Source organism: Pseudomonas oryzihabitans NBRC 102199, from assembly GCF_000730625.1.
GTDB classification, from domain to species: domain Bacteria; phylum Pseudomonadota; class Gammaproteobacteria; order Pseudomonadales; family Pseudomonadaceae; genus Chryseomonas; species Chryseomonas oryzihabitans.
In genome coordinates this window covers 1-112301 of sequence record NZ_BBIT01000005.1, presented here as the reverse complement: position 1 = coordinate 112301, position 112301 = coordinate 1, and the positions used below count along the sequence as shown (strand labels likewise).

Here is a 112301-nt window from a genome sequence, read left to right as displayed (position 1 = left end):
CCGAGGTGCCGATCTGGCTGCTGGGTTCGAGCCTGTTCAGCGCCCAGCTGGCGGCGGCCAAGGGCCTGCCCTATGCCTTCGCCTCGCACTTCGCGCCGCGCTACGTGCACGAGGCCATCCGCCTCTATCGCGAGAACTTCAAGCCGTCCAAGGTGCTCGATCGCCCCTATGTGATGCTCGGGGTACCGCTGGTGGCAGCCGACAGCGACGACGAAGCCAATTACCTGGCCACCACCGTCTACCAGCGCATCCTCGCCCTGTTCCGCGGCGACAGCCTGCGCCTGCAACCGCCGGTGCGCAACATGGAAGGGGTCTGGTTGCCCCACGAGAAGGAGTCGGTGTCGAGTTTCCTCGGCATGGCGGTGATCGGTGGCCCGGACAAGGTCCGCGAGCGCCTGGAGCTGCTGCTGGAAAAGACCGACGCCGACGAGCTGATCTTTACCTGCGACGTCTACGAGCAGGCGGATCGCCTGCGCGCCTTCTCGATCCTGGCGGATCTGAAGGGCGGTTGATGGGGATAGGTAGCGTTGGGACTCGTTGGGCTCGGCGTAACCCGGATTTATCGCGGCCATGGCGGTCCGCCGATGCGGCCGCTCCTACAAAAGCATGAAAAGCATCGCCCCTGTAGGAGCGGTCGCTACGGCGCACCGGCATGGCCGCGAATAAAAGCCGACCGTCTCGCGACGGTCGGCTTTTTTATGGGTGCTGCTGTTGGGCTTCGCTGCGCTCAACCCAACCTACGCCTGCGTAGCGTGGAAAACCGCGCCAGCGTTTTCCACTGGCGGCTACCGGTTCGTACTGTGGATAAGGCTGCGCCGTTATCCACGCTACGAGGTCCTGCGGTTTACAGGAAGGTGAACACCTGCTCGCGGGTCAGGCGGGACTTGGGCAGGGCGGCATTGAAGTCGCTTTCGCCGCGATAGCCCAGGCCGACCACTACCAGGGCGGTGTAGCCCTGTTCGCGCAGGCCCAGTTCCTGGTCCAGGCTGTTGGCGTCGAAGCCTTCCATGGGGGTGGCATCGATGCCCAGGGCGGCGGCGCCGAGCAGCAGGGTGCCCAAGGCCAGGTAGGTCTGCTTCTCCATCCAGTGCTGCACGTCCTTGCGCTCATGACGATGCAGGTCGACGAAGTGACGGCGGGTGCCGTCCTGGGTAGCGCGCGCCTCGGGCTTGGCGAAGCGGCCGTCCTGGGCTTCCTGCTCCAGCACCTGGGCCAGGTGGCCTTCGGTCATTTCCAGGCGGGTGCACAGCACAATGACGTGGGACGCCGGCAGCACCTTGGGTTCGTTGTAGGGACTCTGCATGCCCTGGGCGATGCGCGCCTTGGCCTCGGCGCTGGCGGCGACCACGAAGTGCCAGGGCTGGGAGTTGACCGAGGAGGGCGCCTGGCGCAGCAGCTCCAGCAATTCCTCGACCTGTTCGGCCGGGATGCTGCGGGAGCCGTCGAAGGCCTTGGTGGTGTAACGGGTGCGGGCGATCTGGGACAGCTGCATGGATAACTCCTGATCGGATCAGTGGGTAGGGGCCGGCTGGGCGTCGATCTTGACGCGGAACAGGCTGTAGGGCTTCTGGCGCAGGTCCTGGCCACCGTGGAACTGGGCCTGGCGATGGAGCTGGTTGGCGGTGAAATAGAGGTAGCCGTCCGGACCGATGCTGAAGGTGTCGGGCCAGAGCACACGGGGATCGTGGACCAGGGTCTTCCAGCTGCCGTCGGTCTGGCGCTGGCGCACGGCGTTGTGCTCGTAGTCGCCGGCATAGAGGCGACCCTGGGCATCGGCTTCGAGGCCGTCGGAGGCACCCTTCTCGCCGAGATCCTGCACCCCGGCGCGCACCTGGGCCTCGCTTGCCTGGGGATCACGCAGCAGGGCGGTGGGCACGGCATAGAGGTGGCGGCTGGACAGCGGGCTGAAGTAGAGGGTGCCGCCGTCCGGCGACAGGGCGATGCCGTCGCTGGCGATGGCCGGTCGGACCTTGCTGCCATCGGGGCGCTGCATCAGCAACGGTTCGCCTTCCACCACCGGGGCGAAGCTGGGGTCGACGTTGGCCTGGGGCGCGCCGGTCAGGCGACGCTGGGCCTGGCCGGTGGCGAGGTCGAGGACGATGAGTCCGCCCGGAGGGGCCGAATCGGTGACATAGGCCACCCCGGCGCGGCCGACGCGAAAGTCGAAACGCACGTCGTTGACGTAGCTCTTGGGTTCGAGCACCGCGGCCGGAAAGACCAGGGTCTTAACCACCTGGTTGGTCTTGAGGTCGATGGCCACCAGCTTGGCGCCGCCGGCCTTGGGCGCGGCGAAGCCGGGGGCGGCGGTATCCAGCACCCAGAGGTGGCCGCGCCCGTCGGCGACCACGCTCTGCACGCTGATGAAGCCCTTGGCCGGCTGGCCGGGGGTCTCGACGTTGAGCGCGGCGTCCGGGTAGGGCACGGCCTTGCCGTCCTTGAGTTCGGCGACGGTGAAGGGCACCGCGTCGCCCCAGCGCGGGTAGTTGACGAAGATCCGCCCGGTCTCGCTGACGGTGACGCCGGTGGGCATGGCGTCCTGGAAGGCGAACACCGGCTCCAGCTGGCCAAGGGTGTGCTCCTGGGGCAGCGGCGCGGCCTGGGCCGTCAGGCTACCCACGGCCAGGGCGACGGCGAGGGTCAGGGCACTCAAGCGAGGCATCAGAACCCCTCCAGCACGAGCTTGCCGCGCGCCTGATGGCTTTCCAGCTGGGCATGGGCGCGGCGCAGGTTGGCGGCATCGATCCGGCCCAGGTGCTCGCCGAGGGTGGTCTTGAGGGTGCCCTGGTCGATCAGTCCGGCGACGCGTTCGAGGATCTCGTGCTGCCGCACCTTGTCCGGGGTCTGGAACAGCGAGCGGGTAAACATCAGTTCCCAGTGCAGCGACAGCGACTTGGCCTTCATCGGCACCACGTCGAGTTGCGCCGGATCGTCGATCACGCCCAGGCGACCCTGGGGCCGCAGGACATCCACCAGCTGGGTGAAGTGCTCATCGGTGTGGGTGAGGCTGGCCACCAGGGTCACGCCATCCAGACCCAGGGCTTCGAGCTGGGGTCGCAGCGGCTGGTGATGGTCGATGACGTGGTGGGCACCCAGCTGGCGCACCCAGTCCTGGGTTTCCTGGCGCGAGGCGGTACCGATCACCGTCAGCTCGGTGAGCTGGCGGGCCAGCTGCACCAGCACGGAGCCGACGCCACCCGCCGCGCCCATCACCAGCAGCTGCTGGCCGGCGCCGCCGCCTTCGGTCGCGCCGAGACGGTCGAACAGCAATTCCCAGGCGGTGATGGCGGTCAGCGGCAGGGCCGCGGCCTGGGCATGATCCAGGCTCTTGGGCTTGTGCCCGGCCAGGTGTTCGTCGACCAGGTGCAGTTCGCTGTTGCAGCCGGGGCGGAACAGCTCGCCGGCGTAGTAGACCTCGTCACCCACGGCGAAGCGGCTGACGGCGCTGCCCACGGCGCGGACCACGCCGGAGACGTCCCAGCCCAGTACCTTGGACTCGCGCTGCACCAGGCCCTGGCGCACCTTGGTATCGACCGGATTGACCGACACGGCGCGGACTTCCACCAGGAGGTCATGGGCCTCGGGCGTGGGGTCGGGCAGCACCGCGTCCTGCAGGGCACGGGGATCGCTGGCGGGCAGGGTGGTGTCACCGTGGACGATGGCTTTCATGGGCGGGTTCCTTTGTACGATAAGAAGACGTGAGCCCATGGTCGTCTTCATGCTCGACCGGAAAAAGCGGCAGAATCGGATAGCACCTTCACTGCAGGAGTGAAAATGATCCGCTTCGACGACCTCGGCCTCTTCGTCCGCTCCTCCGCCCTCGGCAGCTTTTCCCGCGCCGCCCGCGAGGCAGACCTCCTGCCGGGGCAGGTGAGCGCCGCCATCGGCCGGCTGGAGCGCGAACTGGGCATTCGCCTGTTCGCCCGCTCGACCCGCAGCCTGCGCCTGACCGCCGAGGGCGAGGCCTATCTGCCCTATGCCCGCGAGGTGCTGGAGACCTTGCGCGAAGGGCGCGAGCGGTTGCAGGGGGAGAGTCCTGAGTTGCGCGGAGTGCTGCAGGTGGCGGCGCCTTCGGACCTGGGGCGCAATCTCCTGCTGCCCTGGCTGGCCGAGTTTCGTCAGCGCCATCCCGGCCTGACCCTCAGGCTCTACGTCTCGGACCAGCAGGCCGACGTCTATCGCGATCCGGTGGACATCGCCATCCGCTACGGCCGCAGCCAGGACGACAGCCTGGTGGCCCTGCCGCTGGCCCCGGACAATCGCCGGCTGCTGGCGGCGGCGCCGGCCTATCTGGCCCGCCAGGGCGCGCCGCGCAGCCTGGACGACCTGTCCAGGCACGCCTGCCTGCTCTACCAGCTGCATGGGCGCACCTATGACAAGTGGAGCTTTCCACAGGCCGACGGTGGCCTGCGCCAGGTAGCCGTCAGCGGACCCCTGCAAAGCGACGATGCCGAGGTGGTGCGGCGCTGGGCGGTGGCCGGGGAGGGTATCGTCTACAAGTCCTGGCTGGACATGCGCGACGACCTGCAGCGCGGTCGGCTGGTGCGCCTGCTGCCCGAGCAGCCCGGCGAGCCCTTGCCGCTGCAGCTGTTCTGCCCGCACCGGCGGCAATTCTCGCCGGCGGTGCGGCAGCTGCACGGCTGGCTGGCGGAACGCTTCGCGGCCCTGGGCGAGCAGCCCTGAAGCGCAGAGGGGGCGGCGCCGCGAACGGAGCCACCCCCTCGGGTACCGCGCCTGCCTTATTGCAGGTGCTGCTTGAGCAACTGGCCAGCCTGGGTCAGCGCAGCCTGGACCTCGGGTACCTTGGCCAGGGCGTTGAGCAGGCCATAGTCGTGGATCATGCCGTTGTAGCGCACCTGGACGACATCGACGCCGGCGGCGTTGAGCTTGCGGGCATAGGCCTCGCCCTCGTCTCGCAGCACGTCGTTCTCGGCGGTCTGCACCAGCGCCGGCGGTAGACCCTTGAGCTGGGCCTCGCTGGCCCGCAACGGCGAGGCGTAGATGTTGGCGCGCTCGGTGTCGCTGGTGGTGTAGTTGTCCCAGAACCACTTCATCATGTTGCGGGTCAGGAAGCGGCCCTCGGGATAGGTCTGGTAGGAGCCGTTGTCGAAGCTCGCATCGGTCACCGGCCAGAACAGCACCTGGTAGCGCAGCTTGGGCGTGCCCTTGTCCTTGGCCATCAGGCTAACCACCGCGGCCATGTTGCCGCCGACGCTGTTGCCGGCCACCGCCAGGCGACTGCCGTCGACATCAATGTCCTTGCCGTGCTCGGCCACCCACTGGGTCGCGGCATAGGCCTGGTTGATGGCCACCGGGAAGTGGGCTTCCGGACTCGGGGTGTAGTTGACGAACACCGCCGTGGCGCCGGAGGCCACCACCAGGTCACGCACCAGGCGCTGGTGGGTGGGGAAGTCGCCCAGCACCCAGCCGCCGCCGTGGAAGAACATGAAGGCCGGTGTCTGCCCCTTGGCGTTGGCCGGGCGGACGATGGTCAGCTGCAGCGGCTTGCCGTCGACCTGGATGGTCTTTTCACGGGTCTTGACCCCCGAGAGATCGACCTTGACGCCGGACTGGGCGCCGGCCAGCACCGCGCGGGCGTCCTTGGGGCTCAGGGTTTCCAGGGGTTTGCCACCGCTGCCGTTCAGGGCATCGACGAAGCCCTGGGTGGTGCGCTCCAGATGCGGATCGGGCTGGGGCGCGGCGAAGGCGCTGCCCAGGGCCAGGCTGAGCGCGGAAAGGCCAAGCAGGCGAGAGACGGTACGCATAACAGATGACTCCTCGAACGGGAAGGACCGGGCGCCTCGGCGGAGGCGCCTGGGTAATACCGCGACCTTTAGGCCAGGGTCAGGCGCACGTCCACGTTGCCGCGGGTGGCGTTGGAGTAGGGGCAGACCTGGTGGGCCTTCTCGACCAGGTCTTCGGCCACGGCACGCTCCAGGCCCGGCAGGCTGATGACCAGCTCGACGTCCAGGGCGAAGCCGGTGGGGATCGGGCCGATGCCGACCTGGGCGGTCACGCTGACGTCCGCCGGCACGGCGATCTTTTCCTTGGCGCCGACGAACTTGAGCGCGCCGATGAAGCAGGCCGAATAGCCGGCGGCGAAGAGTTGCTCGGGATTGGTGCCGGCACCGCCGGCGCCGCCCAGCTCCTTGGGCGTGGACAGCTGCACGTCCAAGACCTTGTCGCTGCTGATGGAACGGCCGTCACGGCCACCGGTGCTGGTTGCGGAAGCGGTATAGAGGATGTTCATGGCGTGCTCCTGTTTAGGTATCGCGATAACTGATCGTTCGGACGTTGACCGAAGGAATCGTCCGGGTACGGATTTAAGTTATCGCGATATTCGTTATCGCGCAAATATATTTTCAGGAGCAGCCGACCAGCGGCAGCGAAGGAGGCTAACGCTCCAGCTTGGCTCTCAGGGTCATCAGGTTTTCGCGCAGGGCATTCATCTGGGCATCGCCCAGCGCGCAATAGCTGCTGATGGTGCCGTTGATCTCCCGGGCCCGCTCGCGCAGGGCACGGCCAGACTCGGTGAGTTCGATGGACAGGTTGCGCTCGTCCTCGGCATTGCGCTGCCGGGTCACGTAGCCCTCGGCTTCCAGGCGCTTGAGCACCGGGGTCAGGGCGCCGGAGTCCTGGTGCAGCCGGCGCGCCAGCTCCTTGAGCGGCAGCCGATCGTTTTCCCACAGCACCAGCATCATCAGGTACTGCGGATAGGTCAGGCCCACCTCTTCGAGCAGCGGCTTGTACACCTTGGTCATGGCCAGCGAGGTGGAGTACAGCGCGAAGCACAGCTGCTGATCGAGAAGAAGGGGGTCTTTGTTGTTCATCGCGTTCCCGCCTGGGTAAATGAGAAATGATTCTACCCCGAGCATTTGGGTAGCATTAGTCCTTTCGCACTCAGACCCCAGGGTTTCCATGCGTATCCATGTGTCGTTCATCGATCGTGTCGGCATCACCCAGGAAGTCCTGGCGCTGCTCGGTGCCCGCAATCTCAACCTGGACGCCGTGGAGATGGTGCCGCCCAACGTCTACATCGATGCGCCGACCCTGAGCGCGACGGTGCTGGAGGAGTTGCGCGCCGCCCTGCTGACCGTGGTGGGGGTGGAGGCGGTGCGGGTGGTGGACATCCTGCCCGGCCAGCGCCGCTCCCTGCAGCTCGACGCCCTGCTCGCCGCCATGGCCGATCCGGTGCTGGCGGTGGACGGCGAGGGCCGCATCCTGCTGGCCAATCCGGCCTTTGCCGCCCTGGCCGGGGAAGGCGCCGGCAACACCCTGGCCGAACTCTTCAATGACGGCGAATTGTCCGCCGAACTGCTGGACCAGGGCTTTCGCCTGCCCCTGCGCGAGGTGGTGCTGCGCGGCCAGGCACTGCTGCTGGACGCCACCCCCATCGGCGAACCGGTGGGCGGCCTGGCCGGTGGCCTGCTGACCCTCTATGCCCCCAGCCGTATCGGTGGCCGCCTCTCGGCGCTGCGCCACGACACCCCCGAGGGCTTCGATTCGCTGCTCGGCGACTGCGCCGCCATCCGCACCCTCAAGGCCCGCGCCCAGCGCCTGGCCGCCCTGGAGGCGCCGCTGCTGATCCTCGGCGAGACCGGCACCGGCAAGGAACTGGTGGCGCGCGCCTGCCATGCGGCCAGTGCGCGGCGCGAGGCGCCCTTTCTGGCGCTGAACTGCGCGGCTCTGCCGGAAAGCCTCGCCGAGAGCGAATTGTTCGGCTATGCCCCGGGCGCCTTTACCGGCGCCCAGCGCGGCGGCAAGCCGGGCCTGCTGGAACTGGCCGACCAGGGCACGGTGTTTCTCGACGAAGTCGGCGAGATGTCGCCCTATCTGCAGGCCAAGCTGCTGAGATTTCTCTCCGATGGCACCTTCCGCCGCGTTGGCGGAGCCCAGGAAACCCAGGTCAATGTGCGCATCCTCGCCGCCACCCATCGCGACCTGCAGGCCATGGTCGCCGCCGGCACCTTTCGCGAAGACCTCTTCTATCGCCTCAATGTGCTCAGCCTACAGGTGCCGGCACTGCGCGAGCGGGGCCAGGACATCCTGCTGCTGGCACGGCACTTCCTGCAGCAGGCCTGCGCCCAGATCGGCCGACCGCCATGTCGCCTGGCGCCGGCCACCTATGGCGTGCTGCTGGGCAACGCCTGGCCGGGCAACGTGCGGCAATTGCAGAACATCCTCTTTCGCGCCGCCGCCATCAGCGAGAGCGGCCAGATCGACGTCGACGACCTCGACCTGGCCGGCACGGCGGTGGCGGGGCAGGTCGAGACCGAGGTCAGCACCCTGGAGGCCGCCGTCCAGGGCTACGAGGCGGCGCTGCTGGAACGACTCTATCCGCAGTACCCGTCCAGCCGCCAGCTGGCCGCGCGGTTGCAGACGTCCCACTCGGCCATTGCCATGCGCCTGCGGCGTTATGGTATCCCCCGGCGAGACTAGCCCCGCCGCTTCAAGTTTCGTCACGGCAGCCCGATAACGTCAGACGACATCACGCTCGGACGGGGGGAGGGCTTCGTGACGAGCAGCTTCTTGCATTGGCTGGTTCTCGGTCTGGTGCTGGTGTGCACGGGCGTCCGTGCCGGCGCACTGCAACTGGTGACCGAGGACTATCCGCCGTTCAGCGTGGTCCAGCCGGATGGCCGGGTGACCGGCTTTTCCGTCGAGTTGGTGCGGCTGCTGTTGGCCCGGGCCGAGCTTGCGGCCGAGCCGCAGGTCATGCCGTGGGCGCGGGCCTTCGCCCAGGCCCAGGGCCGGCCCGATGTCCTCGTCTTTTCCATGGCGCGTCTGCCCGAGCGCGAGGCGCTGTTCGAGTGGGTGGTGCCCCTGACCGAGACCACCCTCTGCCTGTTCGGCTGGCGGGACCGCGTGCGTCCCTTGGCCAGCCTGCAGGCGGCCCGCGGCCTGCAAATCGCTACGGTCAACGGCGATGCGGGAGAGCGCATCCTGCTGGAGCAGGGCTTCACCGTCGGACGGGAGCTGCAATCCGGCACGCATTACAGCCTCAACCTGGAGAAACTCAAAGCCGGTCGGGTCGACCTGTGGATCGCCAACCGCGCCGTGGCCGATCACCTCGCTCGCCAGGCCGGCTACGATCCTCAGGGCGATCTGCGGCAGGCCTACTGCGCCGCCCCCTATCCGCTGTATCTGGCGGCCAGCCTGGGCACCGCTCCCGAGGTGATGGCACGGCTGCGGGCGGCCTTCGTGACGTTGCAACAGGACGGTACGCTGGCCGAACTCCAGCGGCGCTGGCTATGAGGGGCGTGCTGAAACGCCGCTCGCTCGGTAACCGCCTGGCCTTGCTGACGGTGGCGTTCTGTCTGCTGTTTTCCGCGGCCACGGCAGGGCTGCGCACCTGGAATATCTGGGAACAGAATCGCCTGGGTATGGATACCGAGCTGCAATTGCTGGAGCAGGTGTACCAGTCGACCCTGACCAAGGCCATCTGGGAACTGGACAAGCCCGCGGTGCAGGCGCAACTGGACGGGGCGTCGCGCATCGCCTCGGTCGGCCGTATCGAGCTGCGGCTGACCGGCCACGGCCAGGAGTCCGACGTCCAATCCCGTCAGCAGGCCGACTGGGCGCCCTCGAGCCTGGCGCCGAGTCGAAGCTCCACGCTGGTCTACAGTCCCTATCCGGGCGGTCACGAGGTGCTCGGCGAACTCCTCATCCAAGGCAATGAAGCCCTGCTCTGGCGTGAATTGCGCGACAGCGTGGCGAGTACCCTGCTGACCCAACTGGCACTCGCCCTGCTGCTCGCCGGCCTGGTCAGCCTGGCCTTCAATCGGCTGGTGACCCTGCATGTCCGTCGGATCGCCCGCCACCTGTCCCGGCTGACGGCCGCCACCCTCGCCGAGCCCCTTCGACTGCGGCGGCCCACCCGCCAGGACGAGCTGGATCTGCTGGTGAGTGGCATCAATACCCTGCAGGGCAACCTGGCGGGCTACCTGGCCCAACAGCATCGCCACGAAGAAGAGCTCGCCGCGCATCGCGATCTCCTGGCGGAGCGAGTTCGCGAGCGCACGGCAGAGCTCGAGGCCTTGGCGACGGCGCAGCAAACCATCCTGAGGCTGTCCAACCAACTGATCCATGCGCCTTACGCGGACTTCGACCGGCATTGCCAACTCTGTCTACAGGAGGTCGCACAACGCTTGCGCGCGCGTCAGGCCTTCTGGTTCAAGCGTGACACCCGGGATGCGCCCTATCGCCTTTACCAGGGCTGGTTCCGCGACGCCGAGCCGTTGGCCGCTGGTCTGACACTGCCGCCGCCCTGCGCCCAGGTGCTGGAAGCCCTGCTGGAACCCGAGGTCCCCCGTACCTTCGCGACGCGCGAGGCGCTCGTGGCCGCCTTCGGTGACGCGGCGGAGCCGCTGTTGGCACTAGGTAACGAAGCCCTGGCGCTGGTCCATCTGCGGATCGCCGAGGACGAAGACGGTTTGCTGCTCTTCGGCTGCAATCTGGGTGGCGAGTGGCGCACCGATGAACGCGCCCTCATCAACATGACCACCCAACTGCTCTTGCATGCCTCCCATCACCAGTTGCAATTGCGCGACCTGCTGACGTCCCAGGAGGCGTTGCGCAGCGCCAACGCGCGGCTGGAGCAACTGTCGCGCAGCGATCCGCTCACCGGGCTGCCCAATAGGCGCTGTTTCGACGAGGCCGAGGAGGTGGAGTTTCGCCGCGCGCTACGCTCCGGGGAGCCCCTCGCGCTGCTGCTCTGCGATGTCGACTTTTTCAAGCGCTACAACGATACCTATGGGCATGCCCAGGGCGATGTCTGTCTGCAGCAGGTAGCGACCGCCATGCAGCAGGTCGTCACGCGCCCAGGCGACCTGGTGGCGCGGATCGGCGGCGAAGAGTTCGCGGTTCTGCTGCCCGCGACCGATCTGGCGGGCGCGGGGGCGATGGCCGAGCGCTTGCGCCGGGCCGTCGCCGCGCTGGAAATCACCCATGCCGGCTCGGAGGCTGCTGGCCACGTCACCCTGAGCATCGGCTATGCCACCCTGAGTACCGATATGCACGATTTCGCCAGCCTGCTGCGCCAGGCCGACCGGGCGCTCTACCGCGCGAAAAGCCTGGGGCGCCATCGCAGCTGTCATCTGCCTGAGGAGCCGCTGCCATGAAGCGTCATCTGTTGTTGGCCCTGCTGGCCTTGCTGGGGCCGGGCGTGGAGGCCGCCACGGTGCGCGCCGTGACGGAAGAGACGTCCTTGAGCTGGAGCGTGGACGGTCGGGTGGGTGGGCCGGCGACCTCGGTGGTGGAGCGTACCCTGGCCCTGGCGGGTATCACCGACTACCGCCTGGAACTCTATCCCTGGGCTCGCGCCTATGATCTGGCCCTGCACGAGCCAGGGGTGCTGATCTATCTGATCGCCCGCACGCCGGCTCGCGAGACCCAATTCCAGTGGGTCGGGGAGGTCATGCGCCTGCGGTACTACTTCTATCGGCTGGCGAATCGCGACGACGTGCGTATCGAGCGTCTCGACGACGCCCGCGCCTATCGGCTGGGCGTGATGCGCGACGATGTGCGCCACCAGTATTTGCAGTCGCTCGGCTTCCAGCAGCTGGTGGTGTCAGGCCAGCAAAAGAACAACTTCAGCCGCTTGCTCAATGGTCAGGTGGATGCCGTGCTGCTGCCGGAGCAGGATGCCATTCGCTTCTGCCAGGACGCGGCTAGCGCCTGTCCGGGATTGCGCCGCCTCGCCGCCCTGGAGGATCTCGATACCCCGCTGTACATGGCGTTCAGCCCGACCACGCCGGCGCCGCTGGTAGCCCGGCTGCGCACGGCGTTCGCGCAGCTCAAGGCCGGTGGCGAGGTCGCTCGGCTGCTGGAATAGTCGAGCGACCCCCGACCATCAACGCAGCACGTTGGTCTTGGCCAGGTCCAGCACCTCGCTGCCGCGCCCGCTCATCACCGCGCGCAGCATGTAGAGGCTGAAGCCCTTGGCCTGGGCGGCCTCGATCTTCGGTGGCAGCGACAGCTCCTGCTTGGCGATGCGTACGTCCACCAGCGCCGGGCCGGGGTGGGCGAACGCCTCTTCCAGAGTGGCGTCGAGCAGGCTGGCCGATTCCACCTTCCAGCCGCGCACGCCGCAGGCCTCGGCCACCTGGGCGAAGTCGACTGCGGCGAGATCCGTGGTCTCGTCGATCATGCCGGCGGCCTTCATCTCCATGGCGACGAAGCCCAGGGTGGCGTTGTCGTAGACGATGACCTTGACCGGCAGCTTCTCGCTGGCCAGGGTCGCCAGTTCGCCGAGCAGCATGGACAGTCCGCCGTCGCCGGCCAGCGCCACCACCTGGCGGTCGGGATAGGCCGCCTGCAGACCCATGGCCTGGGGCAGGGCATTGGCCATGGAGCCATGGGTGAAGGAGCCGGCCAGCTTGCGCTCGAAATTCATCGCCAGGTAGCGCGCCGCCCACACCGTGGGCGTGCCGACGTCGCAGGTGAAGAGGGCATCCGCTGCGGCCAGTTCGCTGACGCGGGTGGTGAGGTACTGCGGATGCAGCGGCTCGCCATCGGCGGTGGCGGTGGCCAGTTCGTCCAGCTCGGCGCGGGTCTTGCGGTAGTGCTGCTGGGCCTTTTCCAGGAAGCGGCTGTGGCTGTTGGGCTGGAGTCGCGGCAGCAGGGCGTCGAGGGTGGCGCGGACATCGCCCACCAGGCCCTTGAGCAGCGGGGTGCGTACGCCCAGGTGGGCGCCGCGCACGTCGATCTGCACCACGCGGCCGTGATCCGGGAAGAAGTTGCGATAGGGGAAGTTGCTGCCCAGCATCAGCAGCAGGTCGCACTCCTTGAGTGCGTGATAGCCGGACGAAAAGCCGATCAGGCCGGTCATGCCCACGCCATAGGGATTCGAATACTCGATATGGGCCTTGCCGCGCAGCGCATGGACCACCGGGGCCTGCAGGCGCTCGGCCAGGGCCACCACCTGGGCATGGGCACCGGCGCAACCGGCGCCGCAGAGCAGGGTGATGCGCTTTTCCCCGGCCAGCAATTCGGCCAGGGCATCCAGCTCGGCCTCCGGCGGCACCACCACCGGACGCACCGGCTCGCTCCACTGGGCTTCCTTGATCGGCGCCTCGGCCAGGGCCACGTCGCCGGGAATCACCACCACCGACACCGAACGATTGAGGATGGCCGAACGCATGGCGGTCTCGAGGATGCGCGGCAGTTGCTCGGGATGGGAGACCACCTCGCAGAAGTCGCTGCAGTCGCGGAACAGGCGTTCCGGATGGGTCTCCTGGAAATAGCCCAGGCCGATCTCGCTGGAGGGAATCTGGGCGGCGATGGCCAGCACCGGCGCACCGCTGCGCTGGGCGTCGAACAGGCCATTGATCAGGTGCAGGTTGCCCGGGCCACAGGAGCCGGCGCAGACCGCCAGACGCCCGCTGGTGTCGGCCGCGGCACTGGCGGCGAAGGCCGCAGCTTCTTCGTGCCGCACGCCACGCCAGCGGATGCGCTCACGCTTGCGCAGGCTTTCGGTGAGGCCGTTGAGCGAATCGCCCGGCAGGCCCCAGATGGTGTCGACACCAGCCGCTTCGAGGGTGGCGACGAGCAGATCGGCAACGGTTTTCACAGCCATGACAAAGACTCCAGACAAGGATGGAAGAGGGCAAAGCCGCTTGGCAGAGGTCTTGTTGTGCCTTCTTGGTCCGACGAAGCGGGGCGGAAGTTCGCGTCGGGTGCGCTTGTCCGAATCTTGCCCCGAGCCGATGACATTTCCGCCTCCGGCGTCTTTCCCAAGGCTTCACCAGGTGTCATCCGCGCGAAGAGTGCTATGCCAGCTGTGATGCCTGATGCCGAGAGGGTGCCGATTGACAGATCCAGCCTTGCCCCTAATATGGGATATACATCCGATATATCCCAGAGGTCGATCATGGATCAAGGCGCCGTATTCCAAAGCAATCGCAGTCAGGCGGTGAGACTGCCAAAGGCGGTTGCCCTGCCCGCAGACGTGAAGCGCGTCGATGTGGTCGTGGTCGGTCGCACGAGGATCATTACCCCGGCCGGGGAATCCTGGGATTCCTGGTTCGAGGGGGAGGGTGTCACGGCGGATTTCATGGCGGAACGGGACCAGCCCGCCGAGCAGGAGCGCGAGGGCTTCTGATGCTCAAGTTCATGCTCGACACCAACACCTGCATCTTCACCATCAAGAACCGACCGACGTCGGTTCGCGAGGCCTTCACCCGGCACCAGGGGCAGTTGTGCATCAGTACGATCACCCTGATGGAGCTGATCTACGGTGCGGAAAAGTCTTCCAGCCCGGAGCGCAACCTGGCGGTGATCGAGGGCTTCGCCGCGCGGCTGGAGGTGTTGACGTACGGTCCCGAAGCCGCAGCCCATACCGGGCAGTTGCGCGCCGAACTAGCCCGAGCGGGTCAGCAGATCGGTCCTTACGATCAGATGATCGCGGGGCATGCGCGCTCCCTGGGCCTGATCGTGGTCACCAACAACCGTCGCGAGTTCGACCGGGTGCCAGGCCTGCGCGTTGAAGACTGGGTCACTGCGGGAGGAAATTAGCGCGCAAGGCGCTCTATCCGCCTCTGACTGCGGCACAGTGATAAGGAACAGCAGGGCCCGGGCGTACAGCCCAGCTGTCGGACCCAGGAGCCTGGCTAATATCGTAACGATTTCGATACGACGTTTGTAAATCGATACGAGTGTGGCGGGTTGGGGCGCCGATCGTAACGATTTCGCTACGGCGCAATAGGGGTTCTTTAGCTAAACCCCTGAAAATACTGGCCTTTGTTCCTGGCATCACCCTTGCAATCCCAGACCCATCTATCCATCAGGACAAAGGTCCGCAGGAGTCTGGCAATGGGTCTGCGCTATACCGAAGAACACGAATGGCTGCGTCAGGAAGCCGATGGCAGCATTACCGTCGGCATCACCGACTATGCTCAGGACTCCCTGGGCGACCTGGTCTTCGTGCAACTGCCGGAGCTGCGCAGCTACGCCCAGGGCGATGAGGTGGCGGTGCTGGAGTCGGTCAAGGCCGCCAGCAACATCACCATGCCGCTGGACGGCGAGGTCCTGGCGGTCAACGAGGCGCTGAACGATGCGCCCGAGACCATTAACAGCGATCCGCTGAACGCCGGCTGGTTCTTTCGTTTCCAGCCCGCCAATGCCGAAGCCTTCGCCGCGCTGCTCGACGAAGCCGCCTATCAGCAACTGATCAAGGGGTAAGACCGCCATGTCGCTGCACGACACCCTCAGCACCGCCGACGAATTCGTCCCGCGCCACATCGGTCCGCGCGAGCTCGACGAGATCGCCATGCTGAATCTGCTCGGCTATGAATCCCTGGACGCCATGACCGCCCAGGTGATTCCCGAGAGCATCAAGGGCACCAGCGTGCTGGACCTGCCCGCCGGGCTGTCCGAAGCCGACGCCCTGGCCGAGCTGCGCGCCATCGCCGGCAAGAATCGCCTGCTCAAGAGCCTGATCGGCCAGGGCTACTACAACACCCATACCCCGGCGCCGATCCTGCGCAACCTGCTGGAAAATCCGGCCTGGTACACCGCCTACACCCCCTACCAGCCGGAGATCTCCCAGGGGCGTCTGGAAGCCCTGCTCAATTTCCAGACGCTGATCGGCGACCTCACCGGCATGCCGGTGGCCAACGCCTCGCTGCTGGACGAGGGCACCGCCGCCGCCGAGGCCATGACCTTCTGCAAGCGCCTGGCGAAAAACAAGGCCAGCGCCTTCTTTGCCTCCGTGCACTGCCATCCGCAGACCCTGGACGTCCTGCGCACCCGTGCCGAGCCCCTGGGCATCGAGGTGGTCGTGGGCGTGGAAACCGAGATCGAGGACCACGGCCGCTTCTTTGGTGCGCTGTTCCAGTACCCCATGACCACCGGCGAGATCCGTGACTACCGGGAGAGCATCCAGGCCTTCCAGGCCGCCGGTGCCCTGGTGGCCATGGCCGCCGACCTGCTGGCCCTGACCCTGCTCACCCCGCCCGGCGAACTGGGCGCGGACGTGGCCATCGGCACCGCCCAGCGTTTTGGCGTACCGCTCGGTTTCGGCGGCCCGCACGCGGCCTACTTCGCCACCCAGGACAAGTACAAGCGCGACATGCCCGGGCGCGTCGTCGGCGTGTCCATCGACCGCCACGGCAACCCGGCCTATCGCCTGGCGCTGCAGACCCGCGAGCAGCACATCCGCCGCGAGAAAGCCACCAGCAACATCTGCACCGCCCAGGTGCTTCTGGCCAACATCGCCAGCATGTACGCGGTCTACCACGGTCCCGAAGGCCTGACCCGCATCGCCACCCGGGTGCAGCGTCTGACCAGCCTGCTGGCCGCCGGCCTGCAGCGCCTGGGCCACGAGACCCAGCACACCGCCTTCGACACCCTGACCCTGGTGTTCGGGGCGCGCACCGCCGCCCTGCACGAGGCCGCCCGTGCCCGTGGCTACAACCTGCGCGAAGTCAGCGCCGAGGCCCTGGGCGTTTCTTTGGACGAGACCAGCACCCTGGCCGACGTCCAGGCGCTGCTGGAGATCCTGGCCGACGGCAAGCCCGCGCCTCGGGTCGCCGAGCTGGGCGATGCCCAGGGCGTGGAAGTGCCCGCGGCGCTGCAGCGCCAATCGGCCTTCCTGACCCATCCGGTGTTCGCCAGCCACAGGTCCGAGACCGAGCTGATGCGTTACCTGCGCAAGCTGGCGGACAAGGACCTGGCGCTGGATCGCACCATGATCCCGCTGGGTTCCTGCACCATGAAGCTCAACGCCGCCAGCGAGATGATCCCGGTCACCTGGGCGGAATTCGGCGGTATCCACCCCTTCGCCCCGGCCGACCAGGCCGAGGGCTATGCTCAGCTCACCACCGAGCTGGAGGCCATGCTCTGCGCCGCCACCGGCTATGACGCCGTCTCCCTGCAGCCCAATGCCGGCTCCCAGGGCGAGTACGCCGGCCTCCTGGCCATCCGTGCCTATCACGCGAGCCGCGGCCAGGGCGAGCGCGACGTCTGCCTGATCCCGGCCTCGGCCCACGGCACCAACCCGGCTACCGCCAGCATGGTCGACATGCGCGTGGTGGTGGTGGCCTGCGACAAGCGCGGCAACGTCGACCTCGACGACCTGCGCGCCAAGGCCGAGCAGCACAGCGAGCGCCTGGCCGCGCTGATGATCACCTACCCGTCCACCCACGGGGTGTTCGAAGAGGCCATCCGCGAGATCTGCCAGGTGGTCCATGACCACGGCGGCCAGGTCTATATCGACGGCGCCAACATGAACGCCATGGTCGGTCTCTGCGCCCCGGGTCAGTTCGGCGGTGACGTCTCCCACCTCAACCTGCACAAGACCTTCTGCATCCCCCATGGCGGCGGCGGTCCGGGCGTCGGCCCCATCGGCGTCAAGGCGCACCTGGCGCCCTTCCTGCCTGGCCATGCCCGGCTGGAGCGCAAGGAGGGCGCGGTCTGCGCGGCGCCCTATGGCAGCGCCAGCATCCTGCCGATCTCCTGGATGTACCTGAAGATGATGGGCAGCGCCGGTCTGACCCGCGCCTCCCAGGTTGCCATCCTCAGCGCCAACTACATCGCCCGCCGACTGGAAGAGCACTACCCGGTGCTCTACAGCGGCACCGGCGGCCTGGTGGCCCACGAGTGCATCCTCGACCTGCGCCCGCTCAAGGACAGTAGCGGCGTGACCGTGGACGACGTGGCCAAGCGCCTGATCGACTTCGGCTTCCATGCGCCGACCATGTCCTTCCCGGTGGCCGGCACCCTGATGATCGAGCCCACCGAGAGCGAGTCCAAGCAGGAACTGGACAGATTCTGCGACGCCATGATCGCCATCCGCGAAGAGATCCGCGCCCTGGAAGCCGGCACCCTGGATCCCCAGGACAACCCGCTGAAGAACGCGCCCCACACCGCGCGCGAATTGGCGGGCGAGTGGACCCACCCCTACAGTCGCGAGCAGGCGGTCTTCCCGCTGCCGAGTCTGGTGGACGGCAAGTACTGGCCGCCGGTGGCGCGCATCGACAACGTCTACGGCGATCGCAACCTGGTCTGCTCCTGCCCGCCGATCGAAGCCTACGGCGAGGCCTGACCCTCACCCCCGGCCCCTCTCCCAGGGGGAGAGGGGAGGAGAACGGTGGTCCCGCTGCAGTCCCGAGCGAGCCGCCCGCTCTTCCCCCTCTCCCTCAGGGAGAGGGCCGGGGTGAGGGATGACCCCATCACCCACGTCGCGACCCCATAGCCCAGCGCTGTCCCGTTCCCCTTGCCTGGGGCGCGACAGCCGCCACCCGACACGGAGCCCCACCATGTCCCTGCTCAAGACTTCGCTGCACGCCCTGCACCTGGAACTCGGCGCCCGCATGGTGCCCTTCGCCGGCTACGAGATGCCGGTGCAATACCCGCTCGGCGTGCTCAAGGAGCACCAGCACACCCGCGCCCAGGCCGGGTTGTTCGATGTGTCCCACATGGGTCAGGTCCTGCTCGAAGGCGAAGAAGCCGCCGAAGCCCTGGAGTCCCTTGTGCCGGTCGACATCATCGACCTGCCCAGCGGCATGCAGCGCTATGCCCTGCTGACCGACGACAACGGCGGCATCCTCGACGACCTGATGGTCGCCAACCTGGGTGACTGCCTCTATCTGGTGGTCAACGCCGCCTGCAAGGAAGCCGACCTCGCCCACCTGGAAAAGCACCTGGGCGATCGCTGTCAGGTGCTGCCGCAATTCGATCGCGCCCTGCTGGCCCTGCAAGGGCCCGCCGCTGCCGCGGTGCTGGCGCGCCTGGCGCCAGAGGTGGCCGAGATGACCTTCATGCAGGTCCGCCGCGTCAGGCTGCTGGATCAGCCCTGCATCGTCAGTCGCAGTGGCTATACCGGCGAAGACGGCTACGAGATCTCGGTGCCCAGCGCCGCCGCCGAGGCCCTGGCCCGCCGCCTGCTGGCCGAGCCGGAGGTCGAGGCCATCGGCCTGGGCGCGCGCGACTCCCTGCGCCTGGAAGCCGGCCTCTGCCTCTATGGCCATGACATGGATGCCGGTACCACGCCGGTGATGGCCAACCTGGGGTGGGCGCTGTCCAAGGTACGTCGTGAAGGCAACGGTCGCGCCGGCGGTTTCCCCGGTGCCGAGCGCATCTTCACCGAACAGCGTGAGGGCGTGAGCCGCAAGCGCGTCGGCCTGCTGGTGCAGGAGCGGGTGCCGGTGCGCGAGGGTGCCGAGCTGGTGGATGCCAATGGCGCCAGCATCGGCCGTGTCACCAGTGGCGGCTTCGGCCCGACCCTGGGGGCGCCGGTGGCCATGGGCTATGTCGACAGCGACTTCGCCGCCCTGGATACCCAGCTGTTCGCCGTGGTGCGCGGCAAGCAGGTGCCGGTCAAGGTCGCCAAGACCCCCTTCGTGCCGCAGCGGTATTACCGCGGATAAAGATCGGGCCGGCTGATCGTAGCTATGGCGGTCCGCCGCTGCGGCCGCTCCGGTGACGAGGATTGACCGTTTTATCGCGGCCATGGGCCGCTCCTACAGGGTCCCGTAGGAGCGGCCCATGGCCGCGATGCTTTTCCGTCACGCCAGCGGATAATCGCGAAACACCGACAGCGCCTCCGCTTCGGCGGTCAAGGCCTCCAGCGTCGGGTAGTTACGCCGCTCGATCAGCCCCGGGAGGGCGAAATGCAGGAAGGTCCAGGCCACCGCCGTGTCGATGGCGTCCTGGCCGATACTGTCTTCACCCAGCAACGGACGCGGGCCCAGCCAGGCCTTGTCGAGGGCGCCACAGGCCGCACGCAACTGCCCTTCCACGCGCTGCTGCCAGGGCGCATGACGCTTCTCTTCCGGCCGCAGATCACGCTCGTACACCAGCTGCACCGCCTTCTCGGACAGGGCCAGCGCCAGGCCGCTGCGACTGAGGGCGGTGGCCCGGGTCGCGTGGCCGCTCGGCCGCAACTGCCGACTGCCACAGGCGAGATGCTGGGCATAGTCCAGAATCAGCGACGAATCCATCAGCCGCTGACCGTCCAGGCAGATCAATGTGGGTGCCTTGAGCACCGGATTGAAGCTGCGAAAGCGCTCGACCTCACGAAACAGCGAGATCTGGCGCAGCTCGAAGGGCAGAACCAGCAGGCGAAGGGAGATCGCGACCCGCCGCACATAGGGGGAGTCGAGCATGCCGATGAGTTGCATGGGGGCGTCCTGTCAGAAAGAGTGAATCCTGTTTCACGTGGAACGTCATCCTGGCCGTGTGTTTCACGCCATGTGCCGCTCTGGACAAGACATTAAGGATTCGGCGAAGCTGCTTCCAGCGAGAAATTCTGACCGGACCATTAAGGAAAGCTTACATGTCCCGTGTGCCGCCGTTGAATGCCCTGCGCTGCTTCGAAGCGGTTGCCCGCCTGGGCAGCGTGACCCGCGCCGCCAATGAATTGCACCTCACCCATGCCGCGGTCAGTCAGCAGGTGAAGGGCCTGGAGCACCAGCTGGGCATGGTGCTGTTCGAGCGCCAGGGGCGCGGGATCGAGGTCACCGGCGACGGTCGCGTCTATGCCGAGCAGGTCCGCCAGCTGCTCGAGGATCTGGGCGAGGCGACCCGGCGACTGCAGGCCCGCCCGCGGCGCAACGAGCTGGTATTTGCCACCTTTCCCTCCTTCGCCACTCACTGGCTGCTGCCCCGGCTGCCGCGTTTTCGCGCCCTGTACCCGGACTATCGCATCCGTATCCAGACCAGCCTGGATTTCCAGGATCTGCGCCAGGGCATGGTGGATATCGGAGTGCGCATGGGCGAGGGCCAGTGGGATGGCCTGACGGCGCTTCGGCTGTTTCAGGACGATGTGCTGCTGGTGGCGGCACCTGGTTACAACGGTGGGCAACTGCCGTGCAGCCTGGACGAGGCTCTCGCGCAGCCGCTATTGCACACGGAGGAAACCTGGCTGCACTGGGGCGAAACGGCTGGTCTAGGCGAAGCAGCACCCAATCGCGGCATCAGCGTGAATGATTCCAACGTGGTACTGGAGGCGCTACGCCTTGGTCAGGCGCTAGCGCTGGAGCGGCGCAGCCTGGTGCAGGCCGCGCTGGACGAGGGGCGTCTGGTCCAGCTCAGTCCGGTAACGGCGCCCTATCCCTATGCCTACTGGCTGGTCTGGCCGGAACGCGCCGAATCGGCGGAAAAGCAGGAGCGCTTCAGTGCCTGGATCCAGGCCGAGGTCGCGACCTATCTGGCCGCGCTGGAGACGCCGACGCCCGCCTAGGGCGTCGGGCGGGAGGTCTTAGCGCAGCAGCAGCTTGCGACGGCCGTCCGGCCAGACTTCCCAGAGTTGATCGTTGATGCGCTGCACCTGGCTGGTGGTCCGGCGCATGGCCGAAATGCTGGCCCGCAGGGCCTGGCCGCTGGCGGTGTCGACGAGATTTCCGGCGCCGGTGCTCTCGGCCGTGGCGCGATCCATAGCTACAGTGTTCATTGACGCCTCCCAGAGCTCGGCTAAAGACGGCGAAAGTGCCGTAGCCCAAGGACTGCCCAGCCACGGCAAGATTCCGCGTCCGCGGCGGCCGCCGTTCAAGCTGTGATCCACGTCCTGAGCACGCTGTGGCCCACTGGGCGAATTTGCGCAAAGGCCGCTTTCTGTACGGATATACAGATTAGGCCTTGCGCCGCTCGCGCAGCCTTTGCATCCTGTGGCGATTCCCCTCGTGCGACGCCCGCCATGCAGCTGTATCTCTGCGAAAAACCCTCCCAGGCCAAGGATATCGCCCGCATCCTCGGCGCCACCCGCCGCGGCGAGGGCTGCCTGCAGGGGCAGGGCGTGACCGTGACCTGGTGCATCGGCCACCTGCTGGAAACGGCGCCACCGGACGCCTATGACGCCCGCTACAAGCGCTGGTCGCTGGACGACCTGCCCATCGTTCCCGAGCAGTGGAAGCTGCAGGTCAAGAAGACCACCGGCAGCCAGTTCAAGGCGGTCAAGCGCCTGCTGGGCGAGGCCAGCGAACTGGTGATCGCTACCGACGCCGATCGCGAAGGCGAGATGATCGCCCGCGAGCTGGTGGAGCATTGCCGCTATCGCGGGCCGATCCGCCGTTTGTGGCTGTCGGCGCTGGATGACGTCTCCATCCGCCGCGCCCTGGCCGCGCTCAAGCCCGGTGCCGAGACCTATGGGCTCTATCAGTCCGCCCTGGGACGCTCGCGCGCCGATTGGCTGATCGGCATGAACATGAGCCGGCTGTTCACCCTGCTGGGGCGTCGCTCCGGCTATCAGGGCGTGCTTTCGGTCGGACGGGTGCAGACGCCGACCCTGCGCCTGGTGGTGGACCGCGATCGTGCCATCGCCGCCTTCGTGCCGGTGCCCTTCTGGACCGTGGAGGCGACCCTGGACGCCTCCGGCAGTCGCTTCCAGGCCCAATGGCAACCGCCAGAGGACGTCTGCGACGACCAGGGCCGCTGTCTCAAGCCCGAGGTGGCCCAGGCGGCGGCGCGGGCCATCGAGGCGGCTGGGCAGGCGCGGCTGGTCAAGCTCAAGACCGAGCGCGTCCGCGAGGCGGCGCCCTTGCCCTTCGATCTGGGCACCTTGCAGGAGGTCTGCTCCAAGCGCCTCAACCTGGGCGCCCAGCAGACCCTGGACGTCGCCCAGGCGCTCTACGAGAAGTACAAGCTGATCACCTATCCGCGCAGCGATTGCGGCTACCTGCCGCTGTCCCAGCACGCCGAGGCGCCGGCGCTGCTGGCCGCCTTGCTGGGCGCCGACAGCAGTCTCGCCCCACTGCGCGACCATCTGGACGCCAGTCGCCGCTCGCGGGCCTGGAACGATGCGAAGGTCAGCGCCCACCACGGCATCATCCCGACGCAGGTGACCCGCGACCTGGGCCGCCTGAGTCCCCAGGAGCGCAACGTCTATGGCCTGATCCGCGCGCGTTACCTGGCGCAATTCCTGCCGCCGCACGAATTCGATCGCACCCAGGCCGACTTCGCGGCGGGCGGCGAACGCCTGCGGGCCACCGGCAAGCGGCTGGTGGAACCGGGCTGGCGGCGCGCCTTGCCCGAATCGCTCACGCCGCCCAAGGGTCGCGAGGCACCGCCGCCCCAGGCGCTGCCCGAGCTGCGCGAGGGTGAGTCCTATCCGGTGGTGGAAGTGCGCTGCAAGGATCAGCTGACCCAACCGCCCAAGCCCTTCACCGAGGGCGATCTGATCAAGGCGATGAAGAATGTCGCCAAGCTGGTGGAGGATCCCGCCCTCAAGCAGAAGCTCAAGGACACCACCGGCATCGGCACCGAGGCGACCCGCGCCAGCATCATCCAGGGCCTGCTGGACCGCGGCTACCTGGTCAAGCAGGGCAAGGCCCTGGCGGCGACCCCGGCGGCCTTCGGCCTGATCGACGCCGTGCCCCGGGCCATCGCCGATCCGGGCACCACGGCGCTCTGGGAGCAGGCGCTGGATCGGGTGCAGGAGGGCGAGCTGAGCCTGGCCGAATTCGTCACCAAGCAATCGGCCTGGATGGGCAAGCAGGTGGAGCGCTGTCTCGGCCTGACCCTGACCATCAGCGGGCCGCCGCCGGCGGGCAAGGGCGCGTCCTGGAAGAAGAAGCGACGTACGGGCGGGAGCAAGGCCAAGGCGACGGCGAAGACGGGTGGCGCACCGCCACGCGCGCGCAAGCCGAGGGTCAAGCCGGGCTGAGGGCTGCGTGAAGGCGCTCGAGCACGGCGTCGGGCCGGGTCAGGACGTCGTGGTTCCAGAAGCGCAGGATCTGGAAGCCCCGGGCCTGCAGCCAGGCGTCGCGCTCGCGGTCATTGGCGCTGCCCTGATGCTGGCCGCCATCCAGTTCGATCACCAGCCGCGCTTCCAGGCAGACGAAGTCCAGGATGTAGCGACCACAGGGATGCTGACGGCGGAATTTATGACCCTGTAGACGGTTGCCGCGCAGGTGATACCAGAGTGCGCGCTCGGCGTCGGTCTGACCCCGGCGCAGGGCGCGGGCATGGCTGATGAGGAGCATGGGAATCCTTTCCCTGGGTGTTCTGGTGTCGGGTTCGCCCTCACCCCAACCCTCTCCCGGAGGGAGAGGGGGTGGTACGGAGTGAGAGGTGATCTGAGGAGTATCGCCTGGGGAAATAGTGTTGGCGAGGCTCTAATGCGTGGTTCGCAAGGCTATGACGTGGGTGCCGATGCGGCCCTCACCCCAACCCTCTCCCGGAGGGAGAGGGGGTGGTACGGAGTGAGAGGTGATCCGGGGAGTATCGCCTGGGGAAATCGTGTTGGCGAGGCTCTAACGCGCGGTTCGCGCGGCTATGACAAGGGTGCCTGTGCGGCCCTCACCCCAACCCTCTCCCGGGGGGAGAGGGGGCCATACGGAGCGAAGCGGAGCTATGGAGTAGCTCTCGCTGAAAGACAGTCAAAACTGCTATCGCAGCAGCACTGAAAACAGCTTCAGTACCAACGTCTGGAGAAAGAGCCCGCCACCGCTCCAGGCCGCTCCCTCTCCCTGAGGGAGAGGGTTGGGGTGAGGGCCCGGGGCCAGCCTTACTTCCCCTCGAACGCCGCAGCAGCAGTGGCATAGGCCGCTTTGTGATATTCAAAGCTGGCTGACTGCGCCAACATGATTTCCCAGTCCTCGATAAAGGCGATCACCGAGCGCTAGGAGAGGCTGTCAGCCTTGATTTCGGCTCTGTCGATGAAGTTGGAGGGGGTGGAGGTGAAATGGCCTCAACTGGCCTAAGCGAATCGCTATCGCAGTAACAATGAAAACAGCTTCAGGACCCACGTCTGGAGGAAGAGCCCGCCACCGCTCCAGATCGCCCCCTCTCCCTGGGGGAGAGGGTTGGGGTGAGGGCGCAGGGCCCCCCCGCGAGGCTTACTTCTTCTCGAACGCCGCCGCGGCGGTGGCGTAGGCCGCTTCGTGATAGTCGAATTCGGCGGACTGCACCAGCAGGGTTTCCTCGTCCTCGGTGAAGGCGATCACCGGGCGATAGGAGAGGCCGTCGGCCTTGATTTCGGCTTCGTCGATGAGCTTGGAGAGATCGAAGGCGAAGTCGCCGCAGATGGCCTTGGCCTGGGCGTCGGTGATGCCGTGCTTCTTCAAAGCATCGCGCAGCAGGCTGCTCCACTGGTATTGAAACTGGAGACCCAGTTTGGCGTAGCTGGGACCGTAGTCGATTTCCATGAGTGTGTAACCGGGGCTTGGGAGGAGGGGGCGAACTCGCCACAGCGGTCAGCGAAATGACCGTTGTGGACGCTGCCGGTGACACTACGATGGCGTGCCCCAAAGCCCAGGCAAAGGGGGGCGGGCCGGACGGCCAAATCTAATGACCGAGAGGCCCGCCCCCAGGGACGAGCGGTTATTCGTGCACGATGCGCGAGTGATCGCGGGTGTCCTTCATGAAGACGTAGACCAGCAGCGAGCAGGCGATGCAGCCGGTCACGTACCAGTAGTAGCCGCTCTCCATGCCGATGCTCTTGAACCACAGGGCCAGGTATTCGGCGGTGCCGCCGAAGATGGACACGGTCAGGGCATAGGGCAGGCCGACGCCCAGGGCGCGGATCTCGGTGGGGAACAGCTCGGCCTTCACCACGGCGTTGATCGAGGTGTAGAAGCTGACGATCACCAGCGCCACCATGATCAGGCCGAAGGCGCCCCACCAGGTGGTGACGCTGCCCAGGGCGGTGAGGATCGGGTAGGTGAACAGGGTGCCGAGCACGCCGAAGGCGATCAGTACCGGACGCCGGCCGACGCGGTCGGAGAGGGCGCCGACGACGGGCTGCAGCAGCATGAACAGGAACAGCGTCGCCGCCGAGATGGAGGTGGCGTCGGTCTTGCTCATGCCCACCGAGTTGACCAGGTACTTCTGCATGTAGGTGGTGTAGGTGTAGAAGGCCAGGGTGCCGCCCATGGTCAGGCCGACCACGGTGAAGAATTCCTTGGGATGGCGCATCAGGGTGCGCATCAGGGATTCCTTGGGTTTTTCGGCCTTCTTGAAGGAGCTGGTCTCTTCCATGCCGCGGCGCAGGTAGAGCGCGGTCACGGCGCAGGCGGCGCCGATCAGGAAGGGGATGCGCCAGCCCCAGCTTTCCAGCTGTTCGACGGTCAGGGTCTGCTGCAGCACGATCAGCGTGGCCAGCGCCAGCAACTGCCCGGAGATCAGGGTGACGTACTGGAAGCTGGAGTAGAAGCCGCGGCTTTCCTTGGTCGCCATCTCGCTCAGGTAGGTGGCGGAGGTGCCGTATTCACCGCCCACCGAGAGGCCCTGCAGCAGCCGCGCCAGCACCAGCATGATGGGGGCGGCGACGCCGATGGTGGTGTAGCTGGGGGTGAGGGCGATGATCAGCGAGCCGGCGCACATCATGATCACCGAGACCATCAGCGCGGACTTGCGGCCGGCCTTGTCGGCATAGAGGCCCATCAGCCAGCCGCCGATGGGGCGCATGAGAAAGCCCACGGCAAAGATGGCGGCGACGTTGAGCAGCTGGGCGGTCTGGTCGCCCTTGGGAAAGAAGGCCTTGGCGAAATACAGCGAGAAGGCGGCGTAGACGTACCAGTCGTACCATTCGACCAGGTTGCCGACGGAACCGCTGAAGATGGACTTGATGCGCTGCGAGGTGGTCTTGGGCGCGGTCTGGCCGGCCGCGAGGGTAGCGGTGCTATCCACAGGGTGTTCCTCTTGTCGTTGTTATTAGGGCGCTCGGGGCGTCGACAAGGGCTATAGCAGGGCGCGTGCCAGGTCGCGAAGCCGCGTCCTGACTAGGTTTTGCAGATACGAATCGGCGAAAGATCGCCGAAAGGCGGTGAGCAATGAGCGGATTTCCGCCTATTGCCTCTCAATCCTCGTCGCGGAAGTCGGCCCGCACCAGGCCATGGCGCTGCATCTTCTCGTTGAGGGTGCGCCGTGGCAGTTGCAACTCGTCCATCACCGCCTTGATCTCGCCGCCGTGGCGGGCCAGGGCGGCGCGCAGGCACTGGGCCTCGAAGGCTTCCAGCTGATCGGCCAGGGAGTGGCCCGCGGCTGCGGTGGCGGGGGTACCCAGGCCGAGGGCCTCGCGCTCGGCGGCGTTGGCCAGCTCGCGCACGTTGCCGGGCCAGCCGTGACCCAGCAGCTGGGCCAGGCGCGCCGCGCCGGGCGGGGTGACCGGGCGGCCCAGGCGGGCGCCGGCCTCGGCGAGGAAGTGATCGAACAGCAGCGGGATGTCCTCGCGCCGCGCCCGCAGCGGCGGCAGGTGCAGCTCGGCGACATTGAGGCGATAGGCCAGGTCTTCGCGAAAGCGTCCGGCGCGGGCTTCTTCCAGGAGATCCGGCTTGGTGGCGGCGACGATGCGCAGGTCCAGGGCGATGCTCTGGTTGGAGCCGAGGCGCTCCAGACGCTGCTCCTGCAGCACCCGCAAGAGCTTGACCTGCTGCGCCAGGGGCATGCTCTCGATCTCGTCGAGAAACAGGGTGCCGCCGTTGGCGTATTCCAGCTTGCCGATGCGCTTGCCCTGGGCGCCGGTGAAGGCGCCGCTCTCGTGGCCGAACAATTCGCTCTCGAACAGCTGCTCGGGGATGGCCGCGCAGTTGAGGGCGACGAAGGCCTTGTCGGCGCGGGGACCGAAGTCGTGCAGGCAGCGGGCGACCAGTTCCTTGCCGCTGCCGGTCTCGCCGCGCAGGAGCACGTTGACCGGTGTCGGCGCCAGGTCGAGGATCTGCTGGCGCAGCCGGACGATGCCCGGCGAGACACCCAGCAACCGACGGGCGAGGGCGCTCTGGTCGTCGACCCGGCGATGCAGCTGGCGGTTCTCCAGCACCAGCCGGCGCTTTTCCAAGGCGCGGCCGAGATCGCCAAGCAAGGCCTCGGGGCTGAAGGGCTTTTCCAGGAAGTCGTAGGCGCCCTGGCGCATGGCGCTGACCGCCAGGGCGACATCGCCGTGGGCGGTGAGCAGGATCACCGGCAGGTCGGCATCCAGCGCCTGCAGCCGTTCCAGCAGGGCCAGGCCGTCCATGCCGGGCATGCGCACGTCGCTGACCACCACCCCGGCGAAATCCGGGGTCATTGCCGCCAGGCAGTCTTCGGCGCGGGCGAACAGCCGCACCTGATGCCCCGACAGCTCCAGCCACTGGCGCACCGCTTCGCGGATGCTGGCTTCGTCGTCGACCAGATAGACCTGAGCTTGCATGGGAGGCGTCCTCTCGCGGCCGGTGCGCCGCTACCTTGCCCGAAGGCCGGCGACGGGTCGAGTCCCTAGCCGGGTCCCGGCAGCACCGGCAGGCCGAGACGGGCGCAGGCGCCGCCCTCCGGGCGGTTGCCCAGTTCGATGCGTCCACCCAGGTGCTGGGCGACGGTCTGGACGATGGACAGTCCCAGGCCGGCGCCGTTGGCCGCGCCGCTGCTGTAGAAGCGCTCGAACAGCCGTGGCTGGATCTCCTCCGCGATGCCGGGGCCCTGGTCGAGGATCTGGATCTCCGCCCAGTCGGCGGTGACCTCCAGGCGGATGCGGATCTCGCCGCCGGGAGGCGACACGTTGACCGCATTGGTCAGCAGATTCTGCAGGGCGATGCCCAGCATGGCGCTGTCGCCATGGACCTGCACCTGGCTGGCTTCGGCGTCGAGGCTGAGGTCCAGGCCCTTGTCGAGAATCCAGGGGCCCAGTTCTTCCAGGGTGGCGCTGAGGGCGGTGCGCAAATCGAAGCGCTGCTCGGCGCTCCAGCTCGGCCGGGGTTCCAGACGGGCGAGGATCAGCAGCTGGTTGACCACCCGGGTCAGCCGATCGGTGCCGCTGACGACGAATTTCAGCGCCTCGTCGCGGGCCGCCGCGGTCTGCGCGGACAGGGCGTTCTGCGCATGCAGGCGCAGCACCGCCAGCGGCGTGCGCAACTCGTGGGCGGCATCGGCGATGAAGCGGCGTTCGCGCTGCAGCAGTTGCTCGATCTGCAGCAGCAGCCGATTGAGCGCCGCCTGCATGGGTTCCAGTTCGCGCGGCAGGGGATCGAGCTGCAGCGGTTGCAGGGATTCCGGGTCACGGTGGCGGATCAGCCCGGCCATGCGCCGCAGCGGTTTCAGGCCCCAGCCAATGGCCAGCCAGGCCAGCAGCGACAGCAGCACCAGGCCGATCAGATGCGGCGTGAGGGTGTGGCGCAGGATGCGGCGGACCAGATCGGCGCGCACCTCTTCGCGCTCGCCGACCCAGAGCATCAGGTCGTGCTCCGGGTCGGGCAGCAGGAAGCCATACCAGGCCTCGCCCTCCAGGGTCTGCTCGGTGAAGCCCGGGGTCGTCGGCATGCTGAAGATGGGCGCGCTGGGCGAGCGCATCAGGGGGACGCCGCGGGCGTTCCAGGCCTGGAAGGCCATCTTGGCCTCGTATCTGTGGCCATAGGGGCTGTCGTTGGCCTCGGCCAGGGCCTGGGTGACGCTGGCATGCAGCGCCAGGCGGCCTTCGCCGCGGGGGGCGGCGCGCAGCATGCCCTGCAGGATGCGCGCGCTCTGCGCCAGCTGGGCATCGTAGATCTCGCCGATCTCGCGCTGGCTGTCGTGGACGTTGGTCAGGGCGATCAGCAGGGTGCCGATCAGCAGCAGCGAGAGCACCAGGCCGACGGTGCGGCGGCGGATGGAGGTCATGGACATTCGAGGCGGTAACCGATGCCCCTGACCGTGCGGATCAGGTCGGCGCGCAGCTTCTTGCGCAGGTTGTAGATGTGGACTTCCAGGGTGTTGCTTTCCACCCCCTCGTCCCAGCCGTAGAGCAGCCCCATGAGGCGGTCGCGACTGAAGATCTTGCCCGGATTGGCCAGCAGTTCGTGCAGCAGCTGGTATTCGCGCGGGGTGAGGTTGACCGGCTGGCCATCGAAGGTGACCCGGCGGGTGGCCGGATCCAGAGCGATGCCGCCGCCTTCGAGCTGGATCTGCGAGGGACCGTTGCGCCGCCGCAGCAGGGCGCGCAGGCGCGCCTTGAGTTCCTTGATGTCGAAGGGCTTGACCAGGTAGTCGTCGGCGCCGGCGTCGAGGCCGGCGACCCGGTCCTCGGTGTCGTCGCGGGCGGTAAGGATCAGCACCGGCGTGGTCAGGCCGTTGGCGCGACTCTGGCGCAGCACCTGGATGCCGTCCAGGCGCGGCAGGCCGAGATCCAGCACCACCAGGTCGAAGCCCTCTTCGCGCAGGGCGTGGACGGCGCTTTCGCCGTCCTTGAGCCAGTCCAGGGTATAGCCCTCTTCCCGCAGACTGGTACGGATGCCCTCGCCGAGGTCGGGATCGTCTTCGATCAGCAGCACGCGCATGGAGGCCTCGTCACTTCAGCTTCTGGTCGACGTCCTTGAGCAGCGCGGCGATCTCGCCCCGCCGTCCCTGGTCGGCCAGTTCGCGTCCGGGCCGCGGGGCGGCCTGCTGCGCCTTGAGCAGGGCGGCGCGGGCTTCGGCATAGCGCTGCTGGCGATACAGGTGGTCGCCCCAGAAGTATAGGGTATCGATGCCGCTGGGGTTGAGGGCGAGGGCCTGCTGCAGCAGACGATCGGCTTCGCTGGCGTCACCGAAGGCGATCGGCCAGCCGGGAACCCGGTCGTAGAGGGCGGCGAGACTGGTGTAGGCGGAGCCCTGCAGCGCCGTGGGGTCGAGCTTGAGCGCCTGTTCCAGGTCAGTGCGGGCTTCCTTGACCTTGCCCAGCGCCCCCAGCCCGCCCTGGGCGCCGGCCCAGCTGCTGAGCACGATGCCCTGCCAGATCAGCGCCGGCGCCGACTGGGGTGCAGCCTCGGTGAAGGCGCGCGCCTCGCCGGCCAGCTGTTCGAAGGCGGCGGGCTTTTCGGCGCTGGGCAGGCGGTACTGGATCTCGGCCCAGCGCTGCTGGATGTGGGCCAGGCGCTGGCTATCGTCAGCCAGGGCGAAGGGGCTGGCGAGCAGCGCGGCGAGCAGCAGGCCGAGGGCTTTGCGCGGGGACGTCATGGGTGTTTCTCCGGGGCGAAGGCGGGGTCGATGAAGCGGCGGATCACCGGCAGCTGGCGGCGCAGGGCGCGATCCACCAGGCCGGGCAGCAGGCCGTTGAGGCGGACGAAGAGCTTTTCCGGCCAGCCGAGATGGAGCTCCTGGCGATCCTCGACCAGGGCGCGGATCACCACGCCGGCGACCACGACGGGGTCGTCCACCTGGCTCTTGAGCGCCTGGTTCACGGCCATGGCCGCCGGGCTGTTCATCGCCGTGCGAGTGGCGCGGGGCGCCACGTAGAGCACCCGGATGCGGGTATCGGCCAGTTCCCGGCGCAGGGCCTGGGTGAAGCCGCGCAAGGCGAACTTGCTGGCGCAATAGGGCGCATAGCCGGGATAGCCGATGGAGCCCAGGGTGGAGCCGACATGGGCGATCACCGCGCGCGGCTGGCGGCGCAGCAGGGGCAGCAGCAGGCGGGTCAGCTGGATGGCCGCGCCGATGTTGATCGCCAGCAGGTTGTCGATGGCGTCGTCATCGAGGGCTTCGAGCAGGGCGAAGCTGTTGCTGCCGGCGGCATTGAGCAGCACGTTGACGCCCTGGCCGCGACTGGCTTCGGCCAGCACCGCCTGGCGATCGGCCCGACGGGTGAGATCGGCATCGAGCAGGCGCAGCCGACCGCCCAGGCGCTCGGCCAGCGGCTGCAGGGCGCGGGTGTCGCGGGCGACCGCCAGCACCTGGGCGCCGCCGGCGCAGAGTTGTTCCACCAGCGGCAGGCCGATGCCGCCGCTGGCGCCGGTCAGCAGGACGCGGCAGTCAGGCAGCTGCATGGCGCTGCTCCGGTTGCTGGCCGGCGCCGGGCAGGGCGCGGAACATGTCGGCATAGAGGCGATAGACCACCTTGGACACGTGGATCACCGCGGCCTGGTCGGCCGGATCGTCCAGGCGATCCATCAGCTGGCGGTAGGTCGCCATGTGTTCCTGGTCGAGGCTGCCGTGGGAGTCCAGGTAGCTGAAGGCCGTCGCCGGCAGGCCCAGCTGGCCGCGGATGGCGCCGGCGGCCTGGGTAGCCAGGGCGATGCTGGTGCCCTCGAGCACATTGACCATGCCGAACAGGCCGACCGGATTGTCGCGGGCGATGAAATCGTAGAGATAGGCCACCATCAGCTCGATGGGCAGTTCGGGGCGGCTGGCGCGTACCGCCTCGGCGTTGCCGCCGCAGGCGGCGATGTCACTGAGGATCCACTGGTCGTGGCCGTATTCTTCCTCGATGTATTCGCAGACCGCGCCGCGCAGCCATTCCAGCCGCGCCGGCAGGCGGGCGCCGCAGGCCATCATCAGCGGCGCGGTGTGGCGGACGTGGTGATAGGCCTGGCCGAGAAAGGCGACATAGCTCTCCAGGGCGACGTTGCCGCCCAGGGCGGCGCGGATGATGGGCACCTCGAACAGCGCCTGGCGTTCCACGGCGGTTTCGGCTTGCAGGGTGGCGAAGAAACTCATGCTGGTACCTCCAGAAGGTGCGAGAGCAGGGCCGCGTGATGCGCCTGGATGGCGTCGCGGCGAAGGCGTCCGGTCGCGGTGAGCAGGCCGTTGGCGGGGGTGAAGGGTTCGGCGAGGCGGCGCCAGGCGCCGATGCGGGCATAGTCGGGCAGGCGCTGGTTGAGGCGGGCGATCTGGTCGGCGAGCAGGCTGTCGGGCAGGTCCGGCTGCCGTGGCCAGAGCAGCGCCACCAGGTGCCGGGCACCTTCGCCCTGCACATAGGCCTGGGCGATGGGGCCGCCCTGGGTGAGTTCGGCCTCGATCCAGCCCGGATCGACATTGCGTCCCGAAGCCAGGCTGAACTGGTGTTTCTTGCGGCCACGCAGGTAGAGATAGCCGTCGGCGTCGAATTCGCCGAGATCACCGGTGGCCACCTCGTCGGTGGCGCTCGCGGGTTCGCCCAGATAGCCGGCGAAATCGACGCCGCCGACCAGGATCTCGCCATCGGCGGCCAGGCGCAGGCGCACATGGGGCAGGGGCTGGCCGACGCTGCCCGGGCGGTTGGCCTCAGGGCGATTGAGGGTCACCACCGAGGCGCACTCCGACAGGCCATAGCCCTGGAACAGCGGCAGGCCCAAGGCGCTGGCGCGGGTCAGCAGCGCCTCGCTCAGCGGCGCCCCGCCCACGGCGGCGAAGCGCAGCCCGTCCAGGCGCAGCAGCCCGCGTTCGCCCAGCTCCACGAGTCCCTGCAACAGCTGGGGCATGAGGATCAGACTGTGTGGCTGGCGCTCCTGCAGGCAGGCGGCCAGCTGGGCCCAGTCGATGCCGGCGGAGCCGCGGACACCCTGGTCCTCGGCCTTGAGCACCACCACCTCGGCACCGGCCAGCAGCGCGGCATAGACCCCGAGATTTTCCAGCAGGATGCCCAGCGACAGGAGCACCTGATGGCGTCGGGGCGCCCGGGCGCCGCTGGCGGCTTCCAGGCTGGTGGCCACCCGCAGCAGCTGTCCGGCCTTGAGGCAGACGCCCTTGGGGGTGCCGGTGGTGCCGGAGGTGTAGGTGAGCTTGGCGGTGCCCGCCGGCAACGGAGCGCGGGCCGAGGCCGGCCGCTGCCACCCGCTGGCGCCCGCGGTGAAGCCTGCCGCAGCCCATTCCTGGGTGCGCTCGGGGCGCCCCAGCAGGAGATCGGCGCCGCAGTCGCGCAGGACATGGGCGCGCTGCGCGGGACTGAAGAAGTCCGGCAGGATCACGCAGGGCAGCCCTGCGCGCAGGGCGGCCAGGTCCCAGGCCAGCAGTTCGGGACCGTTGGGCAGGTCCAGCGCCAGGCGCCGGATCTCGTGCTCGCGCAGCCAGGCGGCGCGGGCGGTAACCTCCTGCAGCAGCCGGGCATAGCTCCAGGTCTCGTGACTGCCGGTCAGCGCCGGCCGGTCGCCATGCCAGGCGTGGCGCTCCAGGGTGGTGAAGAAGTCGACGACAGGGCAGGTTTCAAGCGACATGGCAGTCCTCCTCGCCAAGGGTGGTGAGGCCCAGGCGGGCGAAGATGCCGGCCTGCAGCAACTGTTGATAGCCCTGGTGGATGTCACCGGCGCAGACCTGGGGAGCGTTGGCGTAGTAGGAGCCCCAGCTCTCGCGCTCGGCGCCCAGGCAGGCCGGATCGGCCGCGCCCAGCACCTGGGGCGCCAGGCCGAGGCGATGGAAGCTGTTGATCAGGCGGGTGGCGCCGGTAAAGGTCACCCAGCGCTGGCCGCTGCGGGCCAGCAGCCAGGTGGTGACGACGATCAGCAGGCGCGCCTGGCCCGGACCCAGCGCCGCCAGATTGCCGACCTCCACCACCTCCGCGCGATCGATCGGCCGGCCGAGCGCCGCCGCCACCTGGGTCTCCACCGGCTGGGGCAGATAGCGTTCGAGAAACAGCGACTGGTCCAGCGCGGAGCGGATCCCCACCGCCGCCTGCAGCACGCCTTCGGCATCGCGCAGGGCGAGCAGCAGCGGCAGGAAGTGGCTGATGCGGGCGCCGTGCTCCAGGGCGAAACGCGCGCCGATGAAGGCTTCGGTCGCCTGCCGGCCGGGTGCCTCGCGCGGCTCCAGGCGGGCCAGCAGCGAACCGCTGCGGTCGGCCAGGGTAAAGCTGTACGGGGACTGCCAAGTCACTTCGAGCATCGCGACCTCTCCGGGGGAATACGAGGCGCAGTCTTGGCGGTCAAGCTGAAGGCAATCTGAAGCGCCGCTTCATCGCAGCTTCAGGTTGCCGGGCTAGGGTCGCCTTCCATATCCCCTGGTGGAGCCCTGCCATGTCCGAAGAAGAGCCCCTTGCTGCCGCTCCCGAGGAAGCCGCCGACAGCCACTGGCCGCTGGTGCGGATCCTGGCGGGCATCCTCGCCAGCGCCCTGATCGGCGGCGTCGGCCTGCCTCTGCTGGATGCCACCCGCGGGCCCTGGGATGCGGCGACCCTGCTGGTGACCGGGCTGCTCGGCTGGGGCTTCGCCCTGCTGGTGACGCTCTGCGTGCGCTAGGCCGCTGACTCCGGCGCGGCCGGCAGCCGCAGGGCAAAGACTGCGCCCTCGGCGGCGTTGCGCGCGGCCAGGCTGCCGCCCTGGGCCTGGACGATGGCCGAGGACACCGCCAGGCCCAGTCCCAGGCCTTCGCCCACCGGCTTGGTGGTAAAGAAGGGATCGAACACCTGGTCCAGGTGCGCGGCGGCGATGCCGCCACCGTTGTCGGCCACCTCCAGCAACCAGGCATCCCCCTCCCGCGCTAGGCTGACCCGGACCTGCGGCCGGGGTCGCTCCGCCACGGCGTCGAGGGCGTTGCGCAGCAGATTGACCAGTACCTGCTCCAGGCGGATGGGATCGCCCAGCAGCCAGGCCGGGCGCGGCAACTCCAGGATCAGCTCCACGGCCAGCTCGGCACGGCGGGCCTCCAGCAACTCCAGCGCCTGATCCACCACCCGCGCCAGATCGACCCGCTCGCGCAGACCGGCGGGGGTCTTGCGCGCATAGGTCTTGAGGTGGGCAGTGAGGCCGCTCATGCGGGTCAGCAGGCCGTCGAGGCGCTCCAGGGCGGCGCGGGCCTCGTCCAGTCGCCCGTGATCCAGCAGCAGGCGCAGACTGGCCAGGTGCATGCGCTGGGCGGTGAGCGGCTGGTTGAGTTCGTGCACCAGGGCCGCCGACATCTGCCCCAGGGCGGCCAGCTTGGCGGCCTGCACCAGGCCGTCCTGGGCGGTGCGCAATTCGGCGGTGCGGGCCTCCACCAGCTGCTCCAGTTCCAGGCGGCTGCGCTGACGGAGGCGCTTCAGCCGGCGCCGTTGCGCCCAGAGGAGACCGGCGCAGACCAGCAGCAGCCAGACGCAGACGGCGGCCAGCGCCGCACCCGGGCCGCCGCCCTGCAGGTCCCGGGTGGGCCGCAGCAGGTGCAGGGTCCAGCCTTCGCTGGGCAGCGGCAGGCTGTCCCAGAGGTAGTCGGCGCTGCCTTCGGGGGCCTGGATGTGGGCCACCTGGCGCTGCTCGCCGAGCACCCGTTCCTGGCGATAGGGCAGGGGTTGCAAGGTGCGCCGGTCGTACTGGCGGGTGGTGGCCAGTTCCGCCCGATCGGCCGGGGTCAGCTCGCGCAGCAGGCGATAGCGCCAGGCCGGGCGATTGGCGGCAAAGACCACGCCGCGGGCATCGCTGACCAGCAGCACCTCGGGGTGCTCGCCCCAACGCGCCTCGATGGCGGGGAATTCCAGCTTGACCACCACCGCGCCGAGAAAGCGCCCCTGGGCGTCCAGCACGGCGTGGGAGAGGAAATAGCCGGGAATGCCGGTGGTAACGCCCACAGCATAAAAGCGGCCGCTGCCACCGGCGAGGGTCTCGCGGAAATAGGGACGAAAGCCATAGTTGTGACCCACATAGCTGGTAGGCAGCCGCCAGTTGCTGGCGCCGATGGCCAGTCCCGTGCGATCCAGCACCTCCAGGGTCGAGGACTGGGCCGCAGCATTGAGGCGTTCAAGCTTGAGATTGAGTCGCTCGGTGGCCGTGGCATCAGGCGGCGTGGTGAGGGCAGCGATCAGTTCGGGGTCCTGGGCCAGCACCGCCGGCAGGGCGCGAAAGCGGTCGATCAGGGTCTGCAGGCCGCTGGCGTGGAGGCGCAACTGCTCCTGGCCGAGCAGGCTGGCCTCGGCCAGGCTCGCCTGCTCGGCGCGGTGCCAGGCCTGGCTGCCCAGCAACAGACAGCCGATCAGGGCGAGCAGCAGGACCGGCAGCAGGCGCAGGGCTGGGGGCATGGCAGGAGACCGTGGCAGGGATGGCCGGACGATAGCACGGCGGGGAGCCGGCAGCTTCAGGCCGAGGCGGCGGTGCGCTGGGCGATCTGTTCGGGCTGGAAATCGCAGGTGAAGCAGCTGCCCTCGCCAGGCACGCTGTGGATGTCCAGGCCGCCGCGATGACGGATCAGCACGTGCTTGACGATGGCCAGGCCCAGGCCGGTGCCGCCGGTGCTGGAGGCGCGGCTGGCGTCGAGGCGATAGAAGCGTTCGGTCAGGCGCGGCAGGTGGCGGGCGTCGATACCGGGACCATTGTCCTGCACCGCGACATGGGCGCCTGCGGCGTCCTGCCAGGCGCGCACCCGCACCTCGCCGCCTTCGGGGCTGTACTTGACCGCGTTGAACACCAGGTTGGAAAAGCAGCTGCGCAACTCCGTCTCGCTGCCCAGCAGGGCCAGACCCGGCTCGCACTCCAGGCTCAGGCGATGGCCAACGGCGCCGGACAGGGCGCGACCGTCCTGCAGGATGGAGGCGAGCAGCGGCTCTAGGGCCACCGGGCGGTTGTCGGCGGGATAGTCGGTGGCTTCCAGGCGGGCCAGCAGCAGCAGGTCGTCGATGGTGTGCTGCATGCGTCCGGCCTGCTGCTGCATCTGCCCCAGCGCCCGGCGCCAGCGTGGAGTGGCGTGGTCGGCGTTGTCCAGCAGGGTCTCCAGGTAGCCGGTGATCACCGTCAGCGGGGTGCGCAATTCGTGGGAGACGTTAGCGACGAAATCCTTGCGCATCTGTTCCAGCTGATGGACGCGGGTCACGTCGCGCACCAGCAGCAGCCGATCGCCTTCGCCGAAGCGGGTGACCAGGATGTGCAGGTACTGGTCGTCGTTGAGTGGGGAGGCCAGTTCCAGCGGCTCGCCATAGTCGCCGCCGAGAAAATAGTCGGAAAAGCGCGGATGGCGCACCAGGTTGGTGATGGGCTGGCCGAGGTCCTGGGGCTGACGCAGGCCCAGCAGGGTTTCCGCGGCGCGGTTCCACCATTCCAGGTTGCCATGGCGATCCACCAGGATGATGGCGTCGCGCAGGGCCTCGGTGGAGGCCTGGGCGCGACCGATCACGGCGAGCAATTCCTCGCGCTGGCGCTGTTCGTGGCGCTGGCGCCGATAGAGCCGGTCGAACACTTCGCCCCACAGGCCCTCGGCTTCCGGCGGCGCGCCCGGGGCCTCGCTCAGCAGCCAGGCCTGCAGGCGCAACAGGTGCCTCAGGGTGACCGCCAGATAGACCGCCAGTCCCAGGGCCACCGCCAGGCCGACATGGCCGAAGGGCCAGCCGGCCAGGGCGCAGCCGGCGACCACGGTCGACAGCTGGGTGGCCAGACGGGAGCGCCAGTTGATGTTCACGGCGGCGGTGATCCCGCGTCAGAGTTTGGTGGAAAAGCGATACCCGGTGCCGCGCACCGTCTGTACCAGGTTCTCGTAGGTCTCGCCGAGGGCCTTGCGCAGGCGGCGGATGTGCACGTCCACGGTACGTTCCTCGACATAGACGTTGCCGCCCCAGACCTGATCCAGCAGCTGGCCGCGGGTATAGGCACGCTCCTGGTGGGTCATGAAGAACTGCAGCAGACGGTATTCGGTGGGACCCATCTCGGCGGGCGCGCCGTCGATGGTCACCCGGTGGCTGATCGGATCGAGGATCAGGCCGTTGACCTCCAGCGGACCGTCGTTCTCCAGGTGGCCGGTGCGGCGCAGCACGGCTTTCAGGCGCGCCACCAGCTCGCGGGGCGAGAAGGGCTTGGTGATGTAGTCGTCGGCGCCGGTCTCCAGGCCCTGGACCTTGTTGTCCTCGTCACCCTTGGCCGTGAGCATGATGATGGGGATGGCGTCGGTCAGCTCGTCGCGCTTGAGGCGGCGGGCCAGTTCCAGGCCGGAGGTGCCGGGCAGCATCCAGTCGAGCAGGATGAGATCGGGCTTGCGATCGACGATCAGGGCGTGGGCGTCCTTGCTGTTGTCCGCCTCCAGGCATTCATAGCCCGCCATTTCCAGGGCCACGGCGATCATCTCGCGAATGGGCGCCTCATCGTCGACGATCAGGATGGATTTACCCGTCATGGAGCGCTCTGCCTCTCGAGTCCTTGCAATGTGCCGTGCATTAGATAGCGCCAATATTGCAGCTATGTGACAAGGCTGTCATATCTAACTTCTATCCCAAAATATGGGATGACGTATCACATATTGAGATTTGCCGAAGAGGCTTCTAGAGTGAAGGCCATGAACGACAACAATTCCAAAAAGGGGGAAGCGCCCAGCGGGGCCCAGGCCCTGTTCCGCGGCCTGGCCGTGCTCGAAGCCGTGGCCGCCGGGGCTGACAGCCTGGCCCAGATCGGCGCCGCCATCGGCTGCACCCGCAGCACCACCCATCGGCTGGTTGCTGCCCTGACCCAGGCGGGTTATCTGCGCAGCGATGGCGGGCGGCTGATCCTCGGCAGCCATCTCATCGCCCTCGGCTACCAGGCCCGCGAGCAGCTGCCGCTGACCGGTGTGGCCCGGCCCCATCTGCAACGCCTGGCCCAGCACTGTGGCGACACCGTGCACCTCGGCGTGCGCGAGGGCGGCGATGTCCTCTATCTCGACAAGCTGCCCGGCAGCCGTGGCCTGGAGATGAGATCCCGGGTCGGGCTGCGCATGCCGCTGGCGCTGACCGGGGTCGGCAAGGCGCTGATGCTGGATCTCGCCGAGGGTGAGTGGGAAGCCCTCTATGGCGAAGGCGTGGCCCGGCGCACCGGCCAGCCCGGGCTGCGCGAGGATTTCCTGCCCTGGGCGGACTACCGTGCGCGACTGCGGCGCCACGCCGCCGAGGGCTATGCCCTGGATCTGGAAGAGAACGAACTGGGCATCCGTTGCGTGGCCGCGCCCATCCGCGGCGCCGACGGCGCCATCGTCGCGGCACTCAGCGTGGCCAGCGCCATCCCCTACATGCCCGAGGCGCGGCTGCACGAGTTGCAGCCCGAGGTCACTGCCTGCGCCCGGGCCATTTCCCGCGAACTCGGCTGGAGCCCCGCATGACCGCCACCCCGCACCTCATCGGCCTCGACTGGGGCACCTCGTCCCTGCGGGCCCAGCTGTTCGACGCCCAGGGCGCCGTGCTGGAAACCCGCAGCCGGCCCTGGGGCATCATGCATGTGCCCGACGGCGACTTCGCCGCGGCCTATCGCGCTCTGGTGGGCGACTGGCGCGAGGCCCAGCCGGACCTGCCCGCCATCGCCTGCGGCATGGTCGGCAGTCGCGGCGGCTGGCGTGAGGTGCCCTATGCCGACTGCCCGGCCGACGTCCACAGCCTGGCCGCCGGCCTGCTGCGCCTGGACACGGGCTGCGGCGACCTCCACCTGGTTCCCGGAGTGATGCAGCGCGGCGCCTTGCCCAACGTCCTGCGTGGCGAGGAGACCCAGGTGTTCGGTGCCCTCGAACTGGAGCCGGACCTGGCCGCCGAAGCCCTGCTGGTGCTGCCCGGCACCCACAGCAAGTGGGTGCGGGTGCGCGACGGTCGTCTCACCGACTTCGCCACCTACATGACCGGCGAGTTGTTCGCCGTGCTGCGCGAGCATTCCATCCTGGGTCGCCCAGCCGCCGAGGCCGGTCCCGAAGCCAGTGCCGAGGCCTTCCGCCTGGGTCTCACCACCGCCCGCGATGCCGGCGCCGAGGGCCTGTTCGGTCGCCTCTTCACCGCCCGCAGCCGGGTCCTGGCCGGCGAGCTGGGCGCGGCGCACAGCCTTGACTACCTCTCCGGCCTGCTGATCGGCGAAGAGTTGCGCAGCCAGGTCGCCGCCCTCAAGGGCGCCACCTGTCCACCCCTGGTGCTGATCGGCGACGCGGCGCTCTGCCAGCGCTATCGCGACGCCCTGGCGCTATTTGACATCCACCAGGTCCGCCTGCTGGAGCAGGCCACCCGGGCCGGGCTCTGGCGCCTGGCCCAGGCCGCCGGCCTGCTCCCCACCTCTGGAGGCTCCCATGCTTGATACCTACCTCAAGGACCTGCCGCTGATCGCCATCCTGCGCGGCGTCACCCCGAACGAGATCGTCGCGGTCGGCCGCGCCCTGTACGACGCCGGCTTTCGCGTCATCGAGATCCCGCTCAATTCGCCGCAGCCCTACGAGAGCATCCGCCGGCTCACCGCCGAGCTGGGCGAGAGCTGCCTGATCGGCGCCGGCACGGTGCTCACCGAAGCCCAGGTGGCCGAGGTGGACGCTGCCGGCGGCCGCCTGATCGTCTCGCCCAACGCCAACCTGGCGGTGATCCGCGCCAGCAAGGCCGCCGGCCTGGTCAGCGCCCCGGGCGTGGCCACGCCCTCGGAGGGCTTCGCCGCCCTCGACGCCGGCGCCGACAGCCTCAAGCTGTTTCCCGCCGAGCAACTCGGCCCGGCGGTGGTCAAGGCCTGGCGCGCGGTCTTTCCCAAGGAGCTGGCGCTGCTGCCGGTGGGCGGCATCACCCCGGACAACATGGGCCCCTACGTAGCCGCCGGTGCCAACGGCTTCGGCCTCGGCTCGGCGCTGTACAAGCCGGGCCTGAGCGCTGCGCAGGTGAGCGCCAATGCCCAGGCGTTTGCGGCTGGGTGGGCGGCGGTAAAGAACGCTTAAAGCTCGCGGTCATGGACCGCTCCTACAGATACCCGGTGCCTCCGTAGGAGCGGCCCATGGCCGCGATTTATCCAATCTCCTCGATCCAACAATTCAAATCGAGAATTCCTGACCATGAAGATCACCAAACTCACCACCTATGTCGTCCCGCCGCGCTGGTGCTTTCTCAAGATCGAGACCGACGAGGGCATCCACGGCTGGGGCGAACCCGTGCTGGAAGGCCGCGCCCACAGCGTGGCGGCGGCGGTCGAGGAACTGGCCGACTACCTGATCGGCAAGGACCCGCGCAACATCGAAGACCACTGGACGGTGCTCTACCGCGGCGGCTTCTATCGCGGTGGTGGCATCCACATGAGCGCCTTGGCCGGCATCGACCAGGCGCTGTGGGACATCAAGGGCAAGGCCCTGGGCGTACCGGTGCACGAACTGCTCGGCGGCCAGGTGCGCGACAGCATCCGCGTCTATTCCTGGATCGGCGGCGACCGCCCGGCGGAGACCGCGGCCCAGGCCCTGGAGCGCCAGGCCAAGGGCTTCACCGCGATCAAGATGAACGCCAGCGAAGAGATGCAGTTCGTCGACACCTACGACAAGGTCGACCAGGTGATCGCCAACGTCGCCGCCATCCGCGACGCCTGCGGGCCGCACTTCGGCATCGGCGTGGACTTCCATGGCCGGGTGCACAAGCCCATGGCCAAGGTGCTGGTGAAGGAGCTGGAGCAGTTCCGCCTGATGTTCATCGAGGAGCCGGTGCTCAGCGAGCACCACGAGGCGCTCAAGGAGATCGCCCTGATGAGCAACACGCCCATCGCCCTGGGCGAGCGGCTGTACTCGCGCTGGGACTTCAAGCGCATCCTCCAGGAAGGCTACGTCGACATCCTGCAGCCCGATCCCTCCCACGCCGGCGGCATCACCGAGACGCGCAAGATCGCCAACATGGCCGAGGCCTACGACGTTGCCATTGCCCTGCATTGCCCGCTCGGTCCCATCGCCCTGGCGGTCAACCTGCAGCTGGACGCCAACTGCTACAACGCCTTCATCCAGGAGCAGAGCCTGGGCATCCACTACAACCAGGGCAACGACCTGCTCGACTACATCAAGAATCCCGAGGTGTTCGACTACGCCGATGGCCACGTGAAGATTCCCCAGGGGCCGGGGCTGGGCGTCGAGGTCAACGAGGAATTCGTCAAGGAACAAGCCGCCATTGGCCATCGCTGGCGCAATCCGATCTGGCGGCACAAGGACGGCAGTTTCGCCGAGTGGTGAGAGACGCCCTCACCCCAACCCTCTCCCCAAGGGAGAGGGGGCAAGAGCAGGAGCGCGGAGTTTCGCTCTCGTTCGGACCGTCCCCTCTCCCTCTGGGAGAGGGCCAGGGTGAGGGAAAGCCGGACCACCGCCGCTGACCCCTCACCCTAACCCTCTCCCAAGGAGAGAGGGAGCAAGAACAGGAGCGCGGGGCTCAACGTCCGCACCGACCATCCCCTCTCCCTCTGGGAGAGGGCTAGGGTGAGGGCCGCCCCAGCAGCCTGACCCCAGACATCGACAACGCTCGCCACAACGTCAATTACAGGACCCGAGCCATGCCCACTCCCACCCACGCCTCCCCGGCGGCGGCCGCGGCCGCGCCGACCCTGGCCAAGCCCAGTCGGGCCCGCTTCTTCATCATGATGCTGCTGTTCGTCACCGTGGTGATCAACTACCTCGACCGCAGCAACCTCTCCATCGCCGCGCCGCACCTGGCCCAGGACCTGGGCATCGAGCCGGTGCACATGGGCCTGATCCTCTCGGCCTTCGGCTGGACCTACGCCGCCATGCAGATCCCCGGTGGCTGGCTGGTGGACAAGGTCGCCCCGCGCATCCTCTATCCGGTGGCCATCGCGCTCTGGTCGCTGGCCACCATCGGCCTGGGCTTCGTCGGCAGCTTCATCGGTCTGATCATCCTGCGCCTCGCCGTGGGTGCCTTGGAGGCCCCGGCCTATCCGATCAACAACCGGGTGGTCACCACCTGGTTTCCCGAGCGCGAGCGGGCCACCGCCATCGGCTTCTACACCTCCGGCCAGTTCGTCGGCCTGGCCTTTCTCACCCCGGTGCTGATCTACCTGCAGCAGACCTTCGGCTGGCACATGGTCTTTGTCGTCACCGGGGGCGTCGGCATCCTCTGGGCGGCCATCTGGTATCTGGTCTATCGCGAACCTAAGGACTTCCGCGGTGCCAATGCCGCCGAGGTCGCGCTGATCCAGGAGGGCGGTGGCCTGGTCGATCTGGAACAGAAGAACCGCAGCCGCGCCGCCTTCCAGTGGCGTGACCTCTGGAGCGTGCTCAACAAGCGCAAGCTCTGGGGCATCTACATCGGCCAGTTCTGCCTCAATTCCACGCTCTGGTTCTTCCTGACCTGGTTCCCCACCTACCTGGTGAAATACCGCGGCATGGACTTCATCAAGGCCGGCTTCCTCGCCTCGCTGCCGTTCCTGGCCGCCTTTCTCGGCGTGATCTGCTCGGGGCTGCTGTCGGACTGGCTGATCCGTCGCGGCGCCTCCGTGGGCCTGGCGCGCAAGCTGCCGATCATCGGCGGCCTCCTGATCTCCACCAGCATCGTCGGCGCCAACTTCGTCGACTCGCCCGCGCTGATCATCGCCTGCCTGGCACTGGCCTTCTTTGGCAACGGCCTGGCCTCCATCACCTGGTCGATGGTCTCGGCCATGGCGCCGGAGCGGCTGATCGGCCTTACCGGCGGGATGTTCAACTTCATCGGCAACCTCTCCGCCATCTGCGTGCCCATCGTCATCGGCTTCCTGGTCAAGGACGGCAGCTTCGCTCCGGCCATCGCCTTCATCGGCGTGACCGCGCTGATCGGCGCCCTCTGCTACGGCCTGGTGGTGGGCAAGGTGGAACGTCTGCCCGAATAAGGGCGACTAAAGGAGCGCCTTCCGCTCTGGTTGCGGAGGCGCTCTGCCACCGGCCGTGCCGGACCCATAACGACAACAAAGGAGTCTCCCCATGCCACTCGCCCGTCGCACCTTTCTTGGCGTGTCCCTGGCCGCCTCGGCCGGTCTGGTCGCCAGTCGCGCCCTGGCCGACGACAAGTTCGGTCTCACCCGCAACTGGGAGGGCAAGCCGCCCATCGTCATGCCCGATCCCGCCTGGGAGATCCACGATGCGGCCTTCAAGGGCCGCCTGGGCAATGCCTTCGTGGAACGGCTGTGGTCCGGCGGTCTCTGGACCGAAGGCCCGGTGTGGATGGCCGACTGGCGCTGCCTGCTGTTCAGCGACATCCCCAATGCCCGGGTGATGCGCTGGAGCGCCGACGACGGCCATGTCAGCGTCTATGACGACCAGTCCCACAACGCCAACGGCCACACCCGCGATCGCGAGGGTCGGCTGATCAGCTGCGAGCACGACAGCCGCCGCGTGACCCGCCGCGAGTTGAATGGCAGCGTCACGGTGCTGCTCGACCGCTTCGACGGCAAGCCGCTGAACGCCCCCAACGACGTGGTGGTCGGCGCTGACGGCGCCATCTGGTTCACCGATCCGGGCTACGGCATCCTCGGCGCCTACGAGGGCCACAAGGCCGAATTCGAGCTGCCCACCAACGTCTATCGCATCGATCCCCAGGGCAAGGCCACGGTGGCGGTGGGTGACTTCGGCCGCCCCAATGGCCTGGCTTTCGCGCCCGACGGCAAGCGCCTCTACATCAGCGACACCGCTGGCGGCGGCAATCCCGGCAAGCCCAATCACCTCAGGGCGTTCACCGTGAAGGACGACGGCACCCTCGGCGGTGGCGAGGTGCTGATCGACGCCAAGGAGCAGGGCGTGATCGACGGCTTCCGCGTCGACAGCGACGGCAACCTCTGGTGCAGCTGGGCCGGCTCGGCCGAGCAGAACAGCGTGCGGGTCTTCACGCCAGGCGGCCAGCCACTGGCCACCCTGCACCTGCCGGAAACCGTCTCCAACGTCGAATTCGGCGGCCTCAAGGGCAATCGCCTGTTCATCACCGGCGGTGGTTCGCTCTATGCCACCTATGTGAACGCCCAGCCCGCGCGGCTCTGGTAGGGGCTTCTCATCAGCCGAACCAAGGGTCGTTGGACAGGTCTGTAACAAACGGATACGGAACGACCCGCGACAACAAGATCGCCCACAAGGCGAGCGAGGAGCCTCAGTCATGAGCAACACCACTACCCACGCCGACGGTCACGTCACCGAAAAGGCGCAGCCCAAGGCGATCTTCGCCTGCCTGATGGCCGCCCTGGCCGGCCTCATGTTCGGCCTCGACATCGGCGTCATTTCCGGCGCCACCAAATTCATCCAGCAGGAATTCCAGATCTCCGATCAGGTGATCGAGTGGATCGTCTCCAGCATGATGGCCGGCGCCGCCCTGGGCGCGCTGGGCGCCGGTTCGCTGTCGGCCAAGCTGGGTCGCAAGAAGTCCCTGATGCTGGGCGCCATCCTGTTCGTCATCGGCTCGATCCTCTGTGGCCTGGCCACCTCGCCGACCATGCTGATCTTCGCCCGCTTCCTGCTCGGCCTGGCCATCGGCATCGCCTCCTTCACCGCGCCGCTGTACCTGGCCGAGGTCGCCCCGGAAAACATCCGCGGCTCTATGATCTCGCTGTACCAGCTGATGATCACCGCGGGCATCCTGATCGCCTTCCTGTCCAACACCGCCTTCAGCTACTACGAGGCCTGGCGCTGGATGCTCGGCATCATCGCCATCCCCGGGGTGCTGTTCCTGATCGGCGTCTTCGCCCTGCCGGACAGTCCGCGCTGGCTGATCATGGCCGGGCGCAAGCAGGAGGCCATCAAGGTCCTGCACAAGCTGCGCGGTGACGAAAAGGTCATCCAGCAGGAAGTCGCCGAGATCGAAGAGCAGCTCAAGGTGCCGCAGAAGGGCTGGTCGCTGTTCAAGGAGAACGCCAACTTCCGCCGCTCGGTGGGCCTGGGCGTGCTCTTGCAGGTGGTGCAGCAATTCACCGGCATGAACGTGGTGATGTACTACGCGCCGCGCATCTTCGAAGGCATGGGCTACGACACCGCTGCCCAGATGTGGTTTACCGCCGCGGTCGGTCTGACCAACGTGCTGGCCACCTTCATCGCCATCTTCCTGGTCGACAAGTGGGGCCGCAAACCCATCCTCTATACCGGCTTCGTGGTCATGGCCGTGGGCCTGGGCGTGGTCGGCACCATGCTCGGCATGGGCAACCTGAGCCACGGCCAGCAGACCTTTACCGTGGTCATGCTGCTGATCTTCATCGTCGGCTTCGCCATGTCGGCCGGTCCGCTGATCTGGACCCTGTGCTCGGAAGTCCAGCCGCTCAAGGGCCGCGACTTTGGCATCGGCTGCTCCACCTTCACCAACTGGATCGCCAACATGATCGTCGGCGCCACCTTCCTGACCATGCTGGGCACCTTGGGGCAGGGCACCACCTTCTGGATCTATGCCGGTCTGAACGTGGTGTTCATCTTCCTGGTGTTCCTGCTGGTACCGGAGACCAAGGGCGTCACCCTGGAGCGCATCGAACGCAACCTGATGCAGGGCAAGCGCCTGCGCGACCTCGGTCAGTAGGCTCGAGCGCACAGGAAAACGCCCGGCATAGCCGGGCGTTTTTCATTACCGATCCCAGTGCTTGTGTCGGTGCTTGGCGTGCTTCCAGCCCTTGCCGGGGTGGTCGCGATAGCCCCGATAGCCGCGATCGTCGCGTCCGCTGTCGCCCAGGTTGTTGCCCAGGGCACCGCCGGCACCGCCCCCCAGGGCCGCGCCGACCAGGCCACCGGTGCTGCCACCGACTCTATTGCCGATCACGTTGCCGCCCGCCGCGCCCAGACCGCCGCCGATGGCGGCCTCGGTTCTATTGCGCCGGTCAGCGCCCAGTACACCACCTGCTGCACCGCCGACGCCGGCACCGATGGCCGCACCGGTGCTGCCGCCGACCTGCTGGCCGACCAGAGTACCGAGTACGCCACCCACGGCGCCGCCGAGTCCGGCTTCGGTATTGCCCGCATACGCCGGGGCAACGCCCGCCAGGGCAAGCAACAAGAACAGGGCTGAAGGTTTCATGGAGTCCACTCCGTGGTAGAGACGAGCCGATCCTCGGCAAAAATCGCTGCCCTGGCAAGTACCGAACGGTCGTTTGAACGGTAAAGGTTGTCTTTACCCATTCCTTTGATTTCCTTGAACAAACCTATACGGGAATCGCCGGTCTCGGCCGTTTTCCGGGTCTGGAACGAGGCCTGCAGCCGGGCGAAGGCTGGTCTAGACTCAAGGCGATCGCGTCGCCAAGGGGACTCCATGATCCATGCTCGTCTGCTGTCCGGCTGTCTCCTGTTCCTTGTCAGTGCCAGCGCCTCGGCCTGGGAATACATCCTCATCGCCCCCGACAAGCCGGTGCAGAACTGGAGCATCAGCAGTGATCGCCTGGGCCTGCGCGATGGCCTGGCCTTTGCCGTCGGCGTGCACCGCCTGAGCGGAGGACGCCAGGAAGGCTCGGTGCTGATCGAGATCGACACCGGCCCCCTGCAGCTCACCGTGGTGGCGACCCGCGGCATGAACGTCCTGCGCGCCCAGGCCGGCACCCTGCGACTGGGCTGGGATTCGCCGGTGCGCGAGGTGGTCAATCCGGCCTTCGTCAACCTGGAGAGCCGCAATGGCCTGGGCTGGCTGGAAGGCTTCAACGAACTGGTGGCGCGCGCCGGCTTCGAGTGGGTCGGCCACCCCGGAATGGACCGGGGGCAATTGCTGACCCTGCACGGTCGGGCCAGCTACCTGCCGGCCAGCCAGGTGGTGCTGACCATCGACGAACAGCCGCCGCACCGCATCAGCCTCAAGGGCGTGCTGCACGAGGAGGCCTTCAAGCAGGCCAACTTTCGCATCGACACCGAACTGGTCACTCACGCCGGGGCCACCGGCTTCACCCTGCACGATCGCCTGACCAACCAGGGAGCGCACGCCGCCGAGTACCAGGTGCTCTATCACAGCAATTTCGGGCCGCCGCTGCTCGGTGAAGGCGCGCGGTTCGCCGCGCCGGTGCGGGAGGTGTCACCCTTCGATGCGCGGGCGCGCCAGGAGCTGGCGGATTGGCAGACCTATCGCGCGCCCACGCCGGGCTATGGCGAGACGGTCTACAACCTCTATCCCTGGGGCGACGATCAGGGGCGCAGCCTCGCGGTACTGCACGATCGCAGTGCCCACCAGGGCGTGGCGCTGGCCTTCAATGTGCGGGAATTGCCGGTCTTCACCCTGTGGAAGAACACCGATGCCAAGGCCCAGGGCTATGTCACCGGCCTGGAGCCGGGCACCAGCTTTTCCTACAACCGCAGCCAGCAGCGAGCCCTGGGGCTGGTGCCGCGCATGGAAGCCGGCGGCACGCGCGACTTCACCCTCGACTATCGGCTGCTGGCCACCGCCGCCGAGGTCCGGCAGGCGCTGGAGCAGGTCGAAGGCATCCGCCACGGAAGGCCGACCCAGGTGCGCGAGGCGCCGCTGGCCCGGGAGCCCTAGCGGCAAGGCCGGCGGGTGCTAGCGCCGCGCGGGCAGGGGGCGGGTGCGGCCGCTGCCATCGATGGCCACGAAGACGAACACCGCCTCGGTCACCTTGCTCCACTCGCTGGACAGCGGATCGTCGCTCCAGACCTCGATGAGGATCTGGATGGAGCTGCGGCCCACCTCCAGGGTGTTGGTATAGAAGGAGAGCTGTGCGCCCACGGGCACCGGTGTCATGAAGGCCATGCGGTCGATGGCCACGGTAGCCACACGCCCGGCGGCCAGGCGACTGGCCATGGCGCTGCCGGCCAGGTCCATCTGGGCCACCAGCCAGCCGCCGTAGATGTCGCCGAAGCCATTGGTCTCGCGGGGCAGCGCAGTGATCTGCATGGCCAGGTCGCCCTGGGGGATGGGATCTTCTTGTTCGAGCTCTTCGATCATGACAGGGCCCTCGGGAGCCCGGATAGGTAGGTAACGTTCAGCATCTGCACGCAAGAATGCTGCCAATCTCTCGGCGGAGATCGTTAGGGGGCTACAGTATAACGCCTGGGGCAGGGCGGCTCGACCGCTTTTGCACCAGGATGGAACAGCCATAGCTCGGCAGATGAGCCCTGAATGGGCACTGAATGAATAGCGGAAATTCCTTGCAGATTTGCTATCGTGGAGACCGTGCACGGCCAGGCAATCCAGAGGGCCCTGCACGTCCGATGATCAGGTAATGATCGGTAGACCTGCTGTTGCCGTGCTCCAAAAGAGCGCAGGCGGCGCGGTGCAGGTCCGGCGCCCATCCGGCGACCCGCCCGATCCCTGCCAGCCGCTCCAGGCGGACGGTCACTCGGGGCCGCGTCTTGTCCGCTACACCCGGAGGGATGCCAGAGGCCGAATTTCCTTTGCGCTCCTCTCTTGTCCGGGATCCTCGATGAAACTGCAATCCGCCTCTGCGCCGCTCACGTCGCGCCCTCTGGGCCGCAACGACTACAAGACCCTCTCGCTGTCCGCCCTGGGCGGTGCGCTGGAGTTCTACGACTTCGTCATCTTCGTCTTCTTCGCCGCGGTGGTGGGGAAGCTGTTCTTTCCCGCCGACATGCCCGACTGGCTGCGACAGATGCAGACCTTCGGCATCTTCGCCGCGGGCTATCTGGCACGTCCGCTAGGCGGCATCATCATGGCCCACTTCGGCGACCTGCTCGGGCGCAAGAAGATGTTCACCCTGAGCATCTTCATGATGGCCCTGCCGACCCTGGGCATGGGCCTGATGCCCACCTACGCCCAGATCGGCGTGGCCGCGCCGATCCTGCTGCTGGTGCTGCGTATCATCCAGGGCGCGGCCATCGGCGGCGAGGTGCCCGGCGCCTGGGTGTTCGTCTCCGAACACGTCCCCGGCAAGCACGTCGGCTATGCCTGCGGCACCCTGACCGCCGGTCTCACCTTCGGCATCCTGCTCGGCTCGCTGATGGCGACCCTGATCAACACCGTCTTCACCCCGGTGGAAGTGGCCGACTACGCCTGGCGCTTTCCCTTCCTGATCGGCGGCGTCTTCGGCCTGTTCTCGGTCTACCTGCGCCGCTGGCTGCACGAGACGCCGGTGTTCGCCGAACTGGCGATCCACAAGTCGCTGGCCGAGGAAGTGCCGCTCAAGGCCGTGCTGCGCGACCACCGCAGCAGCGTGATCCTGTCCATGCTGCTGACCTGGATGCTCACCGCCGGCATCGTGGTGGTCATCCTCATGACCCCGACCCTGCTGCAGACCCAGTACGGCTTCTCCGCCGCCCTGGCGCTCAAGGCCAACAGCCTGGCCATCGTCTTCCTGACCCTGGGCTGCATCGTCTCCGGCGCCCTGTCCGATCGCTTCGGCAGCGGCCCGGTGTTCATCGGCGGCGGTCTCATCCTGGCAGTGGCCAGCTGGGCGCTCTATGCCGGTCTCAAGGTCCATCCGGAATGGCTGTTCCCGCTCTATGCCCTGGCCGGCGCGGCGGTCGGCGTCATCGGCGGCGTGCCGCGGGTGATGGTGCTGGCCTTCCCGCCCAAGGTGCGCTTCTCGGGGCTGTCGTTCTCCTACAACGTGGCCTACGCCATCTTCGGCGGCCTGACCCCCATGGTCGTCACCCTGATGCTCAAGCAGCATCCGCTGGGCCCGGCCTGGTACGTCATGGGCCTGGCCCTGCTGGGCGTGGGCATCGGCTGCTACCTGCTCAGCCGCGAGCGCCGCGCCGCCGCCCTGGCACCCGCCTGATCCCGGCCGGTCATGCCGCCCGCCGTGGCGGCGTGACCGGGTTCGCGAGGCCGACCCGCAGGGGCGACCTCGGCATCGCCAAAAACGCCATCCCCACAGACGCCGCGCTTCGCGAGGACTAGGCTCGAACCGCTAGAGCCAGTCCAACAATAACAGCGAGGTGCAACATGTCCGGTAATCGTGGCGTCGTCTATCTGGGCGCGGGCAAGGTCGAGGTGCAGACCATTCCCTACCCGAAGATGGAAACCCCGCAGGGCAAGCGTATCGACCACGGCGTCATCCTGCGCGTGGTCTCCACCAACATCTGTGGTTCAGACCAGCACATGGTGCGCGGCCGGACCACTGCCCCCGAAGGCCTGGTGCTCGGCCACGAGATCACCGGCGAGGTCATCGAAGCGGGTCGTGACGTCGAGACCCTCAAGGTCGGCGATCTGGTCTCGGTGCCCTTCAACGTCGCCTGCGGTCGCTGCCGCACCTGCAAGGAGCAGGACACCGGCGTCTGCCTGACCGTCAATCCCTCGCGCGCCGGCGGTGCCTACGGCTACGTCGACATGGGCGGCTGGGTCGGTGGCCAGGCCGAATACGTGCTGGTCCCCTATGCCGACTTCAACCTGCTCAAGCTGCCGAATCGCGACGCGGCCATGGAAAAGATCCGTGACCTGACCTGCCTCTCCGACATCCTGCCCACCGGCTACCACGGCGCCGTCACCGCCGGCGTCGGCCCGGGCACCAGCGTCTATGTCGCCGGCGCCGGCCCGGTCGGTCTGGCCGCGGCCGCCTCGGCCCGCCTGCTGGGCGCCGCCGTGGTCATCGTCGGCGACGTCAACCCGGTACGCCTGGCCCACGCCAAGGCCCAGGGCTTCGAGATCGCCGACCTGTCCCAGGATACCCCGCTGCACGAGCAGATCGCTGCGCTGCTGGGCACGCCGGAAGTCGATTGCGCGGTCGATGCCGTCGGCTTCGAGGCCCGTGGCCATGGTCACGAAGGCGCCAAGAGCGAGGCCCCGGCCACGGTGCTGAACTCACTGATGGGCATCGTGCGGGTGGCCGGCAAGATCGGCATTCCCGGTCTCTATGTCACCGACGATCCGGGTGCGGTCGATGCCGCCGCCAAGCAGGGTGCTCTGAGCATCCGCTTCGGTCTGGGCTGGGCCAAGTCCCACAGCTTCCACACCGGCCAGACCCCAGTGATGAAGTACAACCGCCAGCTGATGCAGGCGATCATGTGGGATCGCATCAAGATCGCCGACATCGTCGGTGTGCAGGTGATCACCTTGGACGAGGCCCCCCGCGGCTACAGCGAATTCGATTCGGGCGTCCCGAAGAAATTCGTCATCGATCCGCACAAGCTGTTCAGCGCGGCCTAGCTATTGCACTAAGGATTTTGTCCGAGACTGCTGGCCATTTGGCATTTCTCGGGCAAGCCGTGCAGTCGTTTGTCGTACCAGAGGGTCTACCTCCGCAGCGTCCACCTCGGGCGCTGTTTTTTTTGGTGCCACAGACGAGGCCAACATGACCCCGAATGTCCTTTCGACCCTTCGCCGTATCCTTCCCTCCCTGCTCATGGCGGCCCTGTTGCTGCTGGGTAGCAACCCAGCCCGCGCCGAGGGCGGAGTGTCCTTTCGCTTCGCCGAAGAAGGACAGGGCTGGATGCTGCGCGGCCCGGTCGATGTGCTCAAGTGGCCCTTCGTCTACGACCGCAGTCGTGAGCGCGCGCGCAACACCCTGACGCGGCTGGACGGCGACACCCAGGTGCGGGTGATCGAGACCCGTTCCTTCCAGCGCTGGAAGCGCATCGAGGTGCAGCAGGAGGGTCGTACCCTGCTGGGTTGGGTCGAGAGCTACAGCGTCCCCGAAGCCGTGCGGCTCGACTGATCGGGAGCAAAAGGCCACTGCCGCCAGTCACACCTCTGACAGTCATCAATCTCAGAGGAGCGACGCATGTCCGCGATCACCCGTCTTCAGCTCAACGACGGTCACCACATTCCGCAATTCGGCCTGGGGGTCTGGCAGACCCCGGCCGAAGAGACCGCCCAGGTGGTCAAGACCGCCCTGGACCTCGGCTATCGACACATCGACACCGCCGCCATCTACGGCAACGAAGAGGGCGTCGGCCAGGCCATCGTCCAGGCCGGTCTGCCGCGTGACGAGCTGTTCGTCACCACCAAGCTGTGGAATGCCGACCAGGGCTACGACAGCGCCCTGCGCGCCTTCGACACCAGCCTGGCCAAGCTGGGTCTGGAGCATGTCGACCTCTACCTGATCCACTGGCCGCTGCCGGAAAAGGGCCTGTTCCTCGACAGCTGGAAGGCGCTGATCGAATTGCGCAACCAGGGTCGGGTGAAGTCCATCGGCGTGTCCAACTTCCGCCAGGCCGACATCGAGACCCTGCTGACCGAGACCGGCGTGGTGCCGGTGGTCAACCAGATCGAGTGTCATCCACTGCTGCAGCAGCAGGAGCTGCGCGACTTCAACACCTACAAGGGCATCGCTACCGAAGCCTGGAGCCCGCTGGCCCAGGGTGGCGAACTGCTGGGCAGCCCGGTGCTGCAGCAACTGGCGGCCAAGCACGGCAAGACGCCGGCCCAGGTGGTGCTGCGCTGGCACATCCAGCTCGGCAACATCATCTTCCCCAAATCCAAGACGCCCAAGCGCATCGAAGAGAACATGCAGATCTTCGACTTCGCCCTGGACGACGAGGACATGCGGCAGATCGCCGGGCTGAACCAGGACAAGCGTCTGGGTCCGGACCCCGCGACCTTCAACGGCTGACGTTCAGGGGGCGCCGCGATGAGCGGCGCCTCTGTATGCCTGGCGCGCAAGGCGCCAGTGCCTGTATGCTGCGCGGCCCTTTCGGGACACCTCATGCCGGATCGGCATAGGGCAGGCGACAGCGGCATTAGACATACCCCGTTACCCTCTGGCAAAAGTGTGACGCCTTGGTGCTCCCAGTCCTTTTCGAGCACCGTTTCCGCAGCCTGAACGCACCCTCTCGTTGGCGTTGCATGCGCTTCGCGCATCACGACCCGACACGGTGACGTTCGTCCCGAACTCCATCCAAATAGAACAAAGGTGTCGGTACATGACCAAGCCCAAGCTCAGCCTCGCGTGGCAGATCCTTATCGGCCTCGTGCTGGGGATCGCCGTCGGCGCACTGCTCAACCACTTCAGCGCCGAGAAAGCCTGGTGGATCTCGAACGTCCTCAAGCCGGCCGGCGACATCTTCATCCGGCTGATCAAGATGATCGTGGTGCCCATCGTCATCGCCACCCTGGTGGTCGGCATCGCCGGCGTCGGCGATTCCAAGAAGCTTGGTCGCATCGGTCTCAAGACCATCCTCTACTTCGAGATCGTCACCACCCTGGCCATCGTTGTCGGCCTGTTCTTCGCCGACAGCGTGCAGCCCGGTGCCGGCATCGACATGAGCACCCTGGGCACCACCGATATCTCCCAGTACCAGAAGACCACCGCGGAAGTGCAGCATGACCACGCCTTCATCGCGACCATCCTCAACCTGATCCCGTCCAACGTCTTCGCCGCCGTCGCCCGTGGCGAGATGCTGCCGATCATCTTCTTCGCGGTGATGTTCGGCCTGGGCCTGGGCGCCTTGCCGGAAGCCACCCGCGAGCCGGTGGTGCGGGTCTTCCAGGGCATCTCCGAGGCCATGTTCAAGGTCACCCACATGATCATGAACTACGCCCCCATCGGTGTCTTCGCGCTGATCGCGGTGACCGTGGCCAACTTCGGCTTCGCCTCCCTGCTGCCGCTGGCCAAGCTGGTGGTGCTGGTCTACGTCGCCATCGGCTTCTTCGCCCTCGGCGTGCTGGGCCTGGTGGCCAAGCTGTTCGGCTTCTCGATCTTCCGCATCATCCGCATCCTCAAGGACGAGCTGATCCTGGCCTATTCCACCGCCAGTTCGGAAACCGTGCTGCCGCGCATCATCGAGAAGATGGAGGCCTATGGCGCGCCCAAGTCCATCACCAGCTTCGTGGTGCCCACCGGCTATTCCTTCAACCTGGACGGCTCCACCCTCTACCAGAGCATCGCGGCGCTGTTCATCGCCCAGCTCTATGGCATCGACCTGTCGCTGAGCCAGCAGCTGCTGCTGGTGCTGACCCTGATGGTCACCTCCAAGGGCATCGCCGGCGTGCCGGGCGTGTCCTTCGTGGTGCTCCTGGCCACCCTGGGCAGCGTCGGCATTCCGCTGGAAGGCCTGGCCTTCATCGCCGGTGTGGATCGCATCATGGACATGGCGCGCACCGCCCTGAACGTGATCGGCAACGCCCTGGCCGCCCTTGTCATCGCCAAGTGGGAAGGTCTCTACGACGCCGAGAAGGGCGCCGCCTACTGGGCAGCCCTGCCGCACCTGAAGAGCACCGCCAAGGTCGAGGAGCGTCCTCAGGCCACCCGCGGTGAAGCCCTGCGCGACTGAGTGGCTGGCTAGCTGAGAACGGAGCCCGGCCCTGTGCCGGGCTCCGTCGTTTCAGCCGGCGAGAATGGCCGCGTAGCCCTCGCGATAGCTGGGGTAGCGGGGCGTCCAGCCCAGGGCCCGGGCGCGGGCGTTGCTGCATCTCTTGCTGCCGGCGCGACGCAACTGGGCCTCGTCGGACCAGAAGGTGATGCCCAGCCGTGCCCGCAGCCAGTCGACCACCTCGTCCAGCGGCGCCGGATCGTCGTCCACGCCCAGATAGAGATCATCCAGGGCGACCCCTTCGCGATCCCGCTGCAGCAGCAGCGCCAGCAGGTCGGCGGCGTCCTCGACATGGATGCGATTGCCATACAGCGGCGGTTCGCGGGTCACTCGGGAGCCCTCGCGCACCTGGCGCAGCAGCGCCTCGCGTCCCGGGCCATAGATGCCGGTCAGGCGGACCACGCTGGCAGGCAGGCCGCTGCCCAGCGCCAGGTCTTCCGCCTCGCGCAGGATGCGTCCGGAAAAGCGCTCGGGTTCGGCAGGGGTGGTTTCGTCGACCCAGGCGCCATCGCCCTGGGCATAGACGCCGCTGCTGGAGACGAACAGCAGACGCTGCGGACGCTGGTCGCAGGCGGCCAGCCAGCCGAGCAGGTGGCGCAGGCCCTCGACATAGGCGGCGCGATAGCCGGCTTCGTCATGGTGGGTCGCGGCGGTGGCATAGACCACCTGGTCGAGGGGTTCGCGCGGCCAGGCGGCCGGCGGCGTGGCCTCGGCGAGATCGCCTGCGACCGGCAGCAACTCAGCGGGGAGGGCGGCGACAGTGCGCCTGAGGCCGAAGACCCGGTGGCCCTGGGCGACCAGTTGCAGGCCGAGACGGCTGCCGACATCGCCGCAACCGGCGATCAGGATGGTGCTCATCGGTGTTTCCTTCTGCAAAGGCCGGGACAGACGGCCAGGGTAGCCTGCGCCTGGCCGTGGTCCAACCTGGGAGCGCAGGCTGCTGCCCGTCGCGCTTGGCCGTTGATAGAGACAGCCGCTAAGATTGGCCGGCACCCCATGGAATTTGACTATGACCCTGACTGAACTGCGCTATATCGTCACGCTCGCCCAGGAACAGCACTTTGGCCGAGCTGCCGAGCGTTGCCACGTCAGCCAGCCGACGCTGTCGGTGGGCGTCAAGAAGCTCGAGGACGAGCTGGGCATTCTGATCTTCGAGCGCAGCAAGAGTGCCGTGCGCCTGACCCCCACCGGCGAGGGCATCGTCGCCCAGGCGCAAAAGGTGCTGGAGCAGGCCCAGGGCATCCGCGAACTGGCCCAGGCCGGCAAGAACCAGCTCACCGCGCCGCTGAAGATCGGTGCCATCTATACCATAGGGCCCTATCTCTTTCCGCACCTCATCCCGCAGCTCAACCGGGTGGCGCCGGAGATGCCGCTGTACATCGAGGAAAACTTCACCCACCTGCTGCGCGACAAGCTGCGCACCGGTGAGCTGGATGCCGTCATCCTCGCCCTGCCGTTCAACGAGCCGGACGTCCTGACCCTGCCGCTGTACGACGAACCCTTCTATGTGATGATGCCGGCGCGGCACCCCTGGACCAAGCTCAAGGCCATTCCGCAGAACCAGCTCAGCGACAAGAGTCTGCTGCTGCTGGGCGAGGGCCACTGCTTCCGCGATCAGGTCCTGGAAGCCTGTCCGACCGTGCGCAAGCACGAGGAAAACAAGAATTCCACGGTGGAGTCCTCTTCGCTGGAAACCATCCGCCACATGGTGGCCTCCGGCCTGGGCGTCTCGGTGCTGCCGTTCTCGGCGGTGGAGAGTCACCACTATGCGCCGGGAATCATCGAGGTGCGCCCCTTCGAGCGGCCGGTGCCCTATCGCACCGTGGCCATCGCCTGGCGCGCCAGCTTTCCGCGGCCCAAGGCCATCGAGGTGCTGGCCGACTCGGTCCGTCTGTGCTCGGTGGCGCGGCCTGAAGCCAAGGGCGTCGTGCAGCCGGCATGAGTGAACTGGCCGCGACGCCGGTCACCGCCCTCAAGGGGGTCGGCGCCGCCCTGCAGGAGAAGCTCGCGCGGGTCGGCCTGGAAACCCTGCAGGACGTGCTCTTCCACCTGCCGCTGCGCTATCAGGATCGCACCCGCATCGTGCCCATCGGCGCCCTGCGGCCCGGTCAGGACGCCGTGGTGGAGGGCATGGTCGCCTCCGCCGAGGTGCTCATGGGCCGGCGGCGCAGCCTGCTGGTGCGCCTGCAGGACGGCAGCGGCACCCTGTCGCTGAGATTCTTCCACTTCAGCCAGGCGCAAAAGGATGGCCTCAAGCGCGGCACCCTGCTGCGCTGCTATGGCGAGGTGCGCCCCGGCGCCTCGGGCCTGGAGATCTACCATCCCGAATACCGCGCCCAGGACGAGAACGCCCCGGCGCCGGTCGAGCAGACGCTGACGCCCATCTACCCGACCACCGAAGGCCTCACCCAGCTGCGCCTGCGCCAGCTCAGCGCCCAGACGCTGGAGCGACTCGGGCCCGAATCCCTGCCCGACTGGCTGCCGCCGGAGATGGCCGCGCACTATCGCCTGGGTCCCCTGGCCGATGCCCTGCGCTACCTGCATCGACCGCCGCCGGACGCGGACCTGGAAGAGCTGGCCGAGGGCCGGCACTGGGCCCAGGAGCGGCTGGTCTTCGAAGAATTGCTCACCCACCAGTTGTCCCTGCAGCGGCTGCGCGAGACCCTGCGCGCCCAGCGTGCGGTGCCCCTGCCGGCCGCCCGCCGGCTGCCACATTTGTATCTGGACAACCTCGGCTTCACCCCCACCGGCGCCCAGCAGCGCGTCGGGCGCGAGATCGCCCATGACCTGGCCCAGCCCGAGCCCATGCTGCGGCTGGTGCAGGGCGACGTCGGCGCCGGCAAGACGGTGGTCGCGGCCCTGGCCGCCCTGCAGGCCATCGAGGCCGGCTACCAGGTGGCGCTGATGGCGCCCACCGAGATCCTCGCCGAGCAGCACTTCCTCAACTTCCAGCGCTGGTTCGCCGCCCTGGACATCGAGGTGGCCTGGCTGGCCGGCAAGCTCAAGGGCAAGGCCCGCGCCAGTTCCCTGGAGCGCATCGCCGCCGGGGCGCCCATGGTGGTGGGCACCCATGCGCTGTTCCAGGACGAGGTGCGTTTCGCCCGCCTGGCGCTGGTGGTGATCGACGAACAGCACCGCTTCGGCGTGCAGCAGCGCCTGGCGCTGCGTCAGAAGGGCGTCGACGGCCGCCTGGCGCCACACCAGCTGATCATGACCGCCACCCCCATCCCGCGCACCCTGGCCATGAGCGCCTATGCCGATCTGGACACCTCGGTGCTCGACGAACTGCCGCCGGGACGCACGCCGGTCAATACCGTGAGCGTCACCGACAGCCGTCGCGAGGAAGTCGTGGAGCGGGTGCGCGCCGCCTGCCACGAAGGGCGCCAGGCCTACTGGGTCTGCACCCTGATCGAGGAGTCCGAGGAACTCACCTGCCAGGCGGCCGAGACCACCTACGAGGAATTGCAGCTGGCCCTGGCCGAATTGCACGTCGGCTTGATCCATGGACGCATGAAGCCGGCGGAAAAGGCCGCGGTGATGGCCGAGTTCAAGGCCGGCAACCTGCAATTGCTGGTGGCCACCACGGTGATCGAGGTGGGGGTGGACGTGCCCAATGCCAGTCTGATGATCATCGAGAATCCCGAGCGCCTGGGTCTGGCCCAGTTGCACCAGCTGCGCGGCCGGGTCGGGCGGGGCAGCGCCGTCAGCCACTGCGTGCTGCTGTTCCATCCGCCGCTGTCGCAGATCGGTCGTGAGCGGCTGGCTATCATGCGCGAGACCAACGACGGCTTCATCATCGCCGAGAAGGACCTGGAGTTGCGCGGCCCGGGCGAGATGCTGGGGACCCGTCAGACCGGCCTGCTGCAGTTCAAGGTGGCCGATCTGATGCGCGACGCCCATTGGCTGCCGGCGGTGCGCGATGCCGCCCAGGAGTTGCTGGCCCGCTGGCCCAGTCATGCCGGTCCGCTGCTGGAGCGCTGGTTGCGCCATGGCCAGCAATACGGCCAGGTTTGACAAAGCTTATACAGACGACGCTACCTACGGAGCCGAATGGTTATACTCCAGGGCGTACGTGAGGAAGAAAATGCCATGACCGATGTAGCGCTCGCTTCGCCCCTCCCTGAGGTTCCCCCTTCGATCCAGCAGTTGCTCGCCCAGTTGAACCTGGCCTATCGGCCGATCCCGGCGACGACGCGCCTGCCGCAGGCGAATCGGGTACACACGGTGCTTCTGAGCGACAGCGTCGGCATGCTGCTGGTGCTCTTGCCCGAGGATCAGCTGCTGGACCTGCGCCGGCTGGTGGAATTCACCGGGCGGCAGCTGGCGGTGGTGGCGCCGGAGCGGCTGATGCGCACCCTGGAGCGCTACGAACTGGATGTCCTGCCGGGGCTGCCGTCGCTGACCAATTCCCCCTGCCTGTATGACGAGCGACTGCTGGAAGCGCCGCGCCTGCTGCTGGAATCCGGTGAACGCTCGCTGCTGCTGGAAGTGGAAACGTCTGACTATCGCCGCCTGCTGAATCAGGCCACCGCGGGCAGCTTCGGCATCCCGGCGGCCGGTATCCAGCCCAATCTGCGGCAACCGGAACGCGACGAGGCGGAGATCCTGCATGCCGCCACCGCCTTCACCGCGCGGCGCATCCGCCAACGCCTGGAGGAGACGCTGGAGATCCCGCCGCTGTCCAAGACGGCGGAAAAGGTCATCAAGCTGCGGGTCGATCCCGAGGCCACGGTGGACGATCTGGCCAACGTGGTGGAGACCGATCCGGCCCTGGCGGCCCAGGTGATCAGCTGGGCCGCCTCGCCCTACTACGCCGCGCCCGGCAAGATCCGCTCGGTGGAAGACGCCATCGTGCGGGTGCTGGGCTTCGACCTGGTGATCAACCTGGCCCTCGGCCTGGCCCTGGGCAAGACCCTGAGCCTGCCCAGCGACCAGGCCCAGCAGGAAACCCCCTACTGGAAGCAGGCCATCTACACCGCCGCCCTGATCGAGGGCCTGGCGCGCTCCATGCCGCGCGCGGAGCGGCCGGAGATGGGCCTGGCCTATCTCGGCGGCCTGCTGCACAACTTCGGCTATCTGGTGCTGGCCCACGTCTTTCCGCCGCACTTCTCGCTGATCTGCCGCCACCTGGAAGCCAACCGCCAGCTCGATCACCAGGTCATCGAGCACCACCTGCTGGGCATCACCCGCGAGCAGATCGGTGCGGCCCTGATGCGCTGCTGGGAAATGCCCGAAGAGGTGGTGACGGCGCTGCGCTTCCAGGGCGATCCGGGCTACCAGGGCGAGCAGGCGGTCTATCCCAACCTGATTTTCCTGGCCGTGCAGCTGCTGCGCGCCGAGGGCATCGGCAACGGCCCGGCCCAGCCGATTCCCGACGAGCTCTATGCGCGGCTGAGCATCGATCCGGCCAAGGCGCGGGAGTGCATGCAGAAGATCCTTGGCGCCGAAGCCGCCCTGCGCGAGCTGACCGGTCAGTTCAAGTAGCGGGCCGAGCGGCCTCCGGCGCCCCGGGCTCTGGAGCTGCCGGGCCGGACGCCAGACAACAAAAAACCCGCCGAGGCGGGTTTCTTGTTCAAGGGGGCGACCAATTACTTGATCTTGCCTTCCTTGTACATGACATGCTTGCGCACGACCGGATCGAATTTCTTGATTTCGATCTTTTCGGGCTTGGTGCGCTTGTTCTTGTCAGTGGTGTAGAAGTGGCCGGTGCCGGCACTGGAAATCAAACGGATCAATTCACGCATGACGAATCCCCTTAGAATTTTTCGCCGCGGCTACGCAGCTCGGACAGTACGGTTTCGATACCGCGCTTGTCGATGATACGCATGCCCTTGGCAGAAACGCGCAGACGCACGAAGCGCTTCTCGGATTCTACCCAGAAACGGTGGTGCTGCAGATTCGGCAGGAAACGACGACGGGTTTTGTTGTTAGCGTGGGAAACGTTGTTCCCAGTAATCGGACCCTTACCGGTTACTTGGCAAACTCTCGACATGGCTCAGCCCTCATAAACCTCATGCCAAACCCGGCATGGGTTGGCCGCTTGTAACTGTATTGATTCCTGTTTTGACGGGGAGAGCCGGCAAACGCCGGGGACCTGAAGCGGCCATACCCCGAAAAAAGAGCGCTGTTTTATACCAGAAGTACTCGGGCATAACAAGGTAGGGCGACGGATGAAATGCCCGTGCACCGGGCGCTGTGCGGGCCCGGCCGGAATGCCAACCGTTCGTCGGTCGGAAGCATTGTGACGGACGGACGGGTGGTCTAGTTTAGAGCGACTGCCAAACTCAATCCACGTCCGCCAGACGACCGCCCTGTCCGCCGTTGCCAGTCATCCGTGCGCCGTCTGCCCACTTCGGCTCTACAAGGAATCGTTCTATGCGTTTCGCCGCCTTGCCACTGCTCTTCGCGCCCCTGCTGGCGCAGGCCGCCACGCTCAGTGTCTGTACCGAAGCCAGTCCAGATGGATTCGACGTGGTGCAGTACAACTCCCTGACCACCACCAACGCCTCGGCCGACGTGCTGATGAATCGCCTGGTGGAATACGATGCCAGCGAAGCCAAGCTGGTGCCGAGCCTGGCGCAGAGCTGGACGATCTCCAACGACGGCCTGACCTACGACTTCGCCCTGCGTCCGGACGTGAAGTTTCACCAGACCGACTACTTCACCCCCAGCCGTACCCTGACGGCCGACGACGTGGTGTTCAGCTTCCAGCGCATGCTGGACAAGGACCATCCCTGGCACGGGGTGGCCAAGAGCGGCTATCCCCATGCCCAGTCGATGCAGTGGCCCAAGCTGATCAAGAGCGTGGAAAAGACCAGCGACCTCGGTGTGCGTATCGTGCTCAACAGCCCGGACGCCACCTTCCTGCCGACCCTGAGCATGGGCTTCGCCTCCATCTACTCGGCCGAGTACGCCGAGCAGCTGCTCAAGGCCGGCAAGACCGCCCAGCTCAATGACGAGCCCATAGGCACCGGTCCCTTCGTCTTCAAGCGCTACCAGAAGGACGCCGTGGTGCGTTACGCCGCCAACCCGGACTACTTTGGCGGCAAGCCCAAGCTGGACGGGCTGATCTACGCCATCACCCCGGATTCGGCGGTGCGCCTGCAGCGACTCAAGCGCGGCGAGTGCCAGATCGCCCTGTCGCCCAAGCCCCAGGATCTGCAGAGCGCCCATGAGGACAAGAGTCTGCAGGTGCTGCAGACGCCGGCCTTCATGACCGCCTTCGTCGGCATCAACACCAGCCATCCGCCGCTGGACAACATCAAGGTGCGCCAGGCCATCAACCTGGCGTTCGACAAGCAGAGCTATCTCAAGGCGGTGTTCCAGGACACCGCGGTGGCCGCCGACAACGTCTATCCGCCCACCACCTGGGGCTATGCCAAGGACGTGCCGGCCTATCCCTATGACCCGGCCAAGGCCAAGGCGCTACTGGCCCAGGCGGGCCTCAAGGACGGCTTCAAGACCACCATCTGGACGAGACCCAGCGGCAGCCTGCTCAATCCCAATCCGCAGCTGGGCGCGCAGATGCTGCAGGCCGACCTGAAGAAGATCGGCGTCGATGCGCAGATCCAGGTGATCGAGTGGGGTGAACTGATCCGCCGCGCCAAGACCGGCGAGCACGACCTGCTGTTCATGGGCTGGGCCGGCGACAACGGCGATCCGGACAACTACCTGACGCCGCAATTCTCCTGCGCCTCGGTGCAGTCGGGCCTGAACTTCGCCCGCTATTGCGACAAGACCCTGGATGGCGCCATCAGCAAGGGCAAGACCCTGTCCGACCAGATGGCGCGGGCCACGGTGTACCACCAGGCGCAGCGCATCATCCACGACCAGGCGCTGTGGCTGCCGCTGGCGCACCCGACGGTGACGGTGCTGGCCAAGAATGGTGTCGAGGGCTACCAGCCCAATCCCTTCGGCCGCCAGGACTTCAGCAAGGTCAGCGGCGGTCGCTAGTAGCGCGTGCGGCGCGGCCAGCCCTAACGCCAGGGTTGGCCGTCGGTGCGCTCCACCTGCTTGACCTTCTGCTGGATGGCGGCGCGCGCCAGCATATGGGCGCTGACCGGCGCGGTGATGAAGATGAACAGGGCGATCAGCAGCTCGTGCAGGCTGAGGCCCTCGCCCTGGACACTGAAGAACAGCATCGAGGCGATGATGGTGCTGCCCACGCCCAGGGTGGTGGCCTTGGTCGGCCCGTGCAGGCGCATGAAGAAGTCCGGCAGCCGGTACAGGCCGATGGCGCCGATGAGGGCGAAACTGCTGCCGATGAGCAGCAGGGCGCAGATCAGGAGTTCGAGCCAGAAGGGCATGGGATAGCGCTCCGTTAATCGATGATTTCGCCATGCAGCATGTGCTTGCCCAGCGCCACGGTGCCGACGAAGCCGGTCACGGCAATGAGCAGCGAGGCCTCGAAGAAGACGTCGGTGGCCAGCCAGATGCCGAACAGGATGATGATCGCCAGGACGTTGATATAGAGGGTGTCCAGGGCCAGCACCCGATCCGGGATGTCCGGTCCCTTCACCAGGCGATAGACGTTGAGCACGGCGGCCACGCCCATCATCCCCATGCACAGCAGGGTCACGTAGGTGAGCATTCGAAGATCTCCTTGAGTGGGGCCTCATAGCGCGTCTTGACCTGGCGGATCACCTCGTCCTTGTCGGCGACATCCAGACCGTGCAGCAGCAGGGTCTTGCGATCGCCGCTGAGGCCTGACGACACGGTGCCGGGGGTGAGGGACACCACGCAGGCGAGCAGGGTGAGCAGGAATTCGTCCTCGATGTCGATGGGGACCTCGATGAAGGCGGGCTTAAGCGCCTCGGTCCGCCCCAGCACCAGCCGTGCGACGTGCAGGTTGGCGACGATGATGTCGTACAGCACCACCAGCATGTAGCGCAGCAGGAGCAAGGGGCGGCGCAAGCGGGGGGCGTGCAGCAGGAAATCCTGGCAGAGCAGCGGGATGCCCCAGCCGAGCAGCAGGCCCAGCAGCAACTGGCCCAGGCTCAGGCTGTTGTTGAGCAGCAGCCAGGTCAGGGTCAGCAGGACGGTGAGCAGTGGGTGCGGTAGCCAGCGCTTCATGGGCCAACTCCCCGGACGATATCGAAGTAGGGTGCGACGTCCAGCAGTTGCCGAGCGGTCTCCAGGGCGTAGCCATGCAGCGGCGCCGCCAGCGCCATCAGCAGCGGGCTACCCAGCAGCAGGCCGAGGGTGGCGGTGAGCTGGATGGGATCGAGGCGGACGTCCAAGGCCGCGCCTCGGCCGCGCCAGAACAGCGTGGTCCCGGCGCGGGACAGGGCGATGATCATGCCCAGTCCGCCGAGCAGCACCACCGGCCAGATGATCAGCGCCGGCCAGGCGGTGCCGGTGGCCTGCAGCAGCATCACCTTGCCAAGAAAGCCGGGGAAGGGTGGCAGCCCGGCGACGGAGATCGCGCCCAGAAAGAACAGCCCGCCGAGCAGTCGGGGGTGCGCCAGCGGCGGACCGCTGCCGAGGGTATCGCCCTGGGCACCGCGCTGCTGGGCGATGAGATCCGCCAGCAGGAACAGGGCGCCGGCGATCCAGGTGCTGTGCACCAGATAGAAGAGGCTGGCGGCGAGTCCGGCGACACTGCCCAGGGCCACGCCGGTCAGCAGCATCCCCACCGAGATGACCACCAGATAGCCGAGCAGGGTCTTGAGGTGATGGGCCGCCAGGGCGCCGAACACCCCGGCGGCCAGGGTGACCGCCGCCAGCGGCCAGAGCCAGGGCAGCACGTAGTGGGCGAGGGGACCGGCGGCGGCGCCGAACACCAGCAGAAAGACCCGGACGATGGCGTAGAGCCCGACCTTGGTCATGATGGCGAACAGGGCGGCGACCGGCGCACTGGCCGCCGAATAGGCACTGGGCAGCCAGAAATACAGCGGCAGCAGGGCGCCCTTGAGGCCGAACACCACCAGCAGCAGGAAGCCGGCGGCGGCCAGCAGCGGTGCCTGCGCGGGATCGGCGTTGGCCACCCTCAGGCCCAGATCGGCCATGTTCAGGGTGCCGAGCAGGCCATAGAGCAGGCCGATGCCGATCAGGAACAGCGCCGAGCCCACGAGGTTGAGCACCACATAGTGCAGGCCGGCGCGCACTCGGGCCGGTCCCGCGCCGTGCACCAGCAGGGCATAGGAGGCGATCAGCAGGATCTCGAAGAAGACGAAGAGGTTGAACAGGTCGCCGGTGAGAAAGGCGCCGTTGATGCCCAGCAGCTGGAATTGGAACAGCGCGTGGAAATCCGGACCGCGGTTGTCGTCGCCGCGGCAGGCGTAGAGCGCCGCGCCGGCGGCCAGTACCGCCACGGTCGCCAGCATCAGCGCGGCCAGGCGATCCAGCAGCAGGACGATGCCGAAGGGCGCCGGCCAGTCGCCCAGGGCATAGACCTCCAGCTGGCCGCCGTTGGCCCGCTGCAGGAGCAGCAGCGCCAGCGGCAGCAGGGTCGCGGTGGCGAGCAGCGACAGCCCGCGCGCGGTACGGGCGGACAGCCGCGGCCGCATGAGCAGGAAGGCACCCATGAACAGCGGCACGAGGATCGGCAGGATGATCAGGTGCTTCATCGGCGCGGCTCCTCGCCATCCACGTGGTCGGTGCGCAACTCGCCCAGGGCGCGCAGCGACAGGGCGACCACGAAGGCGGTCATGGCGAAGCCGATGACGATGGCGGTGAGCACCAGCGCCTGGGGCACCGGGTCGGCCTGCTCGGCGGCCTGGCCGATCACCGCCGGCACGCCGGTGCGCAGGCGACCCATGGCGAACAGGAAGAGATTGACCGCATAGGAGAGCAGGGTGAGGCCGAGCACCACTGGATAGAGACGCGCCCGCAGCAGCAGGTAGACGCCGCTGGCGGTGAGCACCCCGAGGGCCGTGCAGAACAGGATTTCCATGCTAGAGCACCTCCTGGCTGGAGCCGTCCGTGTCCTTCTCGTCCCGGCTGACGTGGCCCAGGTTGGAGAGGATCAGGAGGGTGGCGCCGACGACGGCGAGGTAGACCCCGAGATCGAAGATCAGCGCGGTGGCCAGTTCGGTCTTGCCGATCAGGGGGATGGCGAAGTAGTCGAAGGCGGTGGTCAGGAAGGGCCGGCCGAACGCCAGCGAGCCCAGCCCGGTGAGCGCGGCGATCAGTACCCCGAGGCCGCAGAGCGCGTGGTAGCTGATCGGCAGGCGCCGCTGGGTCCAGGTCACGCCGTGGGCCACGTACTGCAGGATCAGGGCGATGGCGGTGATCAGACCGGCGATGAAGCCGCCACCGGGCAGGTTGTGGCCGCGCACGAAGATGAAGGCCGACACCAGCAGCGCCAGCGGCAAGAGCACCCGCGCCACGTTGTTGAGGATCATCGGGTGGCTGTCGCGGGACCAGGGCGTGCCCTTGGGATCGACCAGCGGATGCGGCAGGTGCAGGTGCTTGAGCAGGCCGTAGACGCCCGCCGCGGCGATGGCCAGCACGGTGATCTCGCCGAGGGTGTCGAAGCCGCGGAAGTCCACCAGGATGACGTTGACCACGTTGTAGCCGCCGCCCCCGGACACCGAATTGGCCAGGAAGAAGTCGCCGATGCCCTCATAGGGGCGGGTCAGCACGGCATAGGCCAGCAGCGCCACCAGCAGCCCCAGGCCGCCGGCCAGCAGCACATCGCGCAGGCCGCGCAGGCTGCTGGATTCGATGGGAGTGCGATCGGGCATGAAGAACAGCGCCAGCACCAGCAGGATGATGGTCACCACCTCCACCGACAGCTGGGTCAGCGCCAGGTCCGGCGCCGAATAGCGGGCGAACAGCAGGGACACGATCAGGCCCACGGTGCTCAGGGTCATCAGCGCCTTGAGGCGGTTGCGGTGGAAGAACACCGTCAGCACCGCGGTCAGCATGAGGATGCCCAGGCCCAGGGCGGTGAGCGGATCGAAGGGCGACAGGGCGACCGGGCCGTGGAGGCTGTCCAGGCCGGACAGCGCCGCCACCAGCAGCACCAGGGTGGCCGTCAGCATCAGGGCGATATAACCCTGCAGCGAGCCGCTCTCCAGGCGCCCGGTGAGGCGCTGGGCGAAGCCGATCAGCCGATTCAGGCCCTGTTCGAAGACCAGCCGCGCATCGACGTCGGGCAGGCCTTCCTGCCAGCGGAACAGCGGCTGACGGAAGGCATAGACCAGCACCCCGCCGACCATGGCCAGGATGCTCATCACCAGGGCGGTGTTGAAGCCGTGCCAGATGGCCAGGCTGTAGTCAGGTAGGCTGCCGCCGAGGGCGGCGCTGGCGCCGGCGGCCAGCAGCGGCGCCACGGTGTAGCCGGGCACCACGCCCACCAGCAGGCAGAGCAGCACCAGGATCTCCACCGGGATCTTCATGTAGCGCGGCGGTTCGTGGGGCGGATAGTGGGGCAGGTCGCGTGGCTCGCCGTTGAAGAAGACGTCATGGATGAAACGCAGTGAATAGGCCACCGAGAAGACCCCGTAGAGCACCGCCACCGCCGGTACGATCCAGCTGAAACTGCCGAACAGGCCGTGGTTGAGGGTCTCGTTGAAGAACATCTCCTTGCTCAGGAAGCCGTTGAGCAGGGGTACCCCGCCCATGGCCGCGGCGGCGACCATGGCCAGCACCGCGGTGTGCGGCATGTAGCGCCAGAGGCCGGCCAGGCGGCGCATGTCGCGGCTGCCGGTCTCGTGGTCGATGATGCCGGCGGCCATGAACAGCGAGGCCTTGAAGGTGGCGTGGTTGAGGATGTGAAACACCGCCGCCACGGTGGACAGCTGGGTATCGAGGCCGAACAGCAGGGTGATCAGCCCCAGGTGGCTGATGGTGGAGTAGGCCAGCAGGCCTTTGAGGTCGTGCTGGAACAGCGCCAGGATGGCGCCCACCACCAGGGTGGTGAGGCCGGTGAGGGTGACGATGTAGAACCACCACTCGGAATCGGCCAGCGCCGGATAGAGGCGCGCCAGCAGGAAGACCCCGGCCTTGACCATGGTCGCCGAGTGCAGATAGGCCGAGACCGGCGTCGGCGCGGCCATGGCCTGGGGCAGCCAGAAGTGGAAGGGGAATTGCGCGGACTTGGTGAAGACGCCCAGCAGCACCAGGATCAGCGCCAGTGGATAGAGCGCATGGCCGGTGATCAGCGGGCCGGCGGCGAGGACGTCGCTCAGCTCGAAGCTGCCGACGATATGGCCGAGCAACAGGATGCCGGCGAGCAGGGCCAGGCCGCCGCCGCCGGTGACGGTCAGCGCCATGCGTGCACCCTGGCGGGCTTCCCTGCTGTGGCTCCAGAAGCCGATCAGCAGGAAGGACGACAGGCTGGTCAGCTCCCAGAACACCATCAGCAGCAGCAGGTTTTCCGCCAGCACCACGCCCAACATGGCGCCCATGAACAGCAGCAGGTAGGCGAAGAAGCGCCCGACCGGCTCGTCCTTGCTCAGGTAGTAGGTGGCATAGAGGATCACCAGCAGGCCGATGACCAGGATCATCAGGGCGAACATCAGCCCCAGGCCGTCCAGGCGCAGGCTGAGATTCAGCCCCAGCGCCGGCAGCCAGTCGACCCGGTGCAACAGCACACTGCCGTCGAGAACCGCGGGCAGTTGCGTGGCCAGCAGGGCCAGGGCCAGGGCGGGGGCCACGGCGGTGCCCAGGGCGCAGGCGCGCCGGCCGAAGCGATCGGTCGCCAGCGACAGCAGTGTTCCCAGGAAGGGCAACGCGATGATCAGCGCCAATACCATGCCTACATCCTTTAGCTGAGCCGCCTCACGGCGGTTGGTAGATGGGGCTCCCTAGAGGCCTCGAGCGGCATTCGATCCCCGCGCCGAGACGCTTGCCGGGACGGCAAGGGGCGCGCGAAGCGATCTCTGAGTTTCGTACAAGAACCGGCGGTTTAATAACCTAAGGTGATAATAAAAGAGAGACCACAGATTCCTAGGCCTGTCTCCCTTACAAAATATTAGGAAACAGCCGCAAGGCGTCCAGCCTGGGGGGCAGGCACCGGCTGGCCGGGGCCCGGACCTCTTTGAGACCTCTGCAACGGGCTTTTGCTCGCGTCGCCGGGCAGGGGGTGCCCCGCTGCGGTGCCAGGGGCGTCGCAGCGGGGCGGGGGGAAGAAAAAAACCGACACGCCAAAGGAGCAGGGGAACACGCGTGCCGGGGGGTAAGCGCCGGCGTCAGAGCGCCGGCGCGGGGGAAGCGTTGCCCTGGGCGAGACGCGCGGGTTGCACGTCCCAGCCGCCACCCAGGGCCTTGTAGAGGGCGACGATGCCGCGATAGAGCTCGATCTCGCCCTGGGCCTGCTGGTCCTCGGCGGCCAGGCGTTCGCGCTGGGCGTCGAGCAGCACCAGGAAGTCGGTGCCCCCTTCGCGGTAGCGGATCTCGGCCTGGTCGGCGGCGGCGCGGCTGGCCACCGACTGGCGGATCAGCGCCTGCAGGCGCTCCTGGCGACGGCCGTAGTCGCTGAAGGCGTTGGCGCTCTCTTCCAGGGCGGTCAGCACCTGCTGCTCGTAGTTGGCCAGGGCTTCTTCGGAGCCGGCGCGGGCGCCGCGCAAGCGGGCGCGGACGCTGCCCAGGTCGAAGGCCGGCCAGGTGATGCTCGGGCCGAGTCCCCAGGCACGGGCGGCGCTGCTGCCGATCTGCGAACCGCGCCCGGCGGTGAAGCCGAGAAAGCCCGAGAGGCTGACCCGCGGGAAGAGATCGGCGGTGGCCACGCCCACGTCGGCGGTGGCGGCGGCCAGCCGGCGTTCGGCGGCGGCCACGTCCGGCCGGCGGCGCAGCAATTCGCCGGGATCGCCGATGGGCAGGCGCTTGGCGATGGCCGGCAGGGCCTTGGGTGAGAGATCCACGCTGAGGGCATCCGGGCGCTGGCCGAGCAGGGTGGCGATGCGATTGCGCGCGCGCGTGGCCTGGGCCTGGAATTCCGGCAGGCTGGCTTCGGTGGCCGCCAGCCGCGCTTCGCTGCGCTGCACGTCCAGGTCACTGCCCATGCCTTCGTCCCTCAGGGTCACGGTCAGGCGGCGCGCTTCGCGCTGGTTGCCGAGGTTGTCGCGGGCGATGCGTTCGCGCAGCTGGGCGCCGCGCAGATCGCCATAGGCATCCACCAGCTCGGCGATCAGGCTGACCTGCAGCGCGGCGAGATCCGACGCCGCGGCCTCGGCGCGGGCATCGCTGGCTTCCAGGGCATGGCGGACCCGACCGAACAGGTCCAGCTCCCAGGCCATGTCCAGACCCAGGTCGTAGCGGTCGCTGTTGACCCGTTCCTCGGTGAAACCGGGTTGCTGGGCCTTGCCGAGCTGGCTGCTGGCACGGCTGGTGATCGTCGGATAGAGGTCGTTGGCGTCGTCGTCGCGCAGGGCGCGGGCGGCGCGCAGCCGGGCGAAGGCGGCGCGCAATTCGCGGTTGCCGTCCAGGCTGCTGGCCACCAGGGCGTTGAGGGTCGGGTCCTCGAACTGGCGCCACCAGAGCGCCTCGAAGCGGCCCTGGTCGTAGGCGCTGGGCTGCTGGCTGGCCTTGAGCTGGACGGGTGCCTGCTCAGGCGCCTGGTAGTGCGGGCCGACGGCGCAGGCGGAGACCGCCAGCGCCAGCAGCAGGGGAGCGAAAGCCTTCATGCCTGGGCCTCCTGGGCAACGGCGGAGCGAGCCTGGCGACGCTCCACGAAGGCGCGTACCAGCACATAGAAGAGCGGCGTGAGCAGCAGACCGAAGAAGGTCACCCCGAGCATCCCGGAAAACACCGCGACGCCCATGGCGTGGCGCATCTCGGCGCCGGCGCCGGTGGAGGTCACCAGGGGTACCACACCCATGATGAAGGCGAAGCTGGTCATCAGGATGGGCCGCAGGCGCAGGCGGCAGGCCTCCAGCACCGCGGCGACGCGGTCCTTGCCGGTGGCCTGCTGGTCCTTGGCGAACTCGACGATGAGGATGGCGTTCTTGCACGCCAGGCCCACCAGCACGATCAGGCCGATCTGGGTGAAGATGTTGTTGTCGCTGCCGGCCAGGATCACCCCGGTGATGGCCGAGAGCAGGGTCATGGGCACGATCAGGATCACCGCCAGCGGCAGGCTCCAGCTCTCGTACTGGGCGGCCAGCACCAGGAAGGCCAGCAGCACGCAGAGCGGGAACACCAGCAGGGCGGTATTGCCGGAGAGGATCTGCTGGTAGGTCAGCTCGGTCCATTCGAAGGTCATGCCGTTGGGCAATTCCTGCTTGAGCAGCCCCTCGATGGCCGCCTGGGCCTGGCCGGAGCTGTAGCCCGGCGCCGGCGCGCCGTTGATCTCGGCGGTGAGGAAGCCGTTGTAGTGCATCACCCGGTCGGGACCGGCGGTGTCGCTGACCTTGACGAAGGTGGACAGGGGCACCATCTCGCCGCGGTCGTTGCGCACCTTGAGCTGGCCGATCTGCTCGGGTTCCAGGCGGAAGCGCTGGTCGGCCTGGACGTTGACCTGGAAGGTACGGCCGAAGCGGTTGAAGTCGTTGGCGTAGACCGAGCCCAGGTAGGCCTGCAGGGTGTCGAAGATGGCGTCGATGGGCACCCCGTGGGTCTTGGCCTTCTCGCGGTCGATGTGGGCATCGATCTGCGGCACGTTGACCTGGTAGCTGGTGAACAGCGACTCCGGCGCCAGTTCCGGCAGCTGCCGGGCTTTGGCCAGCACGCTCTGGGTCTGGGCGTAGAGTTCTTCGTAACCCAGGTTGCCGCGGTCCTCCACCTGCAGGCGGAAGCCGCCGATGCTGCCCAGTCCCTGCACCGGCGGCGGCGGGAAGATGGCGATGATGGATTCCTGGATGGCGGCGAATTCGCCGTTCAGCTGGGCGGCGATGGCACCGGCGGACAACGAGGGATCACGGCGCTCCTCGAAGGGCTTCAGGGTCACGAAGACGATGCCGCTGTTGGGGCTGTTGGTGAAGCCGTTGATGGACAGGCCGGGGAAGGCCACGGTGCTTTCCACGCCCGGATGCTTGAGGGCGATGGCCGACATGCGGCGGATGACCTCTTCGCTGCGATCCAGGGTGGCGGCATCGGGCAACTGGGCGAAGGCCACCAGGTACTGCTTGTCCTGGGGCGGCACGAAGCCGGTCGGCGTCTTCACCAGGCCCAGGCCGGTCAGGCCGAGCAGCACCACATAGAGCACCAGCACGATGGAGCCGCCGCGCAGTACCCGGCGCACGGCGCCGACGTAGCCGTGGCTGGCTTTCTCGAAGAAGCGGTTGAAGGGGGCGAACAGCCAGCCGCCGAACAGCCGGTCGAGCAGTCGCGAGAAACGGTCCTTGGGTGCGTCGTGACCCTTGAGCAGCACCGCGGCCAGGGCCGGCGACAGGGTCAGGGAATTGAAGGCCGAGATCACCGTGGAGATGGCGATGGTCAGGGCGAACTGGCGATAGAACTGCCCGGTGAGACCGGAGATGAAGGCGGTCGGCACGAACACCGCGCAGAGCACCAGGGCGGTGGCGATGATGGGCCCGGTCACCTCGCCCATGGCACGGCGGGTGGCGGCCACCGGATCGAGGCCGAGGCCGATGTTGCGCTCGACGTTTTCCACCACCACGATGGCGTCGTCCACCACGATGCCGATGGCCAGCACCAGGCCGAACAAGGACAGCGCATTGAGCGAGAAGCCGAAGGCGTGCATCACCGCGAAGGTGCCGATCAGCGACACCGGCACCGCCGCCAAGGGAATGATGGAGGCGCGCCAGGTCTGCAGGAACAGGATCACCACCAGCACCACCAGGATGATGGCTTCGAACAGGGTGTGCACCACGGCTTCGATGGAGCCGCGTACGAAGATGGTCGGGTCGTAGACGATCTCGTAGTCCATGCCCTGGGGGAAGCTCTGCTTGAGCTCGGCCATCTTGGCGCGCACCTGGTTGGACAGGTCGATGGCGTTGCTGCCGGGGCGCTGGAAGATCGGGATGGCCACCGCCGGCTGGTTGTTCAGCAGGGACCTCAAGGCGTACTGGTTGGACCCCAGTTCGATGCGGGCGATGTCGCGCAGCCGGGTGATCTGGCCGTCGCTGCCGGCGCGCACGATGATGTTGGCGAATTCTTCCTCGTCCACCAGGCGGCCCTGGGTGTTGATGGCCAGCTGGAAGCTGGTGCTGCCCGGGGCCGGCGGCGCGCCGAGGGCACCGGCGGCGACCTGGCGATTCTGCTCGCGGATGGCGGTGACCACGTCGCTGGCGGTCAGGCCGCGCGAGGCCACCTTGTCCGGATCGAGCCAGACGCGCAGGGAATAGTCGCCCATGCCGAACAGCTGGACGTCGCCCACGCCGTCCAGCCGCGCCAGCTCGTCCTTGACGTTGATCAGGGCGTAGTTGGACAGATAGAGCATGTCGTAGCGCTGATCCGGCGAGGTCAGGTGCACCACCATCGCCAGGTCCGGCGAAGCCTTGTCGGCGGTCACGCCGAGGCGCTGCACCTCTTCCGGCAGCTTGGGCAGGGTGCGGGTGACGCGATTCTGCACCTGCACCTGGGCGGTATCCAGATTGGTCCCCAGGGCGAAGGTGATGGTCAGGGTCAGCTTGCCGTCGGCGGTGGACTGGGACGACAGGTAGAGCATGTGCTCCACGCCGTTCATGGCCTGCTCCAGGGGCGCGGCGACGGTCTCGCCGATCACCTTGGGGTTGGCGCCGGGGAAGGTGGCGCGCACCACCACGGTGGGCGGGACGACCTCGGGGTATTCGCTGATCGGCAACTGGAACAGCGAGATGGCCCCGCCGATCAGGATGATCAGCGAGAGCACGGCGGCGAAGATCGGCCGGCGGATGAAGAACTGGGAGAAGTTCATCGGAAATGTCCTGGCAAGGAGGCGTACAGAACGCAGCCACACGGGGTCGCTCCCGCCTCCCGGTGGAGGCAGGAGCGACCTCTGAGGTCGCGTTGTCGATCGGATCTGGGAAGCGGGATACGGCGTCGGTTAGCGACTACCCACCTTGAGCGGCTGGGTGGGCGCCGGCAGGCTGGCGAGGACGGCGTCGCGCTGGCGCTTGAGGGCGGCCAGAGTGGTGGCATCGGCCATGGGCACCGACTGGGCGTCGACGGTCATGCCCGGACGCACCCGCTGCAGGCCATTGACCACGATGCGATCGCCGGCTTCCAGGCCCTTGCGCACGATGCGCAGGCCTTCCAGGCGCGGACCCAGGTCGACGTTGCGATAGGCCGTCTTGCTCTGGCCGTCCACCACCAGCACGAATTTCTTGCCCAGGTCGGTGCCCACGGCGGCGTCCTGGATCAGGGTGCCTTCGTAGGTGCCGCTGCCCACCAGCCGTAGCCGGGCATAGAGCCCCGGGGTGAAGCGGCCGTCGGCGTTGTCGAACACGGCGCGACCGTGGATGGTGCCGGTGCGCGGATCGAGCTGGTTGTCCATGAAGTCCATGTGGCCTTCGTGGGAGAAGTCGTCTTCGTTGGACAGCGCCAGGTAGACCGGGCTGGCCGCGCCGCGCTGACCCTGGCGGGCGAGGGCCTGCTGCTTGAGGAAGACGCGCTCGTCGGCGTCGAAATAGGCATAGACCTTGTCGGTGGAGACCAGGGTGGTGAGGCGGGTGTCTCCGGCGTTGACCAGGTTGCCGGCGGTGACCTCGGCACGGCCGACACGCCCGTCGATGGCGGCGCGGACCTCGGTGAAGCCCAGATTCAGGCGCGCGGCGTCCAGTTGCGCCTGGGCGGCAGCGACGCTGGCCTTGGCTTCCTGGGCGGCGCTGCGGCGGGCCTCGACGATTTCCGCGGAGATGGCGTTGCTGCTGCGCAGGCGTTCGCCACGGGCGGCTTCGTCGGCGGTGCGACTGGCGTTGGCGCGGGCCTGTTGCAGCTCGGCTTCGAGGCGCTTGACCTCGGCCTGGAAGGGGCGCGGATCGATCTGCAGCAGCAGGTCGCCGCGCTTGACCCGGGCACCCTCGTGGAAGAGCACGCGGTCGACATAGCCGGAGACGCGGGGACGCACCACCACGGACTCGGGCGCTTCCAGGCGGCCGGTCACCTCGTCCCATTCCACCACCGGCTGGCGCAGCACCTCGGCGGCGCTCACCTTGGGCGCAGGCGGTGCCGCGCTGGCCTGGGGATGGGAATCGCCGCAGGCGGCAAGGAACAGCGTGGAGGTCAGGGCCAGGGGGCCGAGGGTTTTCGCGAAGAGATCCATGTTCGAGTCCGCCCGAGGTGGAAAGAGGTCAGGGAGGCGAGTCTGCCGCCGGGCAGGGACGGCGACGAATTGAAGGGCTCGAACTTATTTATCGATGACGGTGATGGTTTTGCTGTAGGTATCGCTGGCGGTGATGGCGCTGAGCGTAGAGCGGCGATCTAGAGCCCTTCAGCTCGGCGTCCGCCCTGGGCTAGAGTGGCTGGCTGCAGACCCTGTCCTTGCCCAAGCGCGCCGCGGTGGTCGCCAGGCTCCGGTCGAGACCCCCGCTGCAGGAGGATGACGATGTCGCTATCCCGCCACACCTTGGTACTGATCACCGCGCTGCTGGCCAGCGCGGCAACGGTCGCCCAGCCGTTCTTGCCGACGCCTGTGCCCGCCCATTCCGAATACCTGCTCCTGGCCGGCAACGGAGGAGCCGGCGGTGCGGGTGGCGCAGGCGGTAGCGGCGCGCTACCGGGCAAGGGCGGCAGCGGGGGCCAGGGCGGTGCCGCCGGACCTGGCGGCGTTCCCGGCGCCAAGGGTGCGGACGGTACCGAGGGCGCCGTCATCCCTGAGCGTCGGACGCCTCGCGGCGATCAGGAGCCCGACACGGGCAAGCGTTAAAGACTGTCCGGATCGCCAATGAACATCTGGATGCGCGACCTCAGCCAGCGCTCGCCGGGGTCGTGATCCTGGGCGCCGCTCCAGGCCATGGGCAATTCATGGCTGCCGTCGCGCAGCTCTTCTGGCGGGTCTTCGTACCTCAGGCCACCGGTGCTGGCCAGCAGGCGCGCGGTGTAGTCCGGCACCATCACCAGCAGATCGGTTTCCGCCAGCAGCGACCCCAGGCCGTTGAACTGGGGTACCGCCAGCACCACCCGGCGCTGGCGGCCGAGCTTGTCGAGGAGTTCGTCGATATAGCCGGTGAGATCGCCGGCATAGGACACCAGGGCATGGGGCCGCGCGCAGTATTCGTCCAGGGTCAGGCGACCGGGTTTGCTGTCTGCGCGCAGCACCTTGAAGCCGAAGCGGCGCACCGGTCGGCGCTTGGCGTTGGCCGGCAGCTCCTCGGTATAGCCCACCGCCACGGTGATCTCGCCGGAGGCCAGCATGCCGGCGGCGGTCAGGTAGTTCATCCGGCGCACCACCAGGGTGGTGCCCGGCGCCTCGATGCGGATGCGCCTGAGCAGCGGTGGCAGCAGGGCGAATTCGACGTCGTCGGAGAGGCCGACGCGAAAGACCCGGTCGGCGCTGGCCGGCTCGAAACTCTGGGTCCGGCTCACCGCGCTGGAGATCTGGTCCAGTGCCGGCGACAGCAGGGCGGCGATCTCCTGGGCCCGCGGCGTGGGCTCCATGCTGCGCCCGGTGCGGACGAACAGCGGATCGTCGAACAGGGTGCGCAGCCGTGCCAGGGCCGCGCTGATCGCCGGCTGGCCGAGAAACAGCTTTTCCGCGGCACGGGTGACGCTGCGCTCGAGCATCAGGGTCTCGAACACGATGAGCAGGTTGAGGTCGACGCGACGCAGATCGGTACGGTTCATTCGGGCCCCGGCAGGGAGTGGATCGATACCCCCGATGTCCATTATCGATGGGGATGCATAGAATCCTAAGGGAAGGCTGGTTAGAGTCCTAGTCATAGCAGTCCGCCTCGGCACACGTCCCGGGGTTGGCATCAACGCGAGGTAATGCCATGTCCCGCCTGATCCAGTTCACCGAATTCGGCCCGCCGGAGGTGCTCGCCTGCATCGACCGGCCCACGCCCATGGCGGGGCCAGGCGAGGTGCTGGTGCGGGTCCAGGCCATTGGCGTGAGCTGGTACGACGTGCTCTGGCGGCAGAATCTGGCCCCCGAGCAGGCCGTGCCGCCGGCCGGTCTCGGCTGCGAGCTGGCCGGCGTGGTCACCGCCCTGGGCGAAGGCGTGGCCGACCTGGCGGTGGGCGATCGCGTGGCCAGCTTCCTGGGTCACGACATCAATCGCTATCCGGCCTATGGCGATGACCTGGTCTATCCGGCCACCTCGCTGGTGCGCTACCCGGACGTGCTCACCCCGGTGGAAGCCGCGGTGCACTACAACCCGCTGCTCACCGTCTATACCGCGCTGATGCACCAGGCTCGCCTGCAACCGGGCGAATGGGTGCTGATCACCGATGCCAGTCGCTGCTGCGGTCCAGCCTCCATCCAGCTGGCCAAGGCCCTGGGTGCTCGGGTCATCGCCAGCACCCATGACGCCGGCGACCGTGACTACCTGCGCGAACTGGGCGCGGAAAGGGTCATCGCCGCCGAGGAAGAGGATCTGGTCAGCCGCATCGCCAGCATCACCGACGGTGTCGGCGTGCACGTGGCCCTGGATGCTCTGGGCGGTCCGCAACTGGCGCTGCTCGGCGAGGCCATGGCGCCCCGCGGGCGGCTGTTGCTCTACGGCCTCAATGGCGGCAACCAGACCCCGCTGCCGGCCTGCGCGGCCTTCAAGAAGAAATTCAAGCTGTACATCCACTGCGTCCAGGACTTCACCGGCCAGCCGGAGATGGGTCTGGAGGCGGATTGCGCCGCGGTGCGCGAGGCCCTGCAGCACATCGACCAGCTGACCCGCGATCGCCTGCTCAAGGCGCAGATCAAGCAGGTCTTTCCCTTCGAGCAATTCGTCGAGGCCCACCGCTGCATGGAGCAGTGCCCCACCCGGGGTCGGGTCGTGCTCAGCGTCGACTGATCCGCCAGATAATGAAAAACCCACGCCAAGGCGTGGGTTTTTTATGGCGGGTCGTCCGAGCCGGGCGCCTAGGCGGTGGCTTTCTTCTGCAGCGGCGGCGTGGCCCGGTTGACCCGGGTCTTGGCGCCAAAGAAGGCCACGCTGAGGAAGTGCAGCGGACTGATCCGTTCCAGCACCAGCTTGAGCGCCACCGGCAGGAACAGGCCCATGACCATGCTGACGGTAAAGACCACCCAGACGTCGTGAACCTGCAGCTTGTTCAGCACGATGCGGGCACCGGCGGTGCCGAAGACGTGGAACAGGTAGATCTCGAAGGAGAAATAACCCAGCCAGGCCAGCGGCTTGAAGTAGAAGCGGCGGGCGATCAGCAGGCTGATGGCGGCCAGGCCCAGGGCGGTGCCGACCACGGCCATGTCGGTCTCGTCGAGATCCACCAGTTCGAACAGATACGCCTGGTCGATGATCACCAGGATCGCCAGGGCCACGGCCATGGTGGTGACGTTGCGCTGGGTGATGAGTTGCGCGCCGAAGCGGTAGAGACCTAAGCCCAGGAGGAAGAAGGGGAACAGCTGCACCGCCTTGTAGAGGCTGAACAGGTCCGGGAAGCTCTCCCAGGCGAAGGACGCCGCCAGGGCCACGGCGAACACCAGGCCGAAGTTGCGCAAGGTCAGCAGCAGGCCGGCCTTCTCCAGCAGGGCGATCACCACGAAGATGCAGAAGATCGACTGCAGGAACCAGAAGTGCGCATAGCTGAAGAAGTAAATGCTGAAGATGTCGGTCAGCTGCGGCTTGTAGTTGGTGTTGGGCACGGCCATCTGCAGGGCGAAGAACAGCGTCGACACCACCAGCAGGGGAATCCCGATGCGTTTGAACTTGCCCTGGTAGAAGCGCGACAGGTCGCTGCCGGTATTCACCGGGCGCAAGGCATAGACGTAGCCGGAGATGGCGGTGAACAGCGGCATCCGGACATAGACGAGAGAGTCGTAGAGATAGCGCAGCACGGAGTCGTCGGGCACCTTCATGCCCAGGGTCGACGAACTGCCGATGACATGGCCCGCTACCATCAGAAACAGCGCCAGTCCGCGAATCGTCTCGATGCGCAGATCCTTTTCAGGCGTGGTCTTGGTCATGCTGAGTCCTCTGTACTAGCTAAGCGAGACAGCGTTTCCACAGGAGTGGGAAAGGATGTCGGCGCATCAGATCATCTGAGCCCGGTGAGCTTAGGCTAGTTCGTTAGCTTCCTTGCGGTAGCGCCGGGAAAACTCGGGCTTTTCTTGCGCTGCATCACTTTTCTGTGAAGCGATTCCTAGAAGTGTGAACTTGCAACGGCTGCGAACGGCGTTGATTAAGGTGGCATTTTGCCAGGTTTAAGGGATTCTTAAGCCAATTCGCGGTAGGGCGGAGGCGGCCGGTCAGGCCGCCCTGGAGAGCACCTAGACGAACGCCTTGCCGTCCAGAATCGCCTTTCGCCAGCGGGTGATGCGCACCTCGCCCGGCAGTCCGGCACTGGTGAAGGGATCGCGGGCGATGAAGGCTTCGGCTTCGGCTCGGGTTTCCACATCGACGATGTAGACGCTGCCGGTGGCGGTCTCGCCGTCGTCGCTGAGCTTGGCGCCGCAGGCCAGCAGCGCGGCGGCGTTCTCGCGCAGGAAGTCCAGGTGGGCCGGGCGATGCTGCTGGCGCAGGGCCAGGCTGTCCGGCTTGTCGAAGGTCTCGATCAGAAAAGGCATGGCAGGCTCCGATAGGGTCGGCGACCCCGGTGGTCGCCGCTGGCGCAGGGTGGCGCGATCCTGGGGCCAGCGTCAATCGGACCTTGGCTGGCCCTCGCTGCCTGGCCGGGCATAGCCTTAGCAGAGAAATGTATTAAACATTCGGGTCTAGATAGGCCAGGCTGACCTTTCCAAATGGAATATAAGGAAGGTCGCCATGTTTCGCTCCTCTCTTCGACGCTGGCTGGCGCGGGGCGCCGTTCTGTTGCTGGCGCTCGGGATGCTCGCCCCGGTCCAGGCCGCCGACCAGGCGCTGCGCATCGGCTATCAGAAAGGCGGAGGTCTGCTGGCCGTGCTCAAGGCCCAGGGTACCCTGGAGCAGGCCCTGGGCGCCCAGGGCTACCAGGTGAGCTGGCGCGAATTCCAGGCCGGGCCGCAACTGCTGGAGGCGCTCAATGCCGGCAGCATCGACGTCGGCTATACCGGCTCGCCACCGCCGATCTTCGCCCAGGCGGCCGGGATCGACCTGGTCTACCTGGGCGCCGAACCGGCCAGCGAGGCGGTGGAGGCCATCCTGGTGCCAACCGCCTCGCCGATCCGCGACGTCGCCGGCCTCAGGGGCAGGAAGGTGGCGGTGCAGAAGGGATCGAGCGCCAACTTCCTGCTGGTCGCCGCCCTGGAAAAAGCCGGGCTGAGCTTCAAGGACATCCAGCCGGTGTATCTGCCGCCCGCGGATGCCCGCGCCGCCTTCGTCAATGGGTCGGTGGACGCCTGGGTGGTCTGGGACCCCTATCTTGCGGCCATCCAGCAGAGCCAGCCGGTGCGCGTGCTCGCCGACTACAAAGGACTGCTGCACGCCAACAGCTTCTATGAGGGCTCCCGCCGCTTCGCCGACGCCCATCCCGAGGCGATCCGCCTGCTGCTGGCGGAACTGGCCAAGGCTGGTGCCTGGGCCAATACCCACAAGCCGGAGGTGACACGCATCCTGGCCGAGCAGATCGGACTGCCGGAAGCGGTGATCGCCACCTGGCAGGCGCGTACCGGTTATGGTGCGACGGCGCTGACGCCGGCGATCATCGCCACCCAGCAGCAGACCGCCGACATCTTCAAGGGCCAGGGGCTGATCCCCCGGGCGGTGGACGTCAGCCAGGCGGTCTGGCAGGCGCCGCGCTAGAGCGCCTAGGCGCGGCGGGGCAGCAGATAGCCCAGCAGGAACATCCCGGCGGCGGCCACCACCACCGAGGGGCCGGCCGGGGTGTCCTGGTACCAGGACAGCGTCAGCCCCAGGCACACCGCGGCCATGCCCAGCAGGCTGGCGCCACAGGCCATCTGCTCGGGGCTGCGGGCGTGACGCTGGGCGGTGGCGGCGGGAATGATCAGCAGCGAGGTGATCAGCAGCACCCCGACGATCTTCATGGCCACGGCGATGACGATGGCCACCAGCAGCATCAGCGCCAGGCGGATCCAGGTCACCGGCAGGCCTTCGACCTGGGCCAGTTCCTCGTGCACGGTGATGGCCAGCAGCGGCCGCCACAGGCAGGCCAGGGCGACCAGCACCAGGGCGCTGCCGCCAAGGATCCAGCGCAGATCGCCGGGACCCACCGCCAGCAGATCGCCGAACAGGTAGCTCATCAGGTCGATGCGCACCTCGTGCATGAACGACAGCGCCACCAGCCCCAGTGACAGGGTGCTGTGGGCGAGGATGCCGAGCAGGGTGTCGGCGGCCAGCCCCCGACGACGCTGCAGCACCACCAGCACCACGGCGAGGGCCAGGCAGCCGACGGTGACGGTCAGGGTCGGGCTGACATCCAGCAAGAAGCCCACGGCGACTCCGAGCAGGGCGGCATGGGACAGGGTATCGCCGAAATAGGCCATGCGCCGCCAGACCACGAAGGAGCCGAGGGGACCGGCGACGAGGGCGAGGGCGAGACCGGCGAGCAGGGCATACAGCAGAAAATCAGCCATGCTTGCAGTGGGCTCCATGGACATGCGGGGTCTTGACCACGCCGCCATGCAGGTCGTGGGCGTGATCGTGGTGGTGGTGATAGACCGCCAGGTTGCGCGCGCTCTGGCCGAACAGCGCCTGATAGGCTGGATCGCCGCTGACCTGCTCGGGATGGCCCGAGCAGCAGATGTGCCGATTCAGGCAGATCACCTGGTCGGTGGCGCCCATCACCAGGTGCAGGTCGTGGGACACCATCAGCACGCCGCAGCCATGGCGCTCGCGCAACTGGCCGATCAGCCGGTACAGCTCGCTCTGGCCATTGATGTCGACGCCTTGCACGGGTTCGTCGAGCACCAGCAGCTCGGGCTGACGGAGCAGGGCGCGGGCCAGCAGCACCCGCTGCAACTCGCCGCCGGAAATACTCTGCAGAGGGCTGTCGATGACGCCTTCGGCGCCCACTTCGCCGAGGGCGGCCAGGGCACTGGCGCGATTCACGCCCGGCACCAGGCGCAGGAAGCGCAGCACCGACAGCGGCAGGGTGGCATCCACCTGCAGCTTCTGCGGCATGTAGCCGATGCGCAGCCGCGGGCGACGCCAGACGCTGCCGCGATCGGGCGTCAGCAGCCCGAGCACGCTGCGCACCAGGGTGGTCTTGCCGGCGCCATTGGGGCCGATGAGGGTGACGATGCGGCCGGGATCCAGGGTCAGGCTGACCTGCTCGAGCACCGGCTGGCCGGCAAAGGTCACGCCGACCTCCTGCAGCCGGATCAGCGCCTCGCTCATGCCTGCTTCCGGCAGGCGGCGCACTGACCGACCACTTCCACGGTCTGGCCTTCGACCTGGAAGCCCACGGCGCTGGCGCCGTCGAGGATCGCCTGGTGCACGGCCGGCTGTTCCAGCTCGATGCTCACCTGGCAGCTGCGGCAGATCAGGAACTGGCCCTGGTGGGCCTCGCCGGGATGGTTGCAACCGACGAAGGCGTTGAGGGAGGCGATGCGGTGCACCAGGCCGTTCTCGACCAGGAAATCCAGCGCCCGGTAGACGGTGGGCGGGGCAGCGCGGCGGCCGTCCTGCTCGCTGAGCACGGCCAGGATGTCGTAGGCGCCGAGCGGCTTGTGGCTTTGCCAGACCAGCTCCAGCACCCGCTTGCGCAGCTCGGTGAGGCGCACGCCGGCGCGGCTGCAGAGGGCGTCGGCCTCGGCCAGCGCGTGGGCGACGCAGCGCGAATGATCGTGGGGCCGAAAGGCCAGGGGGGCGTCGGTCATGAAACAGTACCTTGGGAGCCAGGACGTTATTATATTGCACCTCTCTTAAGAATCGGGATTTTCACGTGCCGCGCCTCCTACCCCTCGTCGCCTCCCTGCTGCTCGCCTGCACCCTGCTGCCCGCCCAGGCCGAGGTGAAGGTGCTCACCAGCATCAAACCCCTGCAACTGATCGCCGCCGCCATCCAGGACGGCGCCGGCCAGCCCGCCGTGCTGCTGCCGCCGGGTGCCTCGCCGCACCACTACGCCCTGCGGCCCTCGGACCTGCGCCAGGTGCGCGAGGCCCGGCTGGTCTACTGGATCGGCCCGGATCTGGAGGCCTTCCTGCCGGCGGTGCTCAAGGAGCGCCAGGGCCCCAGCCTGGCCGTCCAGGAGCTGCCTGGCTTGCACCTGCGCCGCTTCGGTGCCGAGCATGCGGACGCCCATGACGACGATCACGGCGACGAGCACGAGCACGAGCACGAGCACGAGCACGGCGAGGAGCAGGGCGGCGAGCCCGAATACGCCCACGACCACGATCATCGTCCGGGCAGCCTGGATGCCCACCTCTGGCTGAGCCCGGCCAACGCCCGGGTGATCGCCGCCCGCGTGGCCGCCGACCTGAGCCAGGCCGATCCGGCCAACGCCAGTCGCTATGCGAGCAACCTCAAGGCCTTCGAAAGCGGACTGGCCGCCAAGGACCAGGCCCTGCGCACCCAGCTGGCGCCGCTGGCCGGCAAGCCCTATTTCGTCTTCCACGAAGCCTTCGACTACTTCGAGGAAGCCTATGGCCTGAGCCATCGCGGCGTCTTCGCCCTGGGCGCCGACGTCCAGCCCGGCGCCCGCCACGTGGCCGCCATGCGCGACGAACTCAAGGCCGCCGGGCCGACCTGCGTCTTCACCGAGCCGCCGCTGCAGCCAAAGATCGCCACTACCCTGAGCAGCGGCCTGCCGGTGACCCTGGTGGAACTCGATCCCCTCGGCGCCCGCATCCCGGCCAACGCCGGCAGCTATGCCCAGCTGCTGCAGAACGTGGCCGACACCCTGGGCGGGTGCCTGGGCAAGCTGCCCTGAGGCCTCGTCCGGCGGCGGATCGGCCGAGGCCACCGTCCGTCGCTCTCGGGCCACTTCGCGGCCGTTCAGCTAGCGTTCAGGACGAGTTCAGGCAGCGTTCAGGGCCATTGGCCTAATCTGCAACTGTCAGATCAGCAACGCCGAGGTCGCCCGGATATGTTCACCCTAGCGCAGCTCCCGCTACGGCAGATCGTCCGGACACTTCGACCCGACCTGGCGATGTTCATCCTTGTAACTCCACTACAGGGTCACCAAGTCAGCTCTGGTCCCCTGTAGCCGTCTCGCGACGGAGCCGTCCCCCAACGGCAGTTTCCGATCCCCATGAAGTGCTCCTTACCTCTCCAACTGGAGAGGTTTTTTTTGCCCGGAACAAAGTCAGTGATCCCAGCCATTCCCTTCCCGCTCTCGCCGCCGGCCGGCTCCAGGCGCCATAATCGGCACCAGGGCGCCGCTGCGCGAAGCACGCGACAGGCGCAGTCGCGGCCAGAGAACGTCTCGTTAGCTGTTCAGGAGTCTGCATGAAGATCCTCGTCGTCGAAGACGAAAACCTGCTGCGCCACCACCTCAAGGTGCGTCTGGGTGAAGCCGGTCATGTCGTCAATGCCGTGGCCGATGCGGAAGAAGCGCTCTACAGCGCCCGCGAATTCCATCACGATCTCGCCATCATCGACCTGGGCCTGCCCGGCATGAGCGGTCTCGATCTGATCCGCCAGCTGCGCAACCAGGGCGCTACCCTGCCGATCCTCATCCTCACCGCCCGCGGCAGCTGGCAGGACAAGGTCGAGGGGCTCGGCGCCGGGGCGGACGACTATGTGGTCAAGCCTTTCCAGTTCGAAGAGCTGGAGGCGCGTCTCAACGTGCTGTTGCGCCGTTCGGCGGGTTTCGTCCAGCCGAGCATCCGCGCCGGTTCGCTCAAGCTCGACCTGGGCCGCCAGCAGGCCTTCAACGAAGAGCAGCCGCTGCAGCTGACCGCCTACGAATACCGCCTGCTGGAATACCTGATGCGCAACCACCAGCAGGTGATCACCAAGGAGCGGCTCATGGAGCAGCTCTACGACGATGACGGCGAGCACGACAGCAACGTCATCGAGGTGCTGGTGGGCCGCCTGCGGCGCAAGCTGGAGGCCAGCTGCCAGATGCAACCCATCGAAACGGTCCGGGGCCGCGGCTACCTGTTCACCGAGCGCTGCCAGTGATCCGTTCCTTTCGCGTGCGGCTGCTGCTCAGCGCGGCCCTGCTGGTCAGCGTCTGCCTGGCGCTGATCGTGCCGGCGATCCGCAACGCCTTCGACCGCACGGTGGAAAACTTCGTCGCCGCGCGGCTGGAGGCCAACGCCAACACCCTGATCGGTGCGGCGCGCGCCATCGACGGCCGGCTGGCGATGCCGGAGATGATCGCCGAAGAGGTTTTCGACCGACCCGGCTCGCCGATCCTCGGCTATGTCTACGACCAGAACGGCCGCCTGCTCTGGCGCTCGCGCTCGGCGATCAAGGAGCGGCCCAACTACAAGCCGACCTTCGACGGCGGCGGGGTCAAGCTGGTCAAGGCCACCGACGACCAGGGGCAGGGCTTCTTCGTCTTCGATCGCGAGGTGCTGCTGGGCAATCCGCCGGTGGCGGGCTTCAGCGTGGTCACCATGCAGCCGGCCGAGGAATACGAGCGGCTGCGCGCCACCTTCCTGCATCAGGTGATCCTCTGGCTGGTGGGGGTGCTGGGCGCCCTGCTGCTGCTGCTGGCGCTGGTCATGCAGTGGAGCCTGCGTCCGCTGCGCCGCCTCAGCCAGCAACTCGATGCGGTGGAGACCGATCAGCGCGAGCTGCTCGACGAAAACAACGTGCCCAGCGAGATCAGCCGGCTGATCCGCTCGCTCAACCGCCTGCTCGATCATGAACGGCTGCAGCGCGAGCGCTATCGCGATACCCTCGGCGATCTCGCCCACAGCCTCAAGACGCCGCTGGCGGTGCTGCAGGGAGTGACCGAGGAATTGCGCCGCCGGCCGCAGCTGGACCAGGAGGTCGGCACCCTGCAGACCCAGATCGAGCGCATGAACCAGCAGGTGATGTACCAGCTGCAGCGGGCCACGCGCCAGGGCGGCGCGGTGCTCAGCCGGCCGCTGGAACTGGCGCCGCTGCTGGAGTCGCTGTTCAGCACCCTGGACAAGGTCTATGCCGAGAAACGCGTCCAGGCGGACATGGACCTGCCGCCGAATCTGCGGGTGCAGGCCGAGGAAGCCGCCATGCTGGAGGTGTTCGGCAACCTGCTGGAAAACGCCTATCGGCTCTGCCTGACCCAGGTGCGGGTCAGTGCCCGCCGGCACACCGAGCACTGGATCCTCGACATCGAGGACGACGGCCCGGGGATTCCCGCCGAGCGCCGCGAGAGCGTGCTGCGCCGCGGCATGCGCATGGACAGCCGGCACCCCGGGCAGGGCATCGGCCTGGCCGTGGTGCAGGACATCCTCGAAGGCTATCGCAGCAGCCTGACCATCGACGAATCGAGTCTGGGCGGCGCCCGCTTCCGCTTCCGCCTGCCAGCGGCCATTTCCCCGGAGCGGCCTTCCTTGGTGCACAATGGCGCCAGGACGTGACCCATGGGTCATGGCTTGCGTCTGCTCCTGATAGTGAAATTCTGTCTGTAAGGACCCCGGCATGAGCCGCGACTGCCGTCATCTCGAATCCCTGTTGCACCACGATATTCCCATCACCAAGGCCCTGGGCCTGGAAGTCCGCGACTGGAGCGAGCAGCGCCTGCAGCTGCATGCCCCGCTGGACGCCAACATCAACCACGCCAGCACCATGTTCGGCGGCAGCCTCTATTGCGTGGCCGTGCTGGCCGGCTGGGGCTGGCTGTACCTGCGCCTGCGCGAAGCCGGCATCGAGGAAGGCCATATCCTCATCCAGGAAGGCCAGATCAGCTATCCGCGACCCATCACCACCGATGCCCTTGCCTATGGCGAGCCGCCCGAGGCGCGCGCCTGGGAACGCTTCGAGACCACCTTCCGCCGCCGCGGTCGTGCGCGTATCACCCTGCAGTCGCGCATCGTCAGCGAGAGTGGCGAGGACGGGGTGCGCTTTACCGGTCAGTACGTGCTGCACCGCTGAGAGCGGACGCGGCATAGAAAAAGGGCGACCCTGGGGTCGCCCTTTTTCGTTTCCGTCAGCCGCTCAACCGTGGGAATGCGGTTCGGTCTTGGCCTGCTGGGCGGTATTGGTGTCGGGCAGGTTGTCCGGCGGCACGGCCAGGGCGCGCAGGGCGCCGGACATGATCTCGCTGAAGGTCGGCGCCGAGACCAGGCCACCGAAGTAGCCTTCCTTGGTCGGGGTATCCAGCATCACCGCCAGCACCAGCTTGGGATCGGCCGCCGGCGCCATGCCGACGAACAGCGAGCGATAGGCGTGCTCGGTGTAGCTGCCGGAGCCGGCCTTGCGCGCGGTCCCCGACTTGCCAGCCACGTGATAGCCGGGCACCCGGGCGCGGATCACGCCGCCTTCGTCTTCCACCACGTGGTTGAGCATGGCGCGCAGGCGCCGGGCGATGGTTGGGTCCATGGCCTGGACGCTCTGCTGCTTCTGGTCCTTAAGCAGGGTCAGGGGGGTCAGCAGGCCGTCGTTGGCGATCACCGAATAGGCCTGGGCCAATTCGGCGACGTTGACCGCCAGGCTGTAGCCAAAGGACATACTGGCCGTGGCGATCTGCGACCACTTGGTGTGGCCGGGCAGGTAGCCGGCGTTCTCGCCGGGAAAGCCCAGCGCCATGGGATTGCCGAAACCGACCCGGCTGAGCTGTTCGTAGATGGGCAGCGGGCCGATCTGCAGGGCCACCTTGCTCATGCCGATGTTGGACGAGTTGAGCAGCACCCCGGTCATGGTCAGCACGCCGCGCTTGGCCACGTCGTGGATGGTGTGACCGTCGATGGTCATCCAGCCCGGCGCTACGTCCACGGTGCTGTTCTCGTTGAACTTGCCCGAGGCCAGGGCCACCGACATGCTGAACGGCTTGATCACCGAGCCGGGCTCGAAGGCGTCGGTCAGGGTGCGGTTGCGCATGTTGGGGATCTGCAGGGTGGCGCGGTTGTTGGGGTTGTAGGAGGGGAAGTTGGTCATCGCCAGGATCTGGCCGGTCTTGGGATTGACCAGCACGGCCGACCCGGACTGGGCGCCGAACTTCTCCACCGCCGTCTGCAGGGCGCGATAGGCGATGAACTGCAGGCGCAGGTCGATGGACAGGGCCACGTCCTTGCTCGGTTGCGGCTGGCGCACCACGCGGATGTTCTTGACCACCGAGCCGCGCGGATTGATCAGTACCTCGCGCACCCCGCCGCGACCGGCCAGCCAGTCTTCGAAGCCCAGTTCCAGGCCCTCCTGGCCATGGCCGTCGATGTTGACCATGCCGATCACCTGGGCCACCAGGTCGGAGCTGGGGTAGTAGCGCTTGTACTCCTTGATCTGGCGCACCCCGGGCACGCCGAGGGCCATGATGTTCTCGCCGTCGATGGGCGACAGGGCCCGCGCCAGGTAGAGGAAGTGCTTTTCCGGATGGCCGAGGATCAGGTTGCGCAGTTCGGCTTCCGGTTTGTGGATGGCCTGGGCCAGGCGCCCCAGCTGGTCGGCGCTGTCCTGCATCTCGGACGGATTGCACCAGATGGTCACCACCTCGGTGGAAACCGCCAGGGGCGCGCCGTTGCGGTCGGTGATCATGCCGCGGGTCACCGGAATGGCGATGTGGCGCACCGAGCGGCGATCGCCCTGGTCACCCAGGAAGGCGGCATCGAACAGCTTGAGGTAGGTGATGCGGCCGGCGACCACGCAGGTCAGCAGGACCAGCACGACGACCACGACATAGAAGCGATAGCGGGGTGCGGCCGTCATGGCGGCTCCTGCGCGAGAAGAGGGCTTGGGCATGGTCACAACTGGTTACAACCGTCAGGGACGCGCATGGTAACTGCTCCAGCCATCGGCCGGAAACCGCTGGGCGGTCGGGGGCGGTACACTGCGCACATGAGCGACATCCCCCTGCACGATCTTTCCACCCCAACCGTGACCTGCGAGAGCTGTCAGGCCTGGTGCTGCCGCCAGGAAGTCCTGCTGTTCGACGACGCCGGCGTGCCCGCCCGCTACATCGAGGAAGACTGGACCGGTACCCGCATGAAGCGCCTCGACGACGGCTGGTGCGCCGCCCTGGATCGCGAGCAGATGAATTGCAGCATCTACGAGGTGCGGCCCTGGGTCTGCCGGATCTTCGACATGGCCGGCCCGGAATGTCTGGAGGAGCGGGAGGATATGAAAAGGGCGATGGAGAGCGGTGATTTCTGAGCGACTCGCCTGAAAGGCTCGGCCGCCGGGAAGTCTTATCGCGGCCATGGGCCGCTCCTACAGGAGATGAGGCTTCTGTAGGAGCGGCCCATGGCCGCGATAGTCCAAGCCAGAGCGGTCGCTACGGCGCACCGGCATGGCCGCGATCAGGGATTCAACGCAGCTTCTGCGGCTTGTAGGCGCAATACCCCGGGCGCGGGCCGACCCTTGGGTGGTTGCGGCAGGTTTCCGGACGCTGGTCGTAAATGGTGCACAGCCGCGTCTTGGGATGCAGATAGACGCAGTCGTTGTTGGACAGCCGCACCAGGGTGAACAGCCCGGTCTTGGCATTGAGGCGCTCGACCACGCCGTCCTTCTTGAGTCGCTTGGCGATGTCCTTGAGCGGCTCGCCCTTCTCGAATTCGTCCACCACGCCCATGCGGATCAGATCGGACAGGCGGGCTTCCACCGGCAGGGTGCAGCAGCTGGACACGCAGTCCAGGCACATGGCCTTGTCGTAACGGATCCAGGTTTCGGTGCGATCGAGATCGGCCCCGAGAATGCGCAGTATCTGAGCCATGGCTTACTCGGCGAAGGTGACCTGACCGTCGGCCAGGGAGGCGACGCGGGCCAGGGATTCGACGCGATAGCCCTGGGCGTCGAGTTCGGCGCGACCGACCTGGAAGGACTTCTCGATGACGATGCCTAGCCCTGCGACCTGGGCCCCGGCCTGACCGATGATGGAGATCAGCGCCTTGGCCGCCTTACCGTTGGCGAGGAAGTCGTCGATGATCAGCACCCGATCGTCGGACGAAAGGTGCATGGTAGAAACGGCGATCGTACTTTCCGTCTGCTTGGTAAAGGAATAGACGCTGGCCACCAGCAGGTTGTCGGTCAGGGTCAGCGACTGGTGCTTGCGGGCGAAGATCACCGGCACGCCCAGCTCCAGTCCGGTCAGCACCGCCGGGGCGATCCCCGAGGCTTCGATGGTCACGATCTTGGTGATGCCGGCGTCGGCGAAGCGGCGGGCGAACTCCTGACCGATGTCGCGCATCAGCGCCGGATCGATCTGGTGGTTGAGGAAGGCATCGACCTTGAGCACCTGCTCGGAGAGTACTTGGCCTTCGCTGCGAATCTTGGCTTTGAGGCGTTCCACGCGGACGGTCCTTTAACGGCAACGCCCGGGCCTGAGTGCAGGACCGGGTCTGGGAATACGGGAGGGCGGCGATTGTGCCCTATCTTTCAAGAAAGTCGTTAGTTTGCCGACAAATCGTCCTATAGCTATCCGCAACGGATAGCCGACGCTTGCCGGTGGCTGGCACAGGAGTGGTCGAACATGAGTGTTTTGTTGTCACCGGGTATGCGCGTGCTGAGCCAGTTCGGCTTCGCCCGCAAGTTCGCCCTGCTGCTGGTGCTGTTCATCCTGCCGCTGGCGGTCAGTCTCTGGCTGCTGGGCGCCGATTTCCAGGCCAAGCTGGCCACTGTCAGTGGCGAGCGCAGTGGCGTGCGACTGCTGCAACGGCTCGACGCCGTGGAAGAAGAACTCACCCTCCGACGCAACCTGACCGCGCGCTGGAAGGCGATCGACACCAGTCGGCAGGAGACGCCGGCCGTGCAGGCCGCCATCGCCGCCCTGGAAAGTCGCAACGACAGTCGGCGCGAGCGGCTCGCCCAGCTCGGACAGCAACTGGAGAGCGAAGGGGCCAGCGCCGATGTGCAGGCGCGCTTCAAGACCCTGCAGCAGGCGCTCGCCGGGCTTGAGGTCAGCGATCTGCGCAGCCTGGGCTGGTGGCCGGATGGCTACGACAGATTCACCGCCGCCCTGGGGGCCGTGCAGGCGCTGCGCGAGGAGATCGCCCTGGAAAGCGGCCTCATCCTCGATCCCTGGATGGAAACCTACCTGCTGATGCAGATCGGCACCACCCAGTCGGTCGAGTTGTACGAGCGCCTCGGCCGCCTGGCCAGCGTTGGTCAGGCCAGTATGGTCTCCGGCCAGTTCAGCCTGCAGAGCCGCCTGCAGTTGCGCGACCTGCGCGCCCGCGTCGGCGATTCCAGCGAGAGCCTGGCCAAGGTCGCCGTGCTGCTCGGCAACAAGCTGCCCGCCGACATGGCCGGCTGGAAGGATGATTACCAGAAGCTCAGCAGCCAGCTGGACGCCAGTCTCAAGACCCTCGATCAGGGAGTGTTCGGCGGCGAGATCACGCTCAAGCCGGAGCAGTTCGAAACCACCCTGGACGGGGTCCTGCAGGGTCTGCAGACCTTCCGCCAGCAGACCCTGAAGAACCTGGACCAACGGCTGCAATACTATGGCGCCGATGCCGTGCGCAGCTTTGCCGCCATCGCCGCCGGCTTCGGTCTCCTGCTGGTGGTGACCTGCTACCTGCTGCTGTGCATGCAGGCCGCCATTCGTGGCAGCGCCCGGCGCATCACCACCCTGGCCGAAGGCCTGCGCGACGGCGACCTGACCCGTTCGGCCCAGGTGACTGGCCAGGACGAACTGGCCGAGATCGGCCGCGCCCTGGACCTGGCCGTGGTGCAGCTGCGCGGCAGTCTGCAGGCGGTCGAGCAGGAGAGTCGCCAGGTGGGCACGGCGTCCGGGGAGCTGGGTCAGCAGGCCGAGGCGGCGCTCGGCGCCGTCGAAGCCCAGCGCCAGCAGATCACCCAGATCGCCACCGCCGCCACCGAACTGGCCGCCACCGCCCAGGGCGTGGCCCAGAGTTGCGAAGAAGCCGCCGGGCGCGCCGAGCAGATGCGCGGCATCGCCGAGGCCAGCCAGAGTGACAGTCGCCAGACCACCGCCAGCATCCAGCGCCTCAACCAGCGCCTGGACGAGACAGCTGCGGCCATGGCCCAGGTCAATGCCCAGGCCGGGCAGATCCAGCAGGTGGTGGACGTCATCCGCGGCATCGCCGAACAGACCAACCTGCTGGCGCTCAACGCCGCCATCGAGGCGGCCCGGGCCGGTGACCAGGGAAGGGGCTTCGCGGTGGTCGCCGACGAGGTACGTTCGCTGTCGCAGCGCACCCAGGCCTCCACGGCGCAGATCGCCGGGACCGTTGGCAGCCTGAGCGGCACCGTGGCCCAGGCCGTGTCTCTGATGCAGGAGGCCTGCGGCCAGGCCGCCAGCGATGCCCAGTCGATCACCGGGCTGGGGCGGCGGCTGGAAGAGATCGCCGAGTCGGTGCAGGGCGTCTCCGACACCCTGGTGCAGATCGCCACCGCCGCCGAACAGCAGGCGGTCACCGCCGACCAGGTCAGTGGCAATATCCAGCAGATCGATGGGGCCGCGGCCGATCTGCTCGGCAATGCGCGCACGGTGCAGAGCACGGCGGTAGGTCTGGAGGCGGGCAGTCGCACCCTGACGGCCAACACCACCCGCTTCCGCCTGGGCTAGCACGCAAAAGGGGCGCCTTTCAGGGCGCCCCTTTTGCTCAAAGCTTTCTGATCAGGCCCGGGTATCGAGCAGCCGGCCCAGGGTTTCCTGCGAGGCCTGCATGACCTTGGTACCGGCCAGCGCCTGGTACTTGCCGACATCCAGATTGACCAGCTCGCTGGCCAGATCGGCCTGGCTGTTGGTGGTCGCGGCCAGGGCTTCCTGTACGTTGCGGGCCGTTTGGGAGGCGAGGGCGGCACCGGCCTTTTCGACCGTGCGGCTACCGTTCTGGTAGGCCTGCACCCCGGCATAGAGCGAATTGCTTGAAGTCACGTTCATGGACAGGGTCCTCGACGGTGATGTCAAAGGGCTATTGAAGCAGCTTTGACGCCAAAGAACCAGCAGTCCCTGTCACCGCCTGTGTCCGGCTATTGCTGGATCGTCGCCCGATTGCCCTGGCCGCTCTGGCGCAGGTCGAGGCTGTTGCCCGCACCGACCTGACTGATGGAGGCGTACTGGCTGGCGCCCTGCTGGCTAACGCTGACGCGCGCATCGCTGGCCAGTCCTGCCTGCAGCAGATGGCCATCACCCAGTTGCTCGACGCTCAGCTCGAGGTTGTCGCCCACCCAGACCGCACTGATCTCGTTGTCGTTGCCCTGGGTAGTCAGGGTCAGGCGCGAATCCTCACCGCCGATCAGGACGCCGGCGCTGTTGCGATAGCCCTGCTGTTGCAGCTCGAGGCGGTTGCCATTGCCGGTCAGATTCACCTGGACGGCATTGTCGTCGCCGAGTTGCCGCGCGCTGACGCGCTGGGGGCTGGCGTCGAGGCCGTTCTGCTGCACCGCCGCCTGGTTGCGGTTGCCGATCTGGATCAGCTGGACGTCCTGCTGCCGCGCGCCCTGGCGAGCGCCGGCCCGGTTGTCGTCGCCGCGCTGCTCGACCACCGCCCGGTTGGCGGCGCCACCCTGCAGCAGCTCGACCTCGTTGCGCGCGCCCAGGCTCAGCACGTCTTGGACGTGATCCTCGCCCACCTGCCTGAGTCGCGCCGCGCTGTCGCGACCGTCCTGGAACAGATTCAGCCCGTTGCGCGCGCCCTCCTGCTCGATGCGCAGCCGCTGGTCGTCACCGCCCTGGCGCACCAGGGCTTCGTCGAGCAGGCCGCGCTGGACGATCTCCACCGTATTGCGCTGGCCATGGCCCTGGTAGACATAGGCGTGGCTCTGGCTGGCTTCGCGCTGGTCGATGCTGACCTCGCGCGCACCACCGGCGGCCTGGGTGACATTGGTGAAGTTGCCCACGCCGCCCTGCTCGACGCGGGTACGGTCGCCCTGGGAGACGCTCTGGGTGAGATAGGCCTGGCTGGCACGACCGCTCTGGCTGACCTCCAGGGTGCCCTGGCGGGTATCCGGCGCCTGGCTCAGGAAGGCGCCGAGGCGCTCGCCGCGCTGCTCCACGCGGGTCTGGTTGTCCAGCGCCCAGGTGGTGCTGGTCAGGCCGAGCAGGCCCAGGCAGGTCAGGAACTTGAAGGTAGGCACTCGGGCGATCCGGCAGCGGCAGACAGGGCAGTCTGCCGCCGGCCTGGCCCACCGGCCATCGCCCGAAAGACTGATATCAGCCGGGCAGGCGCAGGTGCGCGGCGACCGCCGCCGGCGTGGCCGCGGCCAGGTACGGCACCGTGCCCAGGCAGGGCGCCGGCAGGCGTTCGTGCAGGGTGGCCAGGTTGTCGTCCAGGCGCAGGGTGGCCGGTGCCACCAGGTTGGCCACCCAGCCGGCCAGGGTCAGGCCGTCGGCGAGGATGGCCTCGGCGCTGAGCAGGGCGTGGTTGATGCAGCCCAGGCGCACGCCCACCACCAGGACGACCGGCAGACCCAGCTCGCGGGCCAGATCGGACAAGGACTCCCGGCCGGCCAGGGGCACGCGCCAGCCGCCGGCGCCTTCCACCAGGGTGAAGTCGGCCTGCAGCGCCAGGATCCGCCGCACCGGGGCGGCCAGGGCGGCGACGCTGAGGTCGATGCCGGCTTCGCGGGCTGCCAGATGCGGGGCGATGGCGGGTTCCAGGGCGATGGGATTGATGTCGGTGTAGTCGAGCGGCAGCGAGGTCTCGCCGAGCAGGGCCAGGGCGTCGCCGTTGCGCAGGCCCGCGGCGGTCCGTTCGCAGCCGGAGGCCACCGGCTTGACCCCGGCGGTGGCGAGACCCTGCAGCCGGGCCCGGTGCAGCAGGCCGGCGGCGATGGTGGTCTTGCCGATCTCGGTGTCGGTGCCGGTGACGAAGTAGGCGGACATGGGGGTCATTCCTTGCGCAGCAGGACGTGGATCACCTGGTAGGTGGCGGGCAGGCCGGTGGGCTCGCGCAGGCTCTCGTAGGCCTGGGTGAAGGCGGCCAGGCGCTGGCGACCGGTGAGGCCCTGGGGACGTCCCTGGTTGAGGTTGTGGGCGCCGATGGCCTTGAGGTGCTGGGTCAGGGCGCGCAGATCGGGGAAGTGCAGCCGCTCGGGCGCGACCTCCAGCGTCAGCCGCTGCAGGCCGCTGGCCTGGGCGGCGGCGACATAGGCCGTCTGGGGGCGGAAGCGATTGACGTGCACCTGGTCGTCCACCCGGGCCCAGCTCTGGCGCAGTTCGTCGAGGGTGCCGGCGACCAGGCTGCTGAAGGCCAGCACGCCACCCGGGCGCAGGATGCGCCGCGCCTCGGCGAGCACCCTGGGCAGATCCGGGCACCACTGCAGGGCCAGGCTGGAGACGATGAGATCGCAGCTCTCCGCGCGCAGCGGCAGGCGTTCGGCATCGGCGGTGAGGTAGTGCCGGGCACCGGCGCCCTGGGCGCGGGCGTGGCGGAGCATGCCGGGTGCCAGGTCCAGGGCCAGGCCTTCGGCCTGCGGATAACGGCGGGCCAGGGCGCGGCTGCAATAGCCGGTGCCACTGCCCAGGTCCAGCCAGCGTTGCGGGTCAAGCCAGACTTGCTTGTCTAGAGCGTGTAGCCGGGCGAGCAGGCCATCGGCGACCCGGCGTTGCAGCAGGGCGGCGCCGTCGTACTGCGCGGCGGCGCGGGAAAAGGACAGCGCCACCTGGCGCTTGTCGGGCAATACGTCAGCCATCGCGTCCTGCATAGATGAATTCACGGATACGGGTGGCCACCTCGTCCGGGCGTTCCAGGGGCAGGCCATGGCTGGCGTGCTCCAGGACCTCGACCTGGGCATTGGGCAGCTCGTCGCGCAGGGCCTGGGCCGCCGCGGCCGGCACCAGGGCGTCGTGGGCGCCGAACAGGTGCAGCTGGGGACCGCTGAAGGCCTGCAGGGCGGCGCGGGTGTCCAGGCGTGCCAGCAACTCCAGGCCGGCGATGACCACCTCGGGCTCGATCTCCGGCAGGGTCACCTGCAACTGGCGGGCGAGGGTGCGGCTGTCGCGGGCGCCCTGGGCCACCAGCAGGGTGAAGCGCCTGAGGGTCTGCTCGGCGTCCAGCGAGCAGGCCTCGAAGAAGTCGGTGAAGACGCTGCGCGCCATGGCGGTCTGCCAGCCGGCGCGGGCGACGAAGCAGGGATTGCTGGCCAGGGTGATGAGACCGTGCACGCCCTGGGGGCGGCGCAGGGTGAATTCGCTGGCGAGCATGCCGCCCAGCGACCAGCCGGCCAGCCAGCCGCCTTCGGCGATGCGGGCTTCCAGGTCGGTGAACCAGTCCTGGGTGTCGGCCAGGGCCGGCAGCGGCTCGATCAGCACGTCGAGAAAGGGTGCCTGCTCGACGAGTTCGTCACGCAGGGGCTCCAGCGGAGCACTGCCCAGGCCCCAGCCGGGCAGCAAGATCAGGGTATCGCGCATTGGTCGGTCACTTATCCGCGTCAGGCGGTAATTCGGCCATGGCCTGGGCCAGAGCGTCGAGCAAGAGGTCCACGTGCGCTTCGCGATGGGCCGCCGTCAGGGTCACCCGCAGGCGGGCACTGCCGGCCGGTACGGTGGGCGGTCGGATGGCGGTGACCAGGATCCCGCGTCGGCGCAGGGCGGCGGAGAGTGCGAGGGCGCGCGCGCTGTCGCCGACCAGGATCGGCTGGATCGGCGTGGCGCTGAGCATAAGGTCCAGGCCGAGGGCCGTCGCGCCCCTGCGGAATCTCTGGATCAAAGTGTGCAGAAGCTCACGGCGCCAGCCCTCCTCACGGACGAGCTGCAGGGCGGCGAGGGTGGCGCAGGCCACCGCCGGCGGCTGGCTGGTGGTGTAGATATAGGGGCGGGCGAACTGGATCAGCGTCTCGATCAGTTCCTCGCTGCCGGCGACAAAGGCCCCGGCGGTGCCGCAGGCCTTGCCCAGGGTGCCGACCAGCACCGGGACCTGGCCCTGGTCCAGGCCGAAGTGCTCGACGATGCCGCCGCCGCTGGCGCCCAGGGTGCCGATGCCGTGGGCATCGTCCACCAGGGTCCAGGCGCCATGGCGCTGGGCGACCTCGCAGAGCTCGGGCAGGGCGGCCAGATCGCCGTCCATGCTGAAGACGCCGTCGGTGACCACCAGGGTGTCGCCCTCGGCCTTGGCCAGGCGCGTGGCCAGGCTGGCCGGATCGTTGTGCAGATAGCGGCCGAAGCGCGCGCCGCTGAGCAGACCGGCGTCGAGCAGGGAGGCATGGTTGAGGCGGTCTTCCAGCACGGTGTCGCCACGCCCGACCAGGGCGGTGATGGCTGCCAGGTTGGCCATGTAGCCGGTGGAGAACAGCAGGGCGCGTGGCCGCCCGGTGAGGTCGGCCAGGGCTTCTTCGACCTGGTGATGCGGACCGCTGTGGCCGATCACCAGGTGCGAGGCGCCGCCGCCCACGCCCCAGCGCTCGGCGCCCGCGCGCAGGGCGGCGATCACCTGGGGATGATTGGCCAGGCCCAGGTAGTCGTTGCTGCAGAAGGCCAGCAGGGACTCGCCATCCACCACCACCTCGGGCCCCTGGGGCGCTTCCAGCAAAGGGCGGCGCCGATAGAGGTGCTCGGCGTGACGCTGGGCCAGGCGGGCGGCGAGGTCGAAGGCCATGGGGAGTCTCGGTAGCGTTGGAAGGCCCCTCACCCCAGCCCTCTCGCGAGGGGAGAGGGGGTGGTCTGGAGCGCGGGTTGGGCGGTGGTTTACCCTCACCCCGGCCCTCTCCCAGGGGGAGAGGGGAACGGCAGGGGTCAGGCGGTGGCGGCGTCGTAGAAGAGTTCGCCGTTGCGCTGCTCCACCAGGGCCTGCTCGATGGCGGCCTGGTGCACCTCGTCGGCGTGCTCTTCGCGGGCTTCGGGCTGGATGCCGAGGCGGGCGAACAGCTGCATGTCCTTGTCGGCCTGGGGATTGCCGGTGGTCAGCAGCTTCTCGCCGTAGAAGATGGAGTTGGCGCCGGCCAGGAAGGCCAGGGACTGCATCTGCTCGTTCATCTGCTCGCGACCGGCGGACAGGCGCACATGGGACTTGGGCATGAGGATGCGCGCCACCGCCAGGGTGCGGATGAAGTCGAAGGGATCGACGTCCTTTTCCTCGGCCAGCGGGGTGCCCTGGACCTTGACCAGCATGTTGATCGGCACCGACTCGGGGTGCTCGGGCAGGTTGGCCAGCTGGATCAGCAGGCCGGCACGGTCGTCCACCGACTCGCCCATGCCGAGGATGCCGCCGGAGCAGATCTTCATCCCGGCTTCACGAACGTAGGCCAGGGTCTGCAGGCGCTCGCCGTAGGTGCGGGTGGTGATGATGTTGCCGTAGAACTCCGGCGAGGTGTCCAGGTTGTGGTTGTAGTAGTCCAGGCCGGCGTCGGCCAGGGCGCGGGTCTGCTCCTGGTCCAGGCGGCCGAGGGTCATGCAGGTCTCCAGGCCCAGGGCCTTCACGCCCTGCACCATCTGCAGCACGTAGGGCATGTCCTTGGCGGAGGGATGCTTCCAGGCGGCGCCCATGCAGAAACGGGTGGAGCCGATGGCCTTGGCCTCGGCGGCCGCCTCCAGCACCTTCTGCACCTCCATCAGCTTTTCCTTTTCCAGGCCGGTGTTGTAGTGGCCGGACTGGGGGCAGTACTTGCAGTCTTCCGGGCAGGCGCCGGTCTTGATCGACAGCAGGGTGGAGACCTGCACGCGATTGGGATCGAAGTGCTGGCGATGCACGCCCTGGGCCTGGAACAGCAGGTCGTTGAAGGGCTGCTGGAACAGGGCGCGGACTTCGGCGAGAGTCCAGTCGTGACGCAGGGCGGTAGCGCTCATGTGAGATCCTCGATGCATAGGACGGCCGGGTGCCGGAGCGGGGCCGATGAATGCGGTCGACCTTAGCCGAAGTCCTGGTCGACTACTGCTCATAAAATGAGCAATTGCCGGATTTTTCGCAGGGAGATTGATGGAGTCGCAGGTTGGGCTGGAGCGCCAGCGAAGCCCAACGGGACTGGCACGGTGGTGGTTGCTGGGCTTCGACGGTGGAGCCGTCTCAACCCAACCTGCGAGCTAACCCCCTCTCCCCCCGGGAGAGGGTTGGGGTGAGGGCGAAGCCTAGAGCATCCGCTCCAACCCCACCGCCTTGACCACCCAGGCGTTGAAGCGGCGCCAGGCGCTGCCGGGTTCGTGGTGCAGCACCCGCGGCTGGCCGTCGCGTTCGCTGACCCACTCCAGCCGTACCTGCCCGCGATCCTCGACGCGCTTGACGGCGTAGGAGACGCTCGGGTCCATGCCCTGCAGCATCAGCTGGCGCAGGCGGCCGGTGAGGACCGGGCTGTCCACCAGGATGCCGACCTCGGTATTCCACAGCACCGAGCGCGGATCGAAGTTGAAGGAGCCGATAAAGGACCAGCGTCCGTCGATGGCCATGGCCTTGCTGTGCAGACTGGATTCGGATTCGCCAAAGCTGTAGGGCAGCGCGGATCGCTTCTGGTCCGGGCGGGCGCGCAACTCATAGAGCCTGACCCCCTGGGCCAGCAGCGCCGCGCGATAAGGCGCGTAGCCGGCGTGCACGGCGGGCACGTCGGTGGCTTCCAGGGCGTTGGTCAGCACCCGCACATCGACGCCGCGGGCGGCCAGGCCGCCCAGGTAGGCGACCCCCTGATTCATCGGCACGAAGTAGGAAGAGACCAGCAGCAGTTCGTGCTGGGCGCCGTCCAGGGTCGGTTGCAGCTGATGGGTGAGCAGCAGCTGCCAGTCCGGTTCGTCCTCGGCCAAGACCTTGCGCGGCGCATCCCAGAACGCCTGGGCGTGGGCCCAGGTCAGCTCCTGCAGCCAGCCGTCGAGCTGGGGCGCGGTGGCGTAGCGCCGCAGGCGGTTGTACAGCGCCAGGTCGCGGGTGCGTTCGCTGTCGAGGTAGTGATGCAGCCGCGCGCGCAGCCGCACCAGGGCGGTGGGTGAGGGGGCGAACCAGCGCAGTCGCCGGGCCGGCTGGCTCAGCGGACTGTTCCAGTACTGGTCGAAGCTGGTGCCCAGCTGGCGCGCCACCGGACCGGCGGCGAGCAGGTCGAGATCGGTGAAATTCATCTCCGGGCGGGCATCGAAGTATTCGTCGCCCAGGTTGCGTCCGCCGACGATGGCCACGCTGTCGTCGGCCAGCCACAGCTTGTTGTGCATGCGGCGGTGCTGGTGGTTGAGATCCACCAGCCGGCCCAGGGCCCGGGTCGGACCGGTGCTGCGACCCAGGTGCAGCGGATTGAAGACGCGGATCTGCACATTGGGATGGGCCGCCAGCACGGCGATCTGGTAGTCGTTGCCGTCGCTGCTGGTGTCGTCGATGAGGAAGCGGATGCGTACGCCGCGATCCGCCGCCTTGAGCAGTTCGTTGACCAGCAGTCGGGTGGTCAGGCCGTCGTGGACGATGTAGTACTGGATGTCCAGGCTGCGCTGGGCCTTGCGGATCAGCTCGGCGCGGGCGGTGAAGGCGTCGGTGCTGGTTTCCAGCAGGCGCAGTCCCGACAGACCCGGATGGGCGGCGCCGGCGGCGCGCACCTGGCTGTCCAGGGCGGTGCCGGCGACCGGCAGCACCTGGGAGGCGTGGCGCGGAATCGACGTGGCGCAGCCGGCTAGCAGCGCCAGCAGCAGGGGGACGAGCAGGCGGATCACAGGCTGTCCTTGAGGCGATACCAGAGCATGCCCAGGGCCAGCAGCGGCGACCTCAGGTGGCGACCGCCGGGAAAGCGCGCATGGGGCACCCGGGCGAAGAGGTCGAAACCGGCCGACTGGGCCAGGATGGCCTCGGCCAGCAGGTGACCGGCCAGGTGGGTGGCGTTGACCCCATGACCGGCATAGGCCTGGGCATGGAAGACGTTGGGGTGCTCGCGCAGCCGACCGATCTGCGGCAGGCGATTGGCGCCGATGCCGATCATGCCGCCCCAGGCGTAGTCCACCCGCACATCCACCAGTTCGGGGAAGACCTCCAGCATCTTCGGCCTCATGTAGCCGGCGATGTCCCGGGGATCGCGCCCGGAATAGTGGCAGGCGCCGCCGAACAGCAGGCGGCGGTCGGCGGAGAGGCGGAAGTAGTCCACCGCCACGTTCTGGTCGCAGACCGCGCGATTGCCCGGCAGCAGCCGCGCGGCGCGCTCGGCGGAGAGCGGCTCGGTGGCGATCACATAGCTGCCGGCCGGCAGGACCTGGGCGGCGAGGTCGGGTTGCAGGTCGTCGATATAGGCGTTGCAGCAGAGCACCAGGGTGTCGGCGCTGACCCGGCCGCGGGCAGTGTGGACGCGCACCCGGGGGCCGTATTCCAGGCGGGTGACCTGGCTGTCTTCGTGCAGCTGCACGCCCAGCGCCCGCGCCGCGGCGGCTTCGCCAAGGGCCAGGTTGAGCGGATGCAGGTGGCCGGAGCCCTCGTCGATCAGAGCACCCTGGTAGCGCTCGGAACCCACCACCTCCGCCAGGCGGGCCTTGGGCACCAGTCGCAGCGGATGGGGGTAACCCAGCGCCTGCAGCGCGGCATGCTCTTCCTGCAGGTGCCGCCAGTGGCGCGGCTTGTTGGCCAGGTCGGCGAAGCCCCAGGTGAGCGCGCAGTCGATGCCGTGGCGGGCGATGCGCTGGCGTACCCGATCCACCGCCTCGAAGCCCAGCCGCTTGAGTTCGCGTACCCCTTCGGCACCTATGACCGACTCGAATTGCTCGACGTCATGGCCGACGCCACGGATCAGCTGACCACCGTTGCGGCCGCTGGCGCCCCAGCCGATGCGGCGGGCTTCCAGCAGCACCACCCGGGCGCCCCGCTCGGCCAGCTCCAGGGCGGTATTGAGCCCGGAAAAGCCCCCGCCGACCACGCAGACATCCGCCTGGACCTCGCCCTCCAGGGGCGGAAAGTCCAGGTCCAGATTGGCGGTGGCGGCGTAATAGGAAGGCGCGTGGGGCTGCATAGGCGGCGTCTGATTTAGCAGGCGAAAGGGACGAGAGCCTGTTCAAAGTCTTGCGAGCTAGAGCCAGACAAGGAGAACAGACTTGAGGAAGCGGAGTTTACACAGAGTAAATGAGCATTCCGAAAGTCTGTTCGACGCGGTTTGGCCGACGCGCAGCTGACTTTGAATAGGTTCTAAGCCGTCGGGCGTTGGGCGACCAGGGTAAAGCTCATCGGCAACTGGGCGGTCTGGCCGATGTAGCCGTCATAGTCGGCCTCGCGATTGGAGTGCGGATGCTCTTCCAGCCGTTGCAAGCTCAGGCCGGCGTCCAGGCAGGCGGTGACGATGGCCCCCAGGGTATGGATATGCCAGTAGCTCGGCGCGCCCTGGCCGTGATCCAGGCCGTCGTAGGTGATGAGGTCCGCGCTGACCAGCGGCTCGCGGCGGAAGTAGCTGTAGCGCGGCACCAGCGGCTGGTCCGCATGGGGCTCGAAGACTTCCAGGAAGGGATGGGTCTCGTAGATCACCAGACGTCCGCCCGGTGCCAGCAGGCTCTGCACCGCGGCGAAGAAGGCCGGCAGGTCCGGCATCCAGTTCAGCACGCCGATGGTGATCAGCACCAAGTCGTGCTGGCCGAGCCCGGCGGGCAGGGCATAGATGTCGGCGGCCACCAGTCGCGGCGCCAGGCCCGCGGCTTTGGCCAGCTGCTCGCCCTGGGCGAGAAAGGCCGGCGACTGGTCGATGCCCAGGGCGGGCCGGGCGCCGAAGGCCGCCAGGGAAAGCAGTTCGCGGGCGTTGTTGCAGCCGACCTGGGCGCAACTCAGGCCGCGGATGTCCAGTGCGGTGAGGGTGGCGGTCAGGCAGGCATCGAGGACCGAGAAGCCGGGTTGGCGAGCCTGTTCCAGCAGGCGCTGCCAGTCCTCGCCCTGGGCATGCAGCGGCGCCGACACCTCCCAGGCTTGGCGATTGGCGGCGGTGATGAACTGACGCTGGTGGGGATCCATGGGCGGCCTCCTTGGCTGTCGATGCAAAACCCGCAGCCTAGACGGTGATCCCCGGGCTCGCCAGCCGTCAGTCCGGCACCGGCAGGCTCAGGGTCTCCTTGATCTCCTCCATCACGATGTAGCTCTTAGATTCGCGCACATGGGGCAGCTTGAGCAGGATGTCGCCCAGCAGCTTGCGGTAGGAGGCCATCTCGGAGATGCGCGCCTTGACCAGGTAGTCGAATTCGCCGGAGACCAGGTGGCATTCCAGCACCTGGGGCAGCTTGAGCACGGCGCGGCGGAATTCCTCGAAGGTGTCGCCGGACTTGTAGTCCAGGCTCAGCTCGACGAACACCAGCAGCCCGGCCTTGAGGTGCTGCGGATTGAGGCGGGCGTTGTAGCCCTGGATGATGCCTTCGCGCTCCAGCCGGCGGACGCGCTCGGTGCAGGGCGTGGTGGACAGCCCCACCCGTTCGCCCAGCTCGGTGAAGGAGATGCGGCCATCGTCCTGGAGGATGCGCAGGATGTTGCGGTCGATCTTGTCCAGCTCGCGTCTGGCCTGGTGATGGGTACGCATCGCGGGGGTCTCTGCCAAAGGGGTCTTTACCGGAAAATTACTCCGAATATAGGCAATTCTTCAGTGATTAGCACTGCGAGCGGCTTTCTATACTTGCCGTATCTGCCTTCATTCCGACGAAAGCCGGCGAAATCCTCTCACCGGCCAGGAGCTAGCGATGCGTGTACTGGTTTTGGGGAGCGGCGTCATCGGCACGACCAGCGCCTACTATCTGGCCCGTCAGGGTTTCGAGGTGGTCGTGGTCGATCGCCAGGCCGGTCCCGCCCTGGAGACCAGCCATGCCAACGCCGGTCAGGTCTCCCCTGGCTATGCCTCGCCCTGGGCCGCGCCCGGCGTGCCGCTCAAGGCGCTGAAGTGGCTGTTCCAGAAGCACGCGCCCCTGGCCATCCGCCTGACCGGCGACAGCAACCAGTACCTGTGGATGGCGCAGATGCTGCGCAACTGCACCGCGGCGCGCTATGCGGTCAACAAGGAGCGCATGGTGCGGCTGTCCGAATACAGCCGTGACTGCCTCGACGAGTTGCGCCAAGACACCGGCATCGCCTACGAAGGCCGCCAGCTGGGCACCACCCAGATCTTCCGCACTCAGCAGCAGGTGGAGGCCGCGGCCAAGGACATCACCGTCCTGGAGCGTTCCGGCGTGCCCTTCGAATTGCTCGACCGCGACGGCGTGGCCCGGGTCGAACCGGCGCTGGCGGCGGTCAAGCACAAGCTGGCCGGAGGCCTGCGCCTGCCCAACGACCAGACCGGCGACTGCTTCCTGTTCACCAATCGCCTGGCCGAGGAAGCCCGCCGCCTGGGCGTGGAATTCCGTTTCGGCGCCGAGATCCAGCAACTCAGCGCCAATGGCGATCGCATCGACGGCGTCAGGGTCGATGGCGAACTGCTCACCGCCGACCACTACGTCCTGGCCCTGGGCAGCTATTCGCCGCAATTGCTGGCACCCCTGGGCATCCGCGCGCCGGTCTATCCGCTCAAGGGCTATTCGCTGACGGTGCCCATCGTCTATGCCGCCATGGCACCGACCTCGACCATCCTTGACGAGACCTACAAGGTCGCCATCACCCGCTTCGACGATCGCATCCGCGTCGGCGGCATGGCTGAGATATGTGGCTTCGACCTGAACCTGGATCCGCGCCGCCGCGCGACCCTGGAAATGATCACCGGTGACCTCTATCCTCGCGGTGGCGACCTCGCCCGGGCCAGCTTCTGGACCGGTCTGCGACCCGCCACCCCGGACGGGACCCCCATCGTCGGCGCCACCCGCTATCGCAACCTGTTCCTCAATACCGGGCACGGGACGCTGGGCTGGACCATGGCCTGCGGCTCCGGTCGCCTGCTGGCCGATCTGATCGCCCGCAAGCAGCCGCAGATCAGCGCCGAGGGTCTCGACATCTCCCGTTATTCCGCCACCCAGGAGTCCCCGCGCAATGCCCGTACAGCGTCTGCACACTGATCGCCGCCTCAGCGAAATCAATATCCACAACGGCACCGTCTACCTGGCCGGCCAACTGGCCGACGACTTTTCCGGCGACATCTATCAGCAGACCCGCGAGACCCTGGCCAACGTCGACAAATTTCTTGCCGAGGCCGGCAGCGACAAGCAGCACATCCTGGTGGTGACCATCTTCCTGCGCGACATCGCCCTGCACTTCGAGGGCATGAATCGCGCCTGGGACGAGTGGGCCGCCCAGGGCGCCACCCCGGGTCGCACCACCGTCGAGGCCAAGCTGGCCAAGCCGGACATCCTGGTGGAAATGAACGTCATCGCCGCCGTCAAGGCGTAAGACCGCTATTCCCCCTCTCCCCCTGGGAGAGGGCCGGGGTGAGGGCGTTGTCCAGCCCTCCTGTCCCTCACTCTTCCCCTGCCGAGACCTCCCATGCGTCCCGCCCGCGCCGTCATCGACCTCGCCGCCCTGCGCCAGAACTATCGCCTGGCACTTGAACTCTCCGACGCCCGCGCCCTGGCGGTGATCAAGGCCGATGCCTATGGCCATGGCGCCGTGGCGGTGGCCAGTGCCCTGGCGGGCGAGGCCGACGGCTTCGCCGTGGCCTGCATCGAGGAGGCCCTGGAACTGCGCGCCGCCGGGATCCGCGCGCCCATCCTCTTGCTGGAAGGCTTCTTCGGCATCGACGAGCTGCCGCTGATCGCCGAGCACGAGTTCTGGACGGTGATCCACGCCGACTGGCAACTGGAGGCCCTGGAGCGGACTGCCCTATCGCGACCGCTGCAGGTCTGGCTGAAGCTGGATTCGGGCATGCACCGGGTCGGCTTCTTTCCCCAGGACTATGCCGCCGCCTACCGGCGACTGCTGGCCAGCGGCAAGGTCAGCGGCATCGTCAAGCTGACCCACTTCGCCCGCGCCGACGAACCGGACAGCCCGGCCACCGCGGCGCAGATCGCCATCTTCCGCGCGGCCACCGAGGGCCTGCCCGGTCCCACCAGCCTGCGCAATTCGCCGGCGACCCTAGGCTGGCCCCAGGCAGCCGGCGACTGGGTGCGCCCCGGGCTGATGCTCTATGGCGTCTCGCCCTTCGCCACGGCCCAGGCCGCCGCCGAACGCCTGCAACCGGTGATGACCCTGACCTCGCGGGTGATCGCCGTGCGCGAACTGCCGGCCGGCGAGCCGGTGGGCTATGGCGCCCGCTACGTCACCGCCGGGCCGACCCGGGTCGGGGTGGTCGCCCTGGGCTATGCCGACGGCTATCCGCGCCATGCGCCCAATGGCACCCCGGTGGCCATCGAAGGGCGTCCCGGCCAGCTGATCGGGCGGGTATCCATGGACATGCTCACCGTCGACCTCACCGATCATCCCCAGGCCGGGGTGGGCAGCGAGGTGGAATTCTGGGGCCGCCAGGTGTCGGTGGCGGACCTGGCCGAGCGCTGCGACACCATCCCCTACCAGTTGCTGTGCAACCTCAAGCGGGTGGCGCGCAGCTATCGCGACTAGGCCCTGGACGGGGCCTTTGCCCGCTGCCGCCGCCAGGCGAGTGCCGCCCGGGGGCCACACGTCCGCCGTAGTGTTGTAAATCTCGAACAGCGTTGCCATGATGCTGAACACCGTGCCACGGCACGCCCTCAGCGCGTGGCCTGGCCACGTCTCACCCGCCTGCTCGAGGAGTCTTTTCCACCTTGGACGTCGGTGCCCGCCTGCAAACCATCCGTACCCTCAAGGGCCTGTCCCAGCGCGAACTCGCCAAGCGTGCCGGGGTGACCAACAGCACCATCTCGATGATCGAGAAGAACAGCGTCAGCCCCTCCATCAGTTCGCTGAAAAAGGTGCTGGCCGGCATTCCCATGTCGCTGGTGGAATTCTTTTCCCTGGACCTGGAGCAGGACACGCCGACCCAGGTGGTCTATCGCGCCAATGAGCTCATCGACATCTCCAGCGGCGCCCACACCGTGCGCATGCGCCTGGTAGGCCGCGCCCATCCCAGTCGCGCCCTGGCCTTTCTCGACGAGACCTATCCGCCCGGCGCCGACACCGGCGAAGAGATGTACGCCCATGATGGCGAGGAGGCCGGCCTGGTGGTGGAAGGCCGCCTGGAGCTGACCGTGGGCGGCGAGGTGCACATCCTCGAACCCGGCGACAGCTACTACTTCGAAAGCAGCCGCCCGCACCGCTTCCGCAATCCCTTCGAAGCCCCCGCCCGGCTGATCAGCGCGACCACCCCGGCGAATTTCTAAGCGCTTGCGCTATGGCGGTCGCAGGGTGGAAAACGGCGCAGCCTTTTCCACGTGGAAGCCGGTGCCTGGGGGCGCCCTCACCCCAACCCTCTCCCGGAGGGAGAGGGGGCTGTCCGAGTGGGCGTTTGTCCCCAGCGCTCCTGGACAGATTGCGATCGGCCGCCGCGCTAGGAATTTCAGCAGCGAATCGCGGCCATGGGCCGCTCCTACAGGGGTGATGCTTTTGTAGGAGCGGTCGCTACGGCGCACCGGCATGGCCGCGATAAAGACAGTTGCTTCTACAAAGCAGTCCCCCACAACGCCTCCTCATCGATCCCCAGCGCCGCCAACTCCGCCCGGCGTAGTGGTTCGTCCTGGGCGAGAAAGAATTCGTCCAGTTGCGGTGGCGCCACGCCGCTGGCCAGGAGCAGGGCGTGGGCCTGGCCGCGGTGGTGCAGCTGGTGTACGAAGAGGTGCTGCAGGGTGCGCAGTCGCCTTTCCCGGACCGGGCCGCTGGCGCGGGGCAGGGTGATGAGCTGGCTCAGTTGCGGCGGAGCGAGGCCGCGGCACAGCGCGATCAGGCGCTGGTCGCTGGCGGTCTGGGCTGCATGCAGCGTCGCCAGGTCGGGCCAGTCCGTGTCCTGGTAGGGCCGGGGCTGGTCGTGCAGGGCATCGAGATAGAAGCGATCCACGTCGAGCAGATGGCCGAGCAGGGCCCAGAGCGAGCCGAAGAAGGCGGCGGGTTGGGGCGCCCGCAGGGTTTCCGGTGACAAACCGGCGCAGGCCGCCAGCAGGCGATGGTTCGACCAGCGATTGTTGCAGGCCTGGGCCAGCAGCAGGGGAGCGGTCATGGGCAGGTCCTCGACAAGGCGCGCGGACACCTACTGTAACGCGCCTGGTTGTGCGGGGGATCGCAGCCTGGAGGCGTCCATGATTGAGGGGCTGTCGGCACTTTGCCATGCTCCGCCGCTCTGCTGCCCACCTGCAAGGATGCACCTGATGCCTCGAATGTTGCCCTGGTTCGGCCTGGTCGCCGCCCTGTGCCTGGGTGGCCCGGTCCGCGCCGCCGAATCCGTCGCCCTGCCCGAGCTGCCCTACATCCCCCTGGGCGTGGTCGGTCACGACAACAACGCCGCCTATCCCGATGCGCAGATGGAAAGGCGCCTGCAACTACTCGACCGCTACAACCTGCGCAGCTACCGCTCCGGCGAATTCCTGTTGCTGGATCAGCCGCGCATGGATCGCCTGGTGGCCCTGGCCCGCCAGTACCGCATCACCCTGCGACCGGTGATCACCCAGCAGCTGACCCAGGCCCAGGCCTATGCCCTGGCCAAGCGCTATGCCAAGGACATCAAGATCTGGGAGATCGGCAACGAGCAGGATCACTCGCGGGTCGGCGCGGGTATCCGCATCAGTCGCCTGGTGGACATCTACCGTGGCATCCGCCGCGCCTCCGACGAATTGGACGCCGGCCTCAAGACCACCATCAACGTGATGTCCTGCAATTCCTACGACACCGGGCCCAAGGCGCGTTGCCCGGGCGATCGCCTGGGCTCCATGTGGTTTCTCGATCAGGCCAAGGCGGCCGGCTTCGATTTCGACTACATCAGCTTTCACTACTACCCGCACTACCAGGATCGCGGCCACTGGATGGATCTCTACCTGGGGCAGATGCGCGCCATGGCGGAAAAGTACCGGACGCAGATCTTTTACAACGAGGTCAATTGCGCGGAGATCTACAAGGGCACCACCGACGGTGGCCGGCCGGGGGATCGCAGCTGTTATGACAGCCTCGAATACATCCTCTCCGAGCTCAATGGGCGCTATCGCGACATCGTCCGCGAGATCAACGTCTACGAGCTGCTCGACGAGCCGACCCATCCAGTTGCCCATGAGCGTCACTTCGGGCTGATGTACGACCTGGACCGGCCCAAACCGGTCATGGAACTGGTCCGTCGCTATGCCGGCACGCCCTGAGCCGCCAGAAAGCGGACAAACCTGACTTTATCGCTGGGACAGGTCTTTCGGGTGACCAGACGGTCACCGACGAACGGTAGACAAAGTGCCATCATCGGCACCGTACGTCTGGCAAAACGCTGCGTTTACCCCTGCTTCGTGATGGCACGGGTTCTTATTGGTCTAGCGCTTGCACTAGGCTTTGCAGGTGTTGGGGAAACGATCTTCCCCGGCAGTTTTCCTGCTGTACCGAGGTGGGATGCACGGATCGAATCGCGCACCTCGGCCTATCTGGTTCCTTTGCATGACAATCCTTAGCTCCATCTCCCGCCGCCTGCCGCGTCAGGCGCTGCTCTTGCCTGCCCTGTTCGCCACCGCTTCGCTTGCCACCTCCGCCCAGGCCGTTGACCTGGTCGGTCTCAACTTCTCCGGCGCCACCTTCGCCGCCCAGATCCTGCCCGGTGTCAACGACCGCAACTTCATCTTCCCGGCCGAGAGCCATTTCCAGCAGTGGAGCTCCAAGGGCGTGAAGCTGGTGCGCTTTCCCATTCTCTGGGAGCGCCTGCAACCGTCCATGGGGGTCAATCTCGACCCCACCTATGCCGGCCTGATCGATCGCACCCTGGGCTACGCCCAGAAGTATGGCGTCAAGGTCATCCTCGATCTGCACAACTACGCCCGCTACCAGGGCAAGGTCATCGGCGCGGGCGAAGTCCCCTACGAGGCCTTCCAGAATCTCATGACCCGCGTCGCCCAGCGCTGGGGCACCCATGCGGCGCTCTATGGCTACGACATCATGAACGAGCCCCACGACGCCGTGAGCAACTGGCCGACCGCTGCCCAGTACGGCATCGACGGCGTGCGCGTGGTCGATTCGACCCACCCGATCTTCATCGAAGGCAACGGCTGGGCCGACACCACCCGCTGGCCGCAGTGGAACGATGCGCTGCTCAAGCTCAAGGATCCGGCCAACAACCTGATCTTCATGGCCCAGGCCTTCTTCGACACCAGCCTGAACGTGGCGACCCTCTCGCCGAGCTATGGCGTCGAGCGCCTCAAGCCCTTCGTCTCCTGGCTCAAGACCAACAACAAGCGCGGCTTCATCGGCGGCTTCGGCGTACCTGACACCGATGCGCGCTGGTTGCCCATCCTCGACGGCATGCTGGCCTATCTGAAGCAGAACTGCATTCCGGCAACCTACTGGGCCGCCGGCCCGGGCTGGGGCACCTACAACCAGGCGGTCGAGCCGATCAATGGCAAGGAGCGTCCGCAGTGGGCGGTGCTGGCCAAGTACCTGGACAAGGACAGCTGCGCCGGCATCGGCCCGCAGGTGACTCCGACCGCTACCACGCCGCCCAAGACCGAGACCGCCACGGGCGGCGCGACCGCGGGCACCACCGGCGGGACCGGGGCCTCGGGCACGACCGGAGCCACCACCGGCACCACCACCGGCGCCGCGCCGGCCACGGGTAGCGGCACCACCGGCACCACCACGGGCGGTGCCACGACAGGCGCTACCACCGGTGCGGCCACCGGTACCGCCGTCAACGCCGCGACCTCGTCCAAGCTGACCACCGTCGAGCAGCTCTACCTGGCCTACTACGGTAGAGCGGCCGATGCCGGTGGCCTCAACTACTGGGCCTCGCGCCTGGCCAGCGACATGAGCGTCGAGCAACTGGCAGCCACCTTTGCCGCCAATGGCGAGTCGACCGCCCTCTATGGCGCGCTGAGCGGCGCCGCTCTGGTCAACAAGGTCTACCAGAATCTCTATGGCCGCAGCGCCGACAGCAGCGGCAGTGCCTACTGGAGCAGTCGCCTCACCAATGGCGTCAGCTCGCATGCCACCCTGCCGCTGGACGTCATGCGTGCTGCGGCGGGCGACGACAAGACCGCTTTCGACAAGAAGGTGAGCGCGGCGCTTGCCCAGGGCACTGCCACCACGACCACGCCGACCCCCGCGGCCAGCGTGCAACCGGTGCAGAACGTGGTCCAGCCGGTTACCGGTGGGACTGTTGCCTCGGCTCCGCTGAGCGGCTACAAGAACATCCCGCTGGGGGTGGTCGGCCACGACAACAGCGCGGCCTATCCGCCGGCCGAAATGGAAGCCCGCTTGCAGGTCCTGGCTGCGCGCAACCTGCGCACCTATCGCTCCGGCGAGTACCTGGTGATGAACCTGCCCGAGCTGGACCGCCTGGTGGCCCTGGCCCGCAAGTACAACATCACCCTGCGACCGGTCATCACCCACAAGCTGACCCAGGCGCAGGCCTATGCCCTGGCCAAGCGCTACGCCAACGACATCAAGATCTGGGAAGTCGGCAACGAGCAGGACTATTCCAAGGCGGGAGCGCAGGATCGCATCAACACCCTGGTCGGCATCTACCGTGGCATCAAGCAGGCCTCGGACGAGCTGGGCGCCAACCTCAAGACCACCATCAACGTGATGGCGTGCAACTCGGATGACCGCACCGCCACCGCCCGTTGCCCGGGTGATCGCAACGGTGCCATGTGGTTCCTCGATCAGGCCAGGGCGTCGGGCTTCAACTTCGACTACATCAGCTTCCACTACTACCCGTACTTCGATGACAAGGGCTACTGGATGGACATGTACCTGGGGCAGATGCGCGCCATGGCCACCAAGTACAAGACCAAGGTGTTCTTCAACGAGATGAACTGCGGCAACGTCTACCAGGGCAACACCGACGGCGGCCGTGACGGCGACCGGGCCTGCTACGACAGCGTCAAGCAGATGCTCACGGTGCTCAACACCAGCTACAAGGACGTGGTGGCCGAGATCAACGTCTACGAACTGCTCGACGAGCCGAGCCTCTCGGTGATCCACGAGCGCCACTTCGGGATGATGTATGACCTCAAGCGTCCCAAGCCGATCTTCGACATGGTGACCAGCTTCGCCAAGTAAGACCCCGGCGCGGCCAGACCACCGCCCCCGCTACCTGACCGGTAGCGGGGGCGGTGTCTTTTTGGGGGTTAGAAATGGGGGGAGGGTGTCAGTCCGGCCTGGGGCGGGCCCTCACCCTGACCCTCTCCCAGGGGGAGAGGGGATAGCTCGGTAGGGCGAGTCACCGGAGTAACTTCGGACGCCCCCTCTCCCTCCGGGAGAGGGCTGGGGTGAGGGT

At 67.5% G+C, this 112301-nt stretch carries 104 protein-coding genes (1 of these 104 running past the window's edge); 46 read left to right on the top strand and 58 right to left on the bottom strand.

Annotated elements, in window-relative coordinates; translation table 11 throughout:
* Nucleotides 1-512 carry the 3' portion of an LLM class flavin-dependent oxidoreductase gene (locus POR01S_RS06810; RefSeq protein WP_042134717.1) on the top strand. It extends 490 nt beyond the left edge of the window, so the window shows 512 of its 1002 coding nt (coding positions 491-1002); its start codon lies beyond the left edge, outside the window; it ends in the stop codon at nt 510-512.
* A 332-nt stretch (nt 513-844) separates the two neighbouring features.
* On the opposite strand, the gene nfsB is transcribed toward POR01S_RS06810, so the two are convergent.
* Genes nfsB through POR01S_RS06795 form a run of 3 tightly spaced genes read right to left on the bottom strand, consistent with a single transcriptional unit; the run spans nt 845 to nt 3666 of the window.
* Nucleotides 845-1492, bottom strand: coding sequence for an oxygen-insensitive NAD(P)H nitroreductase (nfsB, locus tag POR01S_RS06805; protein ID WP_027600607.1), 648 nt, complete (start codon nt 1490-1492; stop codon nt 845-847).
* An 18-nt stretch (nt 1493-1510) separates the two neighbouring features.
* A complete protein-coding gene (locus POR01S_RS06800; RefSeq protein ID WP_042134715.1) occupies nt 1511-2659 on the bottom strand; it encodes an L-dopachrome tautomerase-related protein in 1149 nt (382 codons plus the stop codon).
* Nucleotides 2659-3666 (bottom strand): zinc-binding alcohol dehydrogenase family protein, encoded by a 1008-nt coding sequence (locus tag POR01S_RS06795; RefSeq protein WP_042134713.1) that lies wholly within the window; start codon nt 3664-3666, stop codon nt 2659-2661. Before POR01S_RS06795 ends, POR01S_RS06800 begins: the two co-directional genes overlap by 1 nt.
* 105 nt (nt 3667-3771) lie before the next feature.
* Between POR01S_RS06795 and POR01S_RS06790 the strand changes: the two genes are divergently transcribed.
* Nucleotides 3772-4680 (top strand): LysR family transcriptional regulator, encoded by a 909-nt coding sequence (locus POR01S_RS06790; protein WP_042134711.1) that lies wholly within the window; start codon nt 3772-3774, stop codon nt 4678-4680.
* 56 nt (nt 4681-4736) lie between these two features.
* Here POR01S_RS06790 and POR01S_RS06785 read toward each other — a convergent pair whose 3' ends face one another.
* The 3 genes from POR01S_RS06785 to POR01S_RS06775 form a co-directional block, all read right to left on the bottom strand.
* Entirely contained in the window at nt 4737-5762 is a 1026-nt protein-coding gene (locus POR01S_RS06785; protein WP_042134709.1) for an alpha/beta hydrolase, read from the bottom strand.
* Between the two features lie 68 nt (nt 5763-5830).
* Nucleotides 5831-6247, bottom strand: a complete 417-nt coding sequence (locus POR01S_RS06780) for an organic hydroperoxide resistance protein (protein ID WP_027597355.1) — start codon at nt 6245-6247, stop codon at nt 5831-5833.
* A 145-nt stretch (nt 6248-6392) separates the two neighbouring features.
* Nucleotides 6393-6827 (bottom strand): MarR family winged helix-turn-helix transcriptional regulator, encoded by a 435-nt coding sequence (locus tag POR01S_RS06775; RefSeq protein ID WP_027597356.1) that lies wholly within the window; start codon nt 6825-6827, stop codon nt 6393-6395.
* Between the two features lie 88 nt (nt 6828-6915).
* Between POR01S_RS06775 and gcsR the strand changes: the two genes are divergently transcribed.
* The 4 genes from gcsR (at nt 6916) to POR01S_RS06750 (ending at nt 11830) form a co-directional block, all read left to right on the top strand.
* Nucleotides 6916-8436: a transcriptional regulator GcsR gene (gene gcsR / locus POR01S_RS06770; RefSeq protein ID WP_027597357.1), complete on the top strand. Its 1521-nt coding sequence runs from the start codon at nt 6916-6918 to the stop codon at nt 8434-8436.
* A gap of 90 nt (nt 8437-8526) precedes the next feature.
* Nucleotides 8527-9252: a substrate-binding periplasmic protein gene (locus POR01S_RS06765; protein WP_042134706.1), complete on the top strand. Its 726-nt coding sequence runs from the start codon at nt 8527-8529 to the stop codon at nt 9250-9252.
* A 5-nt stretch (nt 9253-9257) separates the two neighbouring features.
* On the top strand, nt 9258-11117 hold the full coding sequence (locus POR01S_RS23065) for a GGDEF domain-containing protein (RefSeq protein WP_162180672.1): 1860 nt from the start codon (nt 9258-9260) through the stop codon (nt 11115-11117).
* Nucleotides 11114-11830, top strand: coding sequence for a substrate-binding periplasmic protein (locus tag POR01S_RS06750; protein ID WP_042134705.1), 717 nt, complete (start codon nt 11114-11116; stop codon nt 11828-11830). The genes POR01S_RS23065 and POR01S_RS06750 overlap by 4 nt, the downstream gene beginning before the upstream one ends.
* Before the next feature lie 18 nt (nt 11831-11848).
* Here the strand turns inward: POR01S_RS06750 and poxB are convergent, their stop codons facing one another.
* Nucleotides 11849-13573, bottom strand: a complete 1725-nt coding sequence (gene poxB / locus POR01S_RS06745) for a ubiquinone-dependent pyruvate dehydrogenase (protein WP_042134704.1) — start codon at nt 13571-13573, stop codon at nt 11849-11851.
* 294 nt (nt 13574-13867) lie between these two features.
* On the opposite strand from poxB, the gene vapB reads away from it, so the two are divergent.
* From vapB to gcvT, 5 genes are all read left to right on the top strand, one after another.
* Complete coding sequence (gene vapB / locus POR01S_RS06740; protein ID WP_042135407.1) at nt 13868-14098, top strand: type II toxin-antitoxin system VapB family antitoxin; 231 nt, start codon at nt 13868-13870, stop codon at nt 14096-14098.
* Nucleotides 14098-14511 (top strand): type II toxin-antitoxin system tRNA(fMet)-specific endonuclease VapC, encoded by a 414-nt coding sequence (gene vapC / locus POR01S_RS06735; protein ID WP_027597361.1) that lies wholly within the window; start codon nt 14098-14100, stop codon nt 14509-14511. The genes vapB and vapC overlap by 1 nt, the downstream gene beginning before the upstream one ends.
* Nucleotides 14512-14808: 297 nt before the next feature.
* A complete protein-coding gene (gcvH, locus tag POR01S_RS06730; protein WP_007159937.1) occupies nt 14809-15177 on the top strand; it encodes a glycine cleavage system protein GcvH in 369 nt (122 codons plus the stop codon).
* 7 nt (nt 15178-15184) lie between these two features.
* Nucleotides 15185-18040, top strand: coding sequence for an aminomethyl-transferring glycine dehydrogenase (gene gcvP / locus POR01S_RS06725; protein ID WP_042134702.1), 2856 nt, complete (start codon nt 15185-15187; stop codon nt 18038-18040).
* A 214-nt stretch (nt 18041-18254) separates the two neighbouring features.
* A complete protein-coding gene (gene gcvT, locus POR01S_RS06720) occupies nt 18255-19364 on the top strand; it encodes a glycine cleavage system aminomethyltransferase GcvT (protein ID WP_042134700.1) in 1110 nt (369 codons plus the stop codon).
* A gap of 138 nt (nt 19365-19502) precedes the next feature.
* Here the strand turns inward: gcvT and POR01S_RS06715 are convergent, their stop codons facing one another.
* Nucleotides 19503-20117 (bottom strand): glutathione S-transferase, encoded by a 615-nt coding sequence (locus POR01S_RS06715; RefSeq protein WP_042134698.1) that lies wholly within the window; start codon nt 20115-20117, stop codon nt 19503-19505.
* Between the two features lie 155 nt (nt 20118-20272).
* On the opposite strand from POR01S_RS06715, the gene POR01S_RS06710 reads away from it, so the two are divergent.
* Nucleotides 20273-21178 (top strand): LysR substrate-binding domain-containing protein, encoded by a 906-nt coding sequence (locus POR01S_RS06710; RefSeq protein ID WP_042134696.1) that lies wholly within the window; start codon nt 20273-20275, stop codon nt 21176-21178.
* 18 nt (nt 21179-21196) lie between these two features.
* Here the strand turns inward: POR01S_RS06710 and POR01S_RS23655 are convergent, their stop codons facing one another.
* Nucleotides 21197-21388 carry a hypothetical protein gene (locus POR01S_RS23655; protein WP_132832609.1) on the bottom strand — a complete coding sequence of 64 codons (192 nt, stop codon included), beginning with the start codon at nt 21386-21388 and terminating at the stop codon, nt 21197-21199.
* A 243-nt stretch (nt 21389-21631) separates the two neighbouring features.
* On the opposite strand from POR01S_RS23655, the gene POR01S_RS06705 reads away from it, so the two are divergent.
* The gene (locus tag POR01S_RS06705) at nt 21632-23596 is read left to right on the top strand and encodes a DNA topoisomerase III (RefSeq protein ID WP_042134694.1); all 1965 of its coding nucleotides are present in this window, start codon (nt 21632-21634) and stop codon (nt 23594-23596) included.
* On the opposite strand, the gene POR01S_RS06700 is transcribed toward POR01S_RS06705, so the two are convergent.
* The 11 genes from POR01S_RS06700 to POR01S_RS06650 form a co-directional block, all read right to left on the bottom strand.
* On the bottom strand, nt 23583-23915 hold the full coding sequence (locus tag POR01S_RS06700; RefSeq protein ID WP_042134692.1) for an endonuclease domain-containing protein: 333 nt from the start codon (nt 23913-23915) through the stop codon (nt 23583-23585). The genes POR01S_RS06705 and POR01S_RS06700 overlap by 14 nt on opposite strands.
* 855 nt (nt 23916-24770) lie before the next feature.
* Nucleotides 24771-25079, bottom strand: coding sequence for a hypothetical protein (locus POR01S_RS06695; RefSeq protein ID WP_027597369.1), 309 nt, complete (start codon nt 25077-25079; stop codon nt 24771-24773).
* A gap of 175 nt (nt 25080-25254) precedes the next feature.
* Nucleotides 25255-26562, bottom strand: coding sequence for an MFS transporter (locus POR01S_RS06690; RefSeq protein WP_042134690.1), 1308 nt, complete (start codon nt 26560-26562; stop codon nt 25255-25257).
* A gap of 169 nt (nt 26563-26731) precedes the next feature.
* On the bottom strand, nt 26732-28060 hold the full coding sequence (locus tag POR01S_RS06685; protein ID WP_042134688.1) for a sigma-54-dependent transcriptional regulator: 1329 nt from the start codon (nt 28058-28060) through the stop codon (nt 26732-26734).
* Between the two features lie 65 nt (nt 28061-28125).
* Nucleotides 28126-29499: a sensor histidine kinase gene (locus tag POR01S_RS06680; RefSeq protein ID WP_042134686.1), complete on the bottom strand. Its 1374-nt coding sequence runs from the start codon at nt 29497-29499 to the stop codon at nt 28126-28128.
* Complete coding sequence (locus POR01S_RS06675; RefSeq protein WP_027597373.1) at nt 29496-30155, bottom strand: response regulator transcription factor; 660 nt, start codon at nt 30153-30155, stop codon at nt 29496-29498. Before POR01S_RS06675 ends, POR01S_RS06680 begins: the two co-directional genes overlap by 4 nt.
* 10 nt (nt 30156-30165) lie before the next feature.
* A complete protein-coding gene (locus POR01S_RS06670) occupies nt 30166-30813 on the bottom strand; it encodes a tetratricopeptide repeat protein (protein ID WP_042134684.1) in 648 nt (215 codons plus the stop codon).
* On the bottom strand, nt 30810-31619 hold the full coding sequence (locus tag POR01S_RS06665) for an SDR family oxidoreductase (protein WP_042134683.1): 810 nt from the start codon (nt 31617-31619) through the stop codon (nt 30810-30812). Before POR01S_RS06665 ends, POR01S_RS06670 begins: the two co-directional genes overlap by 4 nt.
* The gene (locus POR01S_RS06660; protein WP_027597376.1) at nt 31606-32289 is read right to left on the bottom strand and encodes an iron-containing redox enzyme family protein; all 684 of its coding nucleotides are present in this window, start codon (nt 32287-32289) and stop codon (nt 31606-31608) included. Before POR01S_RS06660 ends, POR01S_RS06665 begins: the two co-directional genes overlap by 14 nt.
* On the bottom strand, nt 32286-33764 hold the full coding sequence (locus POR01S_RS06655) for an AMP-binding protein (RefSeq protein ID WP_042134680.1): 1479 nt from the start codon (nt 33762-33764) through the stop codon (nt 32286-32288). The genes POR01S_RS06660 and POR01S_RS06655 overlap by 4 nt, the downstream gene beginning before the upstream one ends.
* The gene (locus POR01S_RS06650) at nt 33754-34428 is read right to left on the bottom strand and encodes a thermostable hemolysin (RefSeq protein ID WP_052382630.1); all 675 of its coding nucleotides are present in this window, start codon (nt 34426-34428) and stop codon (nt 33754-33756) included. The genes POR01S_RS06655 and POR01S_RS06650 overlap by 11 nt, the downstream gene beginning before the upstream one ends.
* Before the next feature lie 131 nt (nt 34429-34559).
* On the opposite strand from POR01S_RS06650, the gene POR01S_RS06645 reads away from it, so the two are divergent.
* A complete protein-coding gene (locus POR01S_RS06645; protein WP_027600628.1) occupies nt 34560-34781 on the top strand; it encodes a hypothetical protein in 222 nt (73 codons plus the stop codon).
* Here the strand turns inward: POR01S_RS06645 and POR01S_RS06640 are convergent.
* From POR01S_RS06640 to phoB, 3 genes are read right to left on the bottom strand one after another with little or no spacing between them, the layout of a single operon-like run.
* A complete protein-coding gene (locus POR01S_RS06640) occupies nt 34778-36529 on the bottom strand; it encodes a sensor histidine kinase (RefSeq protein WP_042134677.1) in 1752 nt (583 codons plus the stop codon). The genes POR01S_RS06645 and POR01S_RS06640 overlap by 4 nt on opposite strands.
* 56 nt (nt 36530-36585) lie before the next feature.
* The gene (phoR, locus tag POR01S_RS06635) at nt 36586-37899 is read right to left on the bottom strand and encodes a phosphate regulon sensor histidine kinase PhoR (RefSeq protein ID WP_027597381.1); all 1314 of its coding nucleotides are present in this window, start codon (nt 37897-37899) and stop codon (nt 36586-36588) included.
* Between the two features lie 18 nt (nt 37900-37917).
* Nucleotides 37918-38607, bottom strand: coding sequence for a phosphate regulon transcriptional regulator PhoB (gene phoB / locus POR01S_RS06630; protein ID WP_007159925.1), 690 nt, complete (start codon nt 38605-38607; stop codon nt 37918-37920).
* A 159-nt stretch (nt 38608-38766) separates the two neighbouring features.
* On the opposite strand from phoB, the gene POR01S_RS06625 reads away from it, so the two are divergent.
* From POR01S_RS06625 to POR01S_RS06595, 7 genes are all read left to right on the top strand, one after another.
* On the top strand, nt 38767-39561 hold the full coding sequence (locus POR01S_RS06625; RefSeq protein WP_042134674.1) for an IclR family transcriptional regulator: 795 nt from the start codon (nt 38767-38769) through the stop codon (nt 39559-39561).
* On the top strand, nt 39558-40511 hold the full coding sequence (locus tag POR01S_RS06620) for a 2-dehydro-3-deoxygalactonokinase (protein WP_042134672.1): 954 nt from the start codon (nt 39558-39560) through the stop codon (nt 40509-40511). Before POR01S_RS06625 ends, POR01S_RS06620 begins: the two co-directional genes overlap by 4 nt.
* Complete coding sequence (locus POR01S_RS06615; protein WP_042134670.1) at nt 40504-41130, top strand: 2-dehydro-3-deoxy-6-phosphogalactonate aldolase; 627 nt, start codon at nt 40504-40506, stop codon at nt 41128-41130. Before POR01S_RS06620 ends, POR01S_RS06615 begins: the two co-directional genes overlap by 8 nt.
* A gap of 114 nt (nt 41131-41244) precedes the next feature.
* A complete protein-coding gene (dgoD, locus tag POR01S_RS06610; RefSeq protein ID WP_017642356.1) occupies nt 41245-42393 on the top strand; it encodes a galactonate dehydratase in 1149 nt (382 codons plus the stop codon).
* 314 nt (nt 42394-42707) lie between these two features.
* Complete coding sequence (locus tag POR01S_RS06605; protein ID WP_037006612.1) at nt 42708-44033, top strand: MFS transporter; 1326 nt, start codon at nt 42708-42710, stop codon at nt 44031-44033.
* A 91-nt stretch (nt 44034-44124) separates the two neighbouring features.
* On the top strand, nt 44125-45177 hold the full coding sequence (locus tag POR01S_RS06600; protein WP_042134668.1) for an SMP-30/gluconolactonase/LRE family protein: 1053 nt from the start codon (nt 44125-44127) through the stop codon (nt 45175-45177).
* 109 nt (nt 45178-45286) lie between these two features.
* Complete coding sequence (locus POR01S_RS06595; protein ID WP_027597387.1) at nt 45287-46687, top strand: sugar porter family MFS transporter; 1401 nt, start codon at nt 45287-45289, stop codon at nt 46685-46687.
* A 45-nt stretch (nt 46688-46732) separates the two neighbouring features.
* Here the strand turns inward: POR01S_RS06595 and POR01S_RS06590 are convergent, their stop codons facing one another.
* Nucleotides 46733-47179 carry a YMGG-like glycine zipper-containing protein gene (locus tag POR01S_RS06590; protein ID WP_007159917.1) on the bottom strand — a complete coding sequence of 149 codons (447 nt, stop codon included), beginning with the start codon at nt 47177-47179 and terminating at the stop codon, nt 46733-46735.
* A gap of 231 nt (nt 47180-47410) precedes the next feature.
* Here POR01S_RS06590 and POR01S_RS06580 point away from each other — a divergent pair, with 231 nt between their 5' ends.
* The gene (locus POR01S_RS06580; RefSeq protein ID WP_042134664.1) at nt 47411-48619 is read left to right on the top strand and encodes an aldose 1-epimerase family protein; all 1209 of its coding nucleotides are present in this window, start codon (nt 47411-47413) and stop codon (nt 48617-48619) included.
* A gap of 18 nt (nt 48620-48637) precedes the next feature.
* On the opposite strand, the gene POR01S_RS06575 is transcribed toward POR01S_RS06580, so the two are convergent.
* Nucleotides 48638-49039, bottom strand: a complete 402-nt coding sequence (locus tag POR01S_RS06575) for an acyl-CoA thioesterase (protein ID WP_026083995.1) — start codon at nt 49037-49039, stop codon at nt 48638-48640.
* 487 nt (nt 49040-49526) lie between these two features.
* Here POR01S_RS06575 and POR01S_RS06570 point away from each other — a divergent pair, with 487 nt between their 5' ends.
* The 5 genes from POR01S_RS06570 to gltP all read left to right on the top strand — a co-directional run bounded on the left by POR01S_RS06570 (nt 49527) and on the right by gltP (nt 55266).
* Nucleotides 49527-50834, top strand: coding sequence for an MFS transporter (locus POR01S_RS06570; RefSeq protein ID WP_169742418.1), 1308 nt, complete (start codon nt 49527-49529; stop codon nt 50832-50834).
* Nucleotides 50835-51001: 167 nt separating this feature from the next.
* Complete coding sequence (gene fdhA, locus POR01S_RS06565) at nt 51002-52201, top strand: formaldehyde dehydrogenase, glutathione-independent (RefSeq protein WP_027597391.1); 1200 nt, start codon at nt 51002-51004, stop codon at nt 52199-52201.
* Nucleotides 52202-52346: 145 nt separating this feature from the next.
* Nucleotides 52347-52709, top strand: a complete 363-nt coding sequence (locus POR01S_RS06560; protein WP_255211804.1) for a hypothetical protein — start codon at nt 52347-52349, stop codon at nt 52707-52709.
* 66 nt (nt 52710-52775) lie between these two features.
* Nucleotides 52776-53606: an aldo/keto reductase gene (locus POR01S_RS06555; protein ID WP_027600635.1), complete on the top strand. Its 831-nt coding sequence runs from the start codon at nt 52776-52778 to the stop codon at nt 53604-53606.
* A 310-nt stretch (nt 53607-53916) separates the two neighbouring features.
* A complete protein-coding gene (gene gltP / locus POR01S_RS06550; protein WP_007159910.1) occupies nt 53917-55266 on the top strand; it encodes a glutamate/aspartate:proton symporter GltP in 1350 nt (449 codons plus the stop codon).
* A 51-nt stretch (nt 55267-55317) separates the two neighbouring features.
* Here the strand turns inward: gltP and POR01S_RS06545 are convergent, their stop codons facing one another.
* Nucleotides 55318-56163: an NAD-dependent epimerase/dehydratase family protein gene (locus POR01S_RS06545; RefSeq protein WP_042134662.1), complete on the bottom strand. Its 846-nt coding sequence runs from the start codon at nt 56161-56163 to the stop codon at nt 55318-55320.
* Between the two features lie 151 nt (nt 56164-56314).
* Here POR01S_RS06545 and POR01S_RS06540 point away from each other — a divergent pair, with 151 nt between their 5' ends.
* From POR01S_RS06540 to POR01S_RS06530, 3 genes are all read left to right on the top strand, one after another.
* Nucleotides 56315-57247 carry a hydrogen peroxide-inducible genes activator gene (locus POR01S_RS06540; protein ID WP_007159908.1) on the top strand — a complete coding sequence of 311 codons (933 nt, stop codon included), beginning with the start codon at nt 56315-56317 and terminating at the stop codon, nt 57245-57247.
* Complete coding sequence (gene recG, locus POR01S_RS06535; protein ID WP_042134659.1) at nt 57244-59319, top strand: ATP-dependent DNA helicase RecG; 2076 nt, start codon at nt 57244-57246, stop codon at nt 59317-59319. The genes POR01S_RS06540 and recG overlap by 4 nt, the downstream gene beginning before the upstream one ends.
* Before the next feature lie 75 nt (nt 59320-59394).
* The gene (locus tag POR01S_RS06530; protein WP_074584201.1) at nt 59395-60789 is read left to right on the top strand and encodes an aminoacyl-tRNA deacylase and HDOD domain-containing protein; all 1395 of its coding nucleotides are present in this window, start codon (nt 59395-59397) and stop codon (nt 60787-60789) included.
* 104 nt (nt 60790-60893) lie between these two features.
* Here POR01S_RS06530 and rpmG read toward each other — a convergent pair whose 3' ends face one another.
* The gene (gene rpmG / locus POR01S_RS06525; RefSeq protein WP_007159904.1) at nt 60894-61049 is read right to left on the bottom strand and encodes a 50S ribosomal protein L33; all 156 of its coding nucleotides are present in this window, start codon (nt 61047-61049) and stop codon (nt 60894-60896) included.
* 11 nt (nt 61050-61060) lie between these two features.
* Nucleotides 61061-61297 carry a 50S ribosomal protein L28 gene (rpmB, locus tag POR01S_RS06520; RefSeq protein ID WP_007159903.1) on the bottom strand — a complete coding sequence of 79 codons (237 nt, stop codon included), beginning with the start codon at nt 61295-61297 and terminating at the stop codon, nt 61061-61063.
* A 383-nt stretch (nt 61298-61680) separates the two neighbouring features.
* On the opposite strand from rpmB, the gene POR01S_RS06515 reads away from it, so the two are divergent.
* Nucleotides 61681-63258: an ABC transporter substrate-binding protein gene (locus tag POR01S_RS06515; RefSeq protein WP_042134657.1), complete on the top strand. Its 1578-nt coding sequence runs from the start codon at nt 61681-61683 to the stop codon at nt 63256-63258.
* Between the two features lie 23 nt (nt 63259-63281).
* On the opposite strand, the gene POR01S_RS06510 is transcribed toward POR01S_RS06515, so the two are convergent.
* The 9 genes from POR01S_RS06510 to POR01S_RS06470 form a co-directional block, all read right to left on the bottom strand.
* A complete protein-coding gene (locus POR01S_RS06510; RefSeq protein ID WP_017642340.1) occupies nt 63282-63611 on the bottom strand; it encodes a Na+/H+ antiporter subunit G in 330 nt (109 codons plus the stop codon).
* 14 nt (nt 63612-63625) lie between these two features.
* Nucleotides 63626-63895, bottom strand: coding sequence for a K+/H+ antiporter subunit F (locus POR01S_RS06505; RefSeq protein ID WP_007159900.1), 270 nt, complete (start codon nt 63893-63895; stop codon nt 63626-63628).
* Nucleotides 63880-64377, bottom strand: coding sequence for a Na+/H+ antiporter subunit E (locus tag POR01S_RS06500; RefSeq protein ID WP_027597398.1), 498 nt, complete (start codon nt 64375-64377; stop codon nt 63880-63882). The genes POR01S_RS06505 and POR01S_RS06500 overlap by 16 nt, the downstream gene beginning before the upstream one ends.
* A complete protein-coding gene (locus POR01S_RS06495) occupies nt 64374-65873 on the bottom strand; it encodes a monovalent cation/H+ antiporter subunit D (RefSeq protein ID WP_042134655.1) in 1500 nt (499 codons plus the stop codon). Before POR01S_RS06495 ends, POR01S_RS06500 begins: the two co-directional genes overlap by 4 nt.
* Entirely contained in the window at nt 65870-66199 is a 330-nt protein-coding gene (locus POR01S_RS06490; protein ID WP_027597400.1) for a Na+/H+ antiporter subunit C, read from the bottom strand. Before POR01S_RS06490 ends, POR01S_RS06495 begins: the two co-directional genes overlap by 4 nt.
* A 1-nt stretch (nt 66200) precedes the next feature.
* Nucleotides 66201-69008 carry a monovalent cation/H+ antiporter subunit A gene (locus tag POR01S_RS06485; protein WP_027600641.1) on the bottom strand — a complete coding sequence of 936 codons (2808 nt, stop codon included), beginning with the start codon at nt 69006-69008 and terminating at the stop codon, nt 66201-66203.
* A 435-nt stretch (nt 69009-69443) separates the two neighbouring features.
* Complete coding sequence (locus POR01S_RS06480; protein WP_042134653.1) at nt 69444-70877, bottom strand: efflux transporter outer membrane subunit; 1434 nt, start codon at nt 70875-70877, stop codon at nt 69444-69446.
* Entirely contained in the window at nt 70874-74050 is a 3177-nt protein-coding gene (locus tag POR01S_RS06475; protein ID WP_027597403.1) for an efflux RND transporter permease subunit, read from the bottom strand. The genes POR01S_RS06480 and POR01S_RS06475 overlap by 4 nt, the downstream gene beginning before the upstream one ends.
* Before the next feature lie 129 nt (nt 74051-74179).
* Nucleotides 74180-75397: an efflux RND transporter periplasmic adaptor subunit gene (locus POR01S_RS06470; protein ID WP_042134650.1), complete on the bottom strand. Its 1218-nt coding sequence runs from the start codon at nt 75395-75397 to the stop codon at nt 74180-74182.
* Nucleotides 75398-75679: 282 nt separating this feature from the next.
* On the opposite strand from POR01S_RS06470, the gene POR01S_RS23900 reads away from it, so the two are divergent.
* Entirely contained in the window at nt 75680-76000 is a 321-nt protein-coding gene (locus tag POR01S_RS23900; RefSeq protein ID WP_042134649.1) for a hypothetical protein, read from the top strand.
* Here POR01S_RS23900 and POR01S_RS06460 read toward each other — a convergent pair.
* Nucleotides 75997-76917: a LysR family transcriptional regulator gene (locus tag POR01S_RS06460; protein WP_027597405.1), complete on the bottom strand. Its 921-nt coding sequence runs from the start codon at nt 76915-76917 to the stop codon at nt 75997-75999. The genes POR01S_RS23900 and POR01S_RS06460 overlap by 4 nt on opposite strands.
* 149 nt (nt 76918-77066) lie before the next feature.
* Here POR01S_RS06460 and POR01S_RS06455 point away from each other — a divergent pair, with 149 nt between their 5' ends.
* A complete protein-coding gene (locus tag POR01S_RS06455) occupies nt 77067-78083 on the top strand; it encodes a zinc-dependent alcohol dehydrogenase family protein (protein ID WP_027600644.1) in 1017 nt (338 codons plus the stop codon).
* Nucleotides 78084-78151: 68 nt separating this feature from the next.
* Here the strand turns inward: POR01S_RS06455 and POR01S_RS06450 are convergent, their stop codons facing one another.
* Nucleotides 78152-79213, bottom strand: coding sequence for an acyltransferase family protein (locus tag POR01S_RS06450; RefSeq protein WP_042134646.1), 1062 nt, complete (start codon nt 79211-79213; stop codon nt 78152-78154).
* Between the two features lie 303 nt (nt 79214-79516).
* On the bottom strand, nt 79517-79813 hold the full coding sequence (locus POR01S_RS06445; protein ID WP_027600646.1) for a YciI family protein: 297 nt from the start codon (nt 79811-79813) through the stop codon (nt 79517-79519).
* A 196-nt stretch (nt 79814-80009) separates the two neighbouring features.
* On the opposite strand from POR01S_RS06445, the gene POR01S_RS06440 reads away from it, so the two are divergent.
* On the top strand, nt 80010-80966 hold the full coding sequence (locus POR01S_RS06440; protein ID WP_042134643.1) for a sulfonate ABC transporter substrate-binding protein: 957 nt from the start codon (nt 80010-80012) through the stop codon (nt 80964-80966).
* A 5-nt stretch (nt 80967-80971) separates the two neighbouring features.
* Here the strand turns inward: POR01S_RS06440 and znuB are convergent, their stop codons facing one another.
* The 3 genes from znuB to POR01S_RS06425 are packed head-to-tail and all read right to left on the bottom strand — an operon-like array spanning nt 80972 to nt 83002.
* A complete protein-coding gene (gene znuB / locus POR01S_RS06435; RefSeq protein ID WP_017642327.1) occupies nt 80972-81757 on the bottom strand; it encodes a zinc ABC transporter permease subunit ZnuB in 786 nt (261 codons plus the stop codon).
* Nucleotides 81750-82520 carry a zinc ABC transporter ATP-binding protein ZnuC gene (gene znuC / locus POR01S_RS06430; RefSeq protein ID WP_027597409.1) on the bottom strand — a complete coding sequence of 257 codons (771 nt, stop codon included), beginning with the start codon at nt 82518-82520 and terminating at the stop codon, nt 81750-81752. Before znuC ends, znuB begins: the two co-directional genes overlap by 8 nt.
* Nucleotides 82517-83002, bottom strand: coding sequence for a Fur family transcriptional regulator (locus tag POR01S_RS06425; protein ID WP_027597410.1), 486 nt, complete (start codon nt 83000-83002; stop codon nt 82517-82519). Before POR01S_RS06425 ends, znuC begins: the two co-directional genes overlap by 4 nt.
* Nucleotides 83003-83067: 65 nt before the next feature.
* Between POR01S_RS06425 and znuA the strand changes: the two genes are divergently transcribed.
* The 4 genes from znuA (at nt 83068) to POR01S_RS06405 (ending at nt 87155) form a co-directional block, all read left to right on the top strand.
* Nucleotides 83068-84054: a zinc ABC transporter substrate-binding protein ZnuA gene (gene znuA / locus POR01S_RS06420; RefSeq protein ID WP_042134640.1), complete on the top strand. Its 987-nt coding sequence runs from the start codon at nt 83068-83070 to the stop codon at nt 84052-84054.
* Nucleotides 84055-84572: 518 nt separating this feature from the next.
* Entirely contained in the window at nt 84573-85250 is a 678-nt protein-coding gene (locus POR01S_RS06415) for a response regulator transcription factor (RefSeq protein ID WP_007159882.1), read from the top strand.
* Nucleotides 85247-86641, top strand: coding sequence for an ATP-binding protein (locus POR01S_RS06410; protein WP_042134637.1), 1395 nt, complete (start codon nt 85247-85249; stop codon nt 86639-86641). Before POR01S_RS06415 ends, POR01S_RS06410 begins: the two co-directional genes overlap by 4 nt.
* Nucleotides 86642-86702: 61 nt before the next feature.
* Nucleotides 86703-87155: a thioesterase domain-containing protein gene (locus POR01S_RS06405; protein ID WP_007159880.1), complete on the top strand. Its 453-nt coding sequence runs from the start codon at nt 86703-86705 to the stop codon at nt 87153-87155.
* A gap of 63 nt (nt 87156-87218) precedes the next feature.
* On the opposite strand, the gene POR01S_RS06400 is transcribed toward POR01S_RS06405, so the two are convergent.
* Nucleotides 87219-88922 (bottom strand): peptidoglycan D,D-transpeptidase FtsI family protein, encoded by a 1704-nt coding sequence (locus tag POR01S_RS06400; RefSeq protein ID WP_027597412.1) that lies wholly within the window; start codon nt 88920-88922, stop codon nt 87219-87221.
* A 129-nt stretch (nt 88923-89051) separates the two neighbouring features.
* On the opposite strand from POR01S_RS06400, the gene POR01S_RS06395 reads away from it, so the two are divergent.
* On the top strand, nt 89052-89366 hold the full coding sequence (locus POR01S_RS06395) for a YkgJ family cysteine cluster protein (protein ID WP_027597413.1): 315 nt from the start codon (nt 89052-89054) through the stop codon (nt 89364-89366).
* A gap of 154 nt (nt 89367-89520) precedes the next feature.
* On the opposite strand, the gene POR01S_RS06390 is transcribed toward POR01S_RS06395, so the two are convergent.
* Both POR01S_RS06390 and POR01S_RS06385 read right to left on the bottom strand, forming a co-directional pair.
* Entirely contained in the window at nt 89521-89925 is a 405-nt protein-coding gene (locus POR01S_RS06390; protein WP_027600650.1) for a YkgJ family cysteine cluster protein, read from the bottom strand.
* A gap of 3 nt (nt 89926-89928) precedes the next feature.
* Complete coding sequence (locus tag POR01S_RS06385) at nt 89929-90501, bottom strand: xanthine phosphoribosyltransferase (protein ID WP_027597415.1); 573 nt, start codon at nt 90499-90501, stop codon at nt 89929-89931.
* A gap of 180 nt (nt 90502-90681) precedes the next feature.
* Here POR01S_RS06385 and POR01S_RS06380 point away from each other — a divergent pair, with 180 nt between their 5' ends.
* The gene (locus tag POR01S_RS06380; RefSeq protein WP_042134635.1) at nt 90682-92739 is read left to right on the top strand and encodes a methyl-accepting chemotaxis protein; all 2058 of its coding nucleotides are present in this window, start codon (nt 90682-90684) and stop codon (nt 92737-92739) included.
* Nucleotides 92740-92790: 51 nt separating this feature from the next.
* Here POR01S_RS06380 and POR01S_RS06375 read toward each other — a convergent pair whose 3' ends face one another.
* The 11 genes from POR01S_RS06375 to POR01S_RS06325 form a co-directional block, all read right to left on the bottom strand.
* On the bottom strand, nt 92791-93057 hold the full coding sequence (locus tag POR01S_RS06375; protein WP_042134633.1) for a hypothetical protein: 267 nt from the start codon (nt 93055-93057) through the stop codon (nt 92791-92793).
* Between the two features lie 89 nt (nt 93058-93146).
* Nucleotides 93147-94253, bottom strand: coding sequence for a curlin (locus POR01S_RS06370; RefSeq protein WP_042134631.1), 1107 nt, complete (start codon nt 94251-94253; stop codon nt 93147-93149).
* Between the two features lie 76 nt (nt 94254-94329).
* A complete protein-coding gene (gene bioD / locus POR01S_RS06365) occupies nt 94330-95001 on the bottom strand; it encodes a dethiobiotin synthase (RefSeq protein ID WP_042134629.1) in 672 nt (223 codons plus the stop codon).
* A gap of 5 nt (nt 95002-95006) precedes the next feature.
* Entirely contained in the window at nt 95007-95822 is an 816-nt protein-coding gene (bioC, locus tag POR01S_RS06360) for a malonyl-ACP O-methyltransferase BioC (RefSeq protein WP_042134628.1), read from the bottom strand.
* The gene (locus POR01S_RS06355; RefSeq protein ID WP_042134626.1) at nt 95803-96528 is read right to left on the bottom strand and encodes an alpha/beta fold hydrolase; all 726 of its coding nucleotides are present in this window, start codon (nt 96526-96528) and stop codon (nt 95803-95805) included. Before POR01S_RS06355 ends, bioC begins: the two co-directional genes overlap by 20 nt.
* Before the next feature lie 7 nt (nt 96529-96535).
* Nucleotides 96536-97711, bottom strand: a complete 1176-nt coding sequence (bioF, locus tag POR01S_RS06350; protein WP_042134624.1) for an 8-amino-7-oxononanoate synthase — start codon at nt 97709-97711, stop codon at nt 96536-96538.
* A 137-nt stretch (nt 97712-97848) separates the two neighbouring features.
* The gene (gene bioB, locus POR01S_RS06345) at nt 97849-98898 is read right to left on the bottom strand and encodes a biotin synthase BioB (RefSeq protein WP_027600655.1); all 1050 of its coding nucleotides are present in this window, start codon (nt 98896-98898) and stop codon (nt 97849-97851) included.
* A gap of 279 nt (nt 98899-99177) precedes the next feature.
* Nucleotides 99178-100728 carry a phospholipase D family protein gene (locus tag POR01S_RS06340; protein ID WP_042134621.1) on the bottom strand — a complete coding sequence of 517 codons (1551 nt, stop codon included), beginning with the start codon at nt 100726-100728 and terminating at the stop codon, nt 99178-99180.
* Complete coding sequence (locus POR01S_RS06335) at nt 100725-102005, bottom strand: NAD(P)/FAD-dependent oxidoreductase (RefSeq protein ID WP_042134619.1); 1281 nt, start codon at nt 102003-102005, stop codon at nt 100725-100727. The genes POR01S_RS06340 and POR01S_RS06335 overlap by 4 nt, the downstream gene beginning before the upstream one ends.
* A 173-nt stretch (nt 102006-102178) precedes the next feature.
* Nucleotides 102179-102988: a class I SAM-dependent methyltransferase gene (locus POR01S_RS06330; RefSeq protein WP_042134617.1), complete on the bottom strand. Its 810-nt coding sequence runs from the start codon at nt 102986-102988 to the stop codon at nt 102179-102181.
* A 67-nt stretch (nt 102989-103055) separates the two neighbouring features.
* Nucleotides 103056-103544, bottom strand: a complete 489-nt coding sequence (locus POR01S_RS06325; RefSeq protein WP_007159864.1) for an Lrp/AsnC ligand binding domain-containing protein — start codon at nt 103542-103544, stop codon at nt 103056-103058.
* Nucleotides 103545-103701: 157 nt separating this feature from the next.
* Here POR01S_RS06325 and dadA point away from each other — a divergent pair, with 157 nt between their 5' ends.
* The 4 genes from dadA to POR01S_RS06305 all read left to right on the top strand — a co-directional run bounded on the left by dadA (nt 103702) and on the right by POR01S_RS06305 (nt 107232).
* A complete protein-coding gene (gene dadA / locus POR01S_RS06320) occupies nt 103702-105000 on the top strand; it encodes a D-amino acid dehydrogenase (RefSeq protein ID WP_042134615.1) in 1299 nt (432 codons plus the stop codon).
* Nucleotides 104975-105331, top strand: coding sequence for a RidA family protein (locus POR01S_RS06315; RefSeq protein ID WP_027597427.1), 357 nt, complete (start codon nt 104975-104977; stop codon nt 105329-105331). The genes dadA and POR01S_RS06315 overlap by 26 nt, the downstream gene beginning before the upstream one ends.
* Nucleotides 105332-105424: 93 nt before the next feature.
* Nucleotides 105425-106495: an alanine racemase gene (gene alr, locus POR01S_RS06310; protein WP_042134613.1), complete on the top strand. Its 1071-nt coding sequence runs from the start codon at nt 105425-105427 to the stop codon at nt 106493-106495.
* A 182-nt stretch (nt 106496-106677) separates the two neighbouring features.
* Nucleotides 106678-107232, top strand: a complete 555-nt coding sequence (locus POR01S_RS06305) for a cupin domain-containing protein (protein WP_027597429.1) — start codon at nt 106678-106680, stop codon at nt 107230-107232.
* Between the two features lie 278 nt (nt 107233-107510).
* Here POR01S_RS06305 and POR01S_RS06300 read toward each other — a convergent pair whose 3' ends face one another.
* Nucleotides 107511-108062 (bottom strand): DinB family protein, encoded by a 552-nt coding sequence (locus POR01S_RS06300; RefSeq protein WP_042134611.1) that lies wholly within the window; start codon nt 108060-108062, stop codon nt 107511-107513.
* Nucleotides 108063-108210: 148 nt separating this feature from the next.
* Between POR01S_RS06300 and POR01S_RS06295 the strand changes: the two genes are divergently transcribed.
* Both POR01S_RS06295 and POR01S_RS06290 read left to right on the top strand, forming a co-directional pair.
* On the top strand, nt 108211-109188 hold the full coding sequence (locus POR01S_RS06295; protein ID WP_235389961.1) for a glycosyl hydrolase 53 family protein: 978 nt from the start codon (nt 108211-108213) through the stop codon (nt 109186-109188).
* 283 nt (nt 109189-109471) lie between these two features.
* A complete protein-coding gene (locus tag POR01S_RS06290) occupies nt 109472-112084 on the top strand; it encodes a cellulase family glycosylhydrolase (protein ID WP_042134609.1) in 2613 nt (870 codons plus the stop codon).
* Nucleotides 112085-112301: the final 217 nt, after the last annotated feature.

Coding starts and splice junctions, on each gene's coding strand:
- nfsB (WP_027600607.1), bottom strand. CDS start 1,492: ATGCAGCTGTCCCAGATCGCCCGCACCCGTTACACCACCAAGGCCTTC.
- POR01S_RS06800 (WP_042134715.1), bottom strand. CDS start 2,659: ATGCCTCGCTTGAGTGCCCTGACCCTCGCCGTCGCCCTGGCCGTGGGT.
- POR01S_RS06795 (WP_042134713.1), bottom strand. CDS start 3,666: ATGAAAGCCATCGTCCACGGTGACACCACCCTGCCCGCCAGCGATCCC.
- POR01S_RS06790 (WP_042134711.1), top strand. CDS start 3,772: ATGATCCGCTTCGACGACCTCGGCCTCTTCGTCCGCTCCTCCGCCCTC.
- POR01S_RS06785 (WP_042134709.1), bottom strand. CDS start 5,762: ATGCGTACCGTCTCTCGCCTGCTTGGCCTTTCCGCGCTCAGCCTGGCC.
- POR01S_RS06780 (WP_027597355.1), bottom strand. CDS start 6,247: ATGAACATCCTCTATACCGCTTCCGCAACCAGCACCGGTGGCCGTGAC.
- POR01S_RS06775 (WP_027597356.1), bottom strand. CDS start 6,827: ATGAACAACAAAGACCCCCTTCTTCTCGATCAGCAGCTGTGCTTCGCG.
- gcsR (WP_027597357.1), top strand. CDS start 6,916: ATGCGTATCCATGTGTCGTTCATCGATCGTGTCGGCATCACCCAGGAA.
- POR01S_RS06750 (WP_042134705.1), top strand. CDS start 11,114: ATGAAGCGTCATCTGTTGTTGGCCCTGCTGGCCTTGCTGGGGCCGGGC.
- poxB (WP_042134704.1), bottom strand. CDS start 13,573: ATGGCTGTGAAAACCGTTGCCGATCTGCTCGTCGCCACCCTCGAAGCG.
- vapB (WP_042135407.1), top strand. CDS start 13,868: ATGGATCAAGGCGCCGTATTCCAAAGCAATCGCAGTCAGGCGGTGAGA.
- vapC (WP_027597361.1), top strand. CDS start 14,098: ATGCTCAAGTTCATGCTCGACACCAACACCTGCATCTTCACCATCAAG.
- gcvH (WP_007159937.1), top strand. CDS start 14,809: ATGGGTCTGCGCTATACCGAAGAACACGAATGGCTGCGTCAGGAAGCC.
- gcvP (WP_042134702.1), top strand. CDS start 15,185: ATGTCGCTGCACGACACCCTCAGCACCGCCGACGAATTCGTCCCGCGC.
- gcvT (WP_042134700.1), top strand. CDS start 18,255: ATGTCCCTGCTCAAGACTTCGCTGCACGCCCTGCACCTGGAACTCGGC.
- POR01S_RS06715 (WP_042134698.1), bottom strand. CDS start 20,117: ATGCAACTCATCGGCATGCTCGACTCCCCCTATGTGCGGCGGGTCGCG.
- POR01S_RS06710 (WP_042134696.1), top strand. CDS start 20,273: ATGTCCCGTGTGCCGCCGTTGAATGCCCTGCGCTGCTTCGAAGCGGTT.
- POR01S_RS23655 (WP_132832609.1), bottom strand. CDS start 21,388: ATGAACACTGTAGCTATGGATCGCGCCACGGCCGAGAGCACCGGCGCC.
- POR01S_RS06705 (WP_042134694.1), top strand. CDS start 21,632: ATGCAGCTGTATCTCTGCGAAAAACCCTCCCAGGCCAAGGATATCGCC.
- POR01S_RS06700 (WP_042134692.1), bottom strand. CDS start 23,915: ATGCTCCTCATCAGCCATGCCCGCGCCCTGCGCCGGGGTCAGACCGAC.
- POR01S_RS06695 (WP_027597369.1), bottom strand. CDS start 25,079: ATGGAAATCGACTACGGTCCCAGCTACGCCAAACTGGGTCTCCAGTTT.
- POR01S_RS06685 (WP_042134688.1), bottom strand. CDS start 28,060: ATGCAAGCTCAGGTCTATCTGGTCGACGACGAAGCCAGCATCCGCGAA.
- POR01S_RS06680 (WP_042134686.1), bottom strand. CDS start 29,499: ATGACCTCCATCCGCCGCCGCACCGTCGGCCTGGTGCTCTCGCTGCTG.
- POR01S_RS06675 (WP_027597373.1), bottom strand. CDS start 30,155: ATGCGCGTGCTGCTGATCGAAGACGATCCCGACCTCGGCGAGGGCATC.
- POR01S_RS06670 (WP_042134684.1), bottom strand. CDS start 30,813: ATGACGTCCCCGCGCAAAGCCCTCGGCCTGCTGCTCGCCGCGCTGCTC.
- POR01S_RS06665 (WP_042134683.1), bottom strand. CDS start 31,619: ATGCAGCTGCCTGACTGCCGCGTCCTGCTGACCGGCGCCAGCGGCGGC.
- POR01S_RS06660 (WP_027597376.1), bottom strand. CDS start 32,289: ATGAGTTTCTTCGCCACCCTGCAAGCCGAAACCGCCGTGGAACGCCAG.
- POR01S_RS06655 (WP_042134680.1), bottom strand. CDS start 33,764: ATGTCGCTTGAAACCTGCCCTGTCGTCGACTTCTTCACCACCCTGGAG.
- POR01S_RS06650 (WP_052382630.1), bottom strand. CDS start 34,428: ATGCTCGAAGTGACTTGGCAGTCCCCGTACAGCTTTACCCTGGCCGAC.
- POR01S_RS06645 (WP_027600628.1), top strand. CDS start 34,560: ATGTCCGAAGAAGAGCCCCTTGCTGCCGCTCCCGAGGAAGCCGCCGAC.
- POR01S_RS06640 (WP_042134677.1), bottom strand. CDS start 36,529: ATGCCCCCAGCCCTGCGCCTGCTGCCGGTCCTGCTGCTCGCCCTGATC.
- phoB (WP_007159925.1), bottom strand. CDS start 38,607: ATGACGGGTAAATCCATCCTGATCGTCGACGATGAGGCGCCCATTCGC.
- POR01S_RS06625 (WP_042134674.1), top strand. CDS start 38,767: ATGAACGACAACAATTCCAAAAAGGGGGAAGCGCCCAGCGGGGCCCAG.
- POR01S_RS06620 (WP_042134672.1), top strand. CDS start 39,558: ATGACCGCCACCCCGCACCTCATCGGCCTCGACTGGGGCACCTCGTCC.
- POR01S_RS06615 (WP_042134670.1), top strand. CDS start 40,504: ATGCTTGATACCTACCTCAAGGACCTGCCGCTGATCGCCATCCTGCGC.
- dgoD (WP_017642356.1), top strand. CDS start 41,245: ATGAAGATCACCAAACTCACCACCTATGTCGTCCCGCCGCGCTGGTGC.
- POR01S_RS06605 (WP_037006612.1), top strand. CDS start 42,708: ATGCCCACTCCCACCCACGCCTCCCCGGCGGCGGCCGCGGCCGCGCCG.
- POR01S_RS06600 (WP_042134668.1), top strand. CDS start 44,125: ATGCCACTCGCCCGTCGCACCTTTCTTGGCGTGTCCCTGGCCGCCTCG.
- POR01S_RS06595 (WP_027597387.1), top strand. CDS start 45,287: ATGAGCAACACCACTACCCACGCCGACGGTCACGTCACCGAAAAGGCG.
- POR01S_RS06590 (WP_007159917.1), bottom strand. CDS start 47,179: ATGAAACCTTCAGCCCTGTTCTTGTTGCTTGCCCTGGCGGGCGTTGCC.
- POR01S_RS06580 (WP_042134664.1), top strand. CDS start 47,411: ATGATCCATGCTCGTCTGCTGTCCGGCTGTCTCCTGTTCCTTGTCAGT.
- fdhA (WP_027597391.1), top strand. CDS start 51,002: ATGTCCGGTAATCGTGGCGTCGTCTATCTGGGCGCGGGCAAGGTCGAG.
- POR01S_RS06560 (WP_255211804.1), top strand. CDS start 52,347: ATGACCCCGAATGTCCTTTCGACCCTTCGCCGTATCCTTCCCTCCCTG.
- POR01S_RS06555 (WP_027600635.1), top strand. CDS start 52,776: ATGTCCGCGATCACCCGTCTTCAGCTCAACGACGGTCACCACATTCCG.
- gltP (WP_007159910.1), top strand. CDS start 53,917: ATGACCAAGCCCAAGCTCAGCCTCGCGTGGCAGATCCTTATCGGCCTC.
- POR01S_RS06545 (WP_042134662.1), bottom strand. CDS start 56,163: ATGAGCACCATCCTGATCGCCGGTTGCGGCGATGTCGGCAGCCGTCTC.
- POR01S_RS06540 (WP_007159908.1), top strand. CDS start 56,315: ATGACCCTGACTGAACTGCGCTATATCGTCACGCTCGCCCAGGAACAG.
- recG (WP_042134659.1), top strand. CDS start 57,244: ATGAGTGAACTGGCCGCGACGCCGGTCACCGCCCTCAAGGGGGTCGGC.
- POR01S_RS06530 (WP_074584201.1), top strand. CDS start 59,395: ATGACCGATGTAGCGCTCGCTTCGCCCCTCCCTGAGGTTCCCCCTTCG.
- rpmG (WP_007159904.1), bottom strand. CDS start 61,049: ATGCGTGAATTGATCCGTTTGATTTCCAGTGCCGGCACCGGCCACTTC.
- rpmB (WP_007159903.1), bottom strand. CDS start 61,297: ATGTCGAGAGTTTGCCAAGTAACCGGTAAGGGTCCGATTACTGGGAAC.
- POR01S_RS06515 (WP_042134657.1), top strand. CDS start 61,681: ATGCGTTTCGCCGCCTTGCCACTGCTCTTCGCGCCCCTGCTGGCGCAG.
- POR01S_RS06510 (WP_017642340.1), bottom strand. CDS start 63,611: ATGCCCTTCTGGCTCGAACTCCTGATCTGCGCCCTGCTGCTCATCGGC.
- POR01S_RS06505 (WP_007159900.1), bottom strand. CDS start 63,895: ATGCTCACCTACGTGACCCTGCTGTGCATGGGGATGATGGGCGTGGCC.
- POR01S_RS06500 (WP_027597398.1), bottom strand. CDS start 64,377: ATGAAGCGCTGGCTACCGCACCCACTGCTCACCGTCCTGCTGACCCTG.
- POR01S_RS06495 (WP_042134655.1), bottom strand. CDS start 65,873: ATGAAGCACCTGATCATCCTGCCGATCCTCGTGCCGCTGTTCATGGGT.
- POR01S_RS06490 (WP_027597400.1), bottom strand. CDS start 66,199: ATGGAAATCCTGTTCTGCACGGCCCTCGGGGTGCTCACCGCCAGCGGC.
- POR01S_RS06485 (WP_027600641.1), bottom strand. CDS start 69,008: ATGGTATTGGCGCTGATCATCGCGTTGCCCTTCCTGGGAACACTGCTG.
- POR01S_RS06480 (WP_042134653.1), bottom strand. CDS start 70,877: ATGAAGGCTTTCGCTCCCCTGCTGCTGGCGCTGGCGGTCTCCGCCTGC.
- POR01S_RS06475 (WP_027597403.1), bottom strand. CDS start 74,050: ATGAACTTCTCCCAGTTCTTCATCCGCCGGCCGATCTTCGCCGCCGTG.
- POR01S_RS06470 (WP_042134650.1), bottom strand. CDS start 75,397: ATGGATCTCTTCGCGAAAACCCTCGGCCCCCTGGCCCTGACCTCCACG.
- POR01S_RS23900 (WP_042134649.1), top strand. CDS start 75,680: ATGTCGCTATCCCGCCACACCTTGGTACTGATCACCGCGCTGCTGGCC.
- POR01S_RS06460 (WP_027597405.1), bottom strand. CDS start 76,917: ATGAACCGTACCGATCTGCGTCGCGTCGACCTCAACCTGCTCATCGTG.
- POR01S_RS06455 (WP_027600644.1), top strand. CDS start 77,067: ATGTCCCGCCTGATCCAGTTCACCGAATTCGGCCCGCCGGAGGTGCTC.
- POR01S_RS06450 (WP_042134646.1), bottom strand. CDS start 79,213: ATGACCAAGACCACGCCTGAAAAGGATCTGCGCATCGAGACGATTCGC.
- POR01S_RS06445 (WP_027600646.1), bottom strand. CDS start 79,813: ATGCCTTTTCTGATCGAGACCTTCGACAAGCCGGACAGCCTGGCCCTG.
- POR01S_RS06440 (WP_042134643.1), top strand. CDS start 80,010: ATGTTTCGCTCCTCTCTTCGACGCTGGCTGGCGCGGGGCGCCGTTCTG.
- znuB (WP_017642327.1), bottom strand. CDS start 81,757: ATGGCTGATTTTCTGCTGTATGCCCTGCTCGCCGGTCTCGCCCTCGCC.
- znuC (WP_027597409.1), bottom strand. CDS start 82,520: ATGAGCGAGGCGCTGATCCGGCTGCAGGAGGTCGGCGTGACCTTTGCC.
- POR01S_RS06425 (WP_027597410.1), bottom strand. CDS start 83,002: ATGACCGACGCCCCCCTGGCCTTTCGGCCCCACGATCATTCGCGCTGC.
- POR01S_RS06415 (WP_007159882.1), top strand. CDS start 84,573: ATGAAGATCCTCGTCGTCGAAGACGAAAACCTGCTGCGCCACCACCTC.
- POR01S_RS06405 (WP_007159880.1), top strand. CDS start 86,703: ATGAGCCGCGACTGCCGTCATCTCGAATCCCTGTTGCACCACGATATT.
- POR01S_RS06400 (WP_027597412.1), bottom strand. CDS start 88,922: ATGACGGCCGCACCCCGCTATCGCTTCTATGTCGTGGTCGTCGTGCTG.
- POR01S_RS06395 (WP_027597413.1), top strand. CDS start 89,052: ATGAGCGACATCCCCCTGCACGATCTTTCCACCCCAACCGTGACCTGC.
- POR01S_RS06390 (WP_027600650.1), bottom strand. CDS start 89,925: ATGGCTCAGATACTGCGCATTCTCGGGGCCGATCTCGATCGCACCGAA.
- POR01S_RS06380 (WP_042134635.1), top strand. CDS start 90,682: ATGAGTGTTTTGTTGTCACCGGGTATGCGCGTGCTGAGCCAGTTCGGC.
- POR01S_RS06375 (WP_042134633.1), bottom strand. CDS start 93,057: ATGAACGTGACTTCAAGCAATTCGCTCTATGCCGGGGTGCAGGCCTAC.
- bioD (WP_042134629.1), bottom strand. CDS start 95,001: ATGTCCGCCTACTTCGTCACCGGCACCGACACCGAGATCGGCAAGACC.
- bioC (WP_042134628.1), bottom strand. CDS start 95,822: ATGCAGGACGCGATGGCTGACGTATTGCCCGACAAGCGCCAGGTGGCG.
- POR01S_RS06355 (WP_042134626.1), bottom strand. CDS start 96,528: ATGCGCGATACCCTGATCTTGCTGCCCGGCTGGGGCCTGGGCAGTGCT.
- bioF (WP_042134624.1), bottom strand. CDS start 97,711: ATGGCCTTCGACCTCGCCGCCCGCCTGGCCCAGCGTCACGCCGAGCAC.
- bioB (WP_027600655.1), bottom strand. CDS start 98,898: ATGAGCGCTACCGCCCTGCGTCACGACTGGACTCTCGCCGAAGTCCGC.
- POR01S_RS06335 (WP_042134619.1), bottom strand. CDS start 102,005: ATGCAGCCCCACGCGCCTTCCTATTACGCCGCCACCGCCAATCTGGAC.
- POR01S_RS06330 (WP_042134617.1), bottom strand. CDS start 102,988: ATGGATCCCCACCAGCGTCAGTTCATCACCGCCGCCAATCGCCAAGCC.
- POR01S_RS06325 (WP_007159864.1), bottom strand. CDS start 103,544: ATGCGTACCCATCACCAGGCCAGACGCGAGCTGGACAAGATCGACCGC.
- dadA (WP_042134615.1), top strand. CDS start 103,702: ATGCGTGTACTGGTTTTGGGGAGCGGCGTCATCGGCACGACCAGCGCC.
- POR01S_RS06315 (WP_027597427.1), top strand. CDS start 104,975: ATGCCCGTACAGCGTCTGCACACTGATCGCCGCCTCAGCGAAATCAAT.
- alr (WP_042134613.1), top strand. CDS start 105,425: ATGCGTCCCGCCCGCGCCGTCATCGACCTCGCCGCCCTGCGCCAGAAC.
- POR01S_RS06300 (WP_042134611.1), bottom strand. CDS start 108,062: ATGACCGCTCCCCTGCTGCTGGCCCAGGCCTGCAACAATCGCTGGTCG.
- POR01S_RS06295 (WP_235389961.1), top strand. CDS start 108,211: ATGCCTCGAATGTTGCCCTGGTTCGGCCTGGTCGCCGCCCTGTGCCTG.
- POR01S_RS06290 (WP_042134609.1), top strand. CDS start 109,472: ATGACAATCCTTAGCTCCATCTCCCGCCGCCTGCCGCGTCAGGCGCTG.